Annotated in this window: 96 protein-coding genes (2 of these 96 running past the window's edge); 38 read left to right on the top strand and 58 right to left on the bottom strand. The window is 60.1% G+C overall.

Features of this window, described 5'->3' with window-relative positions; translation table 11 throughout:
• From BXA01_RS21635 to BXA01_RS21620, 4 genes are all read left to right on the top strand, one after another.
• Positions 1-1,840: the 3' portion of a glycosyltransferase gene (locus BXA01_RS21635; RefSeq protein ID WP_056783195.1), read on the top strand. The gene continues 752 nt to the left of window position 1, outside the view; only the last 1,840 of its 2,592 coding nucleotides appear in the window; its start codon lies off the left edge, out of view; it ends in the stop codon at positions 1,838-1,840.
• A gap of 242 nt (positions 1,841-2,082) precedes the next feature.
• Complete coding sequence (dapE, locus tag BXA01_RS21630) at positions 2,083-3,234, top strand: succinyl-diaminopimelate desuccinylase (protein WP_076566099.1); 1,152 nt, start codon at positions 2,083-2,085, stop codon at positions 3,232-3,234.
• Entirely contained in the window at positions 3,234-4,043 is an 810-nt protein-coding gene (locus BXA01_RS21625) for a putative RNA methyltransferase (protein WP_076566097.1), read from the top strand. The genes dapE and BXA01_RS21625 overlap by 1 nt, the downstream gene beginning before the upstream one ends.
• A gap of 75 nt (positions 4,044-4,118) precedes the next feature.
• The gene (locus BXA01_RS21620) at positions 4,119-4,496 is read left to right on the top strand and encodes a hypothetical protein (RefSeq protein WP_016771488.1); all 378 of its coding nucleotides are present in this window, start codon (positions 4,119-4,121) and stop codon (positions 4,494-4,496) included.
• A 90-nt stretch (positions 4,497-4,586) separates the two neighbouring features.
• Here the strand turns inward: BXA01_RS21620 and BXA01_RS21615 are convergent, their stop codons facing one another.
• The gene (locus tag BXA01_RS21615) at positions 4,587-4,796 is read right to left on the bottom strand and encodes a cold-shock protein (RefSeq protein ID WP_016771489.1); all 210 of its coding nucleotides are present in this window, start codon (positions 4,794-4,796) and stop codon (positions 4,587-4,589) included.
• Between the two features lie 238 nt (positions 4,797-5,034).
• On the opposite strand from BXA01_RS21615, the gene plsB reads away from it, so the two are divergent.
• From plsB to BXA01_RS21600, 3 genes are all read left to right on the top strand, one after another.
• On the top strand, positions 5,035-7,536 hold the full coding sequence (gene plsB, locus BXA01_RS21610; protein ID WP_076566095.1) for a glycerol-3-phosphate 1-O-acyltransferase PlsB: 2,502 nt from the start codon (positions 5,035-5,037) through the stop codon (positions 7,534-7,536).
• Between the two features lie 119 nt (positions 7,537-7,655).
• Positions 7,656-8,054 (top strand): YbaY family lipoprotein, encoded by a 399-nt coding sequence (locus BXA01_RS21605; RefSeq protein ID WP_076566093.1) that lies wholly within the window; start codon positions 7,656-7,658, stop codon positions 8,052-8,054.
• A 27-nt stretch (positions 8,055-8,081) separates the two neighbouring features.
• Positions 8,082-8,771 carry a DUF4197 domain-containing protein gene (locus BXA01_RS21600; protein ID WP_024011760.1) on the top strand — a complete coding sequence of 230 codons (690 nt, stop codon included), beginning with the start codon at positions 8,082-8,084 and terminating at the stop codon, positions 8,769-8,771.
• Here BXA01_RS21600 and BXA01_RS21595 read toward each other — a convergent pair.
• The 3 genes from BXA01_RS21595 to BXA01_RS21585 form a co-directional block, all read right to left on the bottom strand.
• Positions 8,768-10,159 (bottom strand): Fic family protein, encoded by a 1,392-nt coding sequence (locus BXA01_RS21595; protein ID WP_076566091.1) that lies wholly within the window; start codon positions 10,157-10,159, stop codon positions 8,768-8,770. The two genes, BXA01_RS21600 and BXA01_RS21595, sit on opposite strands and share 4 nt — an antisense overlap.
• A gap of 569 nt (positions 10,160-10,728) precedes the next feature.
• Positions 10,729-13,797, bottom strand: coding sequence for an efflux RND transporter permease subunit (locus tag BXA01_RS21590; protein WP_076566089.1), 3,069 nt, complete (start codon positions 13,795-13,797; stop codon positions 10,729-10,731).
• A gap of 6 nt (positions 13,798-13,803) precedes the next feature.
• Positions 13,804-14,904 (bottom strand): efflux RND transporter periplasmic adaptor subunit, encoded by a 1,101-nt coding sequence (locus tag BXA01_RS21585; protein WP_076566087.1) that lies wholly within the window; start codon positions 14,902-14,904, stop codon positions 13,804-13,806.
• 94 nt (positions 14,905-14,998) lie between these two features.
• Between BXA01_RS21585 and BXA01_RS21580 the strand changes: the two genes are divergently transcribed.
• Complete coding sequence (locus BXA01_RS21580; RefSeq protein WP_076566085.1) at positions 14,999-15,652, top strand: TetR/AcrR family transcriptional regulator; 654 nt, start codon at positions 14,999-15,001, stop codon at positions 15,650-15,652.
• A gap of 70 nt (positions 15,653-15,722) precedes the next feature.
• Here BXA01_RS21580 and BXA01_RS21575 read toward each other — a convergent pair whose 3' ends face one another.
• Positions 15,723-16,505 (bottom strand): class I SAM-dependent methyltransferase, encoded by a 783-nt coding sequence (locus BXA01_RS21575; RefSeq protein ID WP_076567793.1) that lies wholly within the window; start codon positions 16,503-16,505, stop codon positions 15,723-15,725.
• Positions 16,506-16,597: 92 nt separating this feature from the next.
• On the opposite strand from BXA01_RS21575, the gene BXA01_RS21570 reads away from it, so the two are divergent.
• A complete protein-coding gene (locus BXA01_RS21570; RefSeq protein ID WP_076566083.1) occupies positions 16,598-17,218 on the top strand; it encodes an energy transducer TonB in 621 nt (206 codons plus the stop codon).
• 3 nt (positions 17,219-17,221) lie between these two features.
• Here the strand turns inward: BXA01_RS21570 and BXA01_RS21565 are convergent, their stop codons facing one another.
• From BXA01_RS21565 to ppc, 7 genes are all read right to left on the bottom strand, one after another.
• The gene (locus BXA01_RS21565; protein WP_071174524.1) at positions 17,222-17,914 is read right to left on the bottom strand and encodes an extensin-like domain-containing protein; all 693 of its coding nucleotides are present in this window, start codon (positions 17,912-17,914) and stop codon (positions 17,222-17,224) included.
• A 2-nt stretch (positions 17,915-17,916) separates the two neighbouring features.
• Entirely contained in the window at positions 17,917-18,753 is an 837-nt protein-coding gene (locus BXA01_RS21560) for an isocitrate lyase/PEP mutase family protein (RefSeq protein WP_076566081.1), read from the bottom strand.
• A gap of 30 nt (positions 18,754-18,783) precedes the next feature.
• On the bottom strand, positions 18,784-19,644 hold the full coding sequence (locus BXA01_RS21555) for a DUF72 domain-containing protein (protein WP_076566080.1): 861 nt from the start codon (positions 19,642-19,644) through the stop codon (positions 18,784-18,786).
• The gene (locus BXA01_RS21550) at positions 19,644-19,952 is read right to left on the bottom strand and encodes a hypothetical protein (RefSeq protein WP_024011752.1); all 309 of its coding nucleotides are present in this window, start codon (positions 19,950-19,952) and stop codon (positions 19,644-19,646) included. Before BXA01_RS21550 ends, BXA01_RS21555 begins: the two co-directional genes overlap by 1 nt.
• A 292-nt stretch (positions 19,953-20,244) precedes the next feature.
• Positions 20,245-20,919, bottom strand: coding sequence for a tRNA (adenosine(37)-N6)-threonylcarbamoyltransferase complex dimerization subunit type 1 TsaB (gene tsaB / locus BXA01_RS21545; protein WP_076566078.1), 675 nt, complete (start codon positions 20,917-20,919; stop codon positions 20,245-20,247).
• Between the two features lie 93 nt (positions 20,920-21,012).
• Positions 21,013-21,663 (bottom strand): adenylate kinase, encoded by a 651-nt coding sequence (gene adk / locus BXA01_RS21540; protein ID WP_076566076.1) that lies wholly within the window; start codon positions 21,661-21,663, stop codon positions 21,013-21,015.
• 300 nt (positions 21,664-21,963) lie between these two features.
• Entirely contained in the window at positions 21,964-24,594 is a 2,631-nt protein-coding gene (gene ppc / locus BXA01_RS21535; RefSeq protein WP_076566074.1) for a phosphoenolpyruvate carboxylase, read from the bottom strand.
• Positions 24,595-24,807: 213 nt separating this feature from the next.
• Between ppc and BXA01_RS21530 the strand changes: the two genes are divergently transcribed.
• The 3 genes from BXA01_RS21530 (at position 24,808) to BXA01_RS21520 (ending at position 26,768) form a co-directional block, all read left to right on the top strand.
• The gene (locus BXA01_RS21530; RefSeq protein WP_016771500.1) at positions 24,808-25,152 is read left to right on the top strand and encodes a hypothetical protein; all 345 of its coding nucleotides are present in this window, start codon (positions 24,808-24,810) and stop codon (positions 25,150-25,152) included.
• Between the two features lie 367 nt (positions 25,153-25,519).
• Complete coding sequence (locus BXA01_RS21525) at positions 25,520-25,924, top strand: DUF4398 domain-containing protein (RefSeq protein ID WP_024011747.1); 405 nt, start codon at positions 25,520-25,522, stop codon at positions 25,922-25,924.
• Positions 25,925-25,979: 55 nt separating this feature from the next.
• Positions 25,980-26,768 (top strand): OmpA family protein, encoded by a 789-nt coding sequence (locus BXA01_RS21520; protein WP_076566072.1) that lies wholly within the window; start codon positions 25,980-25,982, stop codon positions 26,766-26,768.
• A 173-nt stretch (positions 26,769-26,941) separates the two neighbouring features.
• On the opposite strand, the gene BXA01_RS21515 is transcribed toward BXA01_RS21520, so the two are convergent.
• From BXA01_RS21515 to BXA01_RS21460, 13 genes are all read right to left on the bottom strand, one after another.
• The gene (locus tag BXA01_RS21515; protein WP_076566070.1) at positions 26,942-27,271 is read right to left on the bottom strand and encodes a hypothetical protein; all 330 of its coding nucleotides are present in this window, start codon (positions 27,269-27,271) and stop codon (positions 26,942-26,944) included.
• Positions 27,268-28,173 carry an alpha/beta hydrolase gene (locus tag BXA01_RS21510; protein WP_076566069.1) on the bottom strand — a complete coding sequence of 302 codons (906 nt, stop codon included), beginning with the start codon at positions 28,171-28,173 and terminating at the stop codon, positions 27,268-27,270. The genes BXA01_RS21515 and BXA01_RS21510 overlap by 4 nt, the downstream gene beginning before the upstream one ends.
• A 164-nt stretch (positions 28,174-28,337) precedes the next feature.
• Positions 28,338-29,588 carry a flavohemoglobin expression-modulating QEGLA motif protein gene (locus BXA01_RS21505; protein ID WP_166554750.1) on the bottom strand — a complete coding sequence of 417 codons (1,251 nt, stop codon included), beginning with the start codon at positions 29,586-29,588 and terminating at the stop codon, positions 28,338-28,340.
• 221 nt (positions 29,589-29,809) lie between these two features.
• Entirely contained in the window at positions 29,810-30,523 is a 714-nt protein-coding gene (locus tag BXA01_RS21500) for a TetR/AcrR family transcriptional regulator (RefSeq protein ID WP_016771505.1), read from the bottom strand.
• Between the two features lie 105 nt (positions 30,524-30,628).
• Positions 30,629-32,131, bottom strand: coding sequence for a lysine--tRNA ligase (gene lysS / locus BXA01_RS21495; protein ID WP_076566067.1), 1,503 nt, complete (start codon positions 32,129-32,131; stop codon positions 30,629-30,631).
• A 79-nt stretch (positions 32,132-32,210) separates the two neighbouring features.
• Positions 32,211-33,306, bottom strand: a protein-coding gene (gene prfB / locus BXA01_RS27005) for a peptide chain release factor 2 (RefSeq protein ID WP_099758102.1) whose coding sequence is annotated in 2 segments (ribosomal slippage) — positions 32,211-33,233 and positions 33,235-33,306 — 1,095 coding nt in all. Because the reading frame shifts where the segments join, the coding sequence is not laid out codon by codon here.
• Positions 33,307-33,541: 235 nt separating this feature from the next.
• The gene (locus tag BXA01_RS21490) at positions 33,542-34,543 is read right to left on the bottom strand and encodes a response regulator (protein WP_024011741.1); all 1,002 of its coding nucleotides are present in this window, start codon (positions 34,541-34,543) and stop codon (positions 33,542-33,544) included.
• A 48-nt stretch (positions 34,544-34,591) separates the two neighbouring features.
• Entirely contained in the window at positions 34,592-35,602 is a 1,011-nt protein-coding gene (locus BXA01_RS21485) for a chemotaxis response regulator protein-glutamate methylesterase (protein ID WP_076566065.1), read from the bottom strand.
• On the bottom strand, positions 35,599-37,869 hold the full coding sequence (locus BXA01_RS21480) for a hybrid sensor histidine kinase/response regulator (RefSeq protein WP_076566063.1): 2,271 nt from the start codon (positions 37,867-37,869) through the stop codon (positions 35,599-35,601). Before BXA01_RS21480 ends, BXA01_RS21485 begins: the two co-directional genes overlap by 4 nt.
• Positions 37,866-38,549 carry a chemotaxis protein CheW gene (locus tag BXA01_RS21475; RefSeq protein ID WP_076566061.1) on the bottom strand — a complete coding sequence of 228 codons (684 nt, stop codon included), beginning with the start codon at positions 38,547-38,549 and terminating at the stop codon, positions 37,866-37,868. The genes BXA01_RS21480 and BXA01_RS21475 overlap by 4 nt, the downstream gene beginning before the upstream one ends.
• Complete coding sequence (locus BXA01_RS21470; RefSeq protein WP_076566059.1) at positions 38,546-39,820, bottom strand: CheR family methyltransferase; 1,275 nt, start codon at positions 39,818-39,820, stop codon at positions 38,546-38,548. The genes BXA01_RS21475 and BXA01_RS21470 overlap by 4 nt, the downstream gene beginning before the upstream one ends.
• The gene (locus BXA01_RS21465; RefSeq protein WP_076566057.1) at positions 39,817-40,353 is read right to left on the bottom strand and encodes a chemotaxis protein CheW; all 537 of its coding nucleotides are present in this window, start codon (positions 40,351-40,353) and stop codon (positions 39,817-39,819) included. The genes BXA01_RS21470 and BXA01_RS21465 overlap by 4 nt, the downstream gene beginning before the upstream one ends.
• The gene (locus tag BXA01_RS21460; RefSeq protein WP_076566055.1) at positions 40,353-41,975 is read right to left on the bottom strand and encodes a methyl-accepting chemotaxis protein; all 1,623 of its coding nucleotides are present in this window, start codon (positions 41,973-41,975) and stop codon (positions 40,353-40,355) included. The genes BXA01_RS21465 and BXA01_RS21460 overlap by 1 nt, the downstream gene beginning before the upstream one ends.
• Before the next feature lie 438 nt (positions 41,976-42,413).
• On the opposite strand from BXA01_RS21460, the gene BXA01_RS21455 reads away from it, so the two are divergent.
• The 7 genes from BXA01_RS21455 (at position 42,414) to BXA01_RS21415 (ending at position 52,718) form a co-directional block, all read left to right on the top strand.
• Complete coding sequence (locus BXA01_RS21455; RefSeq protein WP_007949952.1) at positions 42,414-42,929, top strand: Hcp family type VI secretion system effector; 516 nt, start codon at positions 42,414-42,416, stop codon at positions 42,927-42,929.
• A 134-nt stretch (positions 42,930-43,063) separates the two neighbouring features.
• Positions 43,064-45,106: a type VI secretion system Vgr family protein gene (gene tssI, locus BXA01_RS21450; RefSeq protein ID WP_076566053.1), complete on the top strand. Its 2,043-nt coding sequence runs from the start codon at positions 43,064-43,066 to the stop codon at positions 45,104-45,106.
• Positions 45,096-45,839 carry a DUF4123 domain-containing protein gene (locus BXA01_RS21445; protein WP_076566051.1) on the top strand — a complete coding sequence of 248 codons (744 nt, stop codon included), beginning with the start codon at positions 45,096-45,098 and terminating at the stop codon, positions 45,837-45,839. Before tssI ends, BXA01_RS21445 begins: the two co-directional genes overlap by 11 nt.
• Positions 45,836-50,674, top strand: coding sequence for an RHS repeat-associated core domain-containing protein (locus BXA01_RS27495; protein ID WP_076566049.1), 4,839 nt, complete (start codon positions 45,836-45,838; stop codon positions 50,672-50,674). The genes BXA01_RS21445 and BXA01_RS27495 overlap by 4 nt, the downstream gene beginning before the upstream one ends.
• The gene (locus BXA01_RS21435; RefSeq protein ID WP_076566047.1) at positions 50,671-51,087 is read left to right on the top strand and encodes a hypothetical protein; all 417 of its coding nucleotides are present in this window, start codon (positions 50,671-50,673) and stop codon (positions 51,085-51,087) included. Before BXA01_RS27495 ends, BXA01_RS21435 begins: the two co-directional genes overlap by 4 nt.
• Positions 51,088-51,978: 891 nt before the next feature.
• Positions 51,979-52,266 (top strand): barstar family protein, encoded by a 288-nt coding sequence (locus BXA01_RS21420; RefSeq protein WP_076566043.1) that lies wholly within the window; start codon positions 51,979-51,981, stop codon positions 52,264-52,266.
• A gap of 107 nt (positions 52,267-52,373) precedes the next feature.
• Entirely contained in the window at positions 52,374-52,718 is a 345-nt protein-coding gene (locus tag BXA01_RS21415; protein ID WP_076566042.1) for a hypothetical protein, read from the top strand.
• A gap of 123 nt (positions 52,719-52,841) precedes the next feature.
• On the opposite strand, the gene BXA01_RS21410 is transcribed toward BXA01_RS21415, so the two are convergent.
• The gene (locus BXA01_RS21410) at positions 52,842-53,564 is read right to left on the bottom strand and encodes a tellurite resistance TerB family protein (protein WP_076566040.1); all 723 of its coding nucleotides are present in this window, start codon (positions 53,562-53,564) and stop codon (positions 52,842-52,844) included.
• Positions 53,565-53,741: 177 nt separating this feature from the next.
• The gene (locus tag BXA01_RS21405) at positions 53,742-53,927 is read right to left on the bottom strand and encodes a hypothetical protein (RefSeq protein ID WP_016771524.1); all 186 of its coding nucleotides are present in this window, start codon (positions 53,925-53,927) and stop codon (positions 53,742-53,744) included.
• 403 nt (positions 53,928-54,330) lie between these two features.
• Here BXA01_RS21405 and BXA01_RS21400 point away from each other — a divergent pair, with 403 nt between their 5' ends.
• The gene (locus BXA01_RS21400; RefSeq protein WP_071174494.1) at positions 54,331-55,959 is read left to right on the top strand and encodes a glucan biosynthesis protein D; all 1,629 of its coding nucleotides are present in this window, start codon (positions 54,331-54,333) and stop codon (positions 55,957-55,959) included.
• A gap of 177 nt (positions 55,960-56,136) precedes the next feature.
• Here the strand turns inward: BXA01_RS21400 and BXA01_RS21395 are convergent, their stop codons facing one another.
• From BXA01_RS21395 to BXA01_RS21385, 3 genes are all read right to left on the bottom strand, one after another.
• The gene (locus tag BXA01_RS21395) at positions 56,137-57,243 is read right to left on the bottom strand and encodes an NADH:flavin oxidoreductase/NADH oxidase (protein WP_076566039.1); all 1,107 of its coding nucleotides are present in this window, start codon (positions 57,241-57,243) and stop codon (positions 56,137-56,139) included.
• A gap of 266 nt (positions 57,244-57,509) precedes the next feature.
• Positions 57,510-59,219, bottom strand: coding sequence for a single-stranded-DNA-specific exonuclease RecJ (recJ, locus tag BXA01_RS21390; protein WP_016771527.1), 1,710 nt, complete (start codon positions 59,217-59,219; stop codon positions 57,510-57,512).
• Positions 59,220-59,273: 54 nt separating this feature from the next.
• Positions 59,274-59,816, bottom strand: a complete 543-nt coding sequence (locus BXA01_RS21385) for a YaeQ family protein (protein ID WP_007908961.1) — start codon at positions 59,814-59,816, stop codon at positions 59,274-59,276.
• Between the two features lie 146 nt (positions 59,817-59,962).
• Here BXA01_RS21385 and BXA01_RS21380 point away from each other — a divergent pair, with 146 nt between their 5' ends.
• A complete protein-coding gene (locus BXA01_RS21380) occupies positions 59,963-61,162 on the top strand; it encodes a CaiB/BaiF CoA transferase family protein (protein ID WP_076566037.1) in 1,200 nt (399 codons plus the stop codon).
• 220 nt (positions 61,163-61,382) lie between these two features.
• On the opposite strand, the gene BXA01_RS21375 is transcribed toward BXA01_RS21380, so the two are convergent.
• The 7 genes from BXA01_RS21375 to xerD all read right to left on the bottom strand — a co-directional run bounded on the left by BXA01_RS21375 (position 61,383) and on the right by xerD (position 68,791).
• A complete protein-coding gene (locus BXA01_RS21375; protein ID WP_016771530.1) occupies positions 61,383-61,664 on the bottom strand; it encodes a DUF3509 domain-containing protein in 282 nt (93 codons plus the stop codon).
• 162 nt (positions 61,665-61,826) lie between these two features.
• Complete coding sequence (locus BXA01_RS21370; RefSeq protein WP_041478191.1) at positions 61,827-62,234, bottom strand: response regulator; 408 nt, start codon at positions 62,232-62,234, stop codon at positions 61,827-61,829.
• A 117-nt stretch (positions 62,235-62,351) separates the two neighbouring features.
• Positions 62,352-63,725 carry a transporter substrate-binding domain-containing protein gene (locus BXA01_RS21365; RefSeq protein ID WP_076566035.1) on the bottom strand — a complete coding sequence of 458 codons (1,374 nt, stop codon included), beginning with the start codon at positions 63,723-63,725 and terminating at the stop codon, positions 62,352-62,354.
• Between the two features lie 120 nt (positions 63,726-63,845).
• Positions 63,846-65,255, bottom strand: a complete 1,410-nt coding sequence (gene thrC / locus BXA01_RS21360) for a threonine synthase (RefSeq protein ID WP_024011723.1) — start codon at positions 65,253-65,255, stop codon at positions 63,846-63,848.
• A 105-nt stretch (positions 65,256-65,360) separates the two neighbouring features.
• Positions 65,361-66,665, bottom strand: a complete 1,305-nt coding sequence (locus tag BXA01_RS21355; RefSeq protein ID WP_024011722.1) for a homoserine dehydrogenase — start codon at positions 66,663-66,665, stop codon at positions 65,361-65,363.
• Positions 66,666-66,796: 131 nt separating this feature from the next.
• Positions 66,797-67,528, bottom strand: a complete 732-nt coding sequence (dsbC, locus tag BXA01_RS21350) for a bifunctional protein-disulfide isomerase/oxidoreductase DsbC (protein ID WP_016771534.1) — start codon at positions 67,526-67,528, stop codon at positions 66,797-66,799.
• 366 nt (positions 67,529-67,894) lie between these two features.
• Complete coding sequence (gene xerD, locus BXA01_RS21345) at positions 67,895-68,791, bottom strand: site-specific tyrosine recombinase XerD (RefSeq protein ID WP_016771535.1); 897 nt, start codon at positions 68,789-68,791, stop codon at positions 67,895-67,897.
• 108 nt (positions 68,792-68,899) lie between these two features.
• Between xerD and BXA01_RS21340 the strand changes: the two genes are divergently transcribed.
• Positions 68,900-70,708 (top strand): cation:proton antiporter, encoded by a 1,809-nt coding sequence (locus tag BXA01_RS21340; RefSeq protein ID WP_076566033.1) that lies wholly within the window; start codon positions 68,900-68,902, stop codon positions 70,706-70,708.
• A 166-nt stretch (positions 70,709-70,874) separates the two neighbouring features.
• Here the strand turns inward: BXA01_RS21340 and rplS are convergent, their stop codons facing one another.
• From rplS to ffh, 5 genes are all read right to left on the bottom strand, one after another.
• Complete coding sequence (gene rplS, locus BXA01_RS21335; protein ID WP_003175895.1) at positions 70,875-71,225, bottom strand: 50S ribosomal protein L19; 351 nt, start codon at positions 71,223-71,225, stop codon at positions 70,875-70,877.
• Between the two features lie 45 nt (positions 71,226-71,270).
• The gene (trmD, locus tag BXA01_RS21330; protein ID WP_231507574.1) at positions 71,271-71,981 is read right to left on the bottom strand and encodes a tRNA (guanosine(37)-N1)-methyltransferase TrmD; all 711 of its coding nucleotides are present in this window, start codon (positions 71,979-71,981) and stop codon (positions 71,271-71,273) included.
• A 44-nt stretch (positions 71,982-72,025) separates the two neighbouring features.
• Positions 72,026-72,562, bottom strand: coding sequence for a ribosome maturation factor RimM (gene rimM, locus BXA01_RS21325; protein WP_076566032.1), 537 nt, complete (start codon positions 72,560-72,562; stop codon positions 72,026-72,028).
• A gap of 5 nt (positions 72,563-72,567) precedes the next feature.
• Positions 72,568-72,819, bottom strand: coding sequence for a 30S ribosomal protein S16 (rpsP, locus tag BXA01_RS21320; RefSeq protein WP_003185073.1), 252 nt, complete (start codon positions 72,817-72,819; stop codon positions 72,568-72,570).
• 249 nt (positions 72,820-73,068) lie between these two features.
• A complete protein-coding gene (gene ffh, locus BXA01_RS21315; RefSeq protein WP_007967791.1) occupies positions 73,069-74,445 on the bottom strand; it encodes a signal recognition particle protein in 1,377 nt (458 codons plus the stop codon).
• Positions 74,446-74,655: 210 nt separating this feature from the next.
• Between ffh and BXA01_RS21310 the strand changes: the two genes are divergently transcribed.
• From BXA01_RS21310 to BXA01_RS21300, 3 genes are all read left to right on the top strand, one after another.
• A complete protein-coding gene (locus BXA01_RS21310) occupies positions 74,656-75,468 on the top strand; it encodes a cytochrome C assembly family protein (protein ID WP_076566030.1) in 813 nt (270 codons plus the stop codon).
• Between the two features lie 12 nt (positions 75,469-75,480).
• Positions 75,481-76,722 (top strand): CNNM domain-containing protein, encoded by a 1,242-nt coding sequence (locus tag BXA01_RS21305; RefSeq protein ID WP_076566029.1) that lies wholly within the window; start codon positions 75,481-75,483, stop codon positions 76,720-76,722.
• Positions 76,723-76,954: 232 nt separating this feature from the next.
• Positions 76,955-78,271: an MFS transporter gene (locus BXA01_RS21300; protein ID WP_076566027.1), complete on the top strand. Its 1,317-nt coding sequence runs from the start codon at positions 76,955-76,957 to the stop codon at positions 78,269-78,271.
• A gap of 98 nt (positions 78,272-78,369) precedes the next feature.
• Here BXA01_RS21300 and purT read toward each other — a convergent pair whose 3' ends face one another.
• The 5 genes from purT to BXA01_RS21275 form a co-directional block, all read right to left on the bottom strand.
• Complete coding sequence (gene purT / locus BXA01_RS21295; protein WP_024011715.1) at positions 78,370-79,551, bottom strand: formate-dependent phosphoribosylglycinamide formyltransferase; 1,182 nt, start codon at positions 79,549-79,551, stop codon at positions 78,370-78,372.
• A 100-nt stretch (positions 79,552-79,651) separates the two neighbouring features.
• The gene (locus tag BXA01_RS21290; RefSeq protein WP_016771544.1) at positions 79,652-80,119 is read right to left on the bottom strand and encodes a VUT family protein; all 468 of its coding nucleotides are present in this window, start codon (positions 80,117-80,119) and stop codon (positions 79,652-79,654) included.
• 153 nt (positions 80,120-80,272) lie between these two features.
• Entirely contained in the window at positions 80,273-80,488 is a 216-nt protein-coding gene (locus BXA01_RS21285) for a DUF1289 domain-containing protein (protein WP_039759143.1), read from the bottom strand.
• The gene (locus BXA01_RS21280) at positions 80,485-81,009 is read right to left on the bottom strand and encodes a gamma carbonic anhydrase family protein (protein WP_016771546.1); all 525 of its coding nucleotides are present in this window, start codon (positions 81,007-81,009) and stop codon (positions 80,485-80,487) included. The genes BXA01_RS21285 and BXA01_RS21280 overlap by 4 nt, the downstream gene beginning before the upstream one ends.
• A gap of 39 nt (positions 81,010-81,048) precedes the next feature.
• A complete protein-coding gene (locus tag BXA01_RS21275; RefSeq protein WP_016771547.1) occupies positions 81,049-81,648 on the bottom strand; it encodes a CoA pyrophosphatase in 600 nt (199 codons plus the stop codon).
• A gap of 147 nt (positions 81,649-81,795) precedes the next feature.
• On the opposite strand from BXA01_RS21275, the gene BXA01_RS21270 reads away from it, so the two are divergent.
• The 8 genes from BXA01_RS21270 to BXA01_RS21235 all read left to right on the top strand — a co-directional run bounded on the left by BXA01_RS21270 (position 81,796) and on the right by BXA01_RS21235 (position 96,243).
• On the top strand, positions 81,796-82,347 hold the full coding sequence (locus BXA01_RS21270) for an NUDIX hydrolase (protein WP_016771548.1): 552 nt from the start codon (positions 81,796-81,798) through the stop codon (positions 82,345-82,347).
• A 76-nt stretch (positions 82,348-82,423) separates the two neighbouring features.
• Positions 82,424-82,939: a L,D-transpeptidase family protein gene (locus BXA01_RS21265; protein WP_076566026.1), complete on the top strand. Its 516-nt coding sequence runs from the start codon at positions 82,424-82,426 to the stop codon at positions 82,937-82,939.
• Positions 82,940-83,221: 282 nt separating this feature from the next.
• Positions 83,222-83,953: a GntR family transcriptional regulator gene (locus BXA01_RS21260; RefSeq protein ID WP_076566024.1), complete on the top strand. Its 732-nt coding sequence runs from the start codon at positions 83,222-83,224 to the stop codon at positions 83,951-83,953.
• Between the two features lie 40 nt (positions 83,954-83,993).
• Positions 83,994-85,100 (top strand): N-acetylglucosamine-6-phosphate deacetylase, encoded by a 1,107-nt coding sequence (gene nagA / locus BXA01_RS21255; RefSeq protein ID WP_076566022.1) that lies wholly within the window; start codon positions 83,994-83,996, stop codon positions 85,098-85,100.
• Positions 85,081-86,103: an SIS domain-containing protein gene (locus BXA01_RS21250; RefSeq protein WP_157115975.1), complete on the top strand. Its 1,023-nt coding sequence runs from the start codon at positions 85,081-85,083 to the stop codon at positions 86,101-86,103. Before nagA ends, BXA01_RS21250 begins: the two co-directional genes overlap by 20 nt.
• A 34-nt stretch (positions 86,104-86,137) precedes the next feature.
• Positions 86,138-88,651 (top strand): phosphoenolpyruvate--protein phosphotransferase, encoded by a 2,514-nt coding sequence (ptsP, locus tag BXA01_RS21245; RefSeq protein ID WP_076566018.1) that lies wholly within the window; start codon positions 86,138-86,140, stop codon positions 88,649-88,651.
• A gap of 23 nt (positions 88,652-88,674) precedes the next feature.
• Positions 88,675-90,390: an N-acetylglucosamine-specific PTS transporter subunit IIBC gene (gene nagE / locus BXA01_RS21240; protein ID WP_076566016.1), complete on the top strand. Its 1,716-nt coding sequence runs from the start codon at positions 88,675-88,677 to the stop codon at positions 90,388-90,390.
• 129 nt (positions 90,391-90,519) lie between these two features.
• A complete protein-coding gene (locus tag BXA01_RS21235) occupies positions 90,520-96,243 on the top strand; it encodes a membrane-targeted effector domain-containing toxin (protein ID WP_076566014.1) in 5,724 nt (1,907 codons plus the stop codon).
• A 57-nt stretch (positions 96,244-96,300) separates the two neighbouring features.
• Here the strand turns inward: BXA01_RS21235 and BXA01_RS21230 are convergent, their stop codons facing one another.
• The 3 genes from BXA01_RS21230 to purL all read right to left on the bottom strand — a co-directional run bounded on the left by BXA01_RS21230 (position 96,301) and on the right by purL (position 101,822).
• On the bottom strand, positions 96,301-96,660 hold the full coding sequence (locus tag BXA01_RS21230) for a DUF6124 family protein (protein WP_076566012.1): 360 nt from the start codon (positions 96,658-96,660) through the stop codon (positions 96,301-96,303).
• 948 nt (positions 96,661-97,608) lie between these two features.
• Positions 97,609-97,920, bottom strand: coding sequence for an NGG1p interacting factor NIF3 (locus BXA01_RS21225; RefSeq protein WP_076566009.1), 312 nt, complete (start codon positions 97,918-97,920; stop codon positions 97,609-97,611).
• A 5-nt stretch (positions 97,921-97,925) separates the two neighbouring features.
• A complete protein-coding gene (gene purL, locus BXA01_RS21220) occupies positions 97,926-101,822 on the bottom strand; it encodes a phosphoribosylformylglycinamidine synthase (protein ID WP_076566007.1) in 3,897 nt (1,298 codons plus the stop codon).
• A gap of 285 nt (positions 101,823-102,107) precedes the next feature.
• Here purL and mltF point away from each other — a divergent pair, with 285 nt between their 5' ends.
• A complete protein-coding gene (mltF, locus tag BXA01_RS21215) occupies positions 102,108-103,568 on the top strand; it encodes a membrane-bound lytic murein transglycosylase MltF (protein ID WP_024011704.1) in 1,461 nt (486 codons plus the stop codon).
• A gap of 37 nt (positions 103,569-103,605) precedes the next feature.
• Here the strand turns inward: mltF and pdxJ are convergent, their stop codons facing one another.
• From pdxJ to lptF, 8 genes are all read right to left on the bottom strand, one after another.
• Positions 103,606-104,349: a pyridoxine 5'-phosphate synthase gene (pdxJ, locus tag BXA01_RS21210; RefSeq protein WP_076566005.1), complete on the bottom strand. Its 744-nt coding sequence runs from the start codon at positions 104,347-104,349 to the stop codon at positions 103,606-103,608.
• A 39-nt stretch (positions 104,350-104,388) separates the two neighbouring features.
• Positions 104,389-105,078, bottom strand: a complete 690-nt coding sequence (gene recO / locus BXA01_RS21205; RefSeq protein ID WP_076566003.1) for a DNA repair protein RecO — start codon at positions 105,076-105,078, stop codon at positions 104,389-104,391.
• A gap of 166 nt (positions 105,079-105,244) precedes the next feature.
• The gene (gene era, locus BXA01_RS21200; protein ID WP_016771562.1) at positions 105,245-106,147 is read right to left on the bottom strand and encodes a GTPase Era; all 903 of its coding nucleotides are present in this window, start codon (positions 106,145-106,147) and stop codon (positions 105,245-105,247) included.
• Positions 106,140-106,829, bottom strand: a complete 690-nt coding sequence (gene rnc / locus BXA01_RS21195; protein ID WP_076566002.1) for a ribonuclease III — start codon at positions 106,827-106,829, stop codon at positions 106,140-106,142. The genes era and rnc overlap by 8 nt, the downstream gene beginning before the upstream one ends.
• A 169-nt stretch (positions 106,830-106,998) precedes the next feature.
• Positions 106,999-107,853: a signal peptidase I gene (gene lepB / locus BXA01_RS21190; RefSeq protein ID WP_056783094.1), complete on the bottom strand. Its 855-nt coding sequence runs from the start codon at positions 107,851-107,853 to the stop codon at positions 106,999-107,001.
• Between the two features lie 9 nt (positions 107,854-107,862).
• The gene (lepA, locus tag BXA01_RS21185) at positions 107,863-109,659 is read right to left on the bottom strand and encodes a translation elongation factor 4 (RefSeq protein ID WP_016771564.1); all 1,797 of its coding nucleotides are present in this window, start codon (positions 109,657-109,659) and stop codon (positions 107,863-107,865) included.
• 173 nt (positions 109,660-109,832) lie between these two features.
• The gene (lptG, locus tag BXA01_RS21180) at positions 109,833-110,894 is read right to left on the bottom strand and encodes an LPS export ABC transporter permease LptG (RefSeq protein WP_016771565.1); all 1,062 of its coding nucleotides are present in this window, start codon (positions 110,892-110,894) and stop codon (positions 109,833-109,835) included.
• Positions 110,887-112,008 (bottom strand): LPS export ABC transporter permease LptF, encoded by a 1,122-nt coding sequence (gene lptF / locus BXA01_RS21175; protein ID WP_016771566.1) that lies wholly within the window; start codon positions 112,006-112,008, stop codon positions 110,887-110,889. Before lptF ends, lptG begins: the two co-directional genes overlap by 8 nt.
• A gap of 295 nt (positions 112,009-112,303) precedes the next feature.
• On the opposite strand from lptF, the gene BXA01_RS21170 reads away from it, so the two are divergent.
• The 4 genes from BXA01_RS21170 to BXA01_RS21155 form a co-directional block, all read left to right on the top strand.
• Entirely contained in the window at positions 112,304-113,794 is a 1,491-nt protein-coding gene (locus BXA01_RS21170; protein WP_076565999.1) for a leucyl aminopeptidase, read from the top strand.
• 60 nt (positions 113,795-113,854) lie between these two features.
• The gene (locus tag BXA01_RS21165) at positions 113,855-114,283 is read left to right on the top strand and encodes a DNA polymerase III subunit chi (RefSeq protein ID WP_076565998.1); all 429 of its coding nucleotides are present in this window, start codon (positions 113,855-113,857) and stop codon (positions 114,281-114,283) included.
• A gap of 8 nt (positions 114,284-114,291) precedes the next feature.
• Positions 114,292-114,690, top strand: a complete 399-nt coding sequence (locus BXA01_RS21160) for a DNA polymerase III subunit chi (protein ID WP_076565996.1) — start codon at positions 114,292-114,294, stop codon at positions 114,688-114,690.
• Positions 114,691-114,818: 128 nt separating this feature from the next.
• A protein-coding gene (locus BXA01_RS21155) for a valine--tRNA ligase (RefSeq protein WP_076565995.1) crosses the window boundary here: on the top strand, positions 114,819-115,343 show its beginning. 2,322 nt of this gene lie beyond the right edge of the window; the window shows 525 of its 2,847 coding nt (coding positions 1-525); it begins with the start codon at positions 114,819-114,821; its stop codon lies off the right edge, out of view.

Genomic DNA, 115,343 nt, shown 5'->3' with positions numbered 1-115,343 from the left:
TTACCTGCGCACGCTGGTCAACAAGCTCAATCGCCAAGGCTTCAACTACTTCGTGATCGAAGCATTCGATCAGCCGTGGAAGGCCAGCGATGAAGGTTCGGTCGGCGCCTACTGGGGCGTGTTCAACGCCGCGCGCCAGCAGAAATTCAATTTCGAAGGCCCGGTGGTGGCGATTCCGCAATGGCGCGTGCTGGCCATCGGCTCGGTGGTGCTGGCGCTGCTGTCGCTGACCCTGCTGATGATCGACGGCTCGGCGCTGCGCCAGCGCGGTCGCACGTTCCTGACGTTTATCGCGTTCCTCTGCGGTTCGGTGCTGGTGTACATCGGTTACGACTACAGCCAGCAATACAGCACGTGGTTCAGCCTCACGGTCGGATTCCTCTTGGCGCTCGGTGCGCTCGGGGTATTCATCGTCCTGCTCACCGAGGCCCATGAACTGGCCGAAGCGGTGTGGATTCACAAGCGCCGTCGGGAATTCCTGCCGGTGCTGGGCGATTCCGACTACCGGCCGAAAGTGTCGATCCACGTGCCCTGCTACAACGAGCCGCCAGAGATGGTCAAACAGACCCTCGATGCCTTGGCCGCGCTCGATTATCCAGACTTCGAAGTCCTGATCATCGACAACAACACCAAGGATCCGGCGGTGTGGGAACCGGTGCGCGATTACTGCGCAACCCTCGGCCCGCGCTTCAAGTTCTTCCACGTTTCGCCGCTGGCCGGTTTCAAGGGCGGCGCGCTGAATTATCTGATTCCGCACACCGCCAAGGATGCCGAAGTCATTGCGGTGATCGACTCCGATTACTGCGTGCACCCGAACTGGCTCAAGCACATGGTGCCGCACTTCGCCGACCCGAAAATCGCCGTGGTGCAGTCGCCGCAGGATTATCGCGACCAGAACGAAAGCACCTTCAAAAAGCTGTGCTACGCCGAATACAAAGGCTTCTTCCATATCGGCATGGTCACCCGCAACGACCGTGACGCGATCATTCAGCACGGCACCATGACCATGACCCGCCGTTCCGTGCTGGAAGAATTGGGCTGGGCTGACTGGTGCATCTGTGAAGACGCCGAACTCGGCCTGCGCGTATTCGAGAAAGGCCTGTCGGCGGCGTATTACCACGACAGCTACGGCAAGGGTCTGATGCCGGATACCTTCATCGACTTCAAGAAACAGCGTTTCCGTTGGGCCTATGGCGCGATCCAGATCATCAAGCGCCACACCCGCAGCCTGCTGCGCGGCAAGGACACCGAACTGACCCGTGGTCAGCGCTATCACTTCCTCGCTGGCTGGCTGCCGTGGGTCGCCGATGGCATGAACATCTTCTTCACCGTCGGCGCGCTGTTGTGGTCGGCGGCGATGATCATCGTGCCGCAACGGGTCGATCCGCCGTTGCTGATTTTCGCGATCCCGCCACTGGCGCTTTTCGTGTTCAAGGTCGGCAAGATCATCTTCCTTTATCGCCGCGCCGTCGGTGTGAATCTGAAGGATGCGTTCTGCGCGGCACTGGCCGGGCTGGCGTTGTCGCACACCATCGCCAAAGCGGTGCTGTACGGTTTCTTCACCAGCAGCATTCCGTTTTTCCGCACGCCGAAAAACGCTGACAACCACGGCTTCTGGGTGGCGATCAGCGAGGCTCGCGAGGAGCTGTTCATCATGCTGTTGCTGTGGGGCGCGGCGCTGGGAATTTTCCTGGTGCAGGGCATTCCGAGCAATGACATGCGCTTCTGGGTAACCATGCTGCTGGTGCAGTCGCTGCCGTACCTGGCGGCGCTGATCATGGCGTTCCTGTCGTCGCTGCCCAAACCTGTGGCCAAGGCTGAGCCGGCACCGGTCGTCTAAATCCGCAACGCAGCACTAAACGGCGGCCAATGGTCGCCGTTTTGCTTTAAGATAACCGCCATTTTGCGGGGCTTGGCGTGATAACCGGTCTGACTGACCACCCCTGTCCCTTGTGGGAGCGAGCCTGCTCGCGAAGGCGTTGTAACATTCAACCTTTAAGGTGCCTGGTAGACCGCTTTCGCGAGCAGGCTCGCTCCCACATTAGAAGCCCAAGCTCATACCCCATGATCCCGGAGTTTTCCATGACGGCCCACGCCGACCTATCGCCGACCCTTCAACTGGCCATCGACCTGATCCGCCGTCCTTCCGTGACCCCGGTCGATGCCGACTGCCAGAAGCAGATGATGCAGCGCCTGGGCGATGCCGGTTTCACCCTGGAGCCGATGCGCATCGAAGATGTGGATAACTTCTGGGCCACTCACGGCAACAACGACGGCCCGGTGCTGTGCTTCGCCGGCCACACCGACGTGGTGCCGACCGGTCCGGTTACCGCATGGCAGATCGATCCGTTCAATGCCGTGATCGACGAACATGGCATGCTCTGCGGCCGTGGCGCAGCAGACATGAAAGGCAGCCTGGCGTCGATGACCGTCGCCGCTGAACGCTTTGTTGCCGATTACCCGAACCACAAAGGCAAGGTCGCTTTCCTGATCACCAGCGATGAAGAAGGCCCGGCGCATCACGGCACCAAGGCTGTGGTCGAGCGCCTGGTCGCGCGCAACGAGCGTCTGGACTGGTGCATCGTTGGCGAGCCGTCGAGCACCACCCTGGTCGGCGATGTGGTGAAAAACGGCCGTCGCGGCTCCCTCGGCGCCAAGCTCACGGTCAAAGGCGTGCAGGGTCACGTGGCCTACCCGCATCTGGCGAAGAATCCGATTCACCTCGCCGCTCCGGCGCTGGCAGAGCTGGCCGCCGAGCACTGGGACCACGGCAACGATTTCTTCCCGCCGACCAGTTTCCAGATTTCCAACCTCAATTCCGGCACCGGCGCGACCAACGTGATCCCGGGTGATCTGGTGGCGGTGTTCAACTTCCGTTTCTCCACCGAATCGACCGTCGAAGGCCTGCAGAAACGCGTGGCCGATATTCTCGACAAGCACGATCTGGACTGGCACATCGACTGGGCACTGTCCGGCCTGCCGTTCCTCACCGAACCGGGCGCGCTGCTCGACGCGGTATCGTCGAGCATCAAGGACATCACCGGTCGCGAGACCAAGGCGTCGACCAGCGGCGGCACCTCCGATGGCCGCTTCATCGCGACCATGGGCACGCAAGTGGTTGAACTTGGCCCGGTCAACGCGACCATTCACCAGGTCAACGAGCGCGTGCTGGCGGCGGACCTCGACGTGCTGACGGAAATCTATTACCAGACCCTGATCAAGTTGCTCGCCTGATGCTCGCGTGCCCGATCTGCAGTGAGCCGCTCAATGCGGTAGAGAACGGCGTGGTCTGCCCCGCCGGGCATCGGTTTGACCGTGCGCGTCAGGGTTATCTGAACCTGTTGCCGGTGCAGCACAAGAACAGCCGCGACCCGGGCGACAATCAAGCGATGGTCGAGGCGCGGCGTGATTTCCTCAACGCCGGGCACTACGCGCCAGTGGCCAGGCGTCTGGCTGAATTGGCGGCGAGTTACGCGCCGGAGCGCTGGGTCGACATCGGTTGTGGCGAGGGTTACTACACCGCGCAAATCGCCGAAGCTTTGCCGAACGCTGATGGCTACGCGCTGGACATCTCCCGCGAAGCGGTCAAACGCGCCTGCAAGCGCAACCCGGCGATTACCTGGTTGATCGCCAGCATGGCCCGCGTGCCGTTGGCTTCGGGCAGTTGCCAGTTTCTCGCCAGCGTTTTCAGTCCGTTGGACTGGGAAGAAGCCAAACGTCTGCTCAGTGTTGGCGGCGGCCTGATGAAAGTCGGCCCGACCCGCGGCCATCTGATGGAATTGCGCGAACGCCTGTACGACGAAGTGCGCGAGTACACCGACGACAAGCACCTGGCCCTGGTGCCGGAAGGTATGGTTTTGGCGCACAGCGAAACCCTGGAATTCAAGCTGACCCTGGACAAGCCCGAGGACCGCGCCAACCTGTTGGCGATGACGCCTCACGGTTGGCGTGCCAGTGCCGAGCGTCGTGCGGCGGTGATCGAACAGGCCGAACCGTTCGAGACCACCGTGTCGATGCGCTACGATTATTTCGTTCTTCAATAACTTTTGGTCTCGGGCACAGACCCGGGGCCGGCTAAATCCGCGAATGGATTTTTCAGACCCGCAGTGAGGACATCCATGCGCCAACCGGACATCGAGATTTACCTGAAAGACGCCGACGTCGACCACAAGGCCATTGCCGCCTGGCTCGGCCAAGCGCTGGGCCCGTGCAGCGACTGGGTACAGAAAGGCCAGACGTACAAGTGCAAGGCCGGCAACGTGCCGGTGACCTGGCTGCCGAAAGCCGTGGGCAAATGGAACAGTCTGTTCCTGGAAAGCGACCAGACCCCCTGGGACGACGACATCGCCTGCGCCCGCGCAGCGTTTGCTGCGCTGAACGTCGAGGTGCGTTGTGCACCGGGGACGTGGGTCGAAGAAGAAGGTGAAGAAACCGCCGATCGCTGGATTCGCATCAGCGAAGACGGAGAAGAAGAAATCACCTGGAAAACGGCTTAAAAGCAGCTGCAAGTTACGAGCTGCAAGCTGCAAGCCTCAAGCGGAACTGCTTATAGCTTGTGGCTTGCAGCTTGAAACTTGAAGCTGCTGTTACAGACCTACAACGTCTTCCGCCTGCAACCCCTTCTCGCCGGTGATCACCGCGTACTCAACCTGTTGACCTTCGGTCAGCGAGCGGTGCCCTTCACCGCGAATCGCGCGGTAGTGCACGAACACGTCCACGCCGTCGTCGCGCTGGATAAAGCCATAGCCTTTGGCGTCGTTGAACCACTTCACGTTGCCGGTTTCACGTGTTGCCATCTGTTCATACTCCTTTTTTATTATTGAACGGGCTTTTCGCAGGAAAGCCTTCGAGGAACGTCAGCCTGCGTCCGACGTCCATAACAGGGCACCGGCAACAGAGCGCCGAGTATATGACAGGTGAAGAAACTCTCAACAGGAGATTACTTCGGCGCTTTTTTGCCGATTTTCAGCGAATCCGTCACACTATCGACCGCCCGAGCGCCTGCTCGGTTTTATTCACTCACGCAGAAGCCGTATGACCCGTTCCCCGTTCCGCCGTCTTGTGTTTGGCACCCTGCGCCGCCTGTTGTATCTCTGGGTTCGCTCCGAGACCATCAATCAGTCGTCGTTCACTCTTAACCTCGACCGCAGTCGTCCGGTGTTCTACGTCCTGCAAAACCCTTCGCTGACCGATCTGGCGGTGGTTGACACAGAGTGCACCAAGGCCGGTTTGCCACGCCCGGTGCTGGCGGTGTCGGTGGGTTCACTCATCGAACCAGCGGCGTTTTTCTATTTGACGCCGGACCCGGACTGGCTTGGCCGCCAGGACAAACGCGGTGCGCCGCCGACTCTCACCCGTCTGGTCAGCGCGCTGACGCAGAACGCTGCCGAAGACGCGCAGATCATTCCGGTGAGCGTGTTCTGGGGCCAGTCGCCAGACAGCGAAAACAGCCCGTGGAAACTGTTGTTCGCCGACAGCTGGGCAGTCACCGGCCGTCTGCGCCGGCTGCTGAGCATCATCGTCCTCGGGCGTAAAACCCGCGTGCAATTTTCCGCGCCGATCCACCTGCGCGAACTGATCGATCACAACAAGGGTCATGAGCGCACCGTGCGCATGGCCCAGCGCATCCTGCGCGTGCACTTTCGCAACTTGAAAGCCGCGGTGATCGGCCCGGACATTTCCCACCGGCGCAATCTGGTCAAAGGCCTGCTCAATCAGCCGTTGGTCAAACAGGCGATCCTCGACGAAGCCGAGCGCGAAAAAATCTCCCCGGAGAAAGCCAAGGCTCAGGCCCTGCGCTATGGCAACGAGATCGCCTCGGACTACACCTACACCGCGATCCGTTTTCTCGAAGTGGTGCTGAGCTGGTTCTGGAACAAGATCTACGACGGCATCAAGGTCAATCACATCGAGGGTGTGCAGAAGGTCGCGCAGGGTCACGAAGTGATTTACGTGCCGTGCCACCGCAGCCACATCGACTACCTGCTGCTTTCCTATCTGCTGTTCCGCAACGGTCTGACCCCGCCGCACATTGCTGCCGGGATCAACCTGAACATGCCGGTGATCGGCAGCCTGCTGCGCCGTGGCGGCGCGTTTTTCATGCGCCGCACGTTCAAGGGCAATCCGCTGTACACCTCGGTGTTCAACGAATACCTGCACACGCTGTTCACCAAAGGTTTCCCGGTGGAGTATTTCGTCGAGGGCGGGCGCTCGCGCACCGGGCGCATGCTGCAACCGAAAACCGGAATGCTCGCGATCACCCTGCGCAGCTTCCTGCGTTCGTCGCGGATGCCGATCGTCTTCGTGCCGGTGTACATCGGATACGAGCGCGTGCTCGAAGGCCGCACCTACCTCGGTGAGCTGCGCGGCGCGAGCAAGAAGAAAGAATCGATCTTCGATATTTTCAAAGTGATCGGCGCGCTCAAGCAGCGCTTCGGTCAGGTCGCGGTCAACTTCGGCGAGCCGATCAAACTGGCGGAATTCCTCGACGCCGAGCAACCGGACTGGCGCCGGCAGGAGCACGGCCCGCAGTTCAAACCGGCGTGGCTCAACGAAACCACCAACCGCCTCGGCGAGAAAGTCGCCCGGCACCTCAACGAAGCGGCCGCGATCAATCCAGTGAATCTGGTAGCGCTGGCCCTGCTGTCGACCACGCGTCTGGCCCTGGATGATCGCGCCATGGCGCGGGTGCTTGACTTGTATCTCGCGCTGCTGCGCAAAGTCCCGTATTCGCCGCACACCACCTTGCCGGAAGGCGACGGCCGGGCGCTGATCGAGCATGTGAAAGACATGGATCTGCTCGCCGAGCAGAACGATGCGCTGGGCAAGATTCTGTATCTGGACGAGCAGAACGCGGTCCTGATGACTTACTACCGCAACAACGTCCTGCACATTTTCGCTCTGCCGTCGTTGCTGGCGAGTTTCTTCCAGAGCACCTCGCGCATGAGCCGCGAGCAGATCCTGCGCTACACCCGCGCGCTGTATCCGTACCTGCAATCGGAGCTGTTCATCCGCTGGAGCCTGGACGAACTCGACGCGGTGATCGATCAGTGGCTGGAAGCGTTCGTCGAGCAGGGCCTGCTGCGTTTCGAGAAGGACGTTTACCTGCGCCCGGCGCCGAGTTCGCGGCATTTCGTGCTACTGACACTGCTGTCGAAAAGCATCGCGCAGACCCTGCAGCGCTTCTACATGACCGTATCTTTGCTGCTCAACAGCGGCCAGAACAGCATCAGCGCCGAAGAGCTGGAAGACCTCTGCACAGTGATGGCCCAGCGCCTGTCGATCCTCCATGGCCTGAATGCGCCGGAATTCTTCGACAAGAGCCTGTTCCGCCACTTCATCCAGACCCTGCTCGACCTCGACGTCCTGCGCCGCGACGAAGCCGGCAAGCTCAGCTATCACGAACTGCTCGGCGAGCTGGCCGAAGGCGCGGCCAAACGCGTGTTGCCGGCGGAGATTCGCCTGTCGATCCGCCAGGTCGCGCTGCACCGCAGTGAAGATGCGGCGGATCAGATCACGCCACAGCCTGAGGCTTGAAGCCTTACCCCTGTGGGAGCGAGCCTGCTCGCGAAGACGGAGTGTCAGTCGCCATTTATTTTGACTGATCCAGCGCTTTCGCGAGCAGGCTCGCTCCCACATTGAAAGGAGATTCACCCATGAAAAAACTGCTAACCCTCGCCGCCGCCACGCTGCTCAGCGCCTGCCAATCAACCACACCCGCCGGCAAGGCCAGCCTCGACGGCGAAGTCTTCTACCTGCAACGCATCGCTCTGCCCCCGAGCGCGACCTTGAGCGTCAGCCTGCAAGACGTGTCGCTGGCCGATGCACCCGCCATCGTCCTCGCCGAACAGAAAGGCCCGATCAAAGGCCAGGTGCCGCTGCCGTTTCATTTGAGCTACGATCCGGCGCAGGTTAAACCCGGCCATCGTTATTCGATCAGCGCACGCATTGAAGTCAACGGCGAGCTGATGTTCATCACCACCGAAAACCACGCCGTGCAACTCGACGGCAACGACCCGCAGCCGCTGAAAATCCGCGTCGACGCCGTTCGTTAATCCATTTTTCGCCACAAGGAAGCCGCCATGCGCCGCCCTACCCTTCGCTTCGCCGCCGCCTGCGCCGGTCTGCTGATCTCCGCCAACGCCTTGGCCTTGTCGCTCAACGACCTGTCGCAACAAGACGCCACCGGCGGCCTCAAGGACGCCCTGACCCAAGGCGCCCAGATCGCCGTGAAACAGCTCGGCACCCCGGGCGGCTTCAGCAACAACCCCGAAGTGAAAATCGAACTGCCGGGCAAACTCGGCAAAGCCGCGAGCAAGATGAAAGCCTTCGGCATGGGCGCCCAGGTCGAAGAACTGGAAACCGCGATGAACAAAGCCGCCGAATCCGCCGTGACCCAGGCCCAGCCAATCCTCGTCGATGCAGTGAAGAAAATGAGCGTGGCCGACGCCAAAGGCATCCTCAGCGGCGGCAATGATTCGGCGACCCAATACCTGAACAAATCCAGCCGCGAACAGATTCGCGCGAAATTCCTGCCCATCGTCAAACAAGCCACCGACAAGGTCGGCGTCGCGCAGAAGTACAACTCGTTTGCGGGCCAGGCCGCTGCGTTTGGCGTGGTGGACGCGAAGAGCGCAAATGTCGAGAACTACGTCACCGAGCAAGCACTGAATGGCCTGTTCGAGATGATCGGCAAACAGGAAGAAACCATCCGCCAGAACCCGGCCGCTGCGGCGACGAGTCTGGCGAAGAAAGTGTTTGGTACGCTTTAAGTCGTTACAACATGGGGGCGATTCAATTCGCTCCCATGCTTGCCTCCACGTAAAGAACTACGTAAAAAAAACACCCACTCCCGCCCCATATTCCTTCTCTCAAAAAGCTGCAATTGATCCAGCCCTTCCAGAATCGACGCCGCCTCGCTACCCGAGCAGGAAAAATTTTCCGCGACATTGCTCGCCGTAAACTCCTTCGCCTCCCCGCTTTTAGCCACCTGATACACCGCGCGCTGCCGTTCCGTCAGTTGAGCAATTACGCCAGAGCTCGTCAGCCAGCGCTGAAAGTCCTGAGTGTCTGCCAGACTCTTGCGGTACACAGTTGTAAAACCGACCACGGCTCGCAAAACAACCGCGCATTGAAACTCGATGAAATAAGTCAGATCCAGCTCATCCGCCTCGGTGTGCAGGTAGGAGCGTCCGTATTTCACCGGTGCATTGCGCAGCAGCAGACTGATCGCAATGTAGCGAAACGCCGCGAACTCATGTTTGAACATGAACCAGTAAAACAAGGCTCTCGCGACCCGCCCGTTACCGTCGCGAAATGGATGTTCATAACCCATGGCGAAATGCAGCGTCACGGCCTTGATCAGTGGATGCAGATAATTTTTGTCCAGAATCGAGGCAGCGGGCCGGTTGATCCAGGCGGACAGCCTCGCCAACCGCGCGACCAATCCTGCAGCAGGAGGTGGTCGGTGCACGGTGTTGCCTGAACCATCCTGAACAACCACCTCATCATTGGTCCGGAACAATCCTGGGGAATACTGCTCGTCATCGATCCCCTCCATACCCACTCGATGGATCTCTGCAATCAGCTCAATGCTCAGAGGTTCATAACGCTTTTCCCAAGCGAAATTCATCATTCGATAATTACCCATGACCATGCGCTCATCTGGCGTCCGCGGCTGGCGCTGATGCTTGAGCATGTCCTTGGCTACGCGCGTGGTAGTCGCCGCGCCCTCCAACTGGCTACTGGCGATGGCTTCGTCTTCGATCAGGTCATTGAGCAGACAGGAGAAATGCGCCCGCTCGCCGATCTGACTGGTCATGTAATCCAGCGCGGCCGTACTGGCGTAACGATCCACCACAGCCAAGGTTTTCTGCGCCAACGGCGTTGGCACGTATTTGCCCCACTGCACCGGCTCGCCCAACGGCAACAAATGAATGTACTGGGCCGCCCGCGCCTTCTTCACCAACGCCCAACAAAGATTCGCGTCCAACCCAGCCGCCCAGCGATAGCGCAACGCCTCGAATGGCAGATAGCGCCCCTGATCATCGAGCGGCTTGAGCAGCGCCAGATAATCCGCAAGTCGTTGCTTGTGGGGCGAGCGGGCCAACAGGTCGAAAACAGGATCCGTTCTGCCAGCTAATGTCGGTGGTTTCTTCATCAGACAGACTCAAGGACTCGGAAAAGCAGAACCCGGAGTACAGCATTGGACGGCAAGCGCCTCAAGATCGGAGGACTCTGAAAAAGCTGTAGGAAGGCAGCGTGAATTGGCGATTCGAAATGAATTGGCTGTCAGACCGCCTTCGCGAGCAGGCTCGCTCCCACAAAAGCAAAGCAGCGCAGCTGCCCGCGGCAAAGCCGCCCCACTCAACAATGAGCGCAAGCTCGAGTACCGCTTTTGATCTTGATCCACCGGCGACGTCGGAAGGCTGAGTGGAGGGATTGATCCGGGCGTGGGAGCGCAGCGACCGTACGACGCAGTCGTACACAGCGAGTGTAGGTGCAGCGAAGCAAACCGGAGCCGCTGCGCCCGGATCGATCCCGCAGCGAAGGAACCCGAGCCTGCGAGGGCCGAACGCAGGAGCAAGCGTTTTGGGTTACCTTTTTGGCGTTTGAAAAAGGTGACCCGCCGTAAGGGCGGAACCGTAATCAGCAACACCCACAGCAACGGATATACACCCAAACCCCCCAAGTCATGGTCGGCCCGAAGGCCGCCACGACACAAAAACCTCAAGCCTCCTTACGCACCCTGAACCAGGCCGCATACAACGCCGGCAAAAACAACAGCGTCAGCGCAGTCGCGACAATCAACCCACCCATGATCGCCACCGCCATCGGCCCGAAAAACACACTGCGCGACAGCGGAATCATCGCCAGCACAGCCGCCAGCGCCGTCAACACAATCGGCCGGAAGCGCCGCACCGTCGCCTCGATGATCGCCTGCCAAGGCTTAAGCCCGGACGCGATATCCTGCTCGATCTGATCGACCAGAATCACCGAATTGCGCATGATCATCCCGGACAACGCGATGGTCCCGAGCATCGCCACAAACCCGAACGGCTGCCGGAACACCATCAGAAACAGGGTCACCCCGATCAAGCCCAACGGCGCCGTCAGAAACACCATCGCCGTACGCGAGAAACTGCGCAACTGCACCATCAGCAAGGTCAGCACCACGACAATGAACATCGGCACCCCGGCATTCACCGACTTCTGCCCGCGCTCGGAATCCTCCACCGTGCCGCCGACATCCAGCAGATAACCATCGGGCAACTCAGCGCGAATCGGGTCCAGCGTCGGCATGATCTGTTTGACCAGCGTCGCCGGTTGCTCCTTGCCATAAATGTCAGCGCGTACGGTCACGTTCGGCAGGCGGTTGCGGTGCCAGATGATGCCTTCCTCGAAGCCGTATTCCAGCGTGGCAATCTGCGACAACGCCACACTGCGACCGTTATCCGTCGGCACCGCCAGGCTCGGCAATAACGACAATTCAGTGCGCTCGTGCACGGTGCCGCGCAGCAGAATCTCGATCAATTCGTTGTCTTCCCGGTACTGGCTGACCGTCGAACCCACCAGCGAACTCTGCAGGAATTTCGCCAGATTGGCCGTGCTTACACCCAGCGCGCGGGCGCGATCCTGATCGATGTTCAGGTAGACAACTTTGCTTGGCTCTTCCCAGTCCAGATGCACGTTGACCACATGCGGATTCTCGCGAACCTTTGCCGCCACCTTGCGCGCCAACGCACGGACTTCTTCGATGTGCTCGCCCGTGACGCGGAACTGCACCGGATAGCCAACCGGCGGGCCATTTTCCAAACGAGTGACCCGCGAACGCAGGGCCGGGAACTGTTCGTTGAGGGTTTCGATCAACCAGCTGCGCAGCGCTTCACGCTCTTCGATGGTTTTTGCCAACACCACGAACTGGGCAAAACTCGCCGCCGGCAGTTGCTGATCCAGCGGCAGGTAGAAGCGTGGCGAACCGGTGCCGACGTAGGCCACGTAATTGTCGATGCCAGCGTGCTCCTTGAGCATTGCTTCGAGGCGTTTGACTTCACTGGTGGTGTTGGCCAGCGAAACGCCTTCGGCCAGTTTCAGGTCGACCATCAACTCCAGCCGGTTCGAAGCCGGGAAGAACTGCTGCGGCACAAAGCGGAACAACATCACCGAGGCAATAAACAGGCCCACAGTCAGCACGATCACCGTCTTGCGATGGGCCACGCACCACTCCACCAGACGCCGCACGCGCTGATAAAACGGCGTGGCATACGGATCCGGTTGACCATCGCCAGTGCCGTGTTTTGCCGCGTGAATTTTCGCCAGATCAGGCAGGAGTTTTTCCCCCAGATACGGCACGAACATCACCGCCGCGACCCATGAGGCGAGCAAGGCAATGGTCACCACCTGGAAAATCGAGCGGGTGTATTCACCGGTGCCGGACTGCGCAGTGGCAATCGGCAGGAAGCCGGCGGCGGTGATCAGCGTGCCGGTAAGCATCGGGAATGCGGTGCTGGTCCAGGCATAACTCGCCGCGCGAATGCGATCGAAGCCCTGCTCCATTTTGATCGCCATCATTTCCACGGCGATGATCGCGTCGTCCACCAGCAGACCCAGCGCCAGCACCAGCGCACCGAGGGAAATCTTGTGCAGACCGATGCCGAGGTAATACATGCAAGCGAAGGTCATCGCCAGCACCAGCGGAATGGTCAGCGCGACGACCATGCCGGTGCGTACACCGAGGGAAAAGAAGCTCACCAGCAAGACGATCGCCAACGCCTCGACCAACACCTGGACGAACTCGCCGACGCCGGTTTTTACCGCTGCCGGCTGATCGGACACCTTGCGCAACTGCATGCCGGCCGGGAGGTTTTTCTGGATCCGCGAAAACTCGCCCTCCAGCGCCTTGCCCAGCACCAGAATGTCGCCGCCGTCCTTCATCGCCACGGCCAGACCGATCGCATCGTCGCCCATGAAACGCATGCGCGGCGCCGGTGGGTCGCTGAAACCGCGACGCACATCGGCGATATCGGAGATACGGAACGTACGATCGGCGACGCGGATCGGAAAGTTCTTTATCTCATCGACTGTCTGAAAATTCCCCGAGACGCGCAGCTGCAAGCGCTCGCTGCCGGTTTCGAAGAACCCCGCCGTGGACACCGCATTCTGTTCCTCCAGCGCCTGCTGCACCGCCGCCAGCGGCAAGCCGAGGGTGGCGAGCTTGACGTTGGACAGCTCGACCCAGATTTTCTCGTCCTGCAGGCCGAGCAGTTCGACCTTGCCGACGTCCTTGACCCGCTGCAGCTGAATCTGGATGCGGTCGGCGTAATCCTTGAGCACGGCGTAGTCGAAACCGTCGCCGGTCAGCGCGTAGATATTGCCGAAGGTGGTGCCGAACTCATCGTTGAAGAACGGCCCCTGAATTCCCGGCGGCAAAGTCTGGCGGATATCGCCGACCTTCTTGCGCAACTGATACCAGAGATCGGGGATTTGCTTGGAGTGCATCGAGTCGCGGGCGATGAAGGTGACCTGGGATTCACCGGGGCGGGAGAACGACATGATGCGTTCGTACTCGCCGGTTTCCATCAGTTTCTTTTCGATCCGTTCAGTAACCTGGCGCGAGACTTCCTGCGCGGTCGCACCGGGCCAGCGGGTCTGAATGACCATCGCCTTAAAGGTGAACGGCGGGTCTTCACTCTGGCCGAGTTTGGTGTAGGACAACGCGCCGACAACGGCGAGCAAAAGCATCAGGAACAGTACGATCTGGCGATTACGCAACGCCCATTCGGAGAGGTTGAAGCGCATCGGGGCTTACTCCTTGTTCGCCAGATTGACCACACGATTGGAGCGATCCACTGGTCGCACCTGCTGGCCGTCGAGCAATACGTGAACGCCGGCAGCCACCACCCAGTCGCTGGCATTCAGGCCCTCGAGCACCGCCACGCTTTTCTCGCCGAACGGACCGACCCGTACCGAAGTTTTCTTCAACGTGTTGTTGCCGTTGACCACCCAAACGTAGGTCGCGCCGTTTTCAGCGGTCAGCGCGGAAAGCGGTATCGACAGCGAGACACTGTCAGCCGCTTGCACAAACACCCGGGCGCTCTGCCCCAGTTCAGCCGGCACTTTGCCGCTGGTGAACGAGATACGCGCGGCAAAAGTGCGCGAGCGCGGATCGGCGGACGGTGACAACTCGCGGATCTGCCCGGCAAACCGCTGATTCTGCTGCGCCCACAATTCCACGGTAACCGGCTGACCGACCTTGAAGCGGCCGAAGCTTTGCTCCGGCAGGCTGATCAACACTTCGCGCTCACCATCGGTGGCGAGTGTGAACACGGTTTGCCCGGCAGCGACCACCTGACCGACTTCCACCGAACGCTTGGCCACCACACCATCCTGCGGCGCACGCAGCACCGCGTAACTGGCCTGGTTGGTCGAAACGTTGAATTCGGCTTTGATTTGTTTAAGGCGGGCTTCGCCGGAGCGATATAGATTTTCGGCGTTGTCGTAGGCCGAGCGGCTGACCATCTGCCGATCCATCAGGGTTTTATAGCGATCCCGTTCGGCGCGGACCAGGTTCAGATTGGCCTCGGCGGCGGCAACCTGCGCGCGGGTGGCTTCCAGTTGCAGGCGCACATCCTGCGGATCGAGTTCGGCCAGTGGCTGATCGGCCTTGACGCGCAGGCCTTCGTCGACCAGTCGTCGGCTGACTTTGCCGCCAATGCGGAACGCCAGATCAGGCTCATAACGGGCACGCACCTCGCCCGGATAACTTTCCATCGCCTGCGCAGAAGGCTCGGGCTGTACCACCATGGCCGGTCGCACGGTGACCTTGGTCACCTCTTCCTGACCGCACGCCGATAACAGGAACGCCAGACTGACTGGCACGGCAAAGGACAACGCATGGCGGAACATGGTGACGGACCTTTCGCGAATGAGGCTTGGAATATTTATACTGGCGGGTATGGTATTAATAGCAAACTCACCAGTCCAGTATTAAAAGCGAAGAATGTCGAACAATCTTTCAGCTCCAAACGGCCCGGGCCGCCCCAAGGATCTGGCCAAACGCCAGGCGATCCTCGATGCGGCGAAAACCCTGTTTCTATGCCATGGCTACGCCAACACCAGCATGGACGCGGTTGCCAGCGAGGCGGGCGTGTCGAAGTTGACGGTCTACAGCCATTTCAACGACAAGGAGACGCTGTTCTCCGCCGCCGTCGTCGCGAAATGCGAGGAACAATTGCCGCCGCTGTTCTTCGAATTACCGGACGGCATCGCGGTGGAAAATGTATTGCTGAACATTGCCCGGGGCTTTCACCAACTGATCAACAGCGATGAATCAGTGAACCTGCACCGCCTGATCATGGCGCTGGGCAGTCAGGACCCGAAGCTGTCGCTGATCTTCTTCGAGGCCGGCCCAGAGCGCGTGGTCAACGGCATGGAAGGTCTGCTGGCGAAAATCCATGCAACCGGCGCGCTGAGCATCGACCAGCCACGCAACGCCGCCGAGCATTTCTTCTGCCTGATCAAAGGGGCGGGAAATTTTCGTTTGTTGTACGGCTGCGGCGAGCCGCTGACCGGAGAGGCAGCGGAGCGGCATGTGCGGGAGGTGGTGGGGTTGTTTATGAGGGCCTATGGGGGAGGAGCAGCTGCGAGCTTCTAGCTACAAGCTGCAAGAAAAAGCAAAAGCAGTGACTTGGCTCTGGCTTGCAGCTTGCAGCTTGCAGCTGCTTCTAAGGCTTCAGTGCTTTCTTCGGATAAATGTCATACCGGCTCGATTTGCCATCCAGCGCATGGCTCGGTTTCGGCCCTTCGATGCACGGCGCCTTGCGCGGGCGTTTGACTACCACCCGATGCGTAGCCAGTGCCAGTGCGGCTTCGAGCAAGGCCGGGGCATCCGGGTCATCGCCCACCAGCGGGCGGAACAGGCGCATCTCTTTTTTCACCAGCGCGGTTTTCTCACGATGCGGGAACATCGGGTCTAGATAGATCACCTGCGGCGGCTCCCCTTCCCAATCGCGCATGACCTCGATGGAATTGCCCTTGAGCAATTTCATCCGCGCCACGATCGGCGCCACGTCGAAATCTTCTGCCGCCCGGGCCAGACCGTCCTCAAGCAGCGCGCCGATCAGCGGCTGACGCTCGATCAGGCTCATTTCACAACCAAGACTTGCCAATACAAACGCATCCTTGCCCAAGCCCGCCGTGGCATCGAGGACGCGCGGGCGCACGCCTTGGGCGATGCCGACAGCCTTGGCAATCATCTGCCCGCTGCCGCCGCCATACAAACGACGATGCGCCGCGCCGCCTTCGACGAAGTCGACCCGCACCGGTCCAGGCGCATCCGGGCCAAGCTGCTGCAACTGCAAACCCTGCTCGCCGACCTGCAAGGCGAACTCACAGTCGGCCTCGCCGAGCGGCAGGCCGAGACGTTCGGCCCAGTGTGCGGCTTGCGTTTGAAACGCTGGGGCGAGGGCCTGGACATGGATGCGGCAGGCCGCGGGTGACTCGATCATGAAAAAACGCTCAAAAAAGTTAAGGATCGACAAAAACCGCCGATAAACCATTCAACGCGCATTTTGCCAGAGCTGAGCGTCAACCGAAAAAAATGTCAGGCATTCTTCCCACATCGATTGGCTACGTTTCGCCCCATGGCGACTTCAGCCGTCATAACACTCAAGCACTGAGCGGCGTCAGTCACCTGTGGCAGGATTTCTTTGCCCAGGCTCTGGCCGAACAGACGAGTGAAGTGGTGCCTGCCTGTGGCACGTTTCCACCGGTAGACCTGAACAGCCCGGAAGAACCAACCGTTGGCAGCGAGCTGCACGCGCATATCGTCAGCCAGCGCGAGTGCGATGTGGTGGAAACCGAAGTTCGTCCGCCAGAGCCGCTGTTCCTGCCGATCGCCGAGTTCGAAATGGAGCTGCTGGACAAGCCGTTCCCACCGTTCCCGCCAGAAGAACTCAAGGCTCAGCAAGAGCAACAGGATTTCGACAGCAGCTGGGTACGCCCGATTGTGATCAACAATGGCCAGCCAGTGCCGGAGCCAGGCCCTGCTCCGCAGAAACGTCCGCTGTACCTGCCGATTGCCGAGTTCGACCTGGACTTGCTGCAGAAGCCTTACCCGCCGTTCCCGCCGGAAGAGATCGTCGAGCAACAGAAAGCTCTGGACTTCGATAATGGCTGGGCTCGCCCGATCGTTCTGCAGAACCTGCGCCTCGCCGCCTGATTCTCAGCGACACACGCTCCAGCGCCCGACATCGACATGAAAGTGATTGCGATGAGCGGCGTTGTAGTCCGGACTCAACACCACACTGAATGACTCACAGGCGCCGTCACGCAGCTGGCGCAGAAACTCTGCGTCCTGATTCTGCTTGGGCCAATCCTTGAGCACGCTGATCGTGCGCCCGTCAGCCAGGCGGAAACCGGCAATGTCCAGCGCGTCGGCACTCGCATGTCGGCTGAGAGCGCCGCTCTCACGGTTGTAGACATTGCGACAGGCAAAGCTGCCGAGGTGATCGACCCGCGCGATTTTCTGGCCGTAAACCGATTGCGCCGCCGGTTGCAGGGTGTGGTGTTCAAACATTGCGTAGGCCACCGCCAGCGGGCAACTGGCGATGAAACTGCTGCTCAGCGCCACTTCACCGCCCTGCACCCGCAGAGCACCGATCAGCGGACACTTGGCGCCCGGGCTGTCGGCCTGGGGACTGACGCGCAGATCCGAGCTGCTCAATGCCTGTGCGCAAAGCTCGGAATCACTGCGCAGGCGCATGAGTTTGTAACCGGTCAGCCAGTTGGGCGCGGCTTTTATGTCCAATGGCGCCCACGGGTTCCACTGCGGCGGCACGTCCAGCCAGCCACGCCAGACACTCACCGCGCCACCAGCGATCGCGAGCAACACCCCCCAGAACAGCCAACGTCCCATGCTCAGTCCTTGAAGAGTTGATTGGCCTTGGCATACGGCATCGACTGTGACGTGAAGCCAAAGGTGCCAAATTGCTGGATTTCTTCAGCCGCTCGGAAGAACTCGCCGAACGCCGCCAGCGCCAGTGCCGAGCCGGTGCTGATCCGCCGGACGCCTAGTTCCTCGAGCTGTTGCACGGTCAGTTTCAAACCGCCAGACATCAACACATTGACCGGTTTCGGCGCCACCGCTTGCACCACTGCCAGCACTTCTTCGGCGCTGCGCAAACCCGGCGCATAGAGCACGTCGGCACCCGCTTCGGCAAATGCCTGCAAACGGCGAATGGTGTCGTCGAGATCGGGATTACCGTGCAGGTAATTTTCCGCGCGAGCCGTAAGAATGAAGGGAAACGGCAGGGTGCGCACCGCCGCGACAGCGGCTTCAATCCGTGCAACCGCGTGTTCGAAGCAATAGATCGGCGCGTCCGCACGGCCCGTGGCATCTTCGATCGACCCGCCCACGGCACCCGCCTCTGCGGCGCGCAGAAGACTCTGCGCAGCCTCGACCGGATCATCGGCAAAGCCGTTTTCCAGATCCACCGCCACCGGCAGATCCGTCGCCGCGACAATCGCGCGGACATTGGCCAAGGTCTCGTCGAGACTCAACGCGCCATCAGGCTTGCCTTGGGAAAACGCGTAACCGGCGCTGGTGGTGGCCAAGGCCTGATAGCCAAGACTGGCGAGCATCTTCGCCGAGCCGGCATCCCACGGATTGGGGATGACGAAGATCCCCTGGCGATCATGCAGGGCCTTGAAGGCTTGGGCTTTGAGGAGTTGCTGTTGACTGACTTGGACGTTCATCGACGGGCTCCCGGGCAGAAAAAACCCGCCTCAGAGCAAGCCAAGCTGCTCGGCGGCGGGTTCTCTGTATAGCTCAGGCAGCGCGGGCAAGCCAGGCAAACGTTGCATCAGTTGTGCATGAAAACGTTGCGCCAGTTTCGCTGCCAACAGGTTATCGGCCGTATGCAGAAAGACGTAGGGCGTGCGCCCCTCTTCGATCCATTCAGCAATCTTCGCCACCCACGGCACGAGAAACGCATCGTTGGCCTCAAGCTCGGGATGGCCGATGAAACGCACCTGCGGAAACTGCGTGAACGCCGCCGGACGGGTGGGTACTCGCGGCTTTTTCGACTGCGCGTGGATCACCGAGGACTCGGTCGACAAGCAGCTGAACAGCGCGCGCGGGTCGAGACAGATGCGCTCGACACCGCGATCCAGCAACAGACGATTGAGCAGACGCTCGCTCTCGCCCTTGGCGAAGAACTGTTCATTGCGCACCTCGACCGCAAGCGGGCAATCCAGTGCATCGATAAACGCCGCGAGCTCCGGCAGACGCTGCGGCGTGAAGCTTTTCGACAGTTGCAGCCATAGTGGCGAAACACGTTCGCCTAACGGCTTGAGTAATTGCAGGAAGGTTTCGGCAGCGGTCAGTTGCTCGCGCAAGTCGCCGCTGTGGCTGATGTCGCCGGGGAATTTGGCAGTGAAGCGAAAGTGCGCCGGCATGATCTCGGCCCAGCGTTGCACAGTGGCTGGCGACGGGCTGGCGTAGAAGGTGGTGTTGCCTTCGACGGCGTTGAACACCTGGCAGTAGAGAGCGAGAAAGTCGGAGGTTTTTGCGTCTACCGGATACAGATACTCGCGCCAGGCATTTTCGCTCCAGGACGGGCAACCGAGGTAGTAATGCAGATCCATCAGATATACAGATCGAGGCCCAGCACGTCTGCGTCCCAATCGACAAAACCGGCGGTGCTCAGGTAGCTGGCCAGAGCCATGGCTACGCTCTTCTTCATCGCGCGGTGGTAAATCATGTCTTGTTGACGGGCAGGCAGGTTGCTCAGGCGTTGCGCGGTGGCTTGGGCAGCACGGGCGGCCAACTGCTCTTCGCTCGGGAATTCCAGCTCACCGTCGATGATGTCGACGGACTCATCCAGCGCCGCATTGCCTTTACGTGGCTTGCGCTTGATGGGGTAGGACTGAGTGGAAACGCCGTCTATACGCATAATGTCATGCTCGGTATCGATGATGGCAATTTAGCGGCACTTGACCGACTTAGCAAACCGCCGAGTGATAACTAGAACACATAAAGCGCAAAAGGTTTAAAACCGGAGCTGGAAACTGACGATTGGCAGGATTTGCAGAATGGCGCATGCGCCTGTGGCGAGGGGATTTATCCCCGTTGGAGTGCGCAGCACTCCCCTGCATTTTCTCAGTGCCGCCGCATTTTCAGGACCTGCGACTGCTGCGCAGCCGAACGGGGATAAATCCCCTCGCCACAAAATCAGCCCGGAGGTATCAGCGGGCTTTCGGGGTGGCGACTTTATCGCGCAGGTAAACCGGCTGGGCGTCATCTGCCGCGATGGCTTCACCTCGCTCCCAGGCGAAACGCGCCAGGGCCAGCAGGTCTTCGGCGTGGGGCAGCATGCCGGCGTCAGAGCCGCTCAGATTGACCGCGATGCGCTCGTCGTAGCCCCAACCGGTACCGGCACCGAACCAATCGCCACTGGCATCAGCGGGCAACGCGGCGACTTCCGGTGGTAACACGGCTTCGGCGCCCACCAGACGCATCTCCCCCGCCGTCTCGCGGTAGCAGCCCCAATACACTTCATCCATCCGCGCATCGATGGCGGCTGCCACCTGGCTTACGCCATGTTCACGAAAGGCACGCTGGGCCAGCACCGCAAGGTTGGATACCGGCAACACCGGACGATCCAGAGCAAAGGCCAAACCCTGCACCACACCGATGGCAATGCGCACACCGGTAAACGCGCCCGGGCCACGGCCGAAGGCAATCGCGTCGACCGCTTGCAGCGTGGTGCCGGCATCGGCGAGCAATTGCTGAATCATCGGCAGCAGCTTCTGCGCATGCAGGCGCGGGATCACCTCGTAATGGCTCGTGACCTTGCCGTCATGCAGCAAGGCAACGGAGCAAGCTTCAGTCGCGGTGTCCAGGGCCAGCAAGGTGCTCATCGATGTTTCCAAAACAGGGGTGGGAAAAAGTGCGTCAGTATAAACAACAACGGCCCGCAAGCGGGCCGTGGATGATGCAGCCGATCAGACTTTTCAGCTCAGCGCGGCCAGCACCTTGGTGGTGATTGCATCAACCGAACCAACGCCTTCGATGTGGCTGTACTTTGGCTTGCCGCCGTTCTTGGCGGAAAGGTTCTGGTAGAACTCCACCAGCGGTTTAGTCTGCGAATGGTAGACCGACAGGCGATGACGCACGGTTTCTTCAGTATCGTCCTTGCGCTGCACCAGCTCTTCGCCGGTGATGTCGTCCTTGCCAGCCAGTTTCGGCGGATTGTAGATGATGTGGTAAACGCGGCCACTGGCTTCGTGGACACGGCGACCGGCAATACGCTGCACGATTTCTTCGTCTTCTACAGCGATCTCGACCACGGCATCCAACTCGACACCGGCAGTGACCAGCGCTTCAGCCTGCGGAATGGTGCGCGGGAAGCCGTCGAACAGGAAACCGTTGGCGCAATCAGGTTGAGCGATGCGGTCCTTGACCAGCGCGATGATCAGGTCATCCGACACCAGGCCGCCGGCATCCATGATGCTCTTGGCTTGCACGCCCAGTGGAGTGCCAGCCTTGACCGCAGCACGCAGCATGTCGCCGGTGGAGATTTGCGGAATGCCGAATTTCTCGGTGATGAACTTTGCCTGAGTACCTTTACCGGCCCCGGGAGCTCCCAGCAGAATGACGCGCATCGATGTGCTCCTCAATTTTTTATATAAAAGCTTTACAAAACAAAGGATTCGCTCGTAACCGGCGGATCCTGAAAATACGGGTCGTGGCCGCACAAACGGCCAAAGGCTGATCAAGATACACAGCAGGCTTCGCCCACACAAGACGCCAAAAGTCGGAGAAACCGACGCCCGCCGTGACCTTGCGACGCGGTAACCCAAGTCGCAACCCCATCAATAACTGTCGCTTCGCGGCACTTTCCTACGGCAGGAGAAGCGGCATCCGACCCTTGTCGCGAATGCCGCCTGAGGTGCTCAGCAACCTTAGCCGGTATTGCGCAATCCGGCGGCAATCCCCGCCACAGACACCAGCAGCGCCTGTTCTACCGGGCTGCCCTGCTCGACATCCTGCTGCCGCGAACGCGCCAACAGTTCCGCCTGCAATAGATGCAGCGGGTCGAGGTAGGTGTTGCGCAAGCGGATGAATTCGAGGGTGTCCGGGCTGTGCGCCAGCAGCTGCGACTGCCCGGTCAGGCCCAGTACCACGGAGCATGCCTGCGACAATAGGTCGCGTAACTGCGCGCCCAACGGCAGCAGATCAGCTTCAACCAGACGCCCGTCGTAGGACTGCGCAATATCCGCATCAGCCTTGGCCAGAACCATTTCCAGCATATCGATACGGGTGCGGAAGAACGGCCACTGTTCGCGCATCTGCCCCAGCAACTCACCTTCGCCGCGCTCCAGCGCTTTGCTCAGCGCAGTCTCCCAACCCAGCCAGGCCGGCAGCATCAATCGGGTTTGGGTCCAGCCGAAGATCCACGGGATCGCCCGCAGGCTTTCGATACCGCCCGCACGGCGTTTGGCCGGGCGACTGCCCAGAGGCAAACGTCCCAATTCCTGCTCCGGGGTCGACTGACGGAAGTACTCAACGAATTGCGGATTTTCCCGCACCACCTGGCGGTAAGCGCTGACACCGTCCGCCGCCAATTCGTCCATCAGATGGCGCCATTCAGGCGTCGGCGGCGGCGGTGGCAGCAAGGTCGCCTCGAGCACGGCGGCCAGATACAGATTGAGGTTTTGCTCGGCGATGTCCGGCAGGCCGAATTTGAAACGAATCATTTCGCCCTGCTCGGTGGTGCGGAAACGTCCCGCCACCGAACCCGGTGGTTGCGACAGAATCGCCGCGTGCGCCGGACCGCCACCACGCCCCACGGTGCCGCCGCGACCGTGGAACAGCAGCAGTTCGACTTGCTGCTCACGGCAGACTTCCACCAGTCGTTCCTGCGCCCGATATTGCGCCCACGCCGCAGCGGTGGTGCCGGCATCCTTGGCCGAGTCGGAATAGCCGATCATCACTTCCTGCGGGCCGTGCAAACGCGCGCGATAGCCCGGCAATAGCAGCAGACGTTCCATCACCGGCCCGGCGTTGTCGAGGTCGGCGAGGGTTTCGAACAGCGGCACCACGCGCATCGGCCGCAGTACGCCGGATTCCTTGAGCAGTAGTTGCACCGCGAGCACATCGGAAGCCGCGCCGGCCATGGAGATCACGTAGGAGCCCAGCGACGCAGCGGGTGCGGCGGCGATTTCCTTGCAGGTGTTGAGCACTTCGGCGGTGTCCGCCGACGGTTTGAAATGCGCGGGCAGCAACGGACGACGGTTGCTCAATTCTTCGGTGAGGAAGTTGATGCGCTGTTCTTCATCCCAATCCTCATAGCGGCCGAGGCCGAGGTAATCGGTGATTTCCGTCATTGCCGAGCTGTGCCGCGTTGAATCCTGACGCACATCGAGGCGCACCAGAAACAGGCCGAACGTCACCGCCCGACGCAGGCAATCGAGCAACGGCCCGTCGGCGATAACGCCCATGCCGCACTCGTGCAGCGAGTTGAAACACAACTGCAAAGGCTCAAGCAGATCGCGATTGTCGTGCAGCACATCGGCGGTGGCCGGGGTCGGCGCGGTCAATGCAGCGTGCGCCCAATTGCGCGTCGCACGCAGACGTTCGCGCAATTGTTTGAGCACTGCGCGATAGGGTTCGGCGCTGTCGCCGGCCTTGGCCTTCAGCGCATCGCTGGCCTGCTGCATCGACAGTTCGGCAGCCAGATGATCGACATCACGCAGATACAAATCAGCGGCCATCCAGCGCGCCAGCAACAACACTTCGCGAGTGACGGCGGCGGTGACATTGGGGTTGCCGTCACGGTCGCCGCCCATCCATGAGGCGAAGCGGATCGGTGCGGCTTCCAGCGGCAAGCGCAGACCCGTCGCGGCGAACAGCGCCTGATCGGCTTTGCGCATATGGTTGGGGATCGCCTGCCACAACGAATGCTCGATCACCGCGAAGCCCCACTTGGCTTCATCGACCGGGGTTGGTCGGGTGCGACGGATTTCTTCGGTGTGCCAGGCTTCGGCGATCAGCCGCTGCAGTTTGCTCTGGATCTGCTCGCGCTCGGCGCTGGTCAGGTCGCGATGATCCTGAGCGGCCAGTTGCGCGGCGATTGCATCGTACTTCTGAATCAACGTGCGTCGCGCCACTTCGGTCGGGTGCGCGGTCAGCACCAGTTCGATTTCCAGCCGCGCCAGTTGCCGGGCCAGGGACTCGGCGCTGTGGCCTTCGCTGCGCAGGCGCGCGAGCAGTTCCGGCAACACCCGCGACTCGAACGGCGCCGGTTGCGACTCCTCGCGGCGATGGATCAGCTGATATTGCTCGGCGATGTTGGCCAGGTTGAGAAACTGGTTGAAGGCCCGCGCGACCGGAAGCAATTCGTCTTCACTCAATTGATTGAGGCTGGCGCTGAGTTCAGCGTCCATCGAGCCGCGCCGGTCGGCCTTGGCGCCTTTGCGAATCTGCTCGATCTTGTCGAGGAACGCCTCGCCGTACTGGTCTCGAATGGTGTTGCCCAACAGCTCTCCGAGCAGGTGAACATCTTCGCGCAAGCGTGCATCAATATCGGTCATCAGCAGTTCTCCAGCGGTAATCGGGGACAGCGCAGAAACGAATGCTTTGCCAGAGAGTGCCGCTCTGCGCCGCTTCTTACAAGCAGGCGACGAATTGACTTTAAACCTTGCCGGCGAAAGCTAGTCTCAACAGTAAGCCGTACGACGGCCCGCCGCCGGCGCTGCCGGACACTCACCCAGGCCTGCCATCAGCAGGCGCTAAATGAGGTCATCATGAAAATTCGTGAACTCGCCCAGCATTGGGAAGAAAACGCCAAAGGTCGCCTGACCGACACCGGCTACACGATTCATCTGGACGTCGAAGCAGCCGCAAGGCTGGCGGCGATTGCCGAAATGTACCCCAAGCGTCACCCCGAGGAACTGCTCGGTGAACTGATCGGCGCCGCGCTTGAGGAGTTCGAAGCGAGCCTGCCGTATGTGAAGGGTTCGACGGTGGTGGCGACCGATGAGGAAGGTGATCCGTTGTATGAGGATGTCGGCCCGACGCCGCGTTTTCTGGCGTTGTCGCGACGGCATTTGCATGATCTGTCCTCGGCTGAGAACAAACAGAAGCACTGATTCATGACACCGAGAAAAATGTGGGAGCGGGCTTGCCCGCGATGGCGGCAGTTCAGTCAAAAATGTGCTGAGCATGATGGCCTCATCGCTGGCAAGCCAGCTCCCACAGGGTACTGATCACCCCCTGATATCACCTTAAAACTCACCCGCGCGTACCGCTCCAAAGGCCCAAAGTTCCCGCCCCAGAACCTTGTCCAAACGGTCAATTAATTTTTTGGCGATAGGCCATCTTTTCTGAACTTTTCAAAAATGTCGCCGGTCGGAACAGGTAACCACGCCTGGAACGAGCGTTTCAATTCGCGTCTACAAGCGATGCTTTCGGCTCCTCTGCCAGGATGGATTCAGTTGTATTTTCAGGAGATGCCTAATGGAGTTGAAGACCATGAAAACCCAAACCTCGTTTTCCCACCTGCGCGGTCTGAAACTGGCCGCTCTGGCCATCGGCACCAGCTTCGTACTGGCCGGTTGCGCCGGTAACCCACCGACCGAGCAGTACGCCGTGACCCAATCGGCTGTGAACAGCGCCGTCAGCGCTGGCGGTACCGAATTCGCTGCGGTGGAAATGAAGCAGGCTCAGGACAAACTGAAACAAGCTGAAATCGCCATGCACGACAAGAAGTATGACGAGGCCCGTCGCCTGTCCGAACAGGCTGAATGGGACGCTCGCGTCGCTGAACGCAAGGCTCAGGCCGCCAAGGCCGAACAGGCTGTGAAGGATTCCCAGAAAGGTGTTCAGGAACTGCGTCAGGAAAGCCAGCGCACTGTGCAGTAAGCGCGCATCCCGACCGCAAAGCTGAAACTCTTACCGATAGAAAGGACGACAAATTATGCGTAAGCAACTGATGATTCCCGCTCTTCTGGCCGCAAGCGTTGCACTGGCTGCCTGCTCCACCCCGCCTAACCCGAACCTGGAACAGGCGCGCACCAACTACGCCGGCCTGCAGGCCAACCCACAGGCGAGCAAAGTCGCGGCACTGGAAACCAAAGACGCCAGCGATTACCTGGACAAGGCCGACAAGGCTTATCTGGACAAAGAAGACGCAGCCAAGGTTGACCAACTGGCGTACCTGACCAACCAGCGCGTCGAAGTGGCCAAGCAGACCATCGCTCTGCGCACCGCTGAAAACAACCTGAAAAACGCCGCAGCCCAACGTGCCCAGGCCCGTCTGGATGCCCGTGACCAGCAGATCAAACAGCTGCAGGACAGCCTCAACGCCAAGCAGACCGATCGCGGCACCCTGGTGACCTTCGGTGACGTGCTGTTCGCCACCAACAAGGCTGATCTGAAATCCAGCGGCTTGGTGAACATCAACAAACTGGCGCAATTCCTCCAGGAAAACCCGGATCGCAAAGTGATCGTCGAGGGTTACACCGACAGCACCGGCACCGCGAGCTACAACCAGTCGCTGTCCGAGCGCCGCGCGACTTCCGTGCAGATGGCTCTGATCAAGATGGGCGTCGATCCTTCGCGCATCGTCGCTCAGGGTTATGGCAAGGAATACCCGGTAGCGGATAACGGCAGCGTCTCGGGTCGTGCGATGAACCGTCGTGTGGAAGTGACCATTTCCAACGACAACCAGCCAGTAGCGCCGCGTTCTTCGGTGAGCGCGAACTAAGCTCCACCCGGTAACGCAAAAGCCCCGCCTGACTTGATCAGGCGGGGCTTTTTCATGCGCGACCAGAAATTCCTTGTGGGAGCGAGCCTGCTCGCGAAAGCGGAGTGTCATTCACATCCATGTTGAAGGTGAAACCGTATTCGCGAGCAGGCTCGCTCCCACATTTGATGGGGTTACTGCTCAAGCTTCTGCGGAGTTTCCTCACCCATACACCGCACAGCTTTTTTCTGCGCGTTGATCAACACCCCGGTCAACCCTTTCTGCTCGGTATCAAACAACACCAGCACGCCATCAATGCACTGCGCCACTTGCGGCGCGGGGGTCAGCGAGACTTTGTAGTCCTCGCCCGGTACGGTCTTGAGCATGGTGAATTCGCTGAGCAGCAACGCATCCTCAGGCTTGGCAAAGTGCAGGTAGCCGTAGTACCACAGCGCCCCGACGGTGCCGAGGATGCTGCAGATACCGGTGATGATCAGCGGGATGGCATTACGTTCTTCACTCATTGCAGGCTCTCATCTTCAGAATTCGGGGGGGGCGGATAGTTGGGGATTTCGCCGAGGCGGCGCAGGCCGTCGAAGTGCTCGGGATCGTCGAGATAGCGCAGCATGACCTGACGCCACACCGGGTCGCCGAACGTTTGCACGTGACCGCCACGGGTCAGCTGCAACACCCGCGGCGGCGGCGCTGCCTGATACAGGCGAATGCCGTTGGCCATCGGCACCAGCGGATCGTCGATGCTGTGGAAGATCAGCTTGGGCACGCCGGTCAGCTGCGCCATCGAGTTGATCGCGCTGTCGCCATCCGGCACCAGCCACGACAGCGGCACCTGCAACGGCCAGGTCAGCCACGAAGTGCTGAGGGCGAATTGGCCGACACTGCGATAACTGGCCGGCACGCCATCCAGCACCAGGGCCTTGAGTTGTTTTTGCCGTTCCGGGTGCTGCGCCAGCCAATGCACCGACATCGCGCCGCCAAGGCTCTGCCCGAGCAGCACCAGCGGCTTGCCTTTGACTTCGGGCGCGTTGTCGAGCCAAGCAAACGCGGCGTCGATGTCCTGATAGATCGCCGGCAGGCTCGGCTTGCCTTCGGACAAACCGTAGCCGCGATAGTCGACCAGCAGCACCTGATAGCCGTTCTTCGGCAACCACCAGCTGCCGCCCAGATGCATCGGCAGATTGCCGCCGTTGCCGTGCAGATGCAGGACCGTGCCTTTGACCTCAACACCAGGTTTGGCTGGCAGCCACCAGGCGTTGAGCTTCAAGCCATCGGCGGTGGTCAGGGTGACGGTGCGGTATTCGAGTTTGGCTTTGTCCGGGGTGAATATCTGGCCCGGTTCCGGGTAGAACAGCAGCGAACTGCAACCACCGAGGGTCAAGAGCAGGCAAAGGATGCCGAGGATTCTCATCCGGTGAAACCTCGCAAGAAATGGGCAGACAATCGATTCAGAGAAAAACAAATAACCCTGTGGGAGCTGGCTTGCCAGCGATGGGGGTGGGTCAGCCAACATCAATATTGACTGACAGAATGCAATCGCTGGCAAGCCAGCTCCCACAGGGGATTGTGTTTGGGTTAGAGGATATTGGAATAATCCGCCTCAATCCGGTCCAGGCTCAAATGGTTGAGGAAGTTGGAGAAACACATCCACGCCGACAACGCATTCAGATCCCGGAACTGATCAGGTAGATATTTGGGCGGCACCACCAGGCCTTCATCCACCAGTTGGCGCAAGGTCCGCATGTCCTCCAGTGTGGTCTTGCCACAGAACAACAACGGAATCTGCTCAAGCTTGCCCTTGCGCACGGCCAACTGAATGTAGTTGTAAACCATGATGAAGCCCTTGAGATAGGACAAGTCTTTGGTGAATGGCAGACCGGTGGGCGTCGAGCCACGGAACACCCGGCTGGCATTGCCGTAGCTTTCGGCCATCTCGAAACCTTGCTCGCGGAAAAATTCGTAGATCTGCAAGAAGTCCGCGCCCTCCTCGACCATATGAATCGCACGGGTGCGGTTGGTCAGTTTGCGCAGGCGACTCGGGTAAGAAGCGAAGGTGATGATTTCCATCAGGATCGCCAGCCCTTCCTGGGTCACCGTTGACGAGGGCGGGCCTTTGGACAGGAAAGTGCAGATCGGCTGATTCAAGCCATTGAGCGTAGTGCCGACGTGCACCAGACCTTCGTGGACTTCCAGGGCGCGCACGTCGCGGTCGTTGAACAGCGCGTCGGTGCGAATCTTGATGTAGTCGGCGCCCGCCGCAGCGTCGGCGACGATGCCGTCGGACTCGAACACGCGAATCGTCTCTTCGGCCTCACCGAATACCTTGTTCAGTCGGGTTTGCAGCAGGTGCACCGCGTCTTTGGCGGTGAGGATCTTCGGCTCGTCCTTCAGATCGCCGCGTCCGTCGATGTTGTTCAGGTAGTCAGACATCATCAGGCCGAGGTCGGCCAATGTCGGGTCACCGGCGTGAAAGGCATCGGACGCCGCGCCGTACAGCTCTTGCGAGATCAGGCCGAAGTCCTCGGTGCCGCGCGCCTCGAGCATGCGCACCACCATGCGGTATTCCTTGCACATGCGCCGCATGATCTGCCCGACCGGGTTGAACTGGCCGAGCTGGCGGGTGATGTCGCGCTCGATGTTCTGGAATTCCAGTTTGACCTGGCTCGAATCGAACGACAGCGGGCGGTTGAGGTAGTAGTCGCGATCCACCGCCGGCATTTCCTTGCCCTTGGCCTTGAGGAAGCCCTTGCGCACGTTGTCGTCCCACTTGACCGCATCGAGCACGCGGATCGGCGTCTGCGCCAGCACAATGCGATCGGACAACATGCGTATCGTCTGCTGGTAATCGTCCACCCGAAACTCCTGTAGAAAACGTGACGTGCTGAAACTCAGACTTTTGATCGTTCCCACGCTCTGCGTGGGAATGTCGCCCGGGACGCTCCGCGTCCCTTTTTGCTGCGTGACGCAGAGCGTCACAGGATGCATTCCCACGCGGAGCGAGGGAACGATCATCAACGGCTCGCTCCCACGGGGTGTAGCGTGAAACGCTAGACCGACGCCAGCACCAGGTGCATATACCGCGTCAGAATCCCGAGCATGTCCTCTTCGGCCAGAGGCTCGGCGTCGTTGAGCAGGCCCTGATATTCCATCCGCCCGATAATCGCCGTCAACACCTTGGCATCCTGCTGCGGTTCGCGCGAGCCCAGTACCTGGAACAACTGGCAGGTGCCCTGCAGCAGAATCTGCTGATGGGAGCGCACCAGAATGGCCAGACGCGGATTGAGCAGCGCTTCCTGGCGGAACGCCTGCTCGGCCATCAGATGCTCGCGGCGGTTGATCAGTTGCCGGTGCACGTAATCGGCCATCAATCGCGCAATGTCATCGGCCAGTTGTGAGCGCGACTCCGGGCTGCCGTCGGCGCTGACCACCATTTCGCGCAACAGACCCTCGTTATTGATCCACAACTTGGCCATGTACGCCGCGCTGCGTTCAACGTATTGGGCGAAGGTATCGGTGAGCAGGTCATCGATGTCCTTGAAGTAATACGTGGTCGCCGACAGCGGCACGCCGGCCTCCGCCGCGACCGCACGATGGCGCACGGCACGCACGCCGTCGCGCACGACAATGCGCATCGCGGCGTCGAGAATGTCCTGGCGACGCTGCTCACTGCCCTGTCGGCTGGCCTTGCGGCCCTGGTACTGAACACTTTCAGCGACCGCAGTGGCGATACCCGCTGCACCTTCTTGAGCTAATGCACCCATCACGACAGCACTTCCTCTACTAATGCCAAATTAACCAATTGATACATTTGTACCAGACAGGCAATAAAAAGCCGCCTGTTTTAGGCGGCTTTTCAACTGAAACGTTTACGCTTGCGGTCGCATGTGCGGGAACAGGATCACATCGCGGATCGACGGCGAGTTGGTCAGCAACATCACCAGACGATCGATGCCGATACCTTCGCCGGCGGTTGGCGGCATGCCGTACTCCAGCGCACGGACGAAGTCGGCGTCGTAGTGCATGGCTTCGTCGTCGCCGGCGTCCTTGTCGGCCACCTGCGCCATGAAGCGCTCGGCCTGATCTTCGGCGTCGTTCAACTCGGAGTAGGCGTTGGCGATTTCACGACCACCGATGAACAGCTCGAAGCGGTCGGTGACGTTCGGGTTCTCGTCGTTACGACGGGCCAGCGGCGACACTTCGAACGGGTACTGAGTGATGAAGTGCGGCTGCTCCAGCTTGTGCTCGACCAGCTCTTCGAAAATCATCACCTGCAGTTTGCCCAGACCTTCGAAGCCCAGCACCTTGGCGCCGGCCTTCTTGGCGATGGCGCGAGCCTTGTCGATGTCATTCAGATCATCGGCAGTCAGCTCAGGGTTGTACTTGAGGATCGAGTCGAACACCGACAGACGCACGAACGGCTCGCCGAAGTGGAACACCTTGTCGCCGTACGGCACGTCGGTGCTGCCCAGCACCAGCTGCGCCAGCTCGCGGAACAGTTCTTCGGTGAGGTCCATGTTGTCTTCGTAATCGGCGTACGCCTGATAGAACTCCAACATGGTGAATTCAGGGTTGTGACGAGTCGAAACGCCTTCGTTACGGAAGTTGCGGTTGATCTCGAAGACCTTTTCAAAACCGCCAACCACCAGACGCTTCAGATACAGCTCAGGCGCGATACGCAGGAACATTTCCATGTCCAGCGCGTTGTGGTGAGTTTCGAACGGCTTGGCTGCGGCGCCGCCGGGAATGGTCTGCAGCATCGGCGTTTCGACTTCGAGGAAGTCGCGCTTCATCAGGAAGCTGCGGATGTGCGCGATCACTTGCGAACGCACGCGGAAGGTCTGGCGCACGTCTTCGTTGACGATCAGGTCGACGTAGCGCTGGCGGTAGCGCTGTTCGGTGTCGGTCAGGCCGTGGTGCTTGTCCGGCAGCGGACGCAGCGATTTGGTCAGCAGGCGCACGTTGGTCATTTCAACGTACAGGTCGCCTTTGCCGGAACGCGCCAGGGTGCCTTCGGCGGCAATGATGTCGCCCATGTCCCAGGTTTTCACCGCGGCCAGGGTTTCTTCGGACAGCGTCTTGCGGTTGACGTAGACCTGGATGCGCCCGGTCATGTCCTGGATCACCATGAACGAGCCACGGTTGAGCATGATGCGACCGGCAACCTTGACCGGGATTGCAGCCTCTGCCAGCTCTTCCTTGGTCTTGTCCGCGTACTGTTTCTGCAAGGCATCGCAGTAGTTTTCGCGGCGGAAGTCGTTCGGGAAGGCATTGCCCTTGGCGCGCTCGGCAGCAAGCTTTTCCTTGCGCAGGGCGATCAGGGAGTTTTCTTCCTGTTGCAGGGCTTGCGGGTCGAGTTGTAGGTCGCTCATGTCTTTAAGTATTCCATCAGGTTCGTTGCCCCCAGCCTTCGGCTGGGGATCGCGGGCGAGCCCGCTCCCACAGAGGGTGTTACAGGCCGGATTTCAGGCTCGCTTCCAGGTACTCATCGATGTCGCCATCGAGCACCTTGTCGCAATCGCTGCGTTCGATGTTGGTACGCAGATCCTTGATCCGCGATGCATCGAGCACGTAAGAGCGGATCTGGTGACCCCAGCCGATATCCGACTTGGTGTCTTCCAGCGCCTGCGAGGCGGCGTTGCGCTTCTGCATTTCCTGCTCGTACAACTTGGCCCGCAGCATTTTCATCGCGGTGTCCTTGTTGGCGTGCTGGGAACGTTCGTTCTGGCAGCTGACCACGGTGTTGGTCGGTACGTGGGTGATACGTACGGCCGAGTCGGTGGTGTTTACGTGCTGACCACCGGCACCGGAGGAACGATAGGTGTCGATCCGCAGGTCTGCCGGGTTGATTTCGATTTCCACCTTGTCATCGATCTCTGGCGAGACGAAAACAGCGGAGAACGAAGTGTGGCGACGGTTGCCGGAGTCGAACGGGCTTTTGCGCACCAGACGGTGCACGCCGATCTCGGTACGCAGCCAGCCAAAGGCGTATTCGCCCTTGATGTGCACGGTCGCGCCCTTGATCCCGGCGACTTCACCGGCGGACAGTTCCATGATGGTCGCGTCGAAACCGCGTTTGTCGGCCCAGCGCAGGTACATGCGCAACAGGATGTTGGCCCAGTCCTGCGCTTCGGTACCGCCGGAACCGGCCTGGATGTCCAGGTAGGCGTTGTTCGGGTCCATTTCATGGCTGAACATGCGGCGGAATTCCAGCTTGGCCAGATTTTCCTCGAGACGGGCCAGCTCGGCGACGACATCGCCCACTGCGCCTTCGTCGTTTTCTTCGACGGCCATGTCCAGCAGGTCGCGGCAATCGGCCAGACCGCCGTTCAGTTCGTCGAGGGTGTCGACGATCTGCGCCAGCGCGGCACGCTCGCGGCCCAGCTCCTGGGCGTATTCAGGTTTGTTCCAGACACTCGGATCTTCAAGCTCGCGATTGACCTCGGTCAGACGCTCATGCTTTTGATCGTAGTCAAAGATACCCCCGAATAGTTTCGGAGCGCTCGGACAGGTCCTTGATGGTGTTCAGGATCGGGTTGATTTCCATGACGGGCAGCACTCGTTGGCGAACTTTTGAAAGCCGGCGAGTATAACGTAAACAGCCTGTCGCGGCAGCCCGTCTGGCGGGTGTGGAGGTGATTCACTTGACACTGACCTGAAGCGATCTCCTGTGGGAGCGAGCCTGCTCGCGAAGGCGACCTGCCAGCCGCCGGCAATGTCGAGTGCACAACCGCTTTCGCGAGCAGGCTCGCTCCCACAGGGGGACTGCATTGTCAGGAAAGTTATTCAATCCCGACCTGATTGCGCCCATTGTTCTTGGCCAGATACAACCCGCGATCCGCCGCCGAAATCAGCAGCCGGCAATCACTGCCCGCCTGGGGCACCATGGTCGCCAGACCAATGCTGATGGTCAGACTGGAGCCCTCGGCCGGCGTGTTGTGCGGAATTTTCAGCGCCGCCACGGTCTGGCGCAGTTTCTCGGCCAACAGCCGCGCGCCGCCCGGCGAGGTGTTCGGCAGCACCAGCACAAACTCCTCGCCGCCATAACGCGCCGGCAGATCCGATGGCCGCGAGCTGGCGTCACGGATGGCTGCGGCGACCTTGCGCAACGCTTCATCGCCTTCAACGTGGCCAAAACTGTCGTTGTACGACTTGAAGTAATCGACGTCGATCATCAGCAATGACAGCTGCGTCTGATCACGCAGCGAACGGCGCCACTCCAATTCCAGGTACTCGTCGAAGTGCCGGCGGTTGGACAGCCCGGTCAGGCCATCGGAGTTCATCAGCCGTTGCAGCACCAGATTGGTGTCGAGCAATTGCTGCTGGCTGACCCGCAACGCTCGGTACGCCGCGTCGCGCTGCAGCAATGTCATGTAGGACCGCGAGTGGTAGCGAATGCGCGCGACCAGTTCGATGGTGTCCGGCAGCTTCACCAGATAATCGTTGGCGCCGGCGGAGAACGCCGCGCTCTTGATCAGCGGGTCTTCCTTGGTCGAGAGGACGATGATCGGGATGTCCTTGGTCGCCGGGTGATTGCGGTATTCGCGCACCAGGCTCAGGCCATCGAGGCCGGGCATCACCAGGTCCTGCAGGATCACCGTCGGTTTGATCCGCACCGCCTGGGCGATGGCCTGCTGCGGGTCGGAGCAGAAGTGGAAGTCGATGTTTTCCTGATTCGACAGCCCACGGCGCACCGCTTCGCCGATCATCGCCTGATCATCCACCAACAACACCATGGCGGCGTTCTCGTCGGTTTTAATGTCGTCGATCTGTAAATCATTCATGAGCGGTCACCTGAGTACTGCGGGGGCCTGGATTGCCGATCAACCTGTTCATTTGGGGAAAATCTCCAGCAATCGTGGCGCTATCTTTTCCAGCGGGCGGATTTCCACCGCGGCATCGATTGCCGCGGCAGCCTTGGGCATGCCGTACACCGCACTGCTGTGCTGATCCTGCGCAATGGTCAAATAACCCTGCTGGCGCATGAGCTTAAGCCCTTGCGCGCCATCGCGCCCCATCCCGGTCAATAAAACCCCGACCGCGTCACCGTTCCAGTAACTGGCAACGCTCTCGAAAAACACGTCGATCGAGGGGCGATAGATCTCGTTGACCGGTTCGGCGGTGTAGGCCAGCGTGCCGTTTTTCAACAGGCGAATATGGTGATTGGTCCCGGCCAGCAGCACCGCGCCACTTTGCGGCGGCTCGCCTTCACGGGCCAGACGCACATCGAGGCCGCTGGCGCTGGCCAGCCATTCGGCCATGCCGGCGGCGAACACCTGATCGACATGCTGCACCAGCACGATCGCGGCGGAAAAATCCTTCGGCAGGCCTTTGAGCAGCACTTCCAGCGCCGCCGGCCCACCAGCAGACGAGCCGATCGCCACCAGCCGCTGACGTGACGGCGAACTGCGCGGCGAACTCGGCGCCGGGCGCGCGCGTGGCGCCTTGTCGCCGATCAGCCAGCCGATGTTGAGGATCTTGCGCAACAACGGCGCCGCCGCTTCCTGGGCATTGCCGGCGCCGATCGCCGGCGTGTCGACCACGTCCAGCGCGCCGTGGCCCATGGCCTCGAACACGCGATGCACGTTCTGTTGACGATCCACGGTGACGATGACAATCGCGCACGGCGTCTCGGCCATGATCCGCCGCGTGGCTTCGACGCCGTCCATGATCGGCATGATCAGGTCCATCAGAATCAGGTCTGGTGTGCACTCGGCGCAGCGTTGCACCGCCTCGGCACCGTTGCAGGCGACCCAGATCACCTGATGCGCAGGCTCGAACGCCAGCGCCCGGCGCAGGGCCTCCACCGCCAGGGGCATGTCGTTGACGATTGCGATCCTCATGCCCGCGCTCCTCCGATGAGCTCGACCACTGCATCGAGCAGGGCGTCGTCATGAAAACTGGCTTTGGCTAGATAATAGTCGGCGCCGGCGTCCAGTCCACGGCGGCGGTCTTCTTCACGATCCTTGTACGACACGACCATCACCGGCAGCGATTGCAGACGGTTGTCGCGGCGCAGCAGCGTGACCAGCTCGATGCCGTCCATGCGCGGCATGTCGATGTCGGTGATCAGCAGATCGAAGTTCTCCGAACGCAGCGCATTCCAGCCATCCATGCCGTCCACCGCCACCGCGACGTCATAGCCGCGATTGAGCAGCAGTTTGCGTTGCAGCTCGCGCACAGTCAGCGAATCGTCGACCACCAGCACCCGTTTGCGCGCGGCTTCGGCAGCTTGATTGCCGTGGCGGGCAATGCGCTCCAGGCGCCCGGTATTGAGCAGCTTGTCCACCGAACGCAGCATGTCTTCGACATCGACGATCAGCACCACCGAACCATCATCGAGCAAGGCCCCGGCGGAAATATCCTGAACCTTGCCCAGACGCTCGTCCAGCGGCAACACCACCAGCGTGCGCTCACCCACGAAGCGCTCGACAGCCACCCCATAAATCGCCTCGCGCTCGCGGATCACCACGACTTTCAGGGTAGCGCCATCGTTCTGACTGGCCGGGCGATTGAGCAACTGGCTGGCCGCAACCAGCCCGACATGCTGGCCTTCGTGCCAGAAATGCTGACGCCCCTCGACCTGCACGATGTCTTCGGGGGCCAGATCGCACATGCGTTCAATGTGCGCCAACGGGAATGCGTAAGCCTCTTCGCCGACTTCCACCACGAGGCTGCGCACCACCGAAAGCGTCAACGGCACCTCCAGATGGAAACGGCTGCCCTCGCCCGCGGTCTGCTCCAGCACCACGGCCCCACGCAATTGGCGGACCATATGCTGAACAGCGTCCAGGCCGACGCCACGCCCGGACACTTCGGTAACCTTGTCGCGCAGGCTGAATCCCGGCAGAAACAGGAAGGTCAGCAGTTCTTCTTCGCTCAGTTGCGCTGCGGTTTCGGCTGGGGATAACTGCCGTTCGACGATGCTGCGGCGGACTTTCTCCAGATCGACGCCACCGCCGTCATCGCTGAGTTCCAGCACCAGCAAACCGGCTTGGTGGGAAGCGCGCAAGCGAATCAGGCCCTCTTCCGGCTTGCCCTTGAGCAGGCGTTGTTCCGGGGATTCGATGCCGTGATCGACGGCGTTGCGCAGCAGATGAGTCAGCGGTGCTTCAAGCTTTTCCAGCACGTCGCGATCGACCTGGGTTTTCTCACCTTCGATCTCCAGGCGCACTTGTTTGCCAAGGCTGCGACCGAGGTCGCGAACCATGCGCGCCTGCCCGCTCAACACGTCGGCGAACGGGCGCATGCGACAGGCCAGCGCGGTGTCATAGAGCACTTGCGCACGCTGGCTGGCCTGCCAGGCGAATTCGTCGAGTTCGGCGTTTTTCTCGCTGAGCAATTGCTGCGACTCGGCGAGCAAACGTCGCGCATCTTCCAGCGACTCGAGCGCTTCCAGGCTCAGCGCATGCTCCTTCAGGTGCACATTGAGATTTTCCAGCGCGCGCAGACCGTTGTTCTGCATGCGTTTGAGGCGCTGCATGGTCGCCAGATGCGGCTTGAGACGCTGGGTTTCCACCAGCGATTTGCTCGACAGATCGAGCAGGCTGTTCAGGCGCTCGGCGGTGACGCGCAAGACGCGCTCGCCGCCCTCGGTGGTGCGTTTGTTTTTACGCGGGGTCGGCTCGGCGGGCTCGTCGACCATCGGCGCTGACATTATCGGCGCTGGCTCGATCGGCAACTCGGCCATCGGCGGCGTGGCAACCACAGAGGCTGGCGCCGACGGATCGAGCAAACGCCCCATCAGCGTCACGTAGGCTTCAATGTCAGCAGGTTGCGGCGCATTGGCCGGCGTAGCGATGCGCATCAGCAGGTCGGTGCCCTGCAACAACGCGTCGATGTGCTCGGGACGCAGCAACAAACGGCCTTCCTGGGCGCTGACCAGGCAATCTTCCATGACGTGGGCGACGCTGACGCCGCTGTCGATACCAACAATCCGCGCCGCACCTTTTAGGGAGTGCGCCGCGCGCATGCACGATTCCAGTTGATCGGCCTGGGTCGGATTGCGTTCCAGCGCCAGCAACCCGGCGCTGAGCACTTGGGTCTGGGCTTCGGCTTCGAGGCTGAACAGTTCGAGCAGAGAGGCGTCGCGCATTTGCTCGGGGGTCATGTCAGGCTCCGGGTCACGGCGGACAACAGCTGTTCTTCATCCAGCCAGCGCAGGCTGCGATCGCGATATTGCAGAACGCCACGGGTGTATTTGGCACTGGCTTGCGCACCGGACTGCGATGCGGCATCGAGGATGCGTTCGTCGATGGCATGAATGCCGTCGACCTCGTCCACCGGCACCACCACCGGCCCGCCATGGGCAGCGATGATCAGCATGCGCGGCATGACTCGCCCGCCGCCCGCCGGCGCGACGCTGGCGCCGAGGTCGAGCAGTTCCACCAGCGACAGGCACGCGACCAGCGCGCCACGGACATTGGCCACACCGAGCAAGGCCCGCGAGCGCTGGTGCGGCAGCGAATGTATCGCCTGCAACGGCGCGACTTCGACAAGCGTGCGCGTGGCCAGCCCGAGCCATTCCTCGCCGAGGCGAAACATCAGCAGCGAGCGGGTCTTGACGTCGATTTCGACTTTGCTGACCACCGCTTCATGCTGGTCCTGCTGCAACGAATAGCGGTCGAGCAGGCGTGTGGCGGCGGCGGAATACACCGAGCAGTTGCGGCAATGAATGTGCTCTTCCAGCAACGGGCAGGACTTGTCGCCATGAATGCCGATGCGGTTCCAGCAATCGTCGATGGCGCGGGCGTCTTCGTGGGTAACGTTCAAGGTGTCGGACGCGCTCATCGTTTACGCTCACTGTCGGCGGTGCGCCCGCTGCGGGCGGCGCGCTCCTGCAATCGTCGGGCACCCGCCGTGTCGCCCTGAGCCTGCAGCAACGCCGCCAGGTGCATCAGCGCTTCGGGGTGTTGCGGTTCGAGGTACAAGGCCTTGCGATAAAAACCCTGGGCCTCGAGGCTCAGGCCGGCGACATCGCTGAGCAGGCCGAGCCAGTAGAACACCTGCGCCACCGGCTCATGGCTGCGCAGATAGTGTTCGCACGCGGCACGGGCTTCGGCGCTTTTGCCTTCGTTGGCCATTGCGGCAATCTGCGCCAGCAGCGTTGCGGCGTCGGGATTGGCAGTTTTTTTCGTCTCCGGCAAAGCCGTCACCGCGGCAAACGGCCGATTGCGCACTGGCGCTGGCGGCGGCGCGCTGCGCATTGGTTGGCTGGCCGGCACGGCGACCGGTTTCGGCGTCGGCAGCGGTTCGGGGTGCGGCTCGCTATGACGGCTGAAGCCGAACGACTGCGGGATGCCGATCGAACGCATGCCCAAGCGCCCGAGCAGACTGCCCTCCGACGGGCCGATAAAAAGCACGCCGTCGACATGAGTCAGGCGTTTGAGCACTTCGAACACCTGCTTTTGCGTCGACTGGTCGAAGTAGATCAGCAGGTTGCGGCAGAACACGAAATCGAAGGCTGGCTCGCTCGCCAACAGCGTCGGATCGAGGACATTGCCGACCTGCCAGCGCACCTGTTCGCGAACGTATTCGTTGACCCGGTGGCCGTCCTGCTCAGGCATGAAATGCCGATCGCGAAATTGCAGATCCTGCCCGCGAAACGAGTTCTTGCCGTAAACAGCACGGCGCGCCTTGTCCACCGACAACGGGCTGATGTCCATGCCATCGACCTTGAACTGATGCGGCTTGAGCCCGGCATCAAGCAGGGCCATGGCAATCGAGTAGGGTTCTTCGCCGGTCGAGCACGGCAGGCTGAGGATGCGCAACGCGCGCATGTTGTTCAGCTCGGCGAGACGCTGACGGGCCAGTTTGCCCAAGGTGGCGAAGGATTCCGGGTAACGGAAAAACCACGTTTCCGGAACGATCACCGCTTCGATCAGCGCCTGCTGTTCATCCCGCGAGCCTTGCAACAGCTGCCAATATTCGTCGGCGTGGGCGGCTTGGGACAACGTCGTGCGCTGGCGTACGGCACGCTCGATGATCGCCGCGCCCACCGAAGCGACATCGAGGCCGATGCGTTCCTTGAGGAAATCGAAAAAGCGCTGATCACCACTCATGGCTGCGCCTCTAACTGCGCCGGATCACGCGGCGGATCGGGGAACAGCAAACCGCGCACGGCGTCATCGAGCAAGTCATTGACCCGCACCCATTGCAGCAATCCCTGCGCATCTTCGCGCACCGGGCCGAGGTACGGCGCCTCGCGGTTATCGAGGCCGTAGGGCTGGAAATCTTGCGGATGACAGCGCAGCGTGTCGGTGGCCTGTTCGAGGATCAGCCCGAGCCATTGCGCTGCTTGCGCTTGCTCCGGCTGATAATTGACCAGCACCAGCCGCGTGCTGGTGCGCGCCTCGGCGGGCTGGCCAAAAGTCAGCGCACTGAGGTCGATCACTGGCACCACCGCCCCGCGATAGGCGAACACCCCGGCCACCCAGTGCGGCGCCCGGGCAATCGGCTTCAACGGCAGGCGCGGCAGCACTTCGGCCACTTCCGTGGCGCGCAAGGCATAGCGCTCGCTGCCGATGCGAAACAGCAGAAACAGCGCCTGCTTCGCCACTGGCGCGGCGCCACGCTTGGCGATGATTTCGCTCATCAGACTTTGAATCGCGAAACGCCGCTGCGCAGGCCGACGGCCACCTGGCTCAGTTCGTCGATGGCGAAACTGGCCTGACGCAGCGATTCGACGGTCTGGCTGCTGGCATCGCCCAACTGCACCAGCGCATGGTTGATCTGCTCGGCGCCAGTGGCCTGGGCCTGCATGCCTTCGTTGACCATCAGCACGCGCGGCGCCAGCGCCTGCACCTGATGGATGATCTGCGACAGCTGCTCGCCGACCTGCTGCACTTCCGACATGCCGCGGCGCACTTCTTCGGAAAACTTGTCCATGCCCATCACCCCGGCCGACACCGCCGACTGGATCTCGCGGACCATCTGTTCGATGTCGTAGGTGGCCACGGCGGTCTGATCGGCCAGACGCCGGACTTCGGTTGCGACTACGGCAAAACCGCGACCGTACTCGCCGGCCTTCTCGGCTTCGATCGCCGCGTTGAGCGACAGCAGGTTGGTCTGGTCGGCCACCTTGACGATGGTCACCACCACCTGATTGATGTTGCCGGCCTTCTCGTTGAGGATCGCCAGTTTGGCGTTGACCAGATCCGCCGCGCCCATGACCGAGTGCATGGTGTCTTCCATGCGCGCCAGGCCTTGCTGGCCGGAGCCGGCGAGCACCGAGGCCTGATCGGCAGCGGTGGACACTTCGGTCATGGTGCGCACCAGATCCCGCGAAGTCGCGGCGATCTCACGGGAGGTTGCGCCGATTTCGGTGGTGGTCGCTGCGGTTTCGGTGGCGGTGGCCTGTTGCTGCTTGGAAGTGGCGGCGATCTCGGTCACCGAGGTGGTCACCTGCACCGAGGAGCGCTGGGCCTGGGATACCAGCGACGTCAGCTCGGTCATCATGTCGTTGAAGCCGGTTTCGACCGCGCCGAACTCGTCCTTGCGATCAAGGTTCAGGCGCGAACTCAGATCGCCGGTGCGCATGATGTCGAGGATGGTCACGATGCGGTTCATCGGCGCCATGATCGCGCGCATCAGCAGCAGACCACAGAGGCCGGCGGCCAGCACCGCGACCAGCAGAGAAATGACCATGCTGACTTTGGCCGTTGCCACCGCGTCGTCGATGTTGGCCATGGCGTTATCAGCGACGACTTTGTTCTCGCCAATGATGTCGTTGAGTTTCATGCGCCCGGTGTACCACGCCGGGGTCAGTTTCTCGTTGAACAGCTTGATGGCATCGGCTTCCAGATTGCGCTTGTGCAGGTCCAGCACGGCATCCTGAATCTGCATGTAGGTATCGTGGTACTTCTCAAACAGGGCGAATTCGGAACGGTCTTCATCGGTGGCCATGGTCTTGCGATAGCTGGCCATATGTTCTTGCAGACGCGCCTCGAACGCCTTGTAGTCGGCAGCGTCTTCACTGGAAACGCCCTGGCCTTCCTTAAGGCCGAGCAGTTTTTGGGTCTGCAAATAACTGTCGACCCATGCGCCGCGAATCATCGAGCTGTAATAGACGCCGGGGATGGCATCGTCGCGCACGCTGTTTTCACTGGCCTCGATCTTCAACAACCGCGAGTAGGACAGCACCACCATCAACAGCATGATGGCGATAATCACCGCAAAGCTCGCCAAAATGCGTTGGCGCAACGTCCAGTTCTTCACAGTGAATCCTCGTGCCTGATCGAAATGCGGGGAGTATAGCCGAGCGCGGTGTTTCATTTATAAGACGCTTTCGCTGGCAGCACTGTCCTTGTGGGAGCGAGCCTGCTCGCGAAGGCAACACCGCGGTCCCGGCAAATCCCCTACTGCGCAAGAAGTTGCGCAGTTGGTCGTAATATTTCAGGGCCTAAATCCTCCGCAGCTCAAGCGGCGCAAGGCCTGCAGCCAAGTGCGCAAGAAGTTGCGCAGTACTGCGCAACTTCTTGCGCACTTTCTCCCGATTTTCCCGCTGAAAATCGCCCCGAATGATCACCGACTACCGTGGCGCCCCCGCCACCCGGGCACCACGCAGAACCTGGCACGCTACTTGATAACTCTCAGCCACCCACCGGGCGATTTCGCCTCCGGGCACCCTAACTTTATCCGCAAGGAGAGCACCCCATGGCAACACCAGCGTACATGTCGGTTACCGGCGAAAAACAAGGCCTGATCACTGCCGGCGCTTTCACCGCCGACTCCGTTGGCAACACCTACCAGGAAGGCCACGAAGACCAGGTCATGGTTCAGGCTTTCACCCACGACGTGATCATCCCGCGTGACCCGCAATCCGGTCAGCCAACCGGTCAGCGCGTACACAAGCCAGTTGTGATCACCAAGGTCTACGACAAGGCTTCGCCACTGCTGCAAGCAGCACTGACTTCCGGCGAGCGCATGAGCGAAATCGTTATCCAGTGGTACCGCACTTCGGCTCAAGGCACCCAAGAGCACTACTACACCACCAAACTGGAAGACGCGATCATCGTCGCCATCAACAACAAAATGCACAACTGCCAGGATCCAGGCAACGCGCACTTCACCCACCTGGAAGAAGTGCAGTTCACCTACCGCAAAATCACCTGGACCCACGAAGTATCCGGTACTTCGGGTTCCGATGACTGGCGTGCTCCAGTCGTTTAATTACGGCTGACCGTTACACGCATCGGCCAGCTCTGCTGGTCGATGTTGTTTAAGCCCCTCCAGAATTTCGCGTACGTTGAGCCGCTTTTTTGCGGGCGTCGACGAGCGCCGCTGTACAGCACGAGGAACAAGGGATGTTCGCGCCGGCCAATGAAACCCACTTTGCCCTGACCATCGAAGGGCTTTCCGCCGAATTTCAGGTGTTTACCCTCACCGGCCGGGAAGCCATCAGCCAGCCTTTTGTCTTTGAGGTGGAGCTGGTCAGTGAGCAGCCGTCGCTGGACCTCGAAACCCTGCTGCACAAACCGGCCTTCCTGCAGCTGTCGCCCGACGGCAGCGGCATTCATGGCCAGATCTACCGCGCCGCGCAAGGCGATTCCGGCAAGCGCCTGACCCGTTATTCGGTGACCTTGCGCCCGCAACTGGCGTATCTGGCGCACCGCATCAACCAGCGCATCTTCCAGAACCTCAGCGTGCCGAAAATCATCGGCCAAGTGCTGGAAGAGCACGGTATTCAAGGCAACGCCTACGAATTCAAGACCGGCTCGATCTATCCCGAACGCATCTACTGCGTGCAATACGACGAGTCGGATCTGCACTTCATCCAGCGCCTGTGCGAGGAAGAAGGCATTCACTTCCACTTCCAGCACAGCGCCAACGCGCACAAGCTGGTGTTCGGCGACGACCAAACGGTATTCCCGAAACTGGCACCTGTGCCCTATCAGCAAGACTCCGGCATGGTCGCCAGCAACCCGGTGATCAAGCGCTTCGACCTGCGCCTGGAAACCCGCACCAGCCGCACCACCCGCCGCGACTACGACTTCGAAAAACCGCGCCTGACCCTGGAAAGCGAAAACCGTGGCGACGCCCTGCCCGACCTCGAAGACTACGATTACCCGGGCCGCTTCATCGACCGCGAGCGCGGCAAGCACTTGGCCAAACGCGCCCTCGAACGCCACCGCAGCGACTTCCAGCTCGCCGAAGGCAAGAGTGATCAGCCACTGCTGGTCAGCGGCCATTTCCTCGCCTTGACCGAACACCCGAAAGCCAAGTGGAACGACCTGTGGCTGCTCACCGAAGTCCTGCATGAAGGCAAGCAGCCGCAAGTGCTCGAAGAGTCGGTGACCAGCGACACCACCGCGCTGAAAGACGATTTCCATCAGGGTTATCGCAACCGCTTCCAGGCCACGCCGTGGGACGTGCCCAATCGCCCGCCGCTGCGCCACCCGAAACCACGCATTCTCGGCAGCCAGAGCGCCGTGGTCACCGGCCCGAAAGGCGAAGAAATCCACTGCGACGAATACGGCCGGGTCAAAGTCCAGTTTCACTGGGACCGCGAAGGCCAGGCCGACGACAAGACCAGTTGCTGGCTGCGCGTCTCCTCCGCCTGGGCCGGCGCCCAGTACGGCGGCATCGCCATCCCGCGCATCGGCATGGAAGTGCTAGTCACCTTCCTTGAAGGCGACCCCGATCAACCGCTGATCAGCGGCTGCCTGTACCACAAAGAAAACACCGTCCCCTATCCATTGCCGGCGAACAAGACCCGCAGCACTTTCAAGACCCTGAGTTCGATGGGCGGTGGCGGCTATAACGAACTGCGCATCGAAGACAAGAAAGGTCAGGAACAGATCTACCTGCACGCCCAGCGCGACTGGGACGAAAACATCGAGCACGACCAGAAGATCCGCGTCGGCAACGAACGCCACGACACCGTCGAGCAAAACAGCTACAGCGAATTCAAGGCCGAAGAACACCACACCGTCTACGCCGACCGCAAAGTCGAAACCCGCGCCAACGACCACCTCACCGTCGGTGTGAATCAGCACATCAAGATCGGCACGGGCCAGTTCATCGACGCAGGCCAGGAAATCCACCTGAGCAGCGGCATGAAAGTGGTGATGGAAGCCGGCGCCGAACTCACGCTGGTGGGTGGCGGCAGCTTCATCAAGATCGATGCTGGCGGCGTGACCCTGAGCGGGCCGGTGATCAACATGAACTCCGGGGGTAGCCCGGGCGTTGGTACGGGCGCCGCGCCATTGATGCCCGGCATCCTCAAACAGGCCGACGCCGACAAGGCCGGCCAGGTCCTGACCCCGGCGCAGATCAACACCCTAAAACGTAACGCGCCGTTCTGTGAAGAATGCGAAAAATGCAAGGCAGGTGCCTGTGCCATCTGAACGAATCACCCCCAAGGACTGGCTGGCGCAACAACCGCTGCAAAGTGGCGAGCGCCTGTACCTGATCATCAGCGCCGCCAGCGATGCAGACGCCCTGAAAACCCTGTACCTCACCGAACCCACCGCCCAGCTCATCCCGATCTGGGGCGGCACGCCCTACTCCACCTGGCAACCGGTGATGCCCTACCTTACCGAACTCAAAGCCAACTCCGCTTTCCTGCCCTGGATCGCCGAAACCGACGCCCTCGACTGGGGCTGGCTGGCGGTGTCGCGTTCAGAGCCGAACGAAGTGTTCGAACATCTGCGCAGCCTGACGCAGGTGAAAATGCCGGAGGGCACCGAGGTGTTTTTCCGGTTTTGGGATGGGCGGCATATCTATCCGATTCTGCGGGGGCTTGGGGAGAAGGCAGGGGAAGTGCTGCCGGTGTTTGAGCGGTATCTGATTAATGGTCAGGCGCTGGAGGTGGGGTCGAGGGTGGTGCCGAAGGTGCGGGACTGGCCGTGGTGGGAGGTGCCGAAGGGGTTGTTGGAAGAATTGATGGCAGAAAATCCATCAACCGTTATCGGCAACATGATGCAGTGGTTGCAGGAGGAACACGCCGATCTGTATTTCTCCTTTCCCGAATCGAACCTGAAACAAAAAGTGGCGCGCTTTGTTAAACGCACGCCACTCACGGAAGAAAACTTTACCGGGCTGTTGAAGGCCTATCTGGAAAAAGAGGTGGTGGTATGAGCGTTTTAATGGGCGGGATCGTTGGCGGTCTCACAGCAAAACAACCCGATGCTCAGGCCATCATCAACGACTTCAAGAAGTGCCTGAAGGATTACCGCGAGCATGCCGAAGCCTGGTACGGCGGCATTCTGGATGCGGAGCAGCAATTCAAAGTCGGTGACGAAGTTGGCACGGCTGACAAGGACAGCAAGAAGGAAAATACCCTTTATGCCAACTGTCCTGCGAACGGCAAGCTGGTGCTGATCCATAGTTTCGAGTCCGCGCGCTTTGTGCCGATCGGCAATACGCCAGTTCAACTGACACCGGTCGTCAATGGCCGCTTCATCGGCAAAAACGAAGTTGGCCCGACCATCAATAAAACCATTGATGCATCAGGGATTCTTGAAGTCTCAGGCCTTACTCCCAATCAGCAGTACAAAATCACCTTCTTCCCGAATCCTACGCGTGCCCAGATCGACAGTTTGTTCAATTCCTACCAAGGCGTGATCGGCGAGTTGGGCGGCTGGCTACAAACTGAATGGAGCACCAGCTTCCTACCGCTATGGCAGGCGCACACCGATGCCTCCCTTGGTGGTCGCGCGTTGCAGGAACTGGAAGCGGCCTGGGAAGGCTTCATGAAAGCGATTATGGGCTTATGGGGCGATATCAAAAGTCTCTACGACCTCATTGCCCATCCTCGCGAAAACTACGAGAAGCTGAAAAACTTTTTTACTGAAGAACAGATCAAGAAGATCTACGACGCCTCTGCCGACGCTATTCACACGGCTTTGTTAATCGCGAGCGATGAGCCGCTGATGTGGATATACGTCGCGGCCATCGTGGCCTGGGTGAAGATGCTGCCGCCTCAGACTTGTACCGAAGTGCTGGCGCAAATGTCGACTGAGTTCCTGCTCAACATTTTGATCGGCGTTGTTTTGACTGGTGGTCTTGGCTTGGCCGTACGCGTGGGTACAAAAGCCGTCAAAGGGGTACAAAGCAGCGGCAAAGTCATAAAGCTGATTGAAGACTTCACCGGCATGCTGATGAAAGTCAGCAAGTCCAAAGCGACGCCGCATACCGAAGCATCGAAGCCGTTGCTACTCAATGGTGATTCGAAATTCAATCCGGCACGCAAAGCGGATGTTCAGATCGCATCCCCCAAACCTGCCGAAACGGCCACACCGCCTAAAAGCAAGCCACCGATCACTGGCGGAAGTGATTCGAAATTCAATCCGACACCCAAAGCGGATGTTCAGATTGCCGCTCCCAAACCTGCCGAAACCGCGACAGCTCCGAGAAGCAAGCTACCGGTCACCGGCGGAAAAGTAGAATCCGATGCGCAGATTCAAACCCGTAAAAAAGATGAGCCAGCCTCACGGATCGAGCAAGTAGAGACCGTAGACAACGCCCCCGAACAGCCGAAGAACCCTGCGAAAAAACCTGCACAATGCGTCGACGACACGTGCTCAGACGGCGAACCAGTATCGATGGTGACCGGTGAAGAGTTACTGACGCTCACCGATGGGGAACTGGGTGGCCTGCTGCCTTTTGAGTGGACACGCCTATACCGAAGCAGTGCAGTCGAAATTGATAGCCGCCTCGGCTATGGCTGGAGTCATTCACTGTCTCATCGCTTGCAGATCGACGATGAGGGTGTGCTGTGGACGGACAACGAGAATCGGCAAACCCGTTTCCCGATGCCCACGGAACAGCGGCCGGCCATCACTAACAGTCTGGCTCAGGCAGCAATTTATCTAGGCAATGAACCCGGCGAACTCATTTTGACCCAAGCCGGGGCAAAAACACGCTTTTACCATTTCCGTGCCGGTCGACTGACCGCGATCAGCGATGCGTACGAAAATCGTCTGCACATCAGTTATGACTTCGTTGATCGTATCCAGCGCATAGATAACGGCGCAGGGCGCGCCCTTTTGCTGCGCTACGAAGACAGACACATCGTTGCTGTCGACCAACAGCAACAACGCCCCGAATACGATGAACGCGGCGAACGCCAAGACCCATGGCTGACGATTCATACCCTCGTCACCTACCGATACAACGCACTCAATCAACTGGTTTCTTCCACCAATGCGATGGGCGAAACCGAGCATTACCGCTACAACGATCAGCACGTCATCCTTGAGCGACAAATGGCCGGGGGGGCTAGCTTCTTCTGGGAGTGGGAGCGTGAAGGCAAGCTGTCCCGATGCGTGCGTCATTGGGCCAATTACGCGCAGATGGAAGCGCGTTACGAGTGGGACGATAAAGGCTCAGTCATTGTCCATAACGCTGACGGCAGTGAGCTGGTCTATGTGCATGACGAAAATGCACGCCTGGTCAGTGAGACCGCGCCCGACGGTGGTGAAACGCAGAACGCTTATGACGATCAGGGTCGACTGATTGCTGTTAAAGATCCCATGGGAGCGATCACCGAGTATCAGTACAGCGATGCCGGACGCTTGATTGCGGTGATTCCACCGGAAGGTGTTCCGACGCGTTACAACTACTTCAACGGTCAACTTATTGATGTCCAGCGCGGCAAGGTCCGCTGGAAATACGAACGCAACCGCCAGGGCGATATCACCCAACAAACCGATCCTGACGGCAACGAGACCTTCTACAGCTATGACCGTCAGGGACGCTTGCTGGAGGTCCGTCACCCCGACGGCAGTCGTCATCAACTGGGCTGGAACAACCTCGGCCAGTTGTTGGAAGAGCGCCTGCCAGACGGCGGTCAACGAAAATACCGCTACGATGCGCTTGGCCGGCAAATCACTCGCCAGGACGAATTCGGCGCGATCACCCAATATCAATGGGACGCCGTCGACCGTCTGATCCAAGTCACCCTGCCCGGCGGCGCCACACGTGCGTTTACCTACAACCCGTATGGCCGCGTCATCGCCGAACGCGACGAGCTCGGCCGCATCACCCGCTACGAATACGCCGACAACCTGCATCTGGTCAGCCGCCGCATCAACCCCGACGGTAGCCAACTACGCTACCGCTACGACAACTCGCAACTCAACCTCACCGAGATCGAAAACGAGCGCGGCGAACGCTATCAACTCGATTATTACCCGAACGGCCTGATCCAGCAGGAAACCGGCTTCGACGGCCGCCGCACCGCGTACGAGTACGACCTCAACGGCCAACTGCTGAAGAAAACCGAGTTCGGTGACGACGGTAGTGAACTGGTTACCGAATACCAGCGCGATGCCGCAGGCCGTTTGCTGGTCAAGACGCTGCCCGATGGCGAAGAGATTCATTACAGCTACGACGCACTCGGTCGCCTGGTAAACGTCGACGACGGCCATTGGCCGCTCGCTTATGAATACGACGTGCAAGATCGCTTGATCACCGAACATCAGGGCTGGGGCACCACCCGTTACGCCTACGACAACGTCGGCCAACTCAGCCACTGCCGTCTGCCGGATGGCTGCACGCTCGATTACCGTCATTTGTCCGGTGGACGCCTGAGCAGCATCGACCTCAACGGCTCCCGCCTGACCAGCCACCAGTTCAATGCCGGTCGCGAGCAGCAGCGTCAGCAAGGTTTGTTACTCAGCCAATACCAATACGATGAACAGGGCCGACTGCAAGCGCACAGCGTCAGCCAGCGGGAAAAACACCTGTTCCAGCGTCGTTATAACTACGATGCCAACGGGAATCTCGCCGGCATTAACGACAGCCGCAAAGGCAACCGCAGCTATCACTACGATCCACTGGATCGCCTGATCAGCGTACGCGGCGCTATGCCGGAGAGCTTCGCCCATGACCCGGCAGGCAACCTCCTCGGCCAGAATGACCTGCCCGCAGCCAACCTCGCCAACGTCAAAGGTAATCGCCTGCTGATGCAAGGCGACCGCCACTACGACTACGACGCGTACGGAAATTTGATCCGCGAGCGTCGCGGCAACGGCCAAAAGCTCGTCACCGAATACCGGTACGATTGCCAACACCGCTTGATTGGCGTCAGCCTCCCAGGCGGCAGCACCGCCACCTACAAATACGACGCCTTTGGCCGCCGCATCGAGAAAACCGTCGACGGCCATACCACTGAATTCCTCTGGCAAGGCGAACGATTGATCGCCGAAAGCGCAGAAAGTCGTTATCGCAGCTACATCTACGAACCGGGCAGCTTCCGCCCATTGGCAATGCTCGACGGCGAAGGCCCACTAAAGGCTGCCCCGTTCTACTATCAACTCGACCACCTCGGCACTCCGCAAGAGCTCACCGACTACAGTGGCGAAATCATGTGGTCCGCGAAGTACCGCGCCTATGGCAACCTCGCGGCGCTGGACGTCAGCGAAATCGATAACCCGTTGCGTTTTCAGGGTCAGTATTTCGACGCCGAGACGGGATTACATTACAACCGCCACCGCTACTACAATCCGAGCACTGGGCGGTTCTTGACGCCGGACCCGATCAAGCTTGCGGGTGGGTTGAACAGCTACCAGTACGTGCCTAACCCTACGGGGTGGGTGGATCCGTTGGGGCTGGTGTGTAAACAGACAAACGGTGCCACTCCGAAAAAGCCTCCGCAAAAAACGACCCCGCCCGAGGTTGGCGAGACACTTAAATTTGAGCATTTCGAGCAAGCGCGCAATAAGGCACTTGAATGGCTTGAAAGCAATGGATTCAAAGCAGAAAAGCCAACCATTGGGAAGTTTGGTACAAATGCCGGGAAGGTTGTAGGCATGCAAACCGCTGACGGCAAGACTGGCTATCGAATCGAATATGATGAAAGAAGCGGCGCACATATAAACGTTTGGTCAGGAAAAAAGCCAGCACCACATTACCTTTTCAATGCAAGCGAAAAAACCGTACTAAAATTACTAAAGGCATTTAAAAAATGAGCTACTTCGACGAAGAACTTGAGAAAGAATTGTTAGAGTCCAGCATTAACTACATGAAACTTAACAATGATGCGCATGACAACGCCGTCTCACATATCAATGGAAATTTTCCGTTTATTGGATCAAAAATCGCTTGGAGCTCACTCCCCAACAGCACATCGCATTCAAAAAACACTATAAACAAAGCCATTGAAGAAATTTCAGAAAAAGCAAAAGATCTCAAAATAACTGAGATTATCTTTATCGGCGATTCGCTAACAGAGAATGCTTACAAATTCCACACCGCCGATCTTAAAAAAATAATAATGACATTTTCTGAAATACCGCAACACACCTATTTTTTCTCCGAGCAGTTTAGTTTGATAGGTTGTATAAGCAGCGAGGGCGAAATCAATTTTAGTGAGACCACTTAAACATAACACATAGCAGAAAAATAGGGAAAATTGATTTTCTATTGAAATAGATCCGCCACCATTTGCGCCATTCAATCAGAGAAAACAAATATAAAAAACAGGATAATCACACTCATCATCGAAGATACTCTGAAAGCACTCGCAAACATTGAATTTACCTTGATTTCTATACAAAAAATGGGAAGTTACTATAGCGACAAACCGGTTAAAGAATATCAAAAAACCACAACCGAGCTCATTAACGATGATTTGTCACTTAGCGACCAATCCAAGATCAAAAAATCATCAGCAAAAATTTTGCCCCAATTCCTGGTGAGGATTGACATGAATGACATAGAGCGTCATATGGAGTGAATTGAATTGTGGAAGCCTTGAATACTTAGCTGTACGAAGAATTCTGCTGGGCCGCCTGATATGCGTGAAAAACACGTCACTGAAAGCTTCAAGGCGACTGTCAACTTAAACTCCCCATTCAAGAATAATGAAAAACAGAAAACTTATGCTCAACGCATAATCACCAGATCAAATCTCTGCGACCACTCTCACGGATTAAATAATCAAAGGACTGTTATCTTGAAACACTTAAGCCGCACTCTCACCTTGCTTCTAGCCCTAAAACTCAGGCTGCTCAGAGCCAATGGGCGCCGGGTAAGGCAGTTAACAGCAGCGTTTCCGGTGGACAAATAGGTGGAGATATTTTCTACAATGATACAAATGTTCTCCCATCCGCCTCTAGCCGAACTTCGTATGAGGCCGACGTCGGATTAAGCAACACTATGTCACGGAGCAACCAACCTGGAACCAGGCTGCTCTATTCGAATGATGGCCTGCTATATATCACCAGGATCATTATGAAACTGTCAGCCCAATAGGAAAGTGGAAATAACCTGAATGATAACTGAACTTGACGGCCTATCCATTTCTTCCGAGCAAGATTTCCATAAGCGTATAGCTTCTGCATTTTCCGTGGCTCAGTACTATGGAAACAACCTAAACTCTCTGTGGGATTTGCTCAGTACGGACGTGGAGCGCCCGATTGAAATAGTATGGAAAAATTCGAAAGAATCTGAACAAAGCATGGGCGAAACTTTTAAAAAAATAATATTTATATTCGAGAGAACAAAAAACCAGGACATATCCCTGCGCTTAGATGAAAAATTCGAATACAAATTAAAGTAAAAAAAATTGATACTTGCCAGCGCATTTATTCAACGCTGCAGTGAGCACGATATCGTTTTAATGATCAGAGCAAAGTATTCACGAATGCAAAGATTCGAAGAGACCCGATGAGATCAAAACTCGATTACAAACTCCAACCCATCCGAGTGCCAAGCGGCTGGATGATAACAATCAACAATCTATATGAGGTGGAGTTGACACCGGAGACTTGCGGCTGGTTCTCTAGTTCGGTACTGATCGGAGGAGTCCGCCAGAGTACCGGCCATTGCTTTGACACGAGAGTCGAGCCCGAAGGGGATCCGGACGGAGAGTTTGTTATCGACATGCTAACGATCGAATACGATAAAGGAGGTAATCCAATCAAAAACTCCGAAATTTTTCTATCTGAATTCAGGACCAAAAGCAAAATCGAATTTATTGAGAAAATTGAAGAGTTCATGATGGAGGCTTGAGTACCATCGCTGCTCAAGAATGGAACAGATTTAAAACAGCTTTCCAAGCTCAATCTTTATTGAAGCGTCATTAGGCGACTCAGAAAAAATCGCAGCACAACACTGCGATTTCTCACCCCAGAATCAATCGGCCACCAACCGCACCTGCCTCTCCAACTCCACCTTCAACCCCGGCTCCAATTTCAACTGCCGTGCCAGTTCATCCAGATAGCTCTTCTCCATAAAATTCTCCTCATCCACCAGCATCACACTGGCGATGTACATCTCCGCCGCCATTTCCGGCGTGCTTGCCGCGCGGGCGACGTCGGTGGGGTCGAGGGGTTTGTTGAGTTCGGCGTGGAGCCAGTGTTGCAGTTCCTGATCGTTGTCGAGCTTTGTGAATTCGCCTTCGATCAGTTCGCGCTCGCGCTCGTCGATGTGGCCGTCGGCTTTGGCGGCGGCGACCAGGGCTTTGAGGATTGCCTGGCTGTGCTCCTCGACTTGCGCGGGTGGCAGGCGATCGAGGGTTTGTGGTTCGCGTTGGGGTGCGCTGCCTTTTTGGGCGTTGTAGTTGCCGTACGCCTTGTAAGCCAGTACGCCCAGCGCGGCGAGGCCGCCGTAGATCGCGACTTTGCCGCCGACCTTGCGGACCTTTTTATTGCCGAGCAGCAGGCCCATCGCGCCTGCGGCCAATGCGCCGCCACCCGCGCCTGAAAGCAGGCCGCCGAGGCCGCTGGAGCCAGACGAGCCACCGAGCAAGCCGCCAAGCCCGCTGGCAGCCGATTTGCTGGAAGCGCCGCCGGCCTTGTTCTGCAGCATTTCCTGCCCGGACTTGAGCAGTTGATCGAGCAATCCACGGGTGTTCATGTTCCGTCTCCAAACAAGGGTTATCCGGATCTAAGGCACTCAGCCTAGTTCGAAAGTGCCCCAATCCGCCCCGTGAAGGTGCTTCGAGATGTTGCTCGCCACTCAGAAGGGCCCGTTCCGAGCGTTACCCAATGAAAAGGGGCAGGCCTTTCGACCCGCCCCCTTCTCCCCTCCTCCTTAAAACCGCGAAACACTCCGCATCGCATCCACCAGATAGCGCATGGCGATCCGGTCGCTTTCCGATAGCTCTCGATAACGTTCCACTAGTTTCAATTCCTCGGAATTGAGACGGCGTCTTCTGCGCCCGCCGCCCAAGCAAGGAAAGATGCCCAACATTTCGGTGATGCCCTGTATTTTTGCCATGGACGATGTCCTTCTCTATTGAGTCAAGAAACTGCTGAACCTCACATCGCCCTGCCTCTTCGAGCAGCGTCGTGTGCCCCGCCGGCACGAAGGCTTGTATCCGGTCTTGCCCATAGAATAGGAATTAAATCGGCGTTGAAAAGTGGTTTTTAGAGTAATTAATCGAAAAAAGCAGATATGCCCTCTAAATCAGAGAGCCCTGTCAGAAAAATTACAGACATGTCTTGTTTCATTGCCAGATGAAGCAACGCAAACAAGCCTTTTTGCCCGACAATCGAACCGATTAAGCTAGCGGGCATCTGTTTATAGTCCGTTGCGTTTGGCCGAAGGCATGACCGAACCGTAATTTCCGATCCGACAGGTGCCAGGAACGGCGCTGGATTGCACACGACAGGTTGTATTTATGCACCGCAGGAATTTGCTCAAAGCGTCCATGGCCATTGCGGCCTATACCGGTCTTTCCGCGTCGGGCCTGTTGGCCGCCCGCGCTTGGGCAGCCAATGGCGGCGCCGCCGATGGCGAGGCTCAGGCCTTCGATTTCGAGGCGTTGAAGCGTCAGGCCAAGCAGCTCGCCGGCAATGCCTATCAGGATACGAAACAGGTGTTGCCGCCAACCCTGGCGACCATGACTCCGCAAAATTTTAACGCGATCCGCTACGACGGCGAGCATTCCTTGTGGAAGGAAAACAAAGGTCAGCTGGACGTGCAGTTTTTCCACGTCGGCATGGGTTTCCGTCAGCCGGTGCGCATGTACAGCGTTGATCCGAAGACGCGCATGGCGCGCGAGGTGCATTTCCGCCCGGCGCTGTTCAATTATGAGAACACTTCGGTCGACACCCAGCAGCTCAAGGGCGACCTGGGTTTTGCCGGCTTCAAACTGTTCAAGGCACCGGAGCTGGATCGGCATGACGTGGTGTCGTTTCTCGGCGCCAGCTATTTCCGTGCGGTCGATGCTACTGGCCAATATGGCCTCTCCGCGCGCGGCCTGGCCATTGATACCTACGCGAAGAAGCGCGAAGAGTTTCCCGACTTCACCAAGTTCTGGTTCGAGACGCCTGACAAGAACGCCACGCGTTTTGTGGTCTACGCCCTGCTCGACTCGCCGAGCGCCACTGGCGCGTATCGCTTCGACATCGATTGCCAGGCCGAGCGCGTGGTCATGGAAATCGACGCGCACATCAACGCACGCACCACCATCGAACAGTTGGGCGTGGCACCGATGACCAGCATGTTCAGTTGCGGCACCCACGAACGGCGCATGTGCGACACCATTCACCCGCAGATTCACGACTCCGACCGTCTGGCCATGTGGCGCGGCAATGGCGAGTGGATCTGCCGTCCGTTGAATAACCCGGCGACGCTGCAATTCAACGCATTTGCCGACAAGGACCCGAAAGGTTTCGGCCTGGTGCAGACCGACCACGAATTCGCCAACTATCAAGACACTGTCGACTGGTACAGCAAGCGCCCGAGCCTGTGGGTAGAACCTACAACCGCCTGGGGCGAAGGCTCTATCGATCTGCTGGAAATTCCTACGACCGGCGAGACGCTGGATAACATCGTCGCCTTCTGGACGCCGAAGAAACCCGTGGCTGCCGGTGATTCGCTGAACTACGGGTACAAGCTGTACTGGAGCGCCCTGCCACCGGTCGGCACGCCACTGGCGCGGGTGCACGCTACGCGTTCGGGCATGGGCGGCTTCACCGAGGGTTGGGCGCCGGGTGAGCATTACCCGCCAGTCTGGGCGCGGCGCTTTGCCGTGGACTTCACCGGTGGCGGCCTTGAGCGCCTGCCACAGGGCACCGGGATCGAGCCGGTGATTACCTGTTCCAACGGCAAGGTGCAGGACTTCAGCGTGCTGGTGCTGGATGACATCAAGGGTTACCGGATTCTGTTCGATTGGTATCCGACCAATGACAGTGTCGAGCCAGTGGAACTGCGCCTGTTCATTCGCACCAATGACCGCACGTTGAGCGAGACCTGGCTGTACCAGTATTTCCCGCCGGCGCCGGACAAGCGTAAATACCCTTGAGGTTCTAAGGCGACTGTTCTGGCGTCATTCGCGAGCAGGCTCGCTCCCACAGGGGTCCGCATTCCTATTGTGGGAGCGAGCCTGCTCGCGAAGAGGCCCGCCTGACAACGCAAAATTGTGCCGAATAGAAAAGCCCCGACCCTCACCGGCTCGGGGCTTTTGCTTTCCAGCCTTCAATCAATCGCGCAAATCCGATTCATGAATCGGCTGATCCCGATGGGTCGCGCGCTGATACTGCGCCGGCCACACTGCTTTGCGCCCACCCAGATCATCGTCGGCATGCAGCGGCCAGTACGGATCGCGCAGCAGCTCTCGGGCGAGGAAAATGATATCAGCCTGACATGTTCGCAGAATGTGCTCGGCCTGGGCCGGCTCGGTAATCATTCCGACAGTACCGGTGGCGATGCCTGACTCTTTGCGTACACGCTCGGCGAAGCGCGTCTGATATCCGGGTCCAACCGGGATTTCCGCATTTGCAGCAGTCCCACCTGAAGACACGTCAATGAGATCGGCGCCCAGCGTGTGAAGGCGACGCGCCAGTTCCACGGTCTCATCCGGATTCCAGCCGTCTTCGACCCAATCAGTCGCCGAGACGCGGACAAACACTGGCAATTCCTCCGGCCATACCGCCCTCACCGCTTCAGTGACCTGCAGCACCAGACGGATACGATTCTCGAACGAACCACCGTACTGATCGCGGCGTTGATTGCTCAGCGGCGAAAGAAATTGATGCAGCAGATAGCCGTGCGCAGCATGCACCTCGACCACGCTGAACCCGGCCGTCAGCGCGCGTTTGGCCGCGTTGACAAAGGCCTGGATCACTTCGGCGATCTGCCCTTCATCCAGCTGCTTCGGTTGGGTGTGCTGCGGGTCGAAAGCAATCGGCGATGGCCCGACCGGGGTCCAGCCGCCGTCCTCGGGTTTGACACTGCCATGCTTGCCGATCCACGGCCGGTGGGTGCTGGCCTTGCGCCCGGCGTGGGCCAGTTGAATACCGGCGACCGCACCCTGGGCGGTGATGAAGCGAGTGATGCGTTGCAGCGGTTCGATCTGCTCGTCGTTCCACAGTCCAAGGTCTTCGGCGGTGATGCGCCCGTCGGCGGTCACCGCCGTGGCTTCGGTGAAAACCAGACCGGCACCGCCCACCGCGCGGCTGCCCAGGTGCACCAGATGCCAGTCGTTGGCCAAGCCGTCGACGCTGGAGTACTGGCACATCGGCGACACGGCGATGCGGTTGGGCAGGGTCAGTTGGCGCAGGGTAAAGGGTTCAAGCAGCAGACTCATGGGGCACCTCTCGAATCAGTGGGCAGGCTCCAGGGTTCTGTTTGAAAAGTCGACGAGTGACAGAAAAAGGGTGCAGCACCCGCCCCCGCGGGCAAAAAAACGACAAAACGTCACAAGGCCAATCAAGCAGTGCTTAGAGCCTAGTCGACAACCGGGAATGACGGAGGGTTCAGAGTAATTCAGTGTGTGAAAGGACACTTTCGCGAGCAAGCTCGCTCCCACAAGACTGCACCGTACCTGTGGGAGCGAACCTGCTCGCGAATGGCTTAACGCGGTTCGATATGAGCAATCATCAGCTGCACAGTCTCGTTGCCACGAAACTCGTTAACGTCGAGCTTGTACGCCAGTTCAACCCATTGAATCGTCGGGTTCGGCCACACATCGCGATCAATGCCAAACGCGATGCCATCGAGTTTCACCGAACCGCATTCGCTTTTCAGCACCACTTTCAAATGCCGTTCGCCGACCACACGCTGCTCGACCAGTTGAAACACACCGTGAAACAGCGGCTCCGGAAAGTGCTGACCCCATGGCCCGGCGTGGCGCAAGGCGCGAGCCAGTTCGAGATGAAACTCTTCAACGGCCAGCGTGCCGTCCGACAACATGCGCCCGGTGAGGTCTTCTTCTCGAAGTTGCCTGCGCACCTCAGCGTCAAACGCCTCGGCGAACAGCGGAAAATTCTCCTGCGGCAAGGTCAGACCAGCGGCCATCGCATGACCACCATATTTGGCGATCAGGTTCGGATGCTGCGCTGCGACCACGCTCAGCGCATCGCGAATATGGAAGCCCTGCACCGAGCGACCGGAGCCCTTGAGCAGACCATCACCGGCATCGGCGAAGGCAATGGTCGGGCGGAAATAGCGCTCTTTCATGCGCGAAGCGAGAATGCCGATCACGCCCTGGTGCCACTCCGGGTCGAACAGGCACAGACCAAACGGCATCGATTCGACTGGCAGATCCTTGAGCTGCGCCAGCGCTTCACGCTGCATGCCCTGCTCGATGGATTTGCGATCCTGGTTCATACCGTCCAGTTGCGCAGCCATCTCCCGCGCCAGATTGGCGTCGGCAGTGAGCAGGCATTCGATGCCCAGGCTCATGTCGTCCAGACGCCCGGCGGCGTTCAGGCGCGGGCCGACGATGAAACCCAGGTCGGTGGAAGTGATCCGCGCAGCCTCTCGCTTGGCGACTTCGAGAATCGCCTTGATCCCCGGCCGTGCCCGGCCGGCGCGAATCCGCTCCAGCCCTTGATGCACGAGAATGCGGTTGTTGGCATCCAGCGGCACCACGTCGGCGACGCTGCCCAGCGCCACCAGATCGAGCAGTTCGCCGATGTTCGGTTGTGGCTTGCTCTCGTACCAGCCGAGGCTGCGCAGACGCGCGCGCAACGCCATGAGTACGTAAAAGATCACCCCGACGCCGGCCAGCGCTTTGCTCGGAAATTCGCAGCCCGGCTGATTCGGATTGACCAGCGCATCAGCCTGCGGCAGTTCATCGCCGGGCAAGTGGTGGTCGGTGATCAACACCTTCAGTCCGGCGCGCTTGGCCGCCGCGACGCCTTCGACACTGGAAATACCATTGTCGACGGTGATCAATAACTGCGGTTCACGGGTCAGCGCTACTTCAACGATTTCCGGCGTCAGGCCATAGCCGTATTCGAAACGGTTCGGCACCAGATAATCGACATGCGCCGCGCCAAGCAGGCGCAGGCCGAGGACACCGACGGTGCTGGCGGTGGCGCCGTCCGCATCGAAGTCGCCGACGATCAAAATGCGCTGGCGTTGCTCCAATGCCGTCACCAGCAGGTCGACTGCCGCATCGATGCCTTTGAGCTGCTGGAACGGGATCAAGCGCGCCAGACTCTTGTCCAGCTCCGCCTCAGACTGCACGCCCCGCGCCGCGTACAGGCGGGTCAGCAGTGGCGGCAGATCACCGAGGAAAGGCAACGTGGCAGGCAATTGACGAGGTTCGATACGCATGGGGCGACGGAGGCTTCTCTTTGATTCGTGGGAAATATCAGCGGTGTCGCGACCTCAGCCGCGCTCACCTTGCAGCCATTGCAACTGGACTTCGTGCTGACCGCGATCGTCGGTGACGAAGATCGTGCCTTCGCTGATCATCACGTCCCACTTGATAACGCGCGGCATGTCCTTGGCCAGGGTCTCCAGCACTTCCTGCGGGACGGCGGCGATATTGACGTTTTTCAGGTTCTTGATCGCCGGGATCACCTTGGTTTCCCAGACACGCAGGCTGCCGTAGGCCAGCAGGCTGGTGCGTTCGGTGCGGCGCGAGCACCAGGTCAGGCGATCGGCATCCGGCTGGCCGACTTCGATCCAGTGCAGGACACGGTCGTCCAGGCTCTTTTCCCACAAGGCCGGTTCATCCACGTCTGACAGACCACGGCCGAACGACAGCTGCTCGTTGTACCAGAGCGCGTAGGCCAGCAGCCGCACAGTCATGCGTTCTTCCGTCTCCGAAGGATGACGGGCGATGGTCTGCTTGACGCTCTCGTAGACGCTGCGGTCGAGGTCGGTGAGGTTCAGTTCGAATTTGTAGGTTGTGGACGGCTGGGCCATGAACGGGCTTCTTGATACGAGGAAAGTCGGCAAGTCTAACCGATGCCACAGGCAATCATCGAATTGATGGCAATCAAGCTGCGGCGTCTGACAGCCGGCTATGTTAAAACCCTGTATCCGCTCAGCCTTGTCCTACAGGATTTCGCATGCCGTTCACCAGCAAACCGCTCTCGGGTCTGAAAGTCATTGAATTGGGTACGTTGATTGCCGGGCCGTTTGCCTCGCGCATTTGCGGCGAATTCGGCGCCGAAGTGATCAAGATCGAATCGCCGGACGGCGGCGATCCCCTGCGCAAATGGCGCAAGTTGTACGAAGGCACCTCGTTGTGGTGGTTTGTCCAGGCGCGCAACAAGAAGTCGCTGACCCTCAATCTGAAACACCCCGACGGCTTGGCGATCCTGAAACAGCTGCTGGGCGAAGCCGACATTCTCATCGAGAATTTTCGCCCCGGCGTACTGGAAAAACTCGGTCTGAGCTGGGAAACCCTGCACGCCCTGAACCCGAAACTGGTCATGGTGCGCCTGTCCGGTTTCGGTCAGACCGGGCCGATGAAAGATCAGCCCGGCTTCGGCGCGGTCGGCGAATCCATGGGCGGTTTGCGTTACATCACCGGTTTCGAAGACCGGCCGCCAGTGCGCACCGGGATTTCCATCGGCGATTCGATTGCCGCGCTGTGGGGCGTGATCGGTGCACTGATGGCGCTGCGTCATCGCGAAGTCAATGGCGGACTGGGCCAAGTGGTCGACGTTGCGCTTTATGAAGCTATCTTCGCGATGATGGAAAGCATGGTGCCGGAGTTCGACGTCTTCGGTTTCATCCGCGAGCGCAGCGGTAACATTATGCCGGGCATCACGCCCTCTTCGATTCACACCAGTGCCGACGGCAAACATGTGCAGATCGGCGCCAATGGTGATGCGATCTTCAAACGCTTCATGCTTGTGATTGGCCGCGCAGATCTTGCCAACGACCCTCTGCTGGCCAGTAACGACGGGCGTGACAGTCGCCGGGACGAGTTGTATGGCGTGATTGATCGCTGGGTCAATTCCTTACCGCTGCAGATCGTTCTCGACTTGCTCAATCAGGCCGACGTACCGGTCAGCCGGATCTTCAGCGCCGAGGACATGTTCAACGATCCGCAATACTTGGCGCGGGAGATGTTCCTGCATGCCAAGCTGCCGGACGGCAAGGATTTCAAGATGCCCGGCATCGTGCCGAAGCTGTCGGAAACGCCGGGCTCGTCCGAATGGGTCGGACCGCAGCTTGGCGAACACAATGCGCAGGTGCTTGGCGATCTGGGCTACGACGCGGCGCAAATCGCTCGGCTGCGCGAAGACGGGGCCATTTGAGCAACGCTGGAGGTTTGGTTTTCGAGCAAAAAGCTGTGCACAGGGCAAACGCCGGGCAAAAGAAACCCCGAGAAGTGGGGAGACGACTCGGGGTTAAACGGGGTCTGCTTCGAGACCCGTAGCAGCAAGCGACAAGCACCGGAGCACAATGCTTGATCCTGCTGTTATGGGGTCTGACTGACAGGGATGCAGGAAGGTTCCCACAAAAAATATTTCATCTTTACAGGGCCGGACGCTTGTCCAGAGCTGCATTGCGCAACGCCGCAATGACGCAGGGTTCCAGCCGCCCTTCGGCGATCATCACGTCACGGTGCAGGCCGTCCACCACGTCGGTCAGCAAGCGCTTGTCGCTCAACTGGGCCTGATTGAATTCGCGTTCCACCACAATGGCGCCGCTGCTGTTCTTCAGCGTCACCAGACATTCACCATGGCTGCCGCGAGGGGTCAGCGTCACCTGATACGGGCTCAGAGCCTCACCGAGCAATAGACTGATACTTTCCATCTCGATCTCCACTCAATAGTCCGAAAACACAGTGCCTGGGGCGTGTTCACATTAAATGACCACCGGCCCGAGAAGAAAGTTCTGCCTGTCACGTTCCGACCTTGCAGGACCGTGTCTGACAGAGCATGCATGGCGAAGATGACAGAAAAATATTCGCCGGTATCAGGCCTCGATGAGTGCCTGCGCAGTGATCAGATAACTGTCCAGCAGACCTCGCATCAACACCGCCGAAACCGGTGTCTGCAGACGCCCCAGCAGGCGCAGGCGTTGTTGACGAAGCACCGGCTCCAGATCACTCAACAAACTCTGCGCGACCGAGCCCAGCAGAATCAGGGCACGCGCCTCATGGTGCGCCGCCAGGTGATGAATCAATGCCAACCCATCGCCACCTTTGAGCTGCGGATCGCAAATGGCGATATCGACCGCACCGCGATGCCCCAGTGAAGACAAGGCTGACGCCAGAGAAGGCGCGGTCAATACGTCGTAGATGCCGATGGCATTGAGCATTTGATGCAATGCCATGAGCTGGAACGGGTTGGGTTCAAGAATCAGGACTTTAAGCGAGCGCATGGGCGACCTCTGGAGCGATCATCGCGGACTCTCACCGCAGGTGTCGTTCACTCTAGGGCAGGCGTCTTAAGCCTCCCATCAGAAAAGTAGCCGCGTCTTGCAGGACATTTCCCTTCTTTACTGCAGACAGCGGCACCCGCTCTCGGTCCGACGCTGGGTGATGTCGGTCCAGCCGCCCAACAAGCCGCGCAATTTGCCGTCGCCGCTGTAAAACGGCACGGTCCACTGATAAACCTCGCGAGGCCCGCCCTTGAACAGCAGTTGGCGTTTGCTGAAGCGCGACTTGCGGGTTTGCAACTGGGCGATGAATTCGTCGTGGAGCATCCGCGCGGTGGTTTCCGGAAACGCATCGACTTCGATCAGCAAGCGTCCCTGCATCTGGTCCTGGCGCACCGACAGCGCTTCCTCGTAACTGCGATTGCAGATGATCAAACGCCCGTGCAGATCACGGACAAACACCGGATCCGGCATCGAATCGATCAGGGCGTGCTGAAAGGCCAGTTGATCGCCCAACTCCTTTTCCGCCGCGCACCGCAGCTTGATCACGGCCGACAGGCGCCGGTTCCACACCAGCGACAGCATTCCGAAAACGCCGATTCCCCCCATCGCCCAGCATGCCCACTCGACCAGGCGCCTCCACACGGAGGGCACGGGCGGCGGCGAAACGCCTGCCAGCCACTTGAGACGAATCGCCCGCAACTCCGCAGCAGGGAAAGCTTCCAGCGCCTTGTTAAGAATACTCAGTAGTTGCGGCATGCCTTTTCGTACAGCCAGATGATCGGCTTCCCACTTGCCCTCTACCAGGGCACCGACCTTGAGCATGCCCAACGGATAGAGCTGCGCGCCGATTTCGTTTTCGATGGTTGCGTAGGCTTCCCCACTCTCGACCAGCGCCCGCGCTTCGGCGTAGGTTTTCACCGAGCGTATTTCAATCGACGGATAATCGCGCCGAATCGCATCCTCCAGGGCATGCCGGGCGGGCAGCACCAGAACGCGCTTCGCCAGTTGCTCGAAAGACTCCACCCTCGGGGCATTGGCATGTCCGACAAACACCCAGCCAGCCCCTCCGAAAGCATGACTGAAATCGAGAAACGCCTTGCGTTCATCGCTCATGGCCAACGTCGTACTGATGTCCGCGACCCCGCTTTGCAGGCGATCGAGCATATGGTCGGTAGAGAACGATTCCTGGTGCTCGAATTGCAGACCGGTCATCGCGCTGACCCGCTTGAGCACATCGTTGTTCAGACCGCTCCACTGGCCGTGTTCGTCCTGAAACAGGTACAGCGGATATTGCACCGATGCCACCGTTACTCTGGGGTTGTCACGGATCCATTGCCGCTCGTGCGCATCCAGCTCGACAGCCGGCACATTGCCCGACGCATTGGCCTGATCGAGTGCCATCTGCGCTGCCACGCCGCTGTGCATCCATCCCAGCACCGCCAACAAAAACAACCAGCCCAGTGCCGGTTTCAAACCTCTGTAAAACAGCATTGCCATTTCCTTCGTGATCGACTCACCCGTCCTTCGTGGGTGAAAACCCGAGCAGTGTGGCAGCAGAAACAAAAAAGCCCGTCAGGAGACGGGCTTCAAAATGTGACAGCTTTTACTGGCTTAAAGTGGCTTGCCGCGGTTGCCATGCTGGCTGACAAAGGCTTGCACGGCTTTCAGGTCGTTTGGCAGAACCGTGCAACGCTCGTTTCGCTCAAACAAATCCGAAAGATGTGCAGGTAGTTCGAGCGCTTTTCCTACACCCGCTTTCTCCACTGCCTCAGGAAACTTGACCGGATGGGCAGTGCCCAGAATCACCATCGGGATATCCAGACTGCGACGGCATTCGCGCGCAGCTTTCACACCGATGGCAGTGTGCGGGTCGAGGACTTCACCGGTCTGCTCGTATACGTCGGCGATGGTTTCGCAGGTCTGCGCATCGTCCACCGCCAGCGAATCGAACAGCTTGCGTGCTTCGGTCCAGCGCTCTTGTTCGACGCTGAAGCTGCCGTCCTTTTTGAACGAGTCCATCAGGCCGGCAATCGCCGCACCGTTACGCCCGTGCAGGTCGAACAGCAGGCGCTCGAAGTTCGACGACACCATGATGTCCATCGACGGCGACAGCGTTGCGTGCAGGGTTTCCTTGACGTACTGGTTGCCGCTCATGAAGCGGTGCAGGATGTCGTTGCGGTTGGTCGCCACGATCAACTGATTGATCGGCAGGCCCATGTTGCGCGCCAAGTAGCCGGCGAAGATGTCGCCGAAGTTGCCGGTCGGCACCGAGAACGACACCGAACGCGCCGGACCGCCCAACTGCAGGGACGCATGGAAGTAGTAAACGATCTGGGCCATGATCCGCGCCCAGTTGATCGAGTTCACCGCCACCAGACGCGTGCCTTTGAGGAAGCTCTGGTCGGCGAAGCTGTTCTTGACCATTTCCTGGCAGTCATCGAAGTTGCCTTCGATGGCGATGTTGTGGATGTTCTCGCCGAAGATCGTCGTCATCTGCCGACGCTGCACTTCCGATACACGCTGATGCGGGTGCAGGATGAAGATGTCGACGTTTTCACAGTGCTTGCAGCCTTCGATGGCCGCAGAACCGGTGTCTCCAGAGGTGGCACCGACAATCACCACGCGCTCGCCGCGCTTTTCCAGCACGTAGTCGAGCAGACGACCGAGCAGTTGCAGGGCGAAATCCTTGAACGCCAGGGTTGGGCCGTGGAACAGCTCAAGCACCCATTCATTACCGTTCAACTGACGCAGTGGCGCAACGGCGCTGTGGGCGAACACACCGTAGGTTTCTTCGAGGATCTTCTTGAAATCGGCATCCGGGATGCTGCCGGTGACAAACGGGCGCATCACCCGGAAGGCCAGTTCGTGATACGGCAGGCCAGCCCAGGAAGCGATCTCTTCCTGAGTAAAACGTGGCAGGTTTTCCGGCACGTACAGACCGCCATCGGTCGCCAGACCGGCCAGCAGGACCTCTTCGAAATTCAGGGCCGGGGCCTGGCCGCGAGTACTGATATATCGCATTTTTTTCAAACCTTCGGTTTGAGCTGCAAGCTGCAAGCTGCAAGTCGCAAGTAAAAGCCAGACTGCTTCTCTCTTGCCGCTTGCAGCTCGAAGCTTGCCGCTGCTTTAGTTCAAATGTTCGACACGGATCCGTACAACCGGGCCGTCAACGCCAGCCAGTGCTTCCAGCGCGGTGATCGCATCGTTGATGCGCTGCTCGACCACACGGTGGGTCAGCAGGATCATCGGCACCAGGCCGTCATGCTCTTCGACTTCCTTCTGCATGATCGATTCGATATTGATGCCGCGCTCCGACAGGATGCTCGCCACCTGCGCCAGTACGCCCGGGTGGTCCTTGGCGTGAATGCGCAGGTAATAAGCGCTCTCGCACGCTTCGATCGGCAGGATCGGATGCGCCGACAGCGAGTCCGGCTGGAAGGCCAGGTGCGGCACACGGTTTTCCGGGTCGGAAGTCATCGCGCGAACCACGTCGACCAGATCGGCGATCACCGAGGAAGCGGTCGGCTCCATGCCAGCGCCGGCACCGTAGAACAGCGTCGAACCGGCGGCGTCGCCGTTGACCATCACTGCGTTCATCACGCCGTTGACGTTGGCGATCAGGCGATCGGCCGGAATCAGCGTCGGGTGCACGCGCAACTCGATGCCGGCGTCAGTGCTGCGCGCCACACCCAAGTGCTTGATGCGATAGCCCAGCGCTTCGGCGTAGTTGACGTCGGCAGTGGTCAGTTTGGTGATGCCTTCGGTGTACGCCTTGTCGAATTGCAGCGGAATACCGAAGGCGATAGACGCCAGAATGGTCAGCTTGTGCGCGGCATCGATGCCTTCGACGTCGAAGGTCGGGTCGGCTTCGGCGTAACCCAGCGCCTGCGCTTCGGCGAGCACGTCTTCAAACGTACGGCCCTTCTCGCGCATTTCGGTGAGGATGAAGTTGCCGGTGCCGTTGATGATCCCGGCAACCCAGTTGATGCGGTTGGCGGACAGGCCTTCGCGGATCGCCTTGATCACCGGAATGCCACCGGCCACGGCCGCTTCGAATGCCACGATCACGCCTTTCTCGCGTGCCTTGGCGAAAATCTCATTACCGTGAACGGCTATCAGCGCCTTGTTCGCGGTGACCACATGCTTGCCATTCTCGATGGCCTTGAGTACCAGCTCGCGGGCAACGGTGTAGCCGCCCATCAGCTCTATGACGATGTCGATCTCAGGGTTCGTGGCCACTTCGAAGACATCGTTGGTAATCGCAATACCGGTCGTCTGGAACTGAGGCTTTGGCGTGCGCGTGGCAATTTGTGCCACTTCGATTCCACGCCCGGCACGACGAGCAATTTCCTCGGCGTTGCGCTGAAGTACGTTGAAGGTACCGCCACCGACGGTCCCTAACCCACAGATGCCTACTTTGACCGGATTCACTGTGAACTCCCCATGAAACGGCCGACACAGGGTCGGCCGGAAAACAGCCGCGTGCTCGCGGCTCTCTGTTGATGGCCCGGCGCTGTAGCTGCCGGACCACGATCGTCAACGGTTGCCCGTGACGATGCGAATTACTTCGCGCCCAGCGCCAGTTTGGCGACTTGTGGCGCCGGCTGGTAGCCCGGAATGACCTGACCGTCGGCCAAAACGATGGCCGGTGTACCGTTCACGCCGATCGACTGACCGAGGGCGAATTGCTTGGAAACCGGGTTATCGCACTTGGCGGCTTTGATTTCCTTGCCATCGACCATTTTGTCCATGGCGGCTTTCTTGTCTTTCGAGCACCAAACCGCTTGCAGCTGTTCGTCGCCAGGCGAATTCAGGCCCTGGCGCGGGAACGCCACGTAGCGCACTTCGATGCCGCGCTTGTTCAGCTCGGGCACTTCGGCATGCAGTTTGTGGCAGTACGGACAGGTGGTGTCGGTGAACACGGTGATGTGCGATTTGGTCTCGCCCACAGCCGGGTAGACCACGGTTTCGGCCACCGGGATGGCATTGATCAGTTTGGAAATGCCCAGGCGTTCGGTCTTCTCGGTCAGGTTGACCGGTTTGCCATTCGCCAGCTGATACAGGTTGCCCTGCACGATGTACTGGCCATCGGCGCTGGCGTACAGCACGCGGCTGCCTTTGAGTTTGACTTCATACATGCCAGGCAACGGGCTGGCACTGATGCTCTCGACCGGAACCTCGAGTTCGAGTTTTTCCAGGCTTTGACGAATGGCTTTGTCGGCCGCGTCATCGGCGACGGCAAAGGTGCTCACCAGCGCAATAGCGGCGGCGGCGAAAATCTGGGTCAGACGCATGAGTACTCCTGAGGGCGGGCGGATGGAACGATCAGAACGCCCGTGCGAAACACCGGGTCATAACCGTCCATCGTGCAAACCGGCAAAGCCTAACACATAAGGTCACGAGGGCCGAATGCGCCTGTCGCCACACACTCATGTGCAACTGACACACCTTCATGCTTGTACAACTGACCCACAACCACATTTGGCTGACACACATCATTGTGGCGAGGGGATTTATACCCGACGGGTTGCGAAGCAGCCCTAAACCATCCACCGCGATCTTTCAGTCAAAATCGAACCAGCCGGGTTTGCGACTGCTGCGCAGCCGAACGGGGATAAATCCCCTCACCACAGGTAATTCTCTCAACATGGAAGCCTGCCTTAGCCGCGAGGGTGGTGCTTGGCGTGCAGATCCTGCAACCGCGCGCGGGCGACATGGGTATAGATCTGCGTCGTAGACAAGTCGCTGTGCCCGAGCAGCATCTGCACCACGCGCAAGTCCGCGCCGTGGTTGAGCAGGTGCGTGGCGAACGCGTGACGCAAGGTGTGCGGCGACAGCGATTTGCTGATCCCGGCGACCTTGGCCTGATGCTTGATCCGATGCCAGAACGTCTGCCGGGTCATCTGCTCGCCGCGCTGGCTGGGGAACAGCACATCGCTGGGGCGGCCACCGAGCAACTCGCCACGACCATCACGCATATAGCGCTCGACCCAGACAATCGCCTCCTCGCCCATCGGCACCAGACGCTCCTTGCTGCCCTTGCCCATCACCCGCAATACGCCCTGGCGCAGGTTGACCTGCTCCAGCGTCAGGCTGATCAGCTCGGTCACGCGCAGGCCACAGGCATACAGCACTTCCAGCATCGCGCGGTCACGCTGGCCGATGGCGTCACTCAGGTCCGGCGCCTTGAGCAGCGCTTCGACATCGGCTTCCGACAGCGATTTGGGCAACGGCCGGCCCAATTGCGGCATGTCGACGCGCAACGTCGGGTCGACGCTGATCAGTTTTTCCCGCAGCAGATAGCGATAAAAACCACGCACCCCGGAGAGAAATCTCGCGGTGGAGCGCGGCTTGTAGTTTTGCTCCAGCCGCCACGCCAAGTGATCGAGGATCAACTCGCGGCCGGCATTGATCAGTTCGAGGTTTTTCTCCTGCAACCAGCCGTTGAACAGCGCGAGGTCGCTGCGATAGGCGTCGCGGGTGTTGTCGGACAGGCCTTTCTCCAGCCATAAAGCGTCGAGGAATTGATCAATCAGCGGATGGTCGATGGCAGGCATGGGTGCTCAGGGCAGGCAGTTTTTAACACTGCGCGCAAATAGACAGTGAACGACGGGAATGGCCGCTAGTCTTTCATAGCCAGCCAGATCAAGGAACAGGGAGCATCAATGAACGAGCAGCAAATTCTCTTGGCATTTGGCGGGATCGGCGCGGCGGCGCTGGGTTGTCAGTGGCTGGCATGGCGCCTGAAGCTGCCGGCCATTCTGTTTCTGCTGCTGACCGGCATTCTGGCCGGCCCGGTGCTGGGTTGGCTCGACCCGCAGGAAATGTTCGGCCCGCTGCTGATGCCACTGGTGTCGCTGGCGGTGGCGCTGATCCTGTTCGAAGGCAGCCTGACCCTGCACCTGTCGGAATGGAAAGAGATCGGCAGCGTCGTTCATCGACTGGTGACCCTCGGTGCGATTTCGACCTGGATCGTCATCGCGGTAGCCACGCACTTTCTGCTGGGCTTCGACTGGATGCTGGCGATTCTGTTTGGCAGCCTGACGCTGGTCACCGGTCCGACCGTAATCGTGCCGATGCTGCGGGTGGTGCGGCCAAAAGCCTCGATCGCCAACATCCTGCGCTGGGAAGGCATCGTCATCGATCCGATCGGCGCTCTGCTCGCCGTCGTGGTGTACAGCTTCATCATCGCCAGCGCTGAAGGGCATGGCCTCAAGCAAAGTCTTCTCACCTTCGGCGGGGTGATCCTCTGCGGCGCCGTGTTTGGTGTCGTCGGTGGCTGGCTGCTGGGGACGGTAATCCGACGTCAATGGCTGCCGGAATACCTGCACAATCTGGCCTCGCTGGCAGCGGTGCTGGCGATATTCATCTGTGCCAACCAAGTGATGCATGAGTCCGGCCTGCTGGCGGTGACGCTGATGGGCATGTGGCTAGCCAACATGAAAGGCGTGGACGTGCGGCACATCCTGCACTTCAAGGAAAACCTCAGCGTGTTGCTGATTTCCGGGCTGTTCATCCTGCTCGCGGCGCGCCTGGACCTGAACGCGTTGATCGGTCTGGGACCGCTGGTGTTGATTCTGCTGCTGGTGATCCAGTTGATCGCTCGCCCATTGAATGTTTTGCTCAGCACCGCCGGTTCCAGTCTCAGCTGGCGTGAACGGGCGTTGCTGTGCTGGATCGCGCCACGCGGGATCGTCGCTGCGGCTGTCTCGGCGATTTTCGCGATTCGCCTGGATGAATCCGGACATGAAGGCGCCCTGCTACTGGTGCCGCTGACCTTTGCGGTGATCATCGGCACCGTGGTTTTGCAAAGCGCAACGGCGCGTCCGCTGGCACGGCTGTTAAAGGTCGCCGAACCGGCGCCGAGCGGTTTTCTGATCGTCGGTGCAAATGGCCCGGCCCGCGCATTGGGCAAGTCGCTGCAGCAACTGGGCAGTCGCGTACTGCTGACCGATTCGAGCTGGGAGAATATCCGCGCGGCACGCATGGAAGGCTTGCCGACTTATTTCGGCAACCCGGCGTCGCAGCATGCCGACGCGCATCTGGATCTGGTGGGGTTGGGGCATTTGCTGGCGCTGTCACCCTCAGGCGAGCTGAACACACTGGCGGCGATGCGCTTTCGTCATGACTTCGGTCATCAGCGCCTGTTCGGTCTGGCCAGCGGCCATGAAAGCCGCCGCAGCGATAAACATCGGGCGAGCCTGGAACACCGGGGCAATCAGTTGGGCAGTGAGGCACTGACCTATTCGAAACTGGCCGGCCAGATGGGCCAGGGAGCGGAGCTCTACAGCACGACATTGACGGACGGCTTCGGCTGGGAGGATTACCGGGCGCTGCACGGCAATCGAGCGACGCTGCTGTTCATGCGTGATGACAGCGGCTGGGTGCATGTGGTGACACCGGAAACGGCGTTGAAGCCGGGTGCGGGGTGGACGTTGCTGGCGTTGATTCAACCAGAAGGTTCCAGCGCCTGATGGATCGATTCGCGAGCAGGCTCGCTCCCACTGTATTCCTGTGGGAGCGAGCCTGCTCGCGAAGGCCGCGACTGGGTCACAGACAGACTGAAGATCTTTGCAGCACAAATCCCGGGCAACAAAAAAGCAGCCCGTAGGCTGCTTTTTTCTGCATCGGAAGCTGGGCTTAAGCCAGTTTTTCCTTGATGCGTGCTGCTTTACCCGACAGGTCGCGCAGGTAGTACAGCTTGGCTTTACGTACGTCACCGCGACGTTTAACAGCCATGCTGTCGATCTGCGGGGAGTAGGTCTGGAAAGTACGTTCTACGCCAACACCGTTGGAGATTTTACGAACGGTGAACGCACTGTTCACGCCGCGGTTACGCTTGGCGATTACAACGCCTTCGAACGCTTGCAGACGGGAACGATCGCCTTCCTTCACTTTCACCTGAACGACAATAGTGTCGCCTGGGGCGAAGGTAGGGATTTCTTTGGTCATCTGCTCTGCTTCGAGTGCAAGGATGATTTTGTTGGTCATGCTGTGCTCCTAAGGTAAATCGTTCGATCTACCATCGATACGTTGTTAACTATCGTCCCGCTCGCGGATGTATTCCTCGAGCAGCTTCTTCTCTTCTCCAGAAAGCGAGCGGCTTTCCAGAAGATCGGCGCGTCGTTCATAGGTCCGACCAAGGGACTGCTGTAAACGCCAACGCCGGATATGCGCGTGATTGCCACTCAGCAACACGTCGGGAACACGCTGATCCGCATACACCTCCGGTCGGGTGTAGTGCGGGCAATCCAGCAGACCATCCGTAAAGGAATCTTCCTCAGCGGAATCCGCATGCCCTAAAGCTCCAGGCAGCAGTCGTGTAACCGCATCGATCAGGACCATGGCCGGCAGCTCGCCGCCAGACAGTACATAGTCGCCAATCGACCACTCTTCATCGACATGAGCCTCAATAAAGCGCTCGTCAATGCCTTCGTAGCGGCCGGCAATCAGGATCAATGCATCCGATTGTGCCAGCTCGCGTACCGCCGACTGAGTCAGTTGACGGCCTTGGGGGGACAGGTAAATCACCTTCGCCGCCTCCCCGGCTGCTGCCTTGGCCTGAGCCAGCGCATCTTCCAGGGGCTTGATCTTCATCACCATGCCCGGACCACCGCCAAACGGGCGATCGTCCACAGTGTGATGCCGATCCGTCGTGTAATCTCGCGGATTCCAACAGGTCAGCTGCAAGAGCCCCTGTTTGACCGCACGACTGGTGATGCCGTAATCGCCAATGGCGGAAAACATCTCGGGAAACAAACTGATCACTTCTACGCGCAAGTTAGCCACGTTCAGAAGTCCGCGTCCCAATCCACCTTCATCTCGCCCGCTTCCAGGTCGACGGCCAACACGCATTGCTCCGTATAGGGCAACAGGCGTTCGCGATCATCCAGGCTGCCAGCGCAAGGCTTGACGACCATTACATCATTGGCGCCGGTTTCCAGAAGATGATCGATTTTCCCGAGCAGTTGCCCAAGGGTGTCGATGACCTTCAGACCTTCCAGCTGGTACCAGTAGTACTCGCCTTCGGTCAATTCAGCGAACAGGTTGCGCGGCACGCAGATCTCATAACCGGCCAGAAGACGAGCTTCTTCACGATCATCGAGACCCTTGAGCTTGGCGACCAGGAACTTGTCGCTCCCGCGTCCACTGACCAGCTCGACCTGTTTGACATTGCCTTCGCGCTTGAGCGTCCAGGTTTTGTACTGCAACAGGTTTTCAGTCGGATCAGTAAAGGAATAAACCTTCACTTCGCCGCGAACGCCATGAACAGAATAAATTTTGCCAATAACGATCAAATCATCGGCAGGGGCTGGCGTCGCGCTCATATTGCTCAGGCCGCAGCCTTGGCAGATTCCTTCAACAACTGAGCAACGCGCTCAGAAGGTTGTGCACCAACGCTCAGCCAGTAGGCAACGCGCTCTTGGTTCACGGACAGACGGATTTCCTGACCACGGGCAACAGGGTTGAAGAAACCAACCTGTTCTTTGTGGGAGCCGTCACGCGGGTTACGCGAGTCGGTTACGGTCAGGTGGTAAAACGGGCGCTTTTTGGAGCCGCCAAGGGCAAGACGGATTGTTAGCATGTGAACATCGTTCCTGTAGTCGGTGCTGCAAATCTAAATGCACAGCGGGCATGGGTGCCCGAAAGGCCGCATATTCTAAGGAATATCCGGACTTTTGCAAATGACTTTTTCCGGCGCCCATGGCATGCCGTGCAGATTTGCATAGAGAGCCGTCGATAAAAACGGCCAGTCAGCTCCCGCCGAGTGCGGGTTTGCTGTTGATCCTGCGTCCTTGCAGGGTCTGCGCCGGTGCGACGACCGGCGAAGTCTTTACATTTTCGGCATGCCGCCGCCGGGCAACATACCGCCCATGCCGCGCATCATTTTTGCCATACCGCCCTTGGCGGTGAATTTCTTCATCATCTTCTGCATCTGCTTGTGCTGCTTGATCAAGCGGCCGATGTCCTGCACCTGCGTGCCGGAACCCATGGCGATCCGGCGCTTACGCGAACCGCTGATCAGCTCAGGGTCGCGGCGCTCGGCCGGGGTCATGGAATTGATGATGGCTTCCATCTGCTTGAATTGCTTCTCTGCGGCGTTCTGGGCATTGCCCATCTGCGACAGGTTGACCCCGCCGATGCTCGGCAGTTTGTCCATGAGCCCGCCGAGGCCGCCCATGTTCTTCATCTGTTGCAGCTGATCGCGGAAGTCTTCGAGGTCGAAGCCCTTGCCCTTTTTCAGCTTCTTGGCCAGTTTGTCGGCCTTGTCCTTGTCCAGCGTCGCTTCGGCCTGTTCGATCAGGCTGAGCACGTCGCCCATGCCGAGGATCCGCGAGGCGATACGCTCAGGGTGGAACGGATCGAGCGCTTCGCTCTTCTCGCCCATACCGATGAACTTGATCGGCTTGCCGGTGATGGCGCGCACCGACAGTGCGGCACCGCCACGGGCGTCGCCGTCGACCTTGGTCAGGATCACACCGGTCAGCGGCAGCGCATCGCCGAAGGCCTTGGCGGTGTTGGCGGCGTCCTGACCGGTCATGGCGTCGACCACGAACAGGGTTTCGACCGGGTTGATCGCAGCGTGCAGCGCCTTGATCTCGCCCATCATCTCTTCGTCGATGTGCAGACGACCGGCGGTGTCGACGATGACCACGTCGATGAACTTCAGTTTGGCTTCTTTAATAGCCGCATTGGCGATGTCGACCGGCTTCTGGCTCAGGTCGGACGGGAAGAACGTCACGCCGATGTCGTTGGCCAGGGTTTCCAGCTGCTTGATCGCCGCCGGACGGTAGATGTCCGCCGAGACGACCATGACCGACTTCTTCTTGCGCTCTTTGAGGAAGCGCGCCAGTTTGCCGGCGGTGGTGGTTTTACCCGCGCCCTGCAGACCGGCCATCAGAATCACGGCTGGCGGAACGGCACTCAGGTTGAGGTCTTCGTTGGCCGCGCCCATCAGGCTTTCGAGCTCGGCCTGGACGATCTTCACGAACGCCTGGCCCGGCGTCAGGCTGCGCGACACCTCGGTGCCGACAGCGCGCTCCTTGACCGAATTGACGAAGTCCTTGACCACCGGCAGTGCGACGTCAGCTTCGAGCAACGCCATGCGCACTTCACGCAGAGTGTCTTTGATATTGTCCTCGGTCAGCTTGGCCTTGCCGGTGACATGGCGCAGCGTCTGCGAGAGACGGTCGGTTAAGTTTTCAAACATTGCGCGATCCTTTCAGGCCCTGTACGAACCGGGATAATGGCGGCCCAGACCGGAATCAACATGTGCTCGGCGAGCCTGCGGCGTGGGCAGGTCGCGGATTATAGCGAAGACTGCGGCCGGCGGACACCTCGCCGTCAGCTTGCGGAGTCTTTCGTGCCGTGGCGGTTCTATGCCAAACTCAGCGCCTTTCGGGCTCGCCTAACAGGATTTATGCTCCCCTTGTCACCCAGTTTGCTGACCACCCTCGCCGCCGCCCTGCTCTATGCCGCTGCGACCGTCTATCAAAGTACCCGCCTGGCCACCGGCACCAAGGCGAACAAGCGCCTGCTGGTCAGCCTCGGCGTCTTCGCCGTGCTCGCCCACGGCGCCAGCCTGCTTACACATCTATTGACCCCGATCGGCCTTGGCCTGGACTTCTTCAGTGCGTCCAGTCTGATCGCTGCTGCGGTAATCGCCCTGACCCTGCTGGCCTGTTCACGGATCCCGGTGGAAAACCTGCTGGTGCTGTTGTTCCCGCTGGGGGCGATCACGGTATTGCTGGCGCAGTTCGCGCCGACCGGCACGGTGCAGATCATCGATGAAGAGCCGGGCATCCTCGCGCACATTCTATTGTCGATCCTCGCTTACGGCATGTTCACCATCGCCGTGTTCCAGGCGTTGCTGCTGCTGGTTCAGGACCATCAGCTCAAGCACAAGCACCCGTCCGGGCTGATCAAGAACTTCCCGCCCCTGCAAACCATGGAAAGTCTGCTGTTCGGCTTTCTCTGGGCCGGCTGGACACTGCTGTCGCTGTCGCTGATTTCCGGCTGGCTGTTCGTCGAGAACCTGTTTGCCCAGCATCTGGTGCACAAGACCCTGCTGGCCTGTCTGGCATGGATCGTCTTCAGCGTGCTGCTGTGGGGCCGCAACCGTCTGGGCTGGCGCGGCCACAAGGCGATTCGCTGGACCCTCGCCGGTTTCTGCCTGCTGATGCTGGCGTACTTCGGCAGCAAACTGGTTCGTGAATACATCCTGCACATCTGACGGGCGGCATAAATGGACGGTTTGCCCATAGGGCCGATGCTCGCGGTATTTGTCCTGCTGATTTTATGGTCAGGGCTGTTTACCGCCGTCGAAATCGCGCAGCAGCACCTGCTCGCGCAACGTATCGCTTCGCGCGCCAGCGACAAACCGCTGGCGAAGCTGAGCTTCCCGCTCGACAGCCTGATCCTCTGCAATACCCTGTGCCGCGCTCTCGCGGTGATCATCGCGACGCTGCTGGCGATTTTTCTCTGCGAAGAAAATGGCCCGTGGGCGGCCTGCCTGGGCGCCGGCGCCATCCTGCTGGTGTTCGCCGATTATTTCCCACGCACCATGGCCAGGCGCTATCCCGACGCCGTGCTGGCGTTCGGCAATGCCCTGCTGGGCGTGCCGATGAAAATCGTCTACCCGTTCGCGTGGCTGTTCAGCCGGGTCAGCGCTTTGCTGCTGACCCCGTTCACGCGCAAGGCTCAGGTGGTGCAACAGAGCGAGGACGAGTTGCCGGCCGATCACGATGATGATCCCGAACATCCGGTCCGCGCCCACCCGGTGTCGGGCATTCATGCGCTGGACAACATCACGGTCAACGACATTCTGGTGCCGCGCAGTGACGTCGACGGCATCAACCTCGACGATTCGATCGAAGAGATCATCGAGCAACTGCGCGAGAACAAGCGCACGCGTCTGCCGGTGTTTCACAGTGACATCAATCAGGTCGAAGCGGTGCTCAACACTCGCCAGATCGGCCATTTGCTGAGCAACGGCGGATTGACCCGCGAGGCGCTGCTGGCCGCCAGCTACGAGCCCTACTTCGTCCCGGAAAGCACGCCGCTGCAACTGCAACTGCTGAACTTCCACAAGCAGCAACGCCGTCTCGGCATGGTTGTGGACGAGTACGGTGAAGTGCTGGGTATCGTCACCCTTGAAGACATTCTCGAAGAAATCGTCGGCGAATTCGAAAGCGAGCACAGCCTCGACAACCCGCACATTCATCCCCAGGCCGACGGTCGCATGGTGATCGATGGCGCCGCGTCGATCCGCGACCTGAACAAGTGCCTGGGCTGGCATCTGCCGAGCGACGGGCCGAAGACCCTGAACGGCCTGGTCACCGAAGCGCTGGAAACCATTCCGGAAAGCGCGGTGTGCCTGAAGATCGGGCGTTATCGACTGGAAATCCTCGAGACCGAGGAGAACCGGGTGAGCAAGGTGTTGATCTGGCTGACCTCATCGGTGCCTGCTCTGATGCCTGCTCGATAAAGCTGCATTGTTTGCGCTTGTTTGATCGTTAGCCCCCTTCCTATAATCGAGGCGCTTACCCAAGCGCCGTCGATCCCTGTGCCTACCCGGCACTGCCCGGATCCTGACTGTTTCCACTGCAAACCGACGACTGTTCCTACTCGAAACAGCGCTCGCGCCCTACCCCACATCCCTGGGTGTTCGACCATAATAATTCGCTCCACTGGAGCTCATGACTGTCAGGGATCACCGCATGACGACCCATACCGCTTACAGCGAAACCGCGCCTGCCCAGCCGACCAATTCCGCCACCCGCGTGGCCACGGCAAGTTTCATCGGCACCGCCATCGAGTTCTACGACTTCTACGTTTATGCCACTGCTGCGGCGCTGGTGATCGGGCCGGTGTTCTTTCCGCAGACCTCCGGCACGGCGCAGATGCTTTCCGCTTTTCTCACTTTCGGCATTGCCTTCCTCGCCCGACCACTGGGTTCGGCACTGTTTGGCCACTTCGGCGACCGCATCGGGCGCAAGTCGACGCTGGTCGCCTCGCTGCTGTTGATGGGCGTGTGCACCACCTTGATTGGCGTGTTGCCGGGCTACGACAGCATTGGTGCCTGGGCGCCGATTCTGCTGTGCGTGCTGCGTTTCGGTCAGGGCCTGGGCCTGGGCGGCGAATGGGGCGGTGCGGCGCTGCTGGCTACGGAGAACGCGCCGAAGGGCAAGCGCGCGTGGTTCGGCATGTTCCCGCAGCTCGGCCCATCGATTGGTTTTCTTGCAGCCAACGGCCTGTTCCTGACCCTGGCGATGACGCTGGATGATGAACAGTTCCGCAGCTGGGGCTGGCGCATTCCGTTTCTGCTCAGCGCGGCGCTGGTGATGGTCGGCCTGTATGTGCGCCTCAAGCTGCATGAAACGCCAGTGTTCGCCAATGCGATCGCCCGTCACGAGCGAGTCAAAGTGCCGCTGGTCGAGTTGTTCAGCCAATACTGGGCGCCGACCCTGCTCGGTGCGGCGGCGATGGTGGTGTGCTATGCGCTGTTCTATATCTCGACGGTGTTTTCCCTGAGCTACGGCGTGGCCACGCTGGGTTATAGCCGCGAAACGTTCCTCGGCCTGCTGTGCTTTGCCGTGTTGTTCATGGCCGCAGCGACGCCATTATCCGCTTGGGCCAGCGACCGTTACGGGCGCAAACCGGTGCTGATCATCGGTGGCGTGCTGGCGATTCTGTCCGGATTCCTGATGGAACCGTTGCTGACGCAGGGCTCGACCTGGGGCGTGGCGCTGTTTCTGTGCATCGAGTTGTTTTTGATGGGCGTGACATTCGCACCGATGGGCGCGCTGTTGCCTGAGCTGTTTCCGACCCACGTGCGTTATACCGGCGCTTCAGCGGCGTACAACCTGGGCGGCATCGTCGGGGCCTCGGCGGCGCCGTTCTTTGCGCAGAAACTGGTGGCGATGGGCGGGTTGAGCTATGTCGGCGGGTATGTGTCGGCGGCAGCGGTGTTGAGCCTGATCGCGGTGTTGTGTTTGAAGGAGACGCGCAATAACGATCTGAATCAGGTTGCCTGACAGAAGATCAAGAGCTTCGCGAGCAGGCTCGCTCCCACAGGGAAATGCATTCCAAATGTGGGAGCGAGCCTGCTCGCGAATAGCTGCCGCGACCCGGTTTACAGCTCGACAACAACCGCCTGCGACGCACGAGTCGCCTTGGCGCGAGCAGCCTCGATCGACTCATCCCGCGCCAGCGCCACGCCCATGCGGCGCTGACCGTTCACTTCCGGCTTGCCGAACAGACGCAGCGCGGTATCCGGCTCGCTCAACGCAGCGCCCAGATTGGCGAATGCGGTCTGGGTCGACTGGCCTTCCACCAGAATCACTGCCGACGCCGACGGGCCAAACTGACGGATCAGCGGTACCGGCAGGCCGAGAATGGCGCGGGCATGCAGGGCAAACTGCGACAGGTCCTGAGAGATCAGCGTCACCAGCCCGGTGTCATGCGGACGTGGCGAAACTTCGCTGAACCACACCTGATCACCTTTGATGAACAGCTCGACACCGAACAGACCACGGCCACCCAGCGCTTCCGTCACAGCTTTGGCAACGCGCTCGGATTCAGCCAGAGCAATCGGGCTCATGGCCTGCGGCTGCCAGGATTCCTGATAGTCGCCCTTCTCCTGACGGTGACCGACCGGTGCACAGAACGTGGTGCCGCCAATGTGGCGCACGGTCAGCAAGGTGATTTCGTAATCGAAATCGATGAAGCCTTCGATGATCACCCGACCTTTGCCGGCGCGACCGCCCTCTTGCGCGTAATCCCAGGCTTTTTGCACATCATCGGCGCTGCGCAGCAGGCTCTGACCCTTGCCCGACGAACTCATTACCGGCTTGACCACGCAGGGGAAACCCAGGTCCTGAACGGCTTTGCTGTAGTCCTCGAAGGTGTCGGCAAAGTGGTACGGCGAGGTCGGCAGGTCCAGCTCTTCGGCAGCCAGACGACGGATGCCTTCGCGGTTCATGGTCAACTGCGCCGCACGCGCGGTCGGAATCACGGTGAAGCCTTCGGCTTCCAGCTCGACCAGCGTGGCGGTGGCGATGGCTTCGATTTCCGGCACGATGAAGTGCGGCTTCTCGGCTTCGATCACTGCACGCAGAGCGGCACCGTCGAGCATGTTGATCACGTGGCTGCGATGGGCGACTTGCATGGCCGGCGCGTTGGCGTAGCGGTCGACGGCAATCACTTCAACGCCCAGGCGCTGCAGTTCGATTACCACTTCCTTGCCCAACTCACCACAGCCACACAGCAATACGCGGGTCGCGGTTGGCGACAATGGAGTTCCGATACGGGTCATCTCAGGTCCTCAAAGGAAGCGGATCATCGAGGAAAGCCACGCAAGTGCGCTTTCCATGGGGAGAAAGCGCGGCATTTTACATGAACCCGAGGGTTTGGCTTCAGCTGGCGACAGCCTGTTTGCGATCACGCCAGGCCATGATCAGCCAGACCGCGGTAACGCCGGCGAACTTCGAGGCCAACGCGGTGATGATCACCGGCGGCGTCAAGGCGTCGATCATGCCGAAAAAGATGAAGGTATCCAGCGGAATGCTCAGCGCCGAACTGATCCATAAACGGTCGCGCAATGGCCGCTTGGTGATGCTGAACACCAGCCAGTCGATGCACTCGGAGACCGCGAACGCCGTGGCGCTGGCCAGCGCGATGGAAGGGTCGGACGTGATGTAGGAAAGCACCAGTGCCGCCAACATCGCCACGATCGCGCCATGACCGAAGCGCGTTTGCACCATGTCGCGCAGCACGAACACCAGCCCGCCCCAGGCCGACCAGATGATGTCCAGGTGCGGTGCGGTGGAAAAGGCAAAGTTGATCAGCACGACGCTGCTGATGTAGGCGATGAGAAAGATCATGGGGGCGGCCTGTCGATTTGGCGCACAGGTTACTTGAGCGCTGGTATTGCGCCAATAGGTGCGGTGACAGGACCGACGTCTTCGCGAGCAGGCTCGCTCCCACATTTGAATGCATTTCAAAGTGGGAGCGAGCCTGCTCGCGAAAGCGGTGGTTCAGACGCCTGACTTCGCGGGAATCATCCAGACCAATCCACTCGCCTTCGCCCGTTCATGACACAACCCCAGCACCACCCGGCGCTCGTCATTGTTCATGCGGCCCCAGCGGGTGATCTCCGCGACCGTGCGCTGGCATCCGGTACAAACGTCATCTTCATCCAGCGCGCAAATATTCACGCACGGCGAGGCGACGGGTCGTTCAACAGTCGTCATTGTTCCTGCTCGACCAGATCGCGGGCGTAACGCTGCGAGTTATGCACATAGTGCGCGGCGCTGGCTTCGAGCATCTTTTTCTGCGCCTCGGTCAGTTCACGCACGACCTTGCCCGGCGAGCCCATCACCAGCGAACCGTCGGGAATTTCCTTGCCTTCGCCGATCAGGGAATTGGCGCCGATGATGCAGTTCTTGCCGATCTTCGCGCCATTGAGAATCACCGCGTTGATACCGATCAGGCTGTAATCGCCGACCGTGCAGCCGTGGAGCATCGCGTTGTGGCCGATGGTCACGCCGGTACCGATGGTCAGTGGATAGCCCATGTCGGTGTGCATCACCGTGCCGTCCTGCACGTTGCTGTTCTTGCCGATGAGGATCAGTTCGTTGTCGCCGCGCAATACGGCGTTGAACCAGACGTTGGCGCCCTCTTCCAGGCGAACCTTGCCCACCAGCACGGCATTGGGCGCGACCCAGCTCTGTGGATGGGTTTCGACACGGGCGTCGCCCAGGCGGTATTTCATCTTGTTTTCCTCAGGGCTCACGCCCGTTCGAACGACGGCTCAGGTATCGATAAAACTTTTCGGCGGTCGGTGCAGGCTGATTTTGGCGTCATAGAGCAGGTTGATCAACTCGACGATCATGATCGCCGTCAGGCCCCAGATCTTGTACTCGCCGAAGCGATAGCTCGGCACGTACCAACTGCGGCCCTGATAATCGATGCGATGGGTATGCTCACGCGGGTCCTTGCGGAAGAATTCCAGCGGCACGCTGAAGACGGCGGCGATCTCGGCATCATTGGGCTGGTATTCGACGAAGTCGGGAATCACCCCGACATACGGCGTTACCTTGATGCCGTGCAGGGAAATCAGCGGACTCAGCGGGCCGATGACTTCGACCAGACCCGGCGGCAGGCCGATTTCTTCTTCGGCTTCGCGCAGCGCGGTGAATATGAGGTCCGGATCTTCCGGGTCGCGTCGCCCTCCGGGGAAGGCGACCTCGCCGCCATGGGTCGAAAGCCCGCTGGCGCGCAGGGTCAGGACCAGTTCCGGTTCGTCACTGCGGGTGATCGGCACCAGCACGGCGGCTTCGGGGAAACGTGCGTCGGTCTCCAGCGTACGCGGTGTGTGGTTGCTTACCCTATGCAGTAGCTCGTCCAGCATGAGTGTTCTCGATCGGTGCCTTGCTCCGCATCATGCACCAATCAAAGCGAGCGCCCAAGCCCCCGAAACCCGTCGTGTCGCGAAACGACAACTTGCCGACCGGCCCCGCTGCACGCCAAGATAGGCGCAGCATTCAGGAACCCGAGCATGAAATTTTGCAGCCACTGCGGTAACCCGGTCACCCAGCGCATTCCCGAAGGCGACTCGCGGCTGCGATTTGTCTGCGACAGCTGTCAGACCATTCACTACCAGAACCCCAATATCGTCGCCGGATGCGTGCCGACCTGGGGGACGAAAGTGCTGCTCTGCCGCCGCGCCATCGAGCCGCGTCTCGGTTACTGGACGCTGCCCGCCGGTTTCATGGAAAACGGCGAGACCATCGAGCAGGCCGCCATCCGTGAAACCGCCGAAGAAGCCTGCGCCCGGGTGCGCAACCTGAGCATTTACACGCTGATCGACGTGCCGCACATCAGCCAGGTGCATGTGTTCTTCCGCGCCGAACTGGCCGATCTGCAATACGCGGCCGGGCCGGAAAGCCTTGAAGTGCAACTGTTCGAAGAAGCCGACATTCCCTGGGACGAGCTGGCCTTCCGCACGGTCGGGCGCACGCTGGAATGTTTCTTCGCCGATCGGCGCAGCGAGGTTTACCCGGTGCGTTCGGAGTCGATTCCGCCACTGGTGCAGCCGGCGATCACTTGAGCTTCGCGGCACCCTGCCGATAACCACACCTGCATCTATCACTATGTGTCTGCGTCATTCTTGGGGAATCGTTTCAATGCGTTGGTTGCTTGCCCTGTTCTGCCTGTCGTTCGTCAGCGTTTCGCAAGCGTCATTCGTGACCACCGTGACGCCCTCGAACACTCCACTGATCGAAAAAGTCCTGGTACTGAAATCGGCCCACCAACTGCAGTTGATTGCCGACGGCAAGCCGCTGAAGACCTATCGCATCTCCTTGGGCAAGGGTGCGAAGAAAGGCCCGAAACTGATCGAGGGCGACAAACGTACACCCGAAGGTTTCTATTGGATCGACTGGCGCAAGACCAGCGATAAATTCAACCTGTCGATGCACATCTCCTACCCGAACATCAGCGATGCCGCCCGCGCGCGTCGTGAAGGCGTCGAGCCTGGCGGCATGATCATGATCCACGGCACTCCGGACTCGGCAGACAACCCGGAGCAGTTGTTCCACACCCTCGACTGGACCGATGGCTGTATCGCCATGCGCAACGTCGATATGCGTGAAGTGTGGAATCTGGTACCGGACGGCACGATGATCGAGATTCGCCCGTAACCTCGACCGCTGGTCACCCGCAAAAAAATAATTCAAAAGATCGCAGCCTGCGACGGCGCCTACAGGGGTGATACCACTCTCAACTATAGAAGCTGTCGCAGGCTGCGATCTTTTGCTTTTTATAGGCCATCACTAATACCACTTTAAACACTGCCCCCTGAAAACCGCCAATCCATTGGGTCAGACGCCAGTTCATCGCGTTGACATGGTATTCAAGTGGTATTAGCTTCCGTCGCACAAGCGAGCCACAACAATCCTATACTCGCGACGGAAACGACCTACATGAACGACCTCCAGCCCCTACGTCCCGACGATTCCCAGCCGACGCCGCTGTACTTGCAACTGGCGCGCAATCTGGAAGCGGCGATTCATGCCGGGCAGTGGAAGGCCGAACAGGCGATGCCGTCCGAGCGCAACCTCAGCGACCAGCTCGGCATCTCCCGAGTCACCGCACGCAAGGCGCTGGAAGTCTTGCTTGAGCAAGGCCTGATCCGCCGCCTGCAAGGCTCCGGCACCTTCATCACCCCACGCCTGGAACAACCACTGTCGCGTCTTTCCGGCTTCAGCGAAATGCTGCGCCTGAAAGGTTTCGTGCCGAGTTCGAAATGGCTGGAGCGGGAGATCACCCTGCCAACCCACGAAGAACTGATCCGCCTCAGTCTGTCGCCGAACGACAAGGTGGCGCGCATGAAGCGTCTGCGCAAAGCCGATGACACGGTCATGGCGATCGAGATGAGCACCCTGCCCGCGTCGATCATGCCCAAGCCGCAAGCGGTGGGCGATTCGCTTTACGAATACCTCGACGGCATCGGCAAACCGATCGTCCGCGCCCTTCAGCACATCCAGGCAATCAACGCCTCTGACGAATTCGCCGCACTGGTCGGCATCGCCCCCGGCACCGCCATGCTGCTGATGACCCGGGTCGGCTATCTGGAAGACAACACGCCGATCGAAGTCACCGACACCTATTGCCGCAACGACTACTACGACTTTGTTGCAGAGCTTCGTAGATAAAGAGCCGCGTCGCTGAGCGCGGCCCCAAGCGAGAACCGAAATGTCCGAAGACAACATCCTCACCGCCAGCGGCTGGGTTCGCGGCCGGCTGATTCACGAACAAGGCAAGATCGTGTCGATCGAAGGCGTGCCCTGCGATCCGGCGGCTAACGATCTGCCCTATCTGCTGCCGGGCTTCATCGACCTGCATGTGCATGGCGGCGGCGGCAAAGACATCATGGAAGGCGCAGAAGCCTTCGAAACCATCAGCAAAACCCACGTGCGCTTTGGCACCACCTCGCTGTTGGCCACGACCATGACTGCGCCGAGCGCGGAGATCTCCAGCGTCCTCAAAGAGGTAGGACAATTCTGCGAACAGCGTCCGAAAGGCGCCGCGCGAGTGCTTGGCGTACACCTTGAAGGCCCTTACATCAACCCGGGAAAACTCGGCGCTCAACCGAACTTCGCCCACATCGCGTTGATGGCAGAAGTCGAAGAATATCTGGCGCTGGCACCGATCCGCGTCATCACCATTGCCCCGGAAATCGCCGGTCACGATGCATTGATTCGCGAACTGAGCAGCCGTGGCATCCGCATGCAGATCGGCCACACCCTCGGCAGCTACGAGGAAGGCGTCGCCGCGCTGGCTGCCGGTGCCAGCAGTTTCACCCACCTCTACAACGCCATGAGCCCGCTGCATCACCGCGAGCCGGGCATCGTCGGCGCAGCACTGGCGCACGCCAAATACGCCGAGCTGATTCCCGATCTGCTGCACGTACACCCCGGCGCCATTCGCGTGGCCCTGCGTTCGATCCCGTGCCTGTATTGCGTCACCGATTCGACCGCCGCCGCCGGCATGCCCGACGGTGAATACAAGCTTGGCAGCCACACCGTGACCAAATGCCTGGGCGGCGTGCGTCTGCCCGACGGCACGCTGGCCGGCAGCACGCTGACCATGGATCAGGCCCTGCGCAATCTGGTGAAGATCGGTTTGCCGATCGCCGAAGCCTCGCAGCGTCTGTCGCAATTTCCCGCCGACTATCTCGGCATCACCGAACGCGGGCGCCTTGCCCCCGGCGCCTGGGCCGACTGCGTGCGGCTTGATCGTTCACTCACACTGACCGCCGTCATGGTCGAAGGAGAAGACATTGACTTCAAAAATGCTTGAAGAGGCGCTGTCCTCGTTCGAGGCCGTGCAAGCCCAATTGCAACAGCTCGACGCGCCGATGATCGAGATCGCCGGGCGCCTGCGCCGGCAGCCACCGCAAGTGGCGATGACCGTCGCCCGTGGCAGCTCCGACCACGCGGCGAGCTACTTCGCCTACCTGACCATGCAGCAACTGGGCGTGCCGGTGGCCTCGTTGCCGATGTCGGTGGTGACCATGCAGCAGGCGCCGCTGAAAGTCAGCGGTCAGGTCGCCTTTGCGTTTTCGCAGTCGGGGCAGAGCCCGGATCTGGTCAACAGCCTGCGCCTGTTGCGCAAGCGTGGAGCGCTGAGCGTGTCGATGGTTAACGCTGCCGATTCGCCACTCGAAGCGGCCTGTGAATTCAGCCTGCCGCTGCTCGCCGGCACGGAAAGCAGCGTCGCCGCGACCAAGAGTTTTATCGCCACCCTCAGCGCCAGCGCGCGTTTGATCGCGCACTGGAAAGAGGACAGCGAATTGCTGCAAGCCCACGATGCGCTGCCAGAAGGCCTGCGCGAAGCGGCTAAACAGGACTGGAGCGTGGCCATCGAAGCCCTGCGCGATTGCGAGCGCCTGATGGTGATCGGCCGTGGCGCCGGTTTCGCGATTGCTCAGGAAGCGGCGCTGAAGTTCAAGGAAACCTCGGCGATTCAGGCCGAAGCGTTCAGCAGTGCCGAAGTCCGTCATGGCCCGATGGCACTGATCGACGAACACTATCCGCTGCTGGTGTTCGCCCCACGCGGCGCCGAGCAGGCCGGCCTTTTGAGCCTCGCGGCAGAGATGCGTCAACGCGGCGCCCGGGTCTTGCTCGCCGCGCCAGATGACGTCAACGAACGCGACCTGACCTTGACACGCGCCGAACACCCGGCCCTCGACCCGATTCTGGCGATCCAGAGTTTCTACGTAATGGCCGCAAGCCTGGCCGTGGCGCGGGGCATGGACCCGGATCAGCCGCGCCATTTGAGCAAAGTAACCCGCACGCATTAAGTCCGACTGACTGCACACCTGATGAGACCCAGCCATGCCCGACAACAATAAAGAGCTGACCCTCAGCGCCCCGCTCAGCGGCCCGGTACTGACGCTCGCCACCGTCCCGGACGCGGTGTTCGCCAGTGGCGCGATGGGCGACGGCATCGCCATCGACCCGCTCAACGACACGCTGTATTCGCCCTGCGCCGGCGTGGTCATCCACGTCGCGCGCAGCAGCCATGCGGTGACCGTGCGCGCCGACAACGGTGCGGAAATCCTTTTGCATCTGGGTCTCGACACCGTTGAATTGAACGGTGAAGGTTTCGCCATGCTGGTCAAGGAAAGTGATCGCGTCAGCCTCGGTCAGCCGCTGCTGCGCTATGACCTGGACAAGGTCGGCCAGCACTGCAAAAGCCTGGTCAGCCTGTTGATCCTGACCAACAGCGCGGATTTTCAGGTGCGGCCGATCACCCTCAAAGCGGTGAAAGTCGGCGAGCCGTTGCTGCACATCATCGCGCGCAATGTGGTGGCGGCGAATACCGATATAAGCGCTGGGCCAGAGGTTCGTGGTCAAGTGCAGGTCGCTCATCGCGGCGGCTTGCATGCGCGCCCGGCTGCGCTGATCCGCCAGACCGCCCAGGGTTTCAGCAGCCATTCACAGCTGCACTTCAACGGCAAATCGGCGCCGTGCAACAGCCTGATCGGTTTGATGGGTCTGGCCATTGGCGAGCAGGATGAGGTGCAGGTCAATTGTCAGGGACCGGACGCCGATGCCGCGCTGCAAGCCTTGCTCAGCGCATTGGCCACGGCGCTGCCGGATGATCATCACGCGCAAGCGCCGACCACCACACCCGCGCTGAAACGCCCGGCCGAGGCTGGGGTGTTGCATGGTGTTTGCGCGGCGCCGGGGCTGGTCGCCGGGCCGTTGTTTCGCTTGAACGCGATCACCTTGCCGGCGGATGCGGGCAGCCACGATCCGGTGCAACAGCAGCCGATTCTTGAAACGGCATTGAACGCGGTGCGCAGCGAAATCGCCGCCACCCTCGCCCAAGCGAAAAAGCACAAGAACGCCGACGAAGAAGCGATCTTCGCCGCACACATGGCGCTACTCGAAGACCCGGCCCTGATCGACGCCGCGCAGCAATTCATCGCGCAAGGCACCGCTGCGACGCACGCCTGGAGTCAGTCGATCGACACCCAGTGCGACATGCTCCAAGGCACCGGCAGTCCGCTGCTGGCCGAACGTGCCAACGATTTGCGCGACCTCAAGCAACGCGTGCTGCGCGCCCTGCTTGGCGAGGCCTGGCAATACCAGGTTCCGGCCGGCGCCATCGTTGCCGCCCATGAACTGACGCCATCGGATCTGCTGCAACTCAGCGCGCAAGGTGTCGCCGGGTTGTGCATGGCCGAAGGCGGCGCGACCTCCCACGTCGCGATTCTGGCGCGCGGCAAAGGTCTGCCGTGCATCGTCGCTTTGGGCGCGCAATTACTTGAGCAGCCGCAAGATCAGGCCGTGGTGCTCGACGCTGATGGCGGGCGCCTCGAATTGACCCCAAACGCCGAGCGCCTGAGCGAAGTGCAACAGGCACAAATCCAGCGCCAGCAGCGCCGCGACAGCCAACAGGCCAAGGCCCATTTGCCCGCTGAAACCCGCAATGGCGTGCACATCGAAGTGGTCGCCAACGTCGCCTCAAGCAACGAAGCGGCAGACGCTTTTGCCAACGGTGCCGATGGCGTCGGCCTGTTGCGCACCGAGTTTCTCTTCGTCGATCGCCAGACGGCACCGGACGTCGAAGAACAGCGCAGCGCCTATCAAGCGGTGATCGATGCCATGGGCGACAAGTCGGTGATCATCCGCACCATCGACGTCGGCGGCGACAAGCAACTCGACTACCTGCCACTGCCGGCCGAAGCCAACCCGGTGCTCGGTCTGCGCGGCATTCGTCTAGCCCAGGCGCGCCCGGAAATTCTCGATCAGCAATTGCGCGCGCTGTTGCAGGTCAAGCCGTTGCCGCGTTGCCGGATTCTGTTGCCGATGGTCACCGAGGTCGACGAACTGCTGCATATCCGCCAGCGCGTCGATGCCTTGTGTCTTGAGCTGGGGATTACCGAGCGCCCGGAAATCGGCGTGATGATCGAAGTCCCCGCCGCCGCGCTGCAAGCCGAACAACTGGCCGAACACGCCGACTTTCTCTCGATCGGCACCAACGATCTGTCGCAATACACCCTGGCCATGGACCGCGACCACGCCGGGCTGGCGGCACGGGTCGATGCCCTGCACCCCGCGTTGCTGCGTCTGATCGCCATGACCTGCCAAGGCGCGGCGGTGCACAAGCGCTGGGTCGGTGTCTGCGGCGCCCTCGCCTCCGACCCGCTGGCCACGCCGGTGCTGATCGGCCTCGGCGTCACCGAACTGTCGGTGAGCCCGGTGCAGATCGGTGAAATCAAGGACCGCGTGCGTCAGCTGCATGAAGCCGAATGTCAGCGCCTGAGCCGCGACCTGCTCAAGCTGTCCAGCGCCGCCGCCGTTCGCCACGCCTGTCATCAACATTGGCCTCTGCGCTAACAAAAACAAAAAGGACAAACGCCATGTACCAACTCTTCATCGAAGGCCTGCAACGCCTGGGCCGCGCGCTGATGCTGCCGATCGCGATCCTGCCGATTGCCGGCCTGCTGCTGCGCCTGGGCGACACGGACCTGTTGAACATCGCGATCATTCACGATGCCGGGCAAGTGATTTTCGCCAACCTGGCGATGATTTTTGCCATCGGCATCGCCGTCGGTTTCGCCAAAGACAACAACGGCACCGCCGGCCTGGCCGGGGTGATCGGTTATCTGGTGATGATCTCCACGCTCAAGGTGCTCGATTCGACCATCAACATGGGCATGCTCGCCGGGATCGTCAGCGGCCTGATGGCCGGTGCGCTGTACAACCGCTTCAAGGACATCAAGCTGCCGGAGTATCTGGCGTTCTTCGGTGGCCGGCGTTTTGTGCCGATTGTCACCGGGTTCGCGGCGGTCGGTCTGGGCGTGCTGTTCGGTTATATCTGGCCGCCGATCCAGCAGGGCATCAACGCGTTCGGCGCGCTGATGATGGAAAGCGGCAGCATCGGCGCCTTCGTCTTCGGCGTGTTCAACCGCCTGCTGATCGTCACTGGCCTGCACCACATCCTCAACAACATGGCGTGGTTCGTCTTCGGTAACTTCACCGACCCGACCACTGGGGCATTGGTGACCGGCGATCTGTCGCGTTATTTCGCCGGCGATCCGAAGGGTGGGCAGTTCATGACCGGCATGTTCCCGATGATGATCTTCGGCCTCCCCGCCGCGTGCCTGGCGATGTACCGCAACGCTTTGCCGGAGCGGCGCAAGGTGATGGGCGGGATCTTCCTGTCGATGGCGCTGACCTCGTTTCTCACCGGTGTGACCGAGCCGATCGAATTCGCCTTCATGTTTCTCGCGCCGTTGCTGTTCCTCCTGCATGCGCTGCTGACCGGGCTGTCGATGGCGATCACCAACGGCCTGAACATTCATCTGGGCTTCACCTTTTCCGGTGGTTTCATCGACATGATTCTCGGCTGGGGCAAGTCGACCAATGGCTGGCTGGTGGTGCCGGTCGGGCTGGCTTACGCGGTTATTTATTACCTGGTTTTCGACTTCTGTATCCGTCGTTTCAACCTGAAGACGCCGGGGCGCGAAGACGTCGCCAGCGCCGAAAAAGCCGTGCTCTCGGAAACCGAACGCGCCAGCGCGTATATCAAAGCCTTGGGCGGCGCCGAGAATCTGCTCACCGTCGGCGCGTGCACGACCCGCCTGCGCCTGGAGATGGTCGATCGCAACAAGGCCTCGGATGCCGAGCTGAAAGCGCTGGGCGCGATGGCGGTGGTGCGCCCGGGCAAGGGCGGCAGTTTGCAGGTCGTGGTCGGGCCGTTGGCTGACAGCATTGCCGATGAGATTCGCTTGGCCATGCCTGCGCTGGGCCGTACAACTTTGGCAGAAACCGTAGTAGTTGCCGATGAGCCGACGACTGTTGCGCTTACCCGCAACGAGGCGCAGCAATGGCTGAATGCACTGGGCGGTCGCGATAATGTGCTGCAACTCGATTGCATCGCCATGACCCGTATTCGCCTGCAACTGGCCGATGCCAAGGCGCTGTCCGAGGCGCAGCTCAAAGCGCTCGGCTGCCTGGGTGTCAGCCAGTTGGACGGTGGCGTCTGGCATTTGCTGGTGGGGGACAAGGCCGCGAGTTTGAGCGGGGCGATTGAGGCGTTGCTGAGTCGCGGGGAGGTCCGCGCGCAGGTTTGATCTGCGCGGGTGGCGGGAGGGCTGGAGCGGGCGCCGAAAATACGGCACGCGCACGATACATGAATACCACCCTTCTCCACGCCCTGCTCGCCATGCTGGCCCTTCATCCCCAGCATGGAAATCGTGCCCATGAGCACCCCCAACGCACCCACACCCGATGAGCTCAAAAACGATCTCAACCAGATCGGTCGTCTTCTCTTCAACACCGAAACCCCGCTGTTGCCCGAGCACAAACCGAGCACCGAGCAGGCTCATCTCAAACGCCTCGAAGAGCAGCTGAAAACCTATCGCGACGGCTACCTGCAACGCAGCCGCGCGCTCTATCAGGCGCTGGCAACCAGCGACCTGCAGAGCGAGGCAGGCAAGCAACTGATCGCCACGCTGAAGGTGCGCCTCAACACGCAACTGATCAACATGGATCTGCGTGACCAGATCGACGGCAAATCGGCAAAAACCTTCCTCAAATACGACGCCGGTTTCACTGCGCTTGAGTACGAGGCGCAACAGGCCGTCACCGATCGCCTGCTGCACCCACAGGCCGGCGAGCTGATACAGAAACTGGCACTCGGCCCGCTGTTGCGTCCGGCCATGTATGCGTTGCAGTTCACTTATCAGCAAACCACTGTCGAGCTGGCCGGGGCCTTTGTTGTGACGCAAAAAGACACCCCGAAAGTCAGCGATCTGCTGACCGACCAGAGCGCTGGCTTCGTCGTGTTGTTCACACCGGCCAGGGGCCTGGAGTTGTTCAATTCCCTGGCTGATCTCGATGCCCATCTGCTCAAGACCATGCAGCACAGCATCAGCCGTGGCGAATTGATGCAGCTGCTGCCCAGCCGCTACCACGATGTCGGTACAGCGGGAATCTGGCCATTGCAGCTGGCGCCCATCGACAGCAAACCGCTGTTCGAACACATCTACGATGCCTTGATCGAAAAGCGCACCCTGGATATCGAATATGCATTGAGTTTCGCCGCCAATCCGCAGCAGGATGGCGCTGTACTGATCGCCGAGCTGGGGCGCGCCATCGACGCTGCGCTGCCGAATCTCACCCCGCGCCTGGCACTTCAGGCACAAACCCTGTTCGAGCGGCATTTGCGCAACAGCGCCCCGGACTGGTACCGCAGCGCCGACGCCGCCAAGCGGGCCGAACTGGCGTTGCACCTGGGCAACTACAACCATGCCCGGCAAAACCTGCTTGACCTGATGGGCCCGGCGGTCAGCCTGATCGCCGTGGCCCGCCACCAATGGCTGGAACGGCTGAGTGATGATTTGCAAATCGACGATCTGGAACCGGACCAGCTGCAGATCACTACGAATCGGCAGGTCCCCGGATTCGGCGCTTATGTGCACAAGAGCAATCTGCTTGAGCTGACCTTGCGCGGCCCGCACACCGGCGATGAGTTGCCGGGCTCGGCGTTTCTCAGCCACACCCGGCTGACTTACAACGACCTGCCGTTATCCGACGAGTACGCGGATGTAACGCCCGCCTGGGTGATCAAGCAGGCACTGGAGCTGGAACCGCGCGTCGACTTCGCACGCTTGCAAACGCAGATGCAGGCGAGATCCGCGATCAAACCTGCGATCGAGCAGATGCTCGATCAGCGCATCGTCGCGCTCGCCCATGCCGCAGCGCTGCAAGGGCATCTGCTCGACAGCGATCTGCAAATGCTCCAGCGCCTGCGTAACGGCAGCGATCCACAGCTGCGCGCCGCCACGCTGTCTTTACATGGTGCCCAACTGCAGGATCTGTGGGTGCTGCGTCAGAACGACGAATCCGGTGCGGTCCGCCGCCTGCTGCTTTGCACACCGCAGGCGCCCCGTGAACGCCAGTTCGAGGCGTTCGACAGCGAGCGCCAATTGCAGACCCATCTACTGGGTTGGGCCAAGCAGAATGACGCCGCCGAAAGCATGGCCGGCTATCTGATCAGCCGCGCACCGATGCGCTTTCGTTCGACCCTGCGCAAGGTGTTGTCGGGGCTGAGCCTCAAGCCGGAAGCAGCAGAGCACCAGAAAGTCGCCTTCGACCACCTGGGCAACCATCTCGATTGCCTCAAAGCGATGGCTGAACACATGCTCGCCACACGCATCGACGACTACGATTTCAGCACCCCGGTGTGGTATCGCTCGACCACTGCGGCCAATCGCCGAAAACTCTCGACCCTGAGCGACGACGCCGAGGGGGCTTTGCGCGCGTTCAATCAGCATCCGCTGTCGGGCGGACGTTTTCAGGCGTTTGACGATTACGTGCATGCGCAAGCGAAGATCAGCCTGAACCGCTTGCTCAAGCGCCCTGCCAATGACGTCGATCCGGACACCGTCTGGGCCTATTCGCCAAAGTCGATCGTTCCCTCATGGACGCCGAAACCGCTGACCTATACCCGGCTGTATCGCGACGGCTATGCCGACGGCGTCGGTTTTCTCGACCAGAAATTCTCACGCTCGGCGCGCTTCAAAGGTCCGCAAGGCGTCGATATCAGTAGCCTGACCGCGCAGAACGTAGCGCGCTCGGTTACGGGTGTCTGGATCGGCAAACGCTACACCGACAAAGTCAAAAACGAGCTGCAGGATTCGAAAAGCGAAGGCTACGCGTTCCGACGCAACGCGACGCTGGCCATCACTCAGCGCCAGATGCAAAGCGCCGCGCTGGAATGCCAGCTGCAAGGACATATCGCCAGCAGCGACCTGCAATGGCTGCAGCAAAGCATCAGCAGCATGGATCAAACGTCGGGGCAGACCCGGACGAAATACCCGATCCACCGTTTGATGATCGACGGCGAATGGGTGATCGATGCCTGGTTGTTCGGCCATGGCAGTAATCCGGTTCTGCTGTATACGCCGGACGCACCGGACGGCGTGCGCTTTCGCGAAGCGCGCCTGTTCAATTACCTGCTGCTGCAGTCGGGCATGATCGAGTACCTGACCCAGCGGGTGGGTGTCAGCGCCCAGACCCGGGTGCGCACGCATCTGGAAAACATCCGCAAGAATCTGCCCAAAGACCTCAACAGAACCACCCCGAGCCCCGCCCGTTATGACTCGATGCGCCCGGCCGACGCCGTCAGCGACCTGCGTACCGCGCTCTACGACATGAAGTTGCAACGGCGGATCGACAACGTCCATGCCACGACCACCAGTCGTACCGAAATGATCGCCGGCCTGATCTGGACGAGCGTCGAATGGGTCGCTGCCATCGCCACCGCGCCGTTCCCGCTGTTGAGCCTGAGCACCGGCCTGTTGCTGGCCTTCAAGGACGCGATGCTCGCCCTGCATGCCTATCGTCAGGGTAATAACAACGAAGCGTTCCGGCACTTGCTCGGTTATCTGTTCAACAGTGCTGGCGCGGTGCTGACGGATCTGCGTCCGGCGCTGCGTTCACTCAAGCCCGTCCGGCGCCCGTTGCGTCGGGCTGTCACCACCGTTGGCGACGAGCAAGAGGATCTTCTGCCATTGATCGATCAGATGGCGACCGAACCGGTCCGGGACGATATGCATGCCGTCGTTTTCAGAGGGCAGTCGTATTACGCCAGCACGACCCCGGACGCACTCGGCCGTTATTTGCTCTACCGCCCGGATCCGAATGGCTCCGGACTGCTTTCGACCGGCATTCTGACCGTGCGCAACTCCGACGGAGTGATGGTGCGCAGCGGCCTGTCCGGCGGTGCACCAAAATACGAAGCCGTGCCCGAGACACCCGGCCCGCATAAAGACTATGGAGTGGCGATCAAGTACCGGGAGCGCGTCGAAACATTGCTGGATCCGCAGTCGCGAAGACGAATGCTCCAGCTGGGCGAGCACTACATGGGCGTCTCACCACAGGTCATCCTGGTCAACGTGGTCGACAAAATGGCCAACATGCGCCAAGCCTATCTGCAACAGGTGGAAAAACTCACCACGGACGCCACGCGCCATTTTGCCCAACTCGCACCGCTGCCCGCTCGCGCCGAAGTGCCGGCGGTTGCCGCCAATACCTCATTCGCACAGTTGATCGCCAGTGATGCATTCGCCGCAAAGAATCTGGTCATCGGTGCACAGCCCGGCTCTATCGCCAGCAAACAGGCATTGATCGAAAATCTCGACGTGCTTTTGGAGAACGGCTTCAAGCACCTCTTCCTCGAATACCTGCCGGGAGACGTGTTTCATCTCAAACTGGAAAAGTTCAACAAGGGCGAATCCTGGTACCACATCAAGAAACATCTGAAGGCGCTCGATAAAGCCATGGGCCATGAGCCTGACGCGCCTTTCTCTTACCTGGCGCTGGTGCGCAAGGCACGGGAAAAAGGCATGAGTATCCATGCGCTGGACGGCTCGACCAGTTATCAACTCGAAGGGATCATGGTGATGTCCGAGGTCTCGCCTTTGACCCCGCGAAACAATCGCATCAGAAACTTCTATTCGCACAAAGCGCTTGCCACCGATATGGCCGAGATCGGCGAAGAGCGCTGGGTTGCCCTGACCGAGCAGTCGCGCATGACCACGTTCGACAACACCCCGGGCCTGGCCGACCTGCACGAGGCCGTAGCCGTGCGTGTTGAAGACATCGACTTGTACCAACCCGCACGCATAAGCAGGGATGCGCCCGGTGCCATCGCGGGAGACGCGACAGCGCAAGGTGATTACCTCGTACAGATGCCGAGTGCCTACAAGGCACCTCTACCTGTCTCCAAGCCGCCCGCCGCAGCTAGCGCGGTTGACCATTTCAGCGAGTTCGATATTGCTTCGCCACTGCGCGACGATATTGCTGAAATGTTGCATCAGCCCAACTCCATGCACTCGAGTTACACCCCGACAATACCCAGTGAAAGAAAGGCCTACGAGGCTTTCATAGCCCAGCGCAACCGCCTGGAAAAAACCGCCAGGGACGCTTTTACCGACTACGTCCCACCCGATGCGCCGATCCTGCCGGTGCTCACCTCCGACTGCACATTCGAAGCTTTTTTGCGGCAATTGACCGACGGACATCTGAATCTGCTGATCGGCGAAGCCCACGTCGATGTAGCGAGCAAAGCGCTGCTGAAAAAGCACATGAAAGCCCTTAAGCAAGCAGGCTATGACACGTTGTATGTCGAGCACCTGTTCACCGACCTGCACCAGGCCGATCTCGACACTTTTCTGCGTACCCAGCGCATGCCGGACAGGCTCAAGGCTTATCTGCATCGTCAGGATCAAGGGCAGATGCCGACTTACACAGGGAGCGATACGTACACGGCGGTCTGTCAGGCGGCGGCCAAATACAACATTCGCATCAGAGCCCTCGATTGCACGGCGTCCTATCACCTCAATGGCGTGTATGACAAACACGTCTCGCGAAACGAGATGTTCAGCTATTTTGCAACCCAAGTGATCGAGGCTGATCAACTGGCCAACGGGCCGCATAAATGGGTGGCCTTCATCGGCAGTGCGCATACCAATTACAACCTCGGTGTGCCAGGTCTGGCCGATACACTGTCCGCCGTCAGCCTGCACGTGCGCGATACTGCCCCTGAACTGGCCCGGGATATTCACCGTGGGTCGTGGGAATTTGTCAGCGGCAAGCACGAGGCCAACGTCAGGGCTTTGAGCAGCGATTTTGTGATGGAGGTGGCCGTCCCCGGAACGAAAAAGCCTGCGGCGACGCCTTCTGTCAGTCGCAGCAAACTGACCGAACCCGGAAACTTCCTTATAGAAAATGCAGACACCCGCAACGCCAGCGTGGTGCATAAATCCAGGTCCGGCGAGATCGTTGAGACGCCGATTCAGATCAATGACAAGGGTCTGTTCTTCGTTGATCGCTGGGAGAAAAAAGATCAGACCTTCACCTACCTGCGCACGTTGATCGACATGCTCGTCACAGACGTAAAGCTGACACAGGTGACGTGACGCCCGGGCGATTGCACGTTGTGGAAAACCACTGGGCTTGACGGCCCAGTGGTTTTTTCATGCCTGAGGATCCACCCGATCCAGCGCACGGTTCACCGCCAGCTCAGCGAGCATGATGATCTGCTGAATCGCCAGCGCCGTATTGCGCTGCGGTCGCCCCAACTGATCGGCGAAATCACTGGCCAGGGTGTTGGCTGAAGCGAGGGATTCACAGGCATGGGCGAGCAGGGTTTCGGTGTCGATTTCCGGCTGGATGAGGAACATGGTGCCGGGCGGGCGCGCCTTGCTCGGCTGCGGACACAGGTAAAAATCCAGAGCCCGCTTGATCGCTTCGCGGTTTTTCGCGAGGTCGTCGGCGCGGATGGTTTGTTCGAGGGGGGTGGGTTCGTATGGTGGATCGGGAACGATTTTATCCACAATGCTTCTCCTGCTGATGCTGATGGACAGCCATCGATCGCCGGATCTCACGCGGCGAATAGGTGGCAGCTATGTGCGAGGTGAGATCCACCGGAGCAGGCAACCGGCCAGACCGAAGTCTGCCCGCACACAGCCGCCATAAAGCAGGCAGCAGATTGAGCTGGCGCCAATTATCGTGGTGCTGGCGCCAGTTGCAAGCTATCCGGGGATCTCACTCCCGATCGCTGATTCGCAGCGACGGGAAAAGACTAGAGATCGCACGTCCGACGGACAACCTGAAAACCTTGTGGGAAGGTTCTGGTCATCGGGTACCGGATTTAAACAATCTCAAGTTCTCGGGCGCCTGGATGGGCCTCATCGCGAGCAGGCTCACTCCTACAATTGGATCGAGTACAACCTCAAGAAACAGGTCGGCTGTCAGGCCGCCTTCGCGAGCAGGCTCGCTCCCACAAAAGCAAAAGCAAAGCAGCGCAGCTGCCCGCGGCGAAGCCGCCCCACTCCACAATGAGCGCAAGCTCGAGTACCGCTTTTGATCTTGATCCACCGGCGACGTCGGAAGGCTGAGTGGAGGGATTGATCCGGGCGTGGGAGCGCAGCGACCGTCTGGCGCAGCCAGACACAGCGGAAGGAGGTGCAGCGAAGCAAACCGGAGCCGCTGCGCCCGGATCAGTCCCGGAGCGAAGGAACCCGAGCCTGCGAGGGCCGAACGCAGGAGCAAGCCTTTTGGGTTACCTTTTTGGCGTTTGAAAAAGGTGACTCGCCGTAAGGGCGAAACCGCCAGCCGCAGCCCCCGAAGAAACGGATATTCACTCAGTCAGCCAGAACATGGTCGCCTATAAGGGCGCCATCGCGAGCAGGCTCACTCCTACAGAAAAGCAAATCGCAGGCAACAAAAAACCCGCAGACAATCACTCATCTGCGGGTCTCCCGTTCCAGCAGCAAAGAAGATCAGAAATCCTCCAGCCGCCACACCTCATAAGCCGGCGTCTCATACGGATGACTGAGCTTCAACGCCGCCACAACAGCAACAACCAAATCATCCGCAACGACAAGCTCAACCTTCCATTCCTCAACCCGCTCAACCTGCCCCGCCTCACCGATAAACGGCTGACTGCCGTCCAACGGTCGAAACTGGCCCAGGCCAAGCACCTGCCACGCACAGTGGTCATAGTCACCGATCCGCCCACCACCGGCAGCGAACACAGCCCCTTTGACTACCTCGACATGACTGTCAGGAACAAAAAACGCCAGCTTGTACACAGGCCTTAGTTCACCCAGACGCGCGCATTACGGAACATGCGCATCCAAGGAGCATCCTCGGTCCAGTCTTCCGAACGCCACGAGTTCTGCACCGCACGGAACACACGCTCCGGGTGCGGCATCATGATCGTCACGCGACCGTCACGGCTGGTCAGACCGGTGATCCCGCGCGGCGAGCCGTTCGGGTTTGCCGGGTAGGCTTCGGTGACCTTGCCGTGGTTGTCGACAAAACGCATCGCCACGCAACCGGACAGATCGGCTTCCAGCAGTGCTTCTTCGCTGGCAAACTCGGCATGACCTTCACCGTGGGCGATAGCGATCGGCATGCGCGAACCGGCCATGCCCTGCAGGAAGATCGAGTTCGATTCCTGGATCTGCACCATCGCCACCCGCGCTTCAAACTGCTCGGAGCGGTTGCGCACGAAGTGCGGCCAGAACTCGCTGCCCGGGATCAGCTCGTGCAGGTTGGACATCATCTGGCAACCGTTGCACACGCCCAGCGTGAAGCTGTCGTTACGCTCGAAGAAGCCTTGGAACGCATCGCGGGCGCGGCTGTTGAACAGCGCCGACTTGGCCCAGCCTTCACCGGCGCCGAGCACGTCGCCGTAGGAGAAACCGCCGCAGGCCACCAGGCCCTTGAACTCGTTGAGGTCGACACGACCGGCGAGGATATCGCTCATGTGCACGTCGATCGCGCTGAAACCGGCGCGGTCGAATGCGGCGGCCATTTCCACCTGACCGTTGACGCCCTGCTCACGCAGCACGGCAACCTGTGGGCGGATGCCTTTCTTGATGTAAGGCGCGGCGATGTCCTGATTGACGTCGTAGCTGAGCTTGACGCTCAGGCCCGGGTTGTCTTCTTCCAGCAGCGCGTCGAATTCCTGCTCGGCGCAGTCGGCGTTGTCGCGCAGACGCTGGATCTGGTAGCTGGTCTCGGCCCACTGACGCTGCAGCAGACGACGCTGGCCTTCGAACACGGTGTCACCGTTGAAGGTGATGTTGATCTGGCCATTGTTGATCGGCTGACCGATCACCGACACGCAGTCGCCCAGGCCAGCGGCGCTGAATTGCGCGAGGATGTCCGGGGTGGCGTCCTGACGAACCTGGATCACCGCGCCGAGTTCTTCGTTGAACAGGATCGCGGCGATTTCCGAAGCGGATTCGGCAACGCTGTCCAGGTTCAGGCTCAGACCGCAGTGGCCGGCAAAGGCCATTTCCACCACGGAAGTCAGCAGACCACCGTCGGAACGGTCGTGGTAAGCCAGCAGGTGACCGTCGGCGTTGAGGCCCTGGATCACCGCGAAGAAGGCTTTCAGGTCTTCGGCGTCATCGACGTCCGGCGCATGCTTGCCGAGTTTGCCGTGGACTTGCGCGAGGATCGATGCACCCATGCGGTTCTGGCCGCGACCGAGGTCGATCAGGATCAGGTCGGTGGTGCCCTTGTCCATGCGCAGTTCCGGGGTCAGGGTCTGACGGATGTCAGCCACTGGCGCGAAACCGGTGACGATCAGCGACATCGGCGAAGTGACGGTCTTGTCTTCGCCGTTGTCGTTCCAGCGCGTGGCCATGGACATCGAGTCCTTGCCCACCGGAATGGTGATGCCCAGCTCAGGGCACAGCTCCATGCCGACCGCTTTCACGGTGTCGTACAGACGCGCGTCTTCGCCCGGGTGGCCGGCCGCCGACATCCAGTTCGCCGACAGTTTGATGTCGGAGAGCTTGTTGATGCGCGAGGCGGCAATGTTGGTGATGGTTTCGCCGATGGCCATGCGGCCCGATGCCGGCGCGTCCAGCAGAGCCAGCGGAGTACGCTCGCCCATCGCCATGGCTTCACCGGTGTAGACGTCGAAACTGGTGGCGGTGACGGCAACGTCAGCCACCGGCACTTGCCATGGGCCGACCATCTGGTCACGGGCGACGAGGCCGGTGATGGTGCGGTCGCCGATGGTGATCAGGAAGCTTTTGCTGGCTACGGCCGGGTGATGCAGAACGCGTTCGATGGACTCGCTGATGTCGAGGTTCGACGGATCGAAGTCATCGCCCAGCTCGGCTTCGCGAACCACCGAACGGTGCATGCGCGGCGCCTTGCCCAGCAACACTTCCAGCGGCATGTCCACCGGGTTGTTGCCGAAATGGCTGTCGGTTACGGTCAGTTGCGGTTCGGCAGTGGCTTCCCCGACTACGGCAAACGGGCAACGCTCGCGTTCGCAGATCGCCTGGAAGCGCTCGAAGTCTTCCGGGCCGACTGCCAGCACGTAACGTTCCTGGGATTCGTTCGACCAGATTTCGTGCGGGGCCATGCCCGGCTCGTCATTCGGGATGTTGCGCAGTTCGAAACGGCCACCACGGTCGCCGTCGTTGACCAGTTCCGGGAAGGCGTTGGACAGACCGCCCGCGCCAACGTCATGGATGAAGCTGATCGGGTTCTTGTCACCCAGCTGCCAGCAACGGTCGATGACTTCCTGGCAACGACGCTCCATTTCAGGGTTTTCACGCTGTACGGAAGCAAAATCCAGATCCGCCGAGCTGGTGCCGGTGGCCATCGACGAAGCCGCGCCGCCACCGAGACCGATCAACATCGCCGGGCCGCCGAGCACGATCAGCTTGGAGCCGACGACGATCTCGCCTTTCTTGACGTGTTCTTCACGGATGTTGCCCATGCCGCCTGCGAGCATGATCGGCTTGTGGTAACCACGCACTTCGTCACCGTGCGGGGTGGTGATCGATTGTTCGAAGGTACGGAAGTAGCCGGTCAGCGCCGGACGACCGAATTCGTTGTTGAACGCAGCGCCGCCGAGCGGGCCTTCGATCATGATGTCCAGCGCGGTGACGATGCGCTCAGGCTTGCCGTACGGCACTTCCCACGGCTGTTCGAAGCCCGGGATCTGCAGGTTCGATACGGTGAAACCGGTCAGGCCGGCCTTGGGCTTGGCGCCGCGACCGGTTGCACCTTCGTCACGGATCTCGCCGCCGGAACCGGTCGATGCGCCCGGGAACGGGGCAATCGCGGTCGGGTGGTTGTGGGTTTCAACCTTCATCAGAATGTGCACCGGCTCCTGCACCGCGCCGTACTGGCGGGTTTCAGGATTCGGGAAGAAGCGGCCGGCAACGTTGCCGACGATCACCGAAGCGTTGTCCTTGTAAGCGGACAGCACGCCTTCGCCGTGCATCTGATAGGTGTTCTTGATCATGCCGAACAGGCTTTTTTCCTGACTCTGGCCGTCAATGTCCCAACTGGCGTTGAAGATCTTGTGGCGGCAGTGCTCGGAGTTGGCCTGGGCGAACATCATCAATTCGATGTCGTGCGGGTTGCGCTTGAGACCGTTGAAGGCGTTGACCAGATAGTCGATCTCGTCTTCGGCCAGGGCCAGGCCCAGCTCGGTGTTGGCCTTTTCCAGCGCGGCGCGGCCGCCACCGAGGATGTCGATGGCGGTCAGCGGCTTCGGCTCGGCATGGCTGAACAGACCGGCGGCCTGCTCGAGGTTGGCCAGCACGATCTGGGTCATGCGGTCATGCAGCGTGTCCGAAATCAGCTGGGCTTCGGCTTCGCTGAACTGCCCTGCAACATAGAAGGCGATACCGCGTTCCAGGCGCTGGATCTTGCTCAGGCCGCAGTTGCGGGCGATGTCGCTGGCCTTGCTCGACCACGGCGAGATGGTGCCGAAACGCGGCAACACCAGAAACAGACGACCGGTCGGCTCTTGAACCGGAACACTTGGGCCGTACTTCAGAAGGCGCGCTAGCACCTGCTGTTCGTCGCCGGTCAGGACGCCGGTGACTTCGGCGAAGTGAGCGAATTCAGCATACAGGCCACTGACAGCTGGAACCTTCTGGCTCAGTTGCTCAAGGAGTTTGCTGTGGCGAAAGGCAGAAAGGGCAGGAGCGCCGCGCAGGATCAACATCTTCGGGACAGCCTCGGGAAGGGGTGTGCTTTGAGGCCGTGCATTCTAGCCTAAACCGACCTCAACATCACCCGAAACGCTACGCACGGTTGCACTCGGGTAGCAATCTGTGTTTCTGCCTTCGGGGTCAGGTAAATCGAGCCTTTCAGCGCGGCTTATTTTTACTGTAACAAAATGCCCTGAAGGCCCGTATTCAAGGGATTTCGTTCGATTTTGTGATCGCTAGCAGACTAGTCCTACGCTGTCGAGATATGGCGCTCGTGGCCGTTTGCGTATACTGCGCAGATGTTTTTCCCAACGGCTTTGCGTCCGCGATACGCCAAATGGCTGATCGCAACCGGACTCTTCCTGGTGCTCGGTGGCTGTGTTGATAAACCCAACACACTCGAGCGCGTAAAGGAGGACGGTGTGCTGCGCGTGGTTACCCGCAACAGCCCCGCCACCTACTTTCAGGATCGCAGCGGTGAAACCGGCTTCGAATACGAGCTGGTGAAGCGCTTCGCCGACGATTTGGGCGTCGAATTGAAGATCGAGACCGCCGACAATCTCGATGACCTGTTCAACCAGGTCGGCAAGCCGAACGGCCCGGTACTCGCGGCCGCCGGTCTGGTCAGCAGCGATGAACGCAAGAAGCAGGTGCGGTTCTCCCACTCCTACCTCGAAGTCACCCCGCAGATCATCTACCGCAACGGCCAGTCGCGCCCCACCGATCCGGCGGATCTGGTCGGCAAGAAGATCACCGTGCTAAAGGGCAGCACCCACGCCGAACAACTGGCCGCGCTGAAACAGAAATATCCCGGCATCGAATACGAAGAATCCGACGCGGTTGAAGTGGTCGATCTGCTGCGCATGGTCGATGAAGGCCAGATTGACCTGACCCTGGTCGACTCCAACGAAGTGGCGATGAATCAGGTGTACTTCACCAACATCCGCGTGGCCTTCGACCTCGGCGACGCGCGCAGCCAGAGCTGGGCAGTGGGCCCGGGCGAAGATAACAGCCTGCTCAATGAAATCAATGCGTACCTGGACAAGGTGCAGAAGAACGGCACCCTGCAACGCCTGAAGGACCGCTACTACGGCCACGTTGATGTCCTCGGCTACATGGGCGCCACCACCTTCGCCCAGCACTTGCAGCAGCGTCTGCCGAAATACGAGCAGCACTTCAAGAACTACGCGAAGAAAGAGAAAGTCGACTGGCGCCTGCTCGCCGCCATCGGTTATCAGGAATCCCTGTGGCAGCCGACGGTGACCTCGAAAACCGGCGTACGCGGCTTGATGATGTTGACCCAGAACACCGCGCAGGCGATGGGCGTGTCGAACCGCCTCGATCCCAAGCAGAGCATCATGGGCGGTGCCAAGTACCTGGCTTATATGAAGGATCAGCTAGACGATTCGATCCAGGAACCGGATCGCACCTGGTTCGCCCTGGCGGCGTACAACGTCGGCAGTGGCCATCTGGATGACGCGCGCAAACTGGCGGCGAAGGAAGGCTTGAATCCGGACAAGTGGCTGGACGTGAAAAAGATCCTGCCGCGCCTTTCGCAGAAGCAGTGGTATAGCAAGACCCGCTACGGCTACGCCCGCGGAGGCGAACCGGTGCACTTCGTGGCGAACATCCGTCGCTACTACGACATCCTGACCTGGGTGACCCAGCCACAGCTTGAGGGCGATCAGGTGGCCGAGGGCAACCTGCATGTGCCGGCGATCGACAAGTCGAAACCGGCGCAAGAACCCGCCCCGCTCTAACCCACACCTCGCTCCCACAGGAGTTTTGTGTAGCTGCTCAGGATTTGGCAGCAGCCAGAATCAGCGCTTTCATTTCCGATACGGCGGACTTGAAGCCCACGAACAACGCATGCGCCACCAGCGCATGGCCGATGTTCAGTTCGTTGATGCCTTTGATCGCCGCCACGGCCTCGACGTTGTGGTAATGCAGGCCATGCCCGGCATTGACGATCAGGCCCTGCGCCAGTCCAAACGCCACGCCATCAGCGACGCGTTTGAGCTCTTCTGCCACTTCAGTCGGGGTTTCGGCATCGGCGTAGCGCCCGGTGTGCAGCTCGATAGCCGGCGCACCGACGCGCTTGGAGGCGGCGATCTGGCGCTCGTCGGCGTCGATGAACAGCGACACTTCGCTGCCGATCTTCGACAAGCGCTCGACCGCAGCCCTGATGCGCTCCTCCTGCCCCGCTACATCCAGACCGCCTTCGGTGGTCAGCTCCTGACGGGTTTCCGGGACCAGGCAGATATGCGCCGGGCGAATGCGCTCGGCGAACGCCATCATTTCTTCGGTGACGCCCATTTCGAAGTTCATGCGGGTTTGCAGCACATCCTTGAGCAGCAACACGTCGCGCTCCTGGATGTGACGGCGATCTTCGCGCAGGTGCACGGTGATGCCATCGGCGCCCGCCTCTTCTGCATCCAGCGCCGCCTTGACCGGATCCGGGTAGCGCGTGCCACGGGCCTGACGCAGGGTGGCGACGTGGTCGATGTTCACGCCGAGAAGAATGCGATTGCTGCTGGTCACGGATGCGCTCCTGAATTGAGAGGTTCGGCGCACAGCATATCAGGGCTTGCGAAACAGCTCGCGACTGACAAGTGGGCGCCCGCCCAAATGCACCGCCAGCGCCTGGCGCATCAGACGCTTGGCCGCCGACAGCGCACCGGGCGCCGACCAGTCGGCTTCGGCCATGGCCAGCAGTTCAGTGCCGTTGAACAGACCTGGTTGCAGCAGATAAACCCGCTCGAGTCCGGCATCGACTTGCAGACGATAGAGGCCGTCAGGTGCGACAGGCTCACCGTGCATATCGGTGGTCATTGAGAAGCCGTAGCCGAGATCATCCAGCAATCGCCATTCGAAGGAGCGCAACAATGGCTCCAGTGGTCGACCTTCGGCCAGCGCCAGCAAGGTCGCGGCGTAATGATCGAACACTGCCGGATGCGGATCTTCGGCCGGCAACAGGCGAATCAACAGCTCGTTGAGATAGAGGCCGCTAAACAGCGCTTCGCCATTGAGCCACGCCGAGGTGCCGGAGCTCTCCATACGCCCGACATTCTTCAGCTCGCCCTTGCCACGGAACTCGACCTCCAGCGCCACGAACGGCCGCGCCAGCGTCCCGGCCTTGCCCCGCGCACTGCGCAACACCGCCCGCAGCCGACCCTGCGGCGTAAGGAAATCGACCAATGCGCTGGTTTCGCGATAGGCACGCGAATGCAGGACGTAGGCGGGTTGGGCGGGAGGCGGGTTTTGCGACATTGAGTTCTCGATGAAGAAACGCGGTTTTACATACAACCCAAAACCACTGTGGGAGCGAGCCTGCTCGCGAAAGCGGAGTGACAGTCAACATCAATGCTGAATGTTACATCCTCTTCGCGAGCAGGCTCGCTCCCACAGTGAGTAGCGGTGTTTTCGAGATCGCTACTTACAGATCGCCATAACCCAGCGAACGCAGCGCGCGCTCGTCATCGGACCAGCCGCCCTTCACCTTGACCCACAGGTTGAGCATGATCTTGGAGTCGAACAGCAGCTCCATGTCCTTGCGCGCTTCGGTGCCGATGCGTTTGATGCGCTCGCCCTTGTCGCCAATGATGATTTTCTTCTGGCCGTCACGCTCGACGAGAATCAGCGCGTGGATGTGCAGGGTCTTGCCCTGCTGCTTGAACTCTTCGATTTCGACGGTGATCTGGTACGGCAGCTCGGCGCCCATCTGGCGCATGATTTTCTCGCGCACCAGTTCGGCGGCAAGGAAACGGCTGCTGCGGTCGGTGATCTGGTCTTCCGGGAAGAAGTGATCATTCTCCGGCAGGTGATCGGCGATGACCTTTTCCAGCGCTTCGAGGTTGTGCCCGTGCTGCGCGGAAATCGGGATGATCTGCGCGTTCGGCAGCTGTTCCTGCAACCAGCTCAGGTGCGGCATCAGCTCGGCCTTGTCCTCGATGCGATCAGTCTTGTTCAGCGCGACGATCAGCGGGCCGGTCACGTATTGCACACGCTCGAGCACCATCTGGTCTTCGTCGGTCCACTTGGTGCGGTCGACGACGAAGATCACCACGTCAACGTCTTTCAACGCCGCCGAAGCGGTTTTGTTCATGTAACGGTTCAGGGCCTTTTCGCCACCCTTGTGCATGCCCGGAGTGTCGACGTAGATCGCCTGGACGTCGCCCTCGGTCTTGATCCCGAGCATGTTGTGGCGAGTGGTCTGCGGTTTGCGCGAGGTGATCGCGAGTTTTTGCCCGAGGATGTGGTTGAGCAGCGTCGACTTGCCGACGTTGGGACGGCCGACGATGGCAACGTAGCCACAGCGAGTTGCGTTTGTATCAGTCATTGCCATTCTCCACGCCCAGGGCAATCAGTGCTGCGGCGGCCGCTACCTGTTCGGCAATACGACGGCTCACACCCTGACCTCGGCTTTTTTCATTCAGTAAGACCACTTCGCATTCGACGAAGAAGGTTCGGCAGTGCGGTTCGCCCTGGATATCCACCACTTCGTAGCGTGGCAGTTCGCAACCGCGCGATTGCAGGTGTTCCTGCAAGCGGGTTTTCGGATCCTTGTTGGTGTCGACCAGCGTCAGGCCTTCGAATTCGCCGGCCAGCCACGCCAGTACGCGCTCGCGGGCGACGTCCATGCCGGCATCGAGGTAGATCGCGCCAATCAATGCTTCGAGGGCATCGGCCAGAATCGATTCACGGCGGAAACCACCGCTCTTCAGTTCCCCCGAACCCAGGCGCAGATAATCACCGAGGTCGAAACCGCGAGCCAGTACGGCCAGGGTCTCACCTTTTACCAGCCGTGCGCGCAAACGCGACAACTGGCCTTCGCGGGCCAGCGGGAAGCGATCGAACAGCGCCTCGCCAGCGACGAAGTTGAGGATGGCATCACCGAGGAATTCCAGACGCTCGTTGTTGCGCCCGGCAAAACTGCGGTGCGTGAGGGGCAGCAGCATCAGCTCCTGATCCTTGAAGGTGTAACCGAGCTGGCGCTCGAGACGGCTTAGAGAAACGCTCACGGTTTACCCACGCTGAGTTCGTGGCTGGTTTCCACTGCCATCGCCGGGGTACGGCGCAGGCCTGGGACAATTAACGCTGTGTTCAAAAAATAGATCCTGGCGATTGCGAAGCCGATTGTGCCGGCTCCAGAAATGCATTCGGCGCTGTGGTCAACAGCGCCGTGTTTGATTACTTGATCAGGCCGACCCGCGAGAAATTCGGCAGGTGGCTGAGTTTCGGCTCTGGCCAGCTCATCCAGACCGCGAAGGCCTTGCCGACAATATTCTTGTCGGGAACCATGCCCAGCAGATCCTTGGGAATGTTCGGATCATCCCAGTAGCGGCTGTCGTTCGAATTGTCGCGGTTGTCGCCCATCATGAAGTAGTGCCCGGCAGGCACTGTCCACGAACGATCCGGAGTGGCGCGGTAGCGGCTCATTTCCTTGCGGATCAGGTGCTCGGCTGCGCCGAGTTTTTCCTGATAGAGCTCCGCGCTGCCCAGCGAACCTGCTTCGGCGCCGGCCATCTTCTCGGCGATCGACTCACCGTTGACGAACAGACGCTTGTCGGCGGTGTAACGCACCGTGTCACCCGGCAGGCCCACCACACGCTTGATGTAGTTGACGTTCGGGTCGCTCGGGTAGCGGAACACCATCACATCGCCGCGCTGCGGGTCACCGACTTCGATGATCTTCTTGTCGATCACCGGCAGACGGATGCCGTAGGAAAACTTGTTCACCAGAATGAAGTCGCCGACGTCCAGGGTCGGTTTCATCGAGCCGGACGGAATCTGGAACGGCTCCACCAGGAACGAACGCAGCACCAGCACGATGAACAGCACCGGAAAGAACGACTTGCCGTATTCGACCAGAAGCGGCTCTTTGTTCAGCTTCTCGACCACCACAGGCTCGGGTTGGCTGACACTGCCTTGATAAGAGGCAATGGCAGCCCGCCGACGCGGTGCCAGGAACAGCAGATCAATCAACGCCAACAGGCCGCAGACGAACACGGCGATGACCAGCAACAGCGGGAAATTTAGCGACATAGGACCTGATTATTCCAACCTGAGCACGGCGAGGAAGGCTTCCTGTGGAATTTCCACGTTGCCGACCTGTTTCATGCGTTTCTTACCGGCCTTCTGCTTCTCGAGCAGCTTCTTCTTACGACTGACGTCACCGCCGTAGCATTTGGCCAATACGTTCTTTCTGAGCGCCTTGACGGTTGTCCGGGCCACGATCTGACCACCGATGGCGGCCTGGATCGCCACGTCGAACATCTGACGAGGAATCAGTTCTTTCATTTTCTCGGTCAACTGGCGACCTTTGAAGTGCGAATTGTCACGGTGCACGATCAATGCCAGGGCATCGACCTTGTCGCCGTTGATCAGCACGTCCAGTTTCACCAGATTAGCCGATTGGTAACGATCGAAATGGTAGTCCAGCGAAGCATAGCCGCGGCTGGTGGATTTAAGACGGTCGAAGAAGTCCAGGACCACTTCGTTCATTGGCAGGTCGTAGGTGACTTGCACCTGATTGCCGAGGAACAGCATGTCGACCTGAACGCCGCGTTTCTCGATGCACAGGGTGATGACGTTGCCCAAATGTTCCTGCGGCACGAGGATATTGGCGCGCACGATTGGCTCGCGCATGTCCTCGATCGCCGACACGTCCGGAAGCTTCGACGGGTTGTCGACGTAAATCGTTTCACCGGTTTTCAGCACCAGCTCGAAAATTACCGTCGGCGCGGTGGTGATCAGGTCCAGGTCGTATTCGCGCTCGAGGCGCTCCTGGATGATTTCCATGTGCAGCATGCCGAGGAAGCCGCAACGGAAGCCAAAGCCCAGGGCGTCGGAGCTTTCCGGGGTGTACTGCAGCGACGAGTCGTTCAGGGTCAGCTTCTGCAGCGCTTCGCGGAAATCCTCGAAGTCGTCGGAACTGACCGGGAACAGACCGGCGTAAACCTGTGGCTGAATGCGTTTGAAGCCCGGCAGCACCGGAACGTCCGGCGTGGAGCTCAGGGTCAGGGTGTCACCGACCGGCGCACCGTGAATGTCCTTGATGCTGGCGATGATGAAGCCCACTTCGCCGGCCTTCAGATCAACGGTGGCGGTGTGTTTCGGGTTGAACACGCCGACGCTGTCGACCAGGTGCACCTTGCCGGTGGACTTGACCAGAATCTTGTCGCCCTTCTTCACACGGCCGTGGCGCACGCGTACCAGGGAAACAACGCCCAGGTAGTTGTCGAACCAGGAGTCGATGATCAACGCTTGCAGCGGATCTTCGATGTTGCCGGTCGGCGCAGGAATGGTGTGCACCAGACGCTCGAGCACTTCGTCGACACCCAGGCCGGTCTTGGCGCTGCAAGTAACGGCGTCGGTGGCGTCGATGCCGATGATCTTCTCGATCTCGTCCTTGACGCGATCCGGCTCGGCCTGTGGCAGGTCGATCTTGTTCAGGACCGGCATGACCTCCAGGCCCTGCTCGATGGCGGTGTAGCAGTTGGCCACGGACTGGGCTTCTACGCCCTGCCCCGCATCGACCACCAGCAAGGCGCCTTCGCACGCCGCCAGGGAACGGCTGACTTCATAGGTGAAGTCGACGTGGCCCGGGGTGTCAATGAAGTTCAGCTGATAGGTGATGCCGTCTTTGGCTTTGTAATAGAGGGTAACGCTGTGGGCCTTGATGGTGATCCCGCGTTCACGCTCAAGATCCATGGAATCCAGTACCTGGGCTTCCATTTCACGCTCGGCCAGGCCGCCGCACATCTGGATGAAACGGTCAGCCAGCGTCGACTTGCCATGGTCAATGTGGGCGATGATGGAGAAATTGCGGATATGACTCAAATCACTCACGGATCAACACTCAAAAAGGCTGCAGGCTTGGCCCGCCGAAAAATAGCCGGGAATTGTACCTGATACACGGCGCAAGCGTCACGTTCGCCTGTCACCCGGATCGCATGCAAAAACGCCCCGGTCTGGCGACCGAGGCGTTTTCAGGGTTCAAGCGCTGAATGAAAGCTTGTTCATCAGCCCGCGCGTCTGAGCAGCCAGACGCCTGCCAGCGCACACACGCCGGCCGGCACCAGCACCGCAAACAGCGGCGAGAAACCGAACACCAGACTCGATGGCCCCAGCAGATCCTGGACGATGCGGAAGGTGAAGCCCACCAGCACACCGGTGAAGACCCGCTGACCAAGGGTCACCGAACGCAGCGGGCCAAAGATGAACGAGATCGCCATCAGCACCAGCGCGGCGGTCACCAGCGGCTGCAACACCTTGACCCAAAATGCCAGCCAGTAACGGCCGTTGCTCAGGCCTTGCTCGGCCAAATAGTGGATGTAGCCCCACAGACCGCTGATCGACAGCGATTCCGGCGCCATGACCACGGTGCTGAGCAGCTGCGGGCTCAACGCCACATCCCACTCCTCGCTCGGGGCATTGACGACCTCGGTGCTGCGCTCATGGAACAGCGTGGTGGCAACGTCGGTGAGCTGCCACTTGCTGCCGTCGAACTCGGCCTTTTTGGCGAAGCTGGAGCTGAGCAGATGGCGCTCCTTGTCGAAGTGATAACGCGTCACGCCGTACAACAGACCGTTCGGTTGAACCGCGTTGATGTGGATGAATTCTTCACCCTGACGGTGCCACATACCGTGCTTGGCGCTTTGCGCATCGCCGCTGCCCTGGGCCAGCGAGCGATTGGCCTGGGCCATGCTTTCGGTGGCCGGGGCGACGTATTCGCCAATCAGCACGCCGGCGAGCATCAGCACCAGCATCGGCTTCATGACGGCCCAGACGATACGGCCGATCGATACGCCAGCAGCGCGCATGACCGTCAGCTCACTGCTGCTGGCCAGACTGCCGAGACCGATCAGGCAGCCGATCAATGCGGCCATCGGCAACATTTCATATAGCCGGCGCGGTGCGGTCAGCAATACAAAACCGAGCACGTCGACCAGCGTGTAGGTATCGCTGACGTCGCCCATTTCATCGATGAAGGCAAACAGCGTCGCCAGGCCGAGGATGATCGCCAGCACGGCGATGATCGCCATGAATACGCTGCTGCCGATGTAGCGGTCGAGTTTAACCACGGGCCACCTCCAGCGCGGCGCTGCGACGGCTGGCCAGCTTCAGGCGCAGCGGCTCCCAATAAAGCAGGCCGAGGCCGATCACCAGGAAGATCGCGTGCACCCACCACAGGCCAAGGGCCGGCGGGATCTTGCCTTTTTCAAGGGCGCCGCGAGCGGCAATCAGGATGGTCAGGTAAGCCATATAAAGAAGAATCGCCGGTAGCAGCTTGAGGAAACGCCCCTGGCGCGGATTCACCCGCGACAGCGGCACCGCCATCAGGGTCACGATGAACACCAGCAACGGCAGCGACATACGCCATTGCAGTTCGGTTTTCGAACGGATGTCATCACTGCCCCACAGGGACGAGGTCGGCATCGCGTCACGGTCGGTGACTTCTTCGCTGACGTCCGGCTTGGGCAGCAGCACGCCGTAGGTTTCGTAATGAATGGCGCGGTAATCGGCCTGCCCCGGGCTGCCGTCATAGCGGTAACCGTTATCGAGGATCAGGTAGCGATTGCCATCGGGGCGGATTTCCTGACGGCCCGACTCGGCCACCAGCACGGAAATCCCGCGGTCCTTCTTATCGGCACCGAGGTTCTTCTGCGAAATGAACACGCTGCCGAGATTGACGCGATCGTCGCTCAGGGTTTCGGTGTAGGTCACCCGAGTACCGTCACGCAGGGCCTGGAAGCGGCCCGGCTCGAGGGTATCGAACTCGGTCAGCGCGTCCTGCTTGTTCAGCAGCAACTGAAACTGGTTGGCGCCCTGCGGAGCCAGGCCGAGGCTCAGCCACGCCACCACCAGTGCCACCAGCGTTGCCGGAAACAGGGTCATGCGAAACAGCTTTTGCTGGCTCATGCCGGTGGCCGAGAGCACGGTCATTTCGCTTTCCAGATACAGGCGACCGTAGGCCAGCAGGATCCCGAGGAACAGGCCCAGCGGCAGAATCAGTTGCAGGAAGCCCGGCAGACGAAAGCCCATGATCAGGAACAGCGAGCCCGGATCGAGCTGACCGGCCGCAGCCTGCGCCAGGTATTTGATGAAGCGACCGCTCATGATGATGACCAGCAGCACGGCACTTACGGCGCTGAGGGTCAACAGGACTTCGCGGGACAGATAACGGAAGACGATCAAACCAGACACTCCAGGGTTGTCAGGCTAAGGCGGCCAAACAAGCAAACACATCGACCGGCCCGCCATGCAGAGCGGTCGAAAAAGATGCGGCATTATCCTGTGATTGGGTGCGCCTGTCACTGCGCACACTCATCCATCGCTGTAATCCTTTGCTGAGGGTTGTCAGGCGCGGGGAGCGAGGTTCAAACTGCGGCCCTTGTCGCAGGCTTTGGCCTGCGCCTCTTCTATCTATAAGCAGGCGACTGCGGACAGCGTCGAACGCCTGCGTGTTGACCATTCATTCAGGGATCCGGACATGGAACTGGTTGTAAAAAGCGTTAGCCCAGAAACGTTGAAAACCGCCACCCTGGTGGTTGCCGTCGGCGAAGGCCGCAAACTCGGTGTCGCCGCCAGACTGGTTGACGAGGTGAGCGGTGGCGCGATCAGCGCCGTGCTCAAGCGTGGCGACCTGGCTGGCAAGGTCGGTCAGAGCCTGCTGCTGCACAGCCTGCCGAACCTGAAAGCCGAGCGCGTGTTGCTGGTCGGCGTGGGCAAGGACGAAGAACTGGGCGACCGTCCGTTCCGCAAAATCGTTGCCGGCATCCTCAACACCCTCAAAGGCCTGGGCGGCGGTGATGCCGTGCTGGCGCTGGATGAAGTCATCGTCAAAGGTCGCGACAGCTACGGCAAGACTCGCCTGCTGGCAGAAACCCTGGTCGACGGCGGCTACACCTTCGACCAGTTCAAGAGCCAGAAAGCCGAACCGCGCGCCCTGAAGAAAATCACTCTGCTGACCATCAAGGCTGCGCAGGCCGAAGTGCAGCGCGCCGTGAACCACGCCACCGCCATCGCCAACGGCATGGCGTTCACCCGCGATCTGGGCAACCTGCCACCGAACATCTGCCACCCGACGTTCATGGGCGAACAGGCCAAGAACCTGGGCAAAGAGTTCAAGGATCTGAAAGTCGAAGTGCTCGACGAGAAGAAGATCAAATCCCTCGGCATGGGCTCGTTCTACGCCGTGGGCCAGGGCAGCGCCCAGCCGCCGCGCCTGATCGTCATGCAATACAACGGTGGCAAGAAATCCGAGAAGCCATACGCGCTGGTCGGCAAGGGCATCACCTTCGACACCGGCGGCATCAGCCTGAAGCCGGGCGCCGGCATGGACGAGATGAAATACGACATGGGCGGCGCTGCCTCCGTGTTCGGGACCTTGCGCGCAGTGCTTGAGCTGAAACTGCCGATCAATCTGGTGTGCATCCTCGCCTGCGCCGAAAACATGCCGAGCGGCAACGCGACCCGTCCGGGCGACATCGTCACCACCATGAGCGGCCAGACCGTGGAAATCCTCAACACCGACGCCGAAGGCCGTCTGGTGCTGTGCGATGCGCTGACCTACGCCGAGCGCTTCAAGCCACAAGCGGTGATCGACATCGCCACCCTGACCGGTGCTTGCGTGGTGGCCCTGGGCGCACACACGTCCGGCCTGCTGGGCAACAACGACGAACTGATCGACCAACTGCTCAGCGCCGGCAAGGCTGCCGACGACCGCGCCTGGCAACTGCCGCTGTTCGACGAGTATCAAGAGCAGCTGGACAGCCCGTTCGCCGACATCGCCAACATTGGCGGGCCGAAGGCCGGCACCATCACTGCCGCCTGCTTCCTGTCGCGCTTCACCAAGAACCTCAACTGGGCGCACCTGGACATCGCCGGCACGGCATGGACCAGCGGCGGCAAGGACAAGGGCGCCACTGGCCGTCCGGTTCCACTGCTGACCCAGTACCTGCTCGATCGCGCCAAAGCCTGACACCGCTGATGGGCGGCGGCGTCACTTTCGGGTGACGCCGCTTGCCGCTCTGGAACCGCAATGACCAAAGTCGACTTCTATATCCTGCCCAGCGCCGATCCTTCAGCGCGTCTGGATTTCGCCTGCAAGCTCACCGAGAAAGCCTGGCGCATGGGCCATCGCATCTACCTGCATTGCAGCGATGCGGCCCAACGTGACGATCTCGATGCGCGTCTGTGGGCATTCAAGGGCGAAAGCTTCGTGCCTCACGGCCCTGCCGACAGCGAACCGGACGGTTTGATCGTGCTGGGACTTGGAGACGACTGCGGTGAGCATCAGGATCTGCTGGTCAATCTCGATCTGAAAGTCCCGGCCTTCGCCAGCAAATTCGCCCGCGTGGCGGAAGTGGTGGTGGAAGATCCGACCATCCGCGCAGCGGCGCGGGAGAGTTTCCGCTTCTACCGCGAACAGGGCTATTCTCTGCAAGACCACCGTTTACAGCGACTCTGAGCATTCCAATGGACACTCCGAAACCGCAACAGAAATCCGCACACCTGCTGGACGATCTCGAATCGATCCGCCAGTTGCTCGGCGATGACAACCTGCAACCGCCGCTGTTGACCGATACGGTCGATGACAGCGAACAGGAACAGATTCCGATGCTGTTCGATTCCGTCGGCAATGAGCCGGCGGCCGTCGAGCCGCCACCAGCGCCGCCGGCTGCACCGGCTGCCGCACCGGTCGATAAAGGCCCGGACGCCTTGCTGCACCTGGACAGCGAACTGCGCGCCGCCGCGCAATTGATCATGCAAGACGTGATCGACGACTTCGCTCCGCACATCGAAACCGAAATCAAACGTCGCCTCAATGCGCGGATGGAGCGGCTGCTCGCCGCAGCTGCAAGCGGCAAGCTTTAAGGTGCAAGCCAAAGCCAAAGCAAATCCGCCTCGCTCCTCTTGAAGCTTGCAGCTTGTGGCTTGTGGCTGCCCCCACGGCTATACTTCCCGGCTTTTCCTGAATAAATGCCAATAGGGTCCCGCCGCGCATGGATAAGACCTACCAGCCGCACGCCATTGAAACTTCCTGGTACAAGACCTGGGAGTCCGAGAACTACTTCGCCCCGCAAGGCGCGGGCGAGTCCTACACCATCATGATCCCGCCGCCGAACGTCACCGGCAGCCTGCACATGGGTCACGGCTTCAACAACGCGATCATGGACGCGTTGATCCGTTTCCGCCGCATGCAGGGTCGCGACACCCTGTGGCAGCCGGGTACCGACCACGCCGGTATCGCCACGCAGATGCTGGTGGAGCGCCAACTCGAAGCCCAGGGCCAGAATCGTCACGATCTGGGCCGGGAAAAATTCCTCGAAAAAGTCTGGGAATGGAAAGATCAGTCTGGCGGCAACATCAGCCGGCAGATCCGTCGCCTCGGCTCGTCCGTCGACTGGAGCCGCGAGCGCTTCACCATGGACGACGGCCTCTCGGAAGCGGTCAAGGAAGCCTTCGTGCGTCTGCATGAAGACGGCTTGATCTATCGCGGCAAGCGTCTGGTCAACTGGGACACCAAA

Origin of the sequence: Pseudomonas sp. B10 (assembly GCF_900156235.1) — a bacterium.
Taxonomy (GTDB): domain Bacteria; phylum Pseudomonadota; class Gammaproteobacteria; order Pseudomonadales; family Pseudomonadaceae; genus Aquipseudomonas; species Aquipseudomonas siliginis.
The sequence above is the reverse complement of the archived record's forward strand: the minus strand, read 5'-3'. Positions and strand labels throughout refer to the sequence as shown.

What these genes read in the sequence shown, in the direction of transcription:
- rpsP (WP_003185073.1), bottom strand. Translation starts at nt 72,819, where the DNA reads ATGCTAACAATCCGTCTTGCCCTTGGCGGCTCCAAAAAGCGCCCGTTT.
- thrC (WP_024011723.1), bottom strand. Translation starts at nt 65,255, where the DNA reads ATGCGATATATCAGTACTCGCGGCCAGGCCCCGGCCCTGAATTTCGAA.
- BXA01_RS21580 (WP_076566085.1), top strand. Translation starts at nt 14,999, where the DNA reads ATGTCGAACAATCTTTCAGCTCCAAACGGCCCGGGCCGCCCCAAGGAT.
- BXA01_RS21625 (WP_076566097.1), top strand. Translation starts at nt 3,234, where the DNA reads ATGCTCGCGTGCCCGATCTGCAGTGAGCCGCTCAATGCGGTAGAGAAC.
- BXA01_RS21435 (WP_076566047.1), top strand. Translation starts at nt 50,671, where the DNA reads ATGAGCTACTTCGACGAAGAACTTGAGAAAGAATTGTTAGAGTCCAGC.
- BXA01_RS21615 (WP_016771489.1), bottom strand. Translation starts at nt 4,796, where the DNA reads ATGGCAACACGTGAAACCGGCAACGTGAAGTGGTTCAACGACGCCAAA.
- recJ (WP_016771527.1), bottom strand. Translation starts at nt 59,219, where the DNA reads ATGCGTATCGAACCTCGTCAATTGCCTGCCACGTTGCCTTTCCTCGGT.
- BXA01_RS21405 (WP_016771524.1), bottom strand. Translation starts at nt 53,927, where the DNA reads ATGGCAAAAATACAGGGCATCACCGAAATGTTGGGCATCTTTCCTTGC.
- BXA01_RS21565 (WP_071174524.1), bottom strand. Translation starts at nt 17,914, where the DNA reads ATGGGACGTTGGCTGTTCTGGGGGGTGTTGCTCGCGATCGCTGGTGGC.
- BXA01_RS21290 (WP_016771544.1), bottom strand. Translation starts at nt 80,119, where the DNA reads ATGATCTTTCTCATCGCCTACATCAGCAGCGTCGTGCTGATCAACTTT.
- BXA01_RS21480 (WP_076566063.1), bottom strand. Translation starts at nt 37,869, where the DNA reads ATGACCCCCGAGCAAATGCGCGACGCCTCTCTGCTCGAACTGTTCAGC.
- BXA01_RS21520 (WP_076566072.1), top strand. Translation starts at nt 25,980, where the DNA reads ATGCGTAAGCAACTGATGATTCCCGCTCTTCTGGCCGCAAGCGTTGCA.
- BXA01_RS21170 (WP_076565999.1), top strand. Translation starts at nt 112,304, where the DNA reads ATGGAACTGGTTGTAAAAAGCGTTAGCCCAGAAACGTTGAAAACCGCC.
- dapE (WP_076566099.1), top strand. Translation starts at nt 2,083, where the DNA reads ATGACGGCCCACGCCGACCTATCGCCGACCCTTCAACTGGCCATCGAC.
- rimM (WP_076566032.1), bottom strand. Translation starts at nt 72,562, where the DNA reads ATGAGCGCGACGCCAGCCCCTGCCGATGATTTGATCGTTATTGGCAAA.
- lysS (WP_076566067.1), bottom strand. Translation starts at nt 32,131, where the DNA reads ATGAGCGACCTACAACTCGACCCGCAAGCCCTGCAACAGGAAGAAAAC.
- tsaB (WP_076566078.1), bottom strand. Translation starts at nt 20,919, where the DNA reads ATGAGCACCTTGCTGGCCCTGGACACCGCGACTGAAGCTTGCTCCGTT.
- BXA01_RS21600 (WP_024011760.1), top strand. Translation starts at nt 8,082, where the DNA reads ATGCGCCGCCCTACCCTTCGCTTCGCCGCCGCCTGCGCCGGTCTGCTG.
- BXA01_RS21465 (WP_076566057.1), bottom strand. Translation starts at nt 40,353, where the DNA reads ATGAGCGAAATCATCGCCAAGCGTGGCGCCGCGCCAGTGGCGAAGCAG.
- BXA01_RS21470 (WP_076566059.1), bottom strand. Translation starts at nt 39,820, where the DNA reads ATGAGTGGTGATCAGCGCTTTTTCGATTTCCTCAAGGAACGCATCGGC.
- BXA01_RS21260 (WP_076566024.1), top strand. Translation starts at nt 83,222, where the DNA reads ATGAACGACCTCCAGCCCCTACGTCCCGACGATTCCCAGCCGACGCCG.
- BXA01_RS21550 (WP_024011752.1), bottom strand. Translation starts at nt 19,952, where the DNA reads ATGCGTATAGACGGCGTTTCCACTCAGTCCTACCCCATCAAGCGCAAG.
- ptsP (WP_076566018.1), top strand. Translation starts at nt 86,138, where the DNA reads ATGCCCGACAACAATAAAGAGCTGACCCTCAGCGCCCCGCTCAGCGGC.
- BXA01_RS21595 (WP_076566091.1), bottom strand. Translation starts at nt 10,159, where the DNA reads ATGAAGAAACCACCGACATTAGCTGGCAGAACGGATCCTGTTTTCGAC.
- ffh (WP_007967791.1), bottom strand. Translation starts at nt 74,445, where the DNA reads ATGTTTGAAAACTTAACCGACCGTCTCTCGCAGACGCTGCGCCATGTC.
- BXA01_RS21515 (WP_076566070.1), bottom strand. Translation starts at nt 27,271, where the DNA reads ATGAGTGAAGAACGTAATGCCATCCCGCTGATCATCACCGGTATCTGC.
- BXA01_RS21485 (WP_076566065.1), bottom strand. Translation starts at nt 35,602, where the DNA reads ATGAGGATCGCAATCGTCAACGACATGCCCCTGGCGGTGGAGGCCCTG.
- BXA01_RS21455 (WP_007949952.1), top strand. Translation starts at nt 42,414, where the DNA reads ATGGCAACACCAGCGTACATGTCGGTTACCGGCGAAAAACAAGGCCTG.
- BXA01_RS21510 (WP_076566069.1), bottom strand. Translation starts at nt 28,173, where the DNA reads ATGAGAATCCTCGGCATCCTTTGCCTGCTCTTGACCCTCGGTGGTTGC.
- BXA01_RS21415 (WP_076566042.1), top strand. Translation starts at nt 52,374, where the DNA reads ATGAGATCAAAACTCGATTACAAACTCCAACCCATCCGAGTGCCAAGC.
- BXA01_RS21605 (WP_076566093.1), top strand. Translation starts at nt 7,656, where the DNA reads ATGAAAAAACTGCTAACCCTCGCCGCCGCCACGCTGCTCAGCGCCTGC.
- BXA01_RS21310 (WP_076566030.1), top strand. Translation starts at nt 74,656, where the DNA reads ATGCTCCCCTTGTCACCCAGTTTGCTGACCACCCTCGCCGCCGCCCTG.
- BXA01_RS21375 (WP_016771530.1), bottom strand. Translation starts at nt 61,664, where the DNA reads ATGGAAAGTATCAGTCTATTGCTCGGTGAGGCTCTGAGCCCGTATCAG.
- BXA01_RS21275 (WP_016771547.1), bottom strand. Translation starts at nt 81,648, where the DNA reads ATGCTGGACGAGCTACTGCATAGGGTAAGCAACCACACACCGCGTACG.
- rplS (WP_003175895.1), bottom strand. Translation starts at nt 71,225, where the DNA reads ATGACCAACAAAATCATCCTTGCACTCGAAGCAGAGCAGATGACCAAA.
- BXA01_RS21585 (WP_076566087.1), bottom strand. Translation starts at nt 14,904, where the DNA reads ATGTTCCGCCATGCGTTGTCCTTTGCCGTGCCAGTCAGTCTGGCGTTC.
- BXA01_RS21620 (WP_016771488.1), top strand. Translation starts at nt 4,119, where the DNA reads ATGCGCCAACCGGACATCGAGATTTACCTGAAAGACGCCGACGTCGAC.
- dsbC (WP_016771534.1), bottom strand. Translation starts at nt 67,528, where the DNA reads ATGCGTCTGACCCAGATTTTCGCCGCCGCCGCTATTGCGCTGGTGAGC.
- BXA01_RS21270 (WP_016771548.1), top strand. Translation starts at nt 81,796, where the DNA reads ATGAAATTTTGCAGCCACTGCGGTAACCCGGTCACCCAGCGCATTCCC.
- era (WP_016771562.1), bottom strand. Translation starts at nt 106,147, where the DNA reads ATGACTGATACAAACGCAACTCGCTGTGGCTACGTTGCCATCGTCGGC.
- BXA01_RS21280 (WP_016771546.1), bottom strand. Translation starts at nt 81,009, where the DNA reads ATGAAATACCGCCTGGGCGACGCCCGTGTCGAAACCCATCCACAGAGC.
- BXA01_RS21165 (WP_076565998.1), top strand. Translation starts at nt 113,855, where the DNA reads ATGACCAAAGTCGACTTCTATATCCTGCCCAGCGCCGATCCTTCAGCG.
- adk (WP_076566076.1), bottom strand. Translation starts at nt 21,663, where the DNA reads ATGCGCGTCATTCTGCTGGGAGCTCCCGGGGCCGGTAAAGGTACTCAG.
- recO (WP_076566003.1), bottom strand. Translation starts at nt 105,078, where the DNA reads ATGTCGCAAAACCCGCCTCCCGCCCAACCCGCCTACGTCCTGCATTCG.
- tssI (WP_076566053.1), top strand. Translation starts at nt 43,064, where the DNA reads ATGTTCGCGCCGGCCAATGAAACCCACTTTGCCCTGACCATCGAAGGG.
- BXA01_RS21575 (WP_076567793.1), bottom strand. Translation starts at nt 16,505, where the DNA reads ATGATCGAGTCACCCGCGGCCTGCCGCATCCATGTCCAGGCCCTCGCC.
- BXA01_RS21300 (WP_076566027.1), top strand. Translation starts at nt 76,955, where the DNA reads ATGACGACCCATACCGCTTACAGCGAAACCGCGCCTGCCCAGCCGACC.
- BXA01_RS21500 (WP_016771505.1), bottom strand. Translation starts at nt 30,523, where the DNA reads ATGGGTGCATTAGCTCAAGAAGGTGCAGCGGGTATCGCCACTGCGGTC.
- BXA01_RS21505 (WP_166554750.1), bottom strand. Translation starts at nt 29,588, where the DNA reads ATGTTGTCCGATCGCATTGTGCTGGCGCAGACGCCGATCCGCGTGCTC.
- BXA01_RS21385 (WP_007908961.1), bottom strand. Translation starts at nt 59,816, where the DNA reads ATGGCCCAGCCGTCCACAACCTACAAATTCGAACTGAACCTCACCGAC.
- BXA01_RS21265 (WP_076566026.1), top strand. Translation starts at nt 82,424, where the DNA reads ATGCGTTGGTTGCTTGCCCTGTTCTGCCTGTCGTTCGTCAGCGTTTCG.
- lepB (WP_056783094.1), bottom strand. Translation starts at nt 107,853, where the DNA reads ATGTCGCTAAATTTCCCGCTGTTGCTGGTCATCGCCGTGTTCGTCTGC.
- BXA01_RS21395 (WP_076566039.1), bottom strand. Translation starts at nt 57,243, where the DNA reads ATGAGTCTGCTGCTTGAACCCTTTACCCTGCGCCAACTGACCCTGCCC.
- BXA01_RS21160 (WP_076565996.1), top strand. Translation starts at nt 114,292, where the DNA reads ATGGACACTCCGAAACCGCAACAGAAATCCGCACACCTGCTGGACGAT.
- BXA01_RS21235 (WP_076566014.1), top strand. Translation starts at nt 90,520, where the DNA reads ATGAGCACCCCCAACGCACCCACACCCGATGAGCTCAAAAACGATCTC.
- BXA01_RS27495 (WP_076566049.1), top strand. Translation starts at nt 45,836, where the DNA reads ATGAGCGTTTTAATGGGCGGGATCGTTGGCGGTCTCACAGCAAAACAA.
- BXA01_RS21475 (WP_076566061.1), bottom strand. Translation starts at nt 38,549, where the DNA reads ATGAGCGCGTCCGACACCTTGAACGTTACCCACGAAGACGCCCGCGCC.
- BXA01_RS21340 (WP_076566033.1), top strand. Translation starts at nt 68,900, where the DNA reads ATGAACGAGCAGCAAATTCTCTTGGCATTTGGCGGGATCGGCGCGGCG.
- BXA01_RS21530 (WP_016771500.1), top strand. Translation starts at nt 24,808, where the DNA reads ATGAAAATTCGTGAACTCGCCCAGCATTGGGAAGAAAACGCCAAAGGT.
- BXA01_RS21380 (WP_076566037.1), top strand. Translation starts at nt 59,963, where the DNA reads ATGCCGTTCACCAGCAAACCGCTCTCGGGTCTGAAAGTCATTGAATTG.
- BXA01_RS21285 (WP_039759143.1), bottom strand. Translation starts at nt 80,488, where the DNA reads ATGACGACTGTTGAACGACCCGTCGCCTCGCCGTGCGTGAATATTTGC.
- nagE (WP_076566016.1), top strand. Translation starts at nt 88,675, where the DNA reads ATGTACCAACTCTTCATCGAAGGCCTGCAACGCCTGGGCCGCGCGCTG.
- purT (WP_024011715.1), bottom strand. Translation starts at nt 79,551, where the DNA reads ATGACCCGTATCGGAACTCCATTGTCGCCAACCGCGACCCGCGTATTG.
- BXA01_RS21370 (WP_041478191.1), bottom strand. Translation starts at nt 62,234, where the DNA reads ATGCGCTCGCTTAAAGTCCTGATTCTTGAACCCAACCCGTTCCAGCTC.
- mltF (WP_024011704.1), top strand. Translation starts at nt 102,108, where the DNA reads ATGTTTTTCCCAACGGCTTTGCGTCCGCGATACGCCAAATGGCTGATC.
- BXA01_RS21560 (WP_076566081.1), bottom strand. Translation starts at nt 18,753, where the DNA reads ATGAACGTCCAAGTCAGTCAACAGCAACTCCTCAAAGCCCAAGCCTTC.
- BXA01_RS21400 (WP_071174494.1), top strand. Translation starts at nt 54,331, where the DNA reads ATGCACCGCAGGAATTTGCTCAAAGCGTCCATGGCCATTGCGGCCTAT.
- xerD (WP_016771535.1), bottom strand. Translation starts at nt 68,791, where the DNA reads ATGCCTGCCATCGACCATCCGCTGATTGATCAATTCCTCGACGCTTTA.
- BXA01_RS21365 (WP_076566035.1), bottom strand. Translation starts at nt 63,725, where the DNA reads ATGCTGTTTTACAGAGGTTTGAAACCGGCACTGGGCTGGTTGTTTTTG.
- plsB (WP_076566095.1), top strand. Translation starts at nt 5,035, where the DNA reads ATGACCCGTTCCCCGTTCCGCCGTCTTGTGTTTGGCACCCTGCGCCGC.
- BXA01_RS21555 (WP_076566080.1), bottom strand. Translation starts at nt 19,644, where the DNA reads ATGGATCTGCATTACTACCTCGGTTGCCCGTCCTGGAGCGAAAATGCC.
- BXA01_RS21305 (WP_076566029.1), top strand. Translation starts at nt 75,481, where the DNA reads ATGGACGGTTTGCCCATAGGGCCGATGCTCGCGGTATTTGTCCTGCTG.
- BXA01_RS21490 (WP_024011741.1), bottom strand. Translation starts at nt 34,543, where the DNA reads ATGAATGATTTACAGATCGACGACATTAAAACCGACGAGAACGCCGCC.
- ppc (WP_076566074.1), bottom strand. Translation starts at nt 24,594, where the DNA reads ATGACCGATATTGATGCACGCTTGCGCGAAGATGTTCACCTGCTCGGA.
- BXA01_RS21525 (WP_024011747.1), top strand. Translation starts at nt 25,520, where the DNA reads ATGGAGTTGAAGACCATGAAAACCCAAACCTCGTTTTCCCACCTGCGC.
- nagA (WP_076566022.1), top strand. Translation starts at nt 83,994, where the DNA reads ATGTCCGAAGACAACATCCTCACCGCCAGCGGCTGGGTTCGCGGCCGG.
- BXA01_RS21590 (WP_076566089.1), bottom strand. Translation starts at nt 13,797, where the DNA reads ATGCGCTTCAACCTCTCCGAATGGGCGTTGCGTAATCGCCAGATCGTA.
- trmD (WP_231507574.1), bottom strand. Translation starts at nt 71,981, where the DNA reads ATGTTTTCCGCCATTGGCGATTACGGCATCACCAGTCGTGCGGTCAAA.
- BXA01_RS21420 (WP_076566043.1), top strand. Translation starts at nt 51,979, where the DNA reads ATGATAACTGAACTTGACGGCCTATCCATTTCTTCCGAGCAAGATTTC.
- purL (WP_076566007.1), bottom strand. Translation starts at nt 101,822, where the DNA reads ATGTTGATCCTGCGCGGCGCTCCTGCCCTTTCTGCCTTTCGCCACAGC.
- BXA01_RS21570 (WP_076566083.1), top strand. Translation starts at nt 16,598, where the DNA reads ATGTCAGGCATTCTTCCCACATCGATTGGCTACGTTTCGCCCCATGGC.
- BXA01_RS21410 (WP_076566040.1), bottom strand. Translation starts at nt 53,564, where the DNA reads ATGAACACCCGTGGATTGCTCGATCAACTGCTCAAGTCCGGGCAGGAA.